104 protein-coding genes, 1 tRNA gene and 3 pseudogenes are annotated in these 115,343 nt (G+C 36.5%); 33 read left to right on the top strand and 75 right to left on the bottom strand.

Going from position 1 to position 115,343, the window contains the following annotated elements; genetic code table 11:
* Positions 1 to 168: 168 nt before the first annotated feature.
* The 3 genes from GCWU000282_RS11385 (at position 169) to GCWU000282_RS11375 (ending at position 3,177) form a co-directional block, all read left to right on the top strand.
* The gene (locus GCWU000282_RS11385; protein WP_023355286.1) at positions 169 to 1,518 is read left to right on the top strand and encodes an ISLre2 family transposase; all 1,350 of its coding nucleotides are present in this window, start codon (positions 169 to 171) and stop codon (positions 1,516 to 1,518) included.
* Positions 1,519 to 1,758: 240 nt separating this feature from the next.
* Positions 1,759 to 2,739 (top strand): radical SAM protein, encoded by a 981-nt coding sequence (locus GCWU000282_RS11380; protein ID WP_084295380.1) that lies wholly within the window; start codon positions 1,759 to 1,761, stop codon positions 2,737 to 2,739.
* Between the two features lie 36 nt (positions 2,740 to 2,775).
* Entirely contained in the window at positions 2,776 to 3,177 is a 402-nt protein-coding gene (locus tag GCWU000282_RS11375) for a hypothetical protein (protein WP_035040634.1), read from the top strand.
* Between the two features lie 206 nt (positions 3,178 to 3,383).
* On the opposite strand, the gene GCWU000282_RS11370 is transcribed toward GCWU000282_RS11375, so the two are convergent.
* The 13 genes from GCWU000282_RS11370 to infC form a co-directional block, all read right to left on the bottom strand.
* Positions 3,384 to 5,108, bottom strand: coding sequence for an ABC transporter ATP-binding protein (locus GCWU000282_RS11370; RefSeq protein ID WP_023355283.1), 1,725 nt, complete (start codon positions 5,106 to 5,108; stop codon positions 3,384 to 3,386).
* Positions 5,101 to 6,882 carry an ABC transporter ATP-binding protein gene (locus GCWU000282_RS11365; protein ID WP_023355282.1) on the bottom strand — a complete coding sequence of 594 codons (1,782 nt, stop codon included), beginning with the start codon at positions 6,880 to 6,882 and terminating at the stop codon, positions 5,101 to 5,103. The genes GCWU000282_RS11370 and GCWU000282_RS11365 overlap by 8 nt, the downstream gene beginning before the upstream one ends.
* Positions 6,883 to 7,071: 189 nt before the next feature.
* On the bottom strand, positions 7,072 to 7,803 hold the full coding sequence (locus tag GCWU000282_RS11360; protein ID WP_023355281.1) for a Fic family protein: 732 nt from the start codon (positions 7,801 to 7,803) through the stop codon (positions 7,072 to 7,074).
* Between the two features lie 87 nt (positions 7,804 to 7,890).
* The gene (locus GCWU000282_RS11355) at positions 7,891 to 8,943 is read right to left on the bottom strand and encodes a Gfo/Idh/MocA family protein (protein ID WP_023355280.1); all 1,053 of its coding nucleotides are present in this window, start codon (positions 8,941 to 8,943) and stop codon (positions 7,891 to 7,893) included.
* A 37-nt stretch (positions 8,944 to 8,980) separates the two neighbouring features.
* Positions 8,981 to 10,144 (bottom strand): ROK family protein, encoded by a 1,164-nt coding sequence (locus GCWU000282_RS11350; RefSeq protein WP_242828964.1) that lies wholly within the window; start codon positions 10,142 to 10,144, stop codon positions 8,981 to 8,983.
* 44 nt (positions 10,145 to 10,188) lie between these two features.
* Positions 10,189 to 11,007 (bottom strand): sugar phosphate isomerase/epimerase family protein, encoded by an 819-nt coding sequence (locus GCWU000282_RS11345; protein WP_023355278.1) that lies wholly within the window; start codon positions 11,005 to 11,007, stop codon positions 10,189 to 10,191.
* A 65-nt stretch (positions 11,008 to 11,072) separates the two neighbouring features.
* Complete coding sequence (locus tag GCWU000282_RS11340; RefSeq protein ID WP_023355277.1) at positions 11,073 to 11,897, bottom strand: carbohydrate ABC transporter permease; 825 nt, start codon at positions 11,895 to 11,897, stop codon at positions 11,073 to 11,075.
* A complete protein-coding gene (locus GCWU000282_RS11335) occupies positions 11,897 to 12,775 on the bottom strand; it encodes a carbohydrate ABC transporter permease (protein ID WP_023355276.1) in 879 nt (292 codons plus the stop codon). The genes GCWU000282_RS11340 and GCWU000282_RS11335 overlap by 1 nt, the downstream gene beginning before the upstream one ends.
* Before the next feature lie 53 nt (positions 12,776 to 12,828).
* A complete protein-coding gene (locus GCWU000282_RS11330; RefSeq protein WP_023355275.1) occupies positions 12,829 to 14,166 on the bottom strand; it encodes an ABC transporter substrate-binding protein in 1,338 nt (445 codons plus the stop codon).
* A 71-nt stretch (positions 14,167 to 14,237) separates the two neighbouring features.
* On the bottom strand, positions 14,238 to 15,251 hold the full coding sequence (locus GCWU000282_RS11325) for a Gfo/Idh/MocA family protein (RefSeq protein WP_023355274.1): 1,014 nt from the start codon (positions 15,249 to 15,251) through the stop codon (positions 14,238 to 14,240).
* 510 nt (positions 15,252 to 15,761) lie between these two features.
* A complete protein-coding gene (gene rplT, locus GCWU000282_RS11320) occupies positions 15,762 to 16,118 on the bottom strand; it encodes a 50S ribosomal protein L20 (RefSeq protein ID WP_023355273.1) in 357 nt (118 codons plus the stop codon).
* Between the two features lie 31 nt (positions 16,119 to 16,149).
* A complete protein-coding gene (gene rpmI / locus GCWU000282_RS11315; protein WP_023355272.1) occupies positions 16,150 to 16,347 on the bottom strand; it encodes a 50S ribosomal protein L35 in 198 nt (65 codons plus the stop codon).
* 58 nt (positions 16,348 to 16,405) lie between these two features.
* Positions 16,406 to 16,900: a translation initiation factor IF-3 gene (gene infC, locus GCWU000282_RS11310; RefSeq protein WP_023355271.1), complete on the bottom strand. Its 495-nt coding sequence runs from the start codon at positions 16,898 to 16,900 to the stop codon at positions 16,406 to 16,408.
* 294 nt (positions 16,901 to 17,194) lie between these two features.
* On the opposite strand from infC, the gene GCWU000282_RS11305 reads away from it, so the two are divergent.
* Together GCWU000282_RS11305 and GCWU000282_RS11300 are read left to right on the top strand one after the other, a co-directional pair.
* Positions 17,195 to 17,560 (top strand): BlaI/MecI/CopY family transcriptional regulator, encoded by a 366-nt coding sequence (locus tag GCWU000282_RS11305; protein ID WP_023355270.1) that lies wholly within the window; start codon positions 17,195 to 17,197, stop codon positions 17,558 to 17,560.
* 2 nt (positions 17,561 to 17,562) lie between these two features.
* Positions 17,563 to 19,086, top strand: a complete 1,524-nt coding sequence (locus GCWU000282_RS11300) for a M56 family metallopeptidase (RefSeq protein WP_023355269.1) — start codon at positions 17,563 to 17,565, stop codon at positions 19,084 to 19,086.
* A gap of 217 nt (positions 19,087 to 19,303) precedes the next feature.
* Here GCWU000282_RS11300 and GCWU000282_RS11295 read toward each other — a convergent pair whose 3' ends face one another.
* From GCWU000282_RS11295 to GCWU000282_RS11230, 14 genes are all read right to left on the bottom strand, one after another.
* Positions 19,304 to 19,720: a hypothetical protein gene (locus tag GCWU000282_RS11295; RefSeq protein ID WP_023355268.1), complete on the bottom strand. Its 417-nt coding sequence runs from the start codon at positions 19,718 to 19,720 to the stop codon at positions 19,304 to 19,306.
* Positions 19,721 to 19,807: 87 nt separating this feature from the next.
* Positions 19,808 to 20,203: a hypothetical protein gene (locus tag GCWU000282_RS11290; RefSeq protein ID WP_023355267.1), complete on the bottom strand. Its 396-nt coding sequence runs from the start codon at positions 20,201 to 20,203 to the stop codon at positions 19,808 to 19,810.
* A 115-nt stretch (positions 20,204 to 20,318) separates the two neighbouring features.
* Positions 20,319 to 20,714, bottom strand: a complete 396-nt coding sequence (locus GCWU000282_RS11285; RefSeq protein WP_023355266.1) for a hypothetical protein — start codon at positions 20,712 to 20,714, stop codon at positions 20,319 to 20,321.
* A gap of 193 nt (positions 20,715 to 20,907) precedes the next feature.
* Entirely contained in the window at positions 20,908 to 21,327 is a 420-nt protein-coding gene (locus GCWU000282_RS11280) for a hypothetical protein (RefSeq protein ID WP_023355265.1), read from the bottom strand.
* Positions 21,328 to 21,584: 257 nt separating this feature from the next.
* Complete coding sequence (locus GCWU000282_RS16000) at positions 21,585 to 23,573, bottom strand: ATP-binding cassette domain-containing protein (protein ID WP_023355263.1); 1,989 nt, start codon at positions 23,571 to 23,573, stop codon at positions 21,585 to 21,587.
* 8 nt (positions 23,574 to 23,581) lie between these two features.
* Positions 23,582 to 25,498 carry an ATP-binding cassette domain-containing protein gene (locus GCWU000282_RS11270; RefSeq protein ID WP_023355262.1) on the bottom strand — a complete coding sequence of 639 codons (1,917 nt, stop codon included), beginning with the start codon at positions 25,496 to 25,498 and terminating at the stop codon, positions 23,582 to 23,584.
* A gap of 327 nt (positions 25,499 to 25,825) precedes the next feature.
* Complete coding sequence (locus GCWU000282_RS11265) at positions 25,826 to 26,020, bottom strand: hypothetical protein (RefSeq protein WP_023355261.1); 195 nt, start codon at positions 26,018 to 26,020, stop codon at positions 25,826 to 25,828.
* 59 nt (positions 26,021 to 26,079) lie between these two features.
* The gene (locus GCWU000282_RS11260) at positions 26,080 to 26,634 is read right to left on the bottom strand and encodes a hypothetical protein (protein ID WP_023355260.1); all 555 of its coding nucleotides are present in this window, start codon (positions 26,632 to 26,634) and stop codon (positions 26,080 to 26,082) included.
* Positions 26,635 to 26,661: 27 nt separating this feature from the next.
* On the bottom strand, positions 26,662 to 27,093 hold the full coding sequence (locus tag GCWU000282_RS11255; protein WP_023355259.1) for a DUF3887 domain-containing protein: 432 nt from the start codon (positions 27,091 to 27,093) through the stop codon (positions 26,662 to 26,664).
* Positions 27,090 to 27,683, bottom strand: a complete 594-nt coding sequence (locus GCWU000282_RS11250) for a YhfC family glutamic-type intramembrane protease (RefSeq protein WP_035040626.1) — start codon at positions 27,681 to 27,683, stop codon at positions 27,090 to 27,092. Before GCWU000282_RS11250 ends, GCWU000282_RS11255 begins: the two co-directional genes overlap by 4 nt.
* 114 nt (positions 27,684 to 27,797) lie before the next feature.
* Complete coding sequence (locus GCWU000282_RS11245) at positions 27,798 to 28,769, bottom strand: SPFH domain-containing protein (RefSeq protein ID WP_035040623.1); 972 nt, start codon at positions 28,767 to 28,769, stop codon at positions 27,798 to 27,800.
* A gap of 163 nt (positions 28,770 to 28,932) precedes the next feature.
* Complete coding sequence (gene ttdB / locus GCWU000282_RS11240; RefSeq protein ID WP_023355256.1) at positions 28,933 to 29,562, bottom strand: L(+)-tartrate dehydratase subunit beta; 630 nt, start codon at positions 29,560 to 29,562, stop codon at positions 28,933 to 28,935.
* Between the two features lie 4 nt (positions 29,563 to 29,566).
* Positions 29,567 to 30,496 carry a L(+)-tartrate dehydratase subunit alpha gene (ttdA, locus tag GCWU000282_RS11235; protein ID WP_023355255.1) on the bottom strand — a complete coding sequence of 310 codons (930 nt, stop codon included), beginning with the start codon at positions 30,494 to 30,496 and terminating at the stop codon, positions 29,567 to 29,569.
* A 22-nt stretch (positions 30,497 to 30,518) separates the two neighbouring features.
* Complete coding sequence (locus GCWU000282_RS11230; RefSeq protein WP_023355254.1) at positions 30,519 to 31,787, bottom strand: SLC13 family permease; 1,269 nt, start codon at positions 31,785 to 31,787, stop codon at positions 30,519 to 30,521.
* Between the two features lie 179 nt (positions 31,788 to 31,966).
* Here GCWU000282_RS11230 and GCWU000282_RS11225 point away from each other — a divergent pair, with 179 nt between their 5' ends.
* The gene (locus GCWU000282_RS11225; protein WP_023355253.1) at positions 31,967 to 32,851 is read left to right on the top strand and encodes a LysR family transcriptional regulator; all 885 of its coding nucleotides are present in this window, start codon (positions 31,967 to 31,969) and stop codon (positions 32,849 to 32,851) included.
* Positions 32,852 to 32,974: 123 nt separating this feature from the next.
* Here the strand turns inward: GCWU000282_RS11225 and GCWU000282_RS11220 are convergent, their stop codons facing one another.
* On the bottom strand, positions 32,975 to 33,190 hold the full coding sequence (locus tag GCWU000282_RS11220) for a type II toxin-antitoxin system Phd/YefM family antitoxin (RefSeq protein ID WP_023355252.1): 216 nt from the start codon (positions 33,188 to 33,190) through the stop codon (positions 32,975 to 32,977).
* Positions 33,183 to 33,458 carry a DUF7724 family protein gene (locus GCWU000282_RS11215; protein WP_023355251.1) on the bottom strand — a complete coding sequence of 92 codons (276 nt, stop codon included), beginning with the start codon at positions 33,456 to 33,458 and terminating at the stop codon, positions 33,183 to 33,185. Before GCWU000282_RS11215 ends, GCWU000282_RS11220 begins: the two co-directional genes overlap by 8 nt.
* A 300-nt stretch (positions 33,459 to 33,758) precedes the next feature.
* Here GCWU000282_RS11215 and GCWU000282_RS11210 point away from each other — a divergent pair, with 300 nt between their 5' ends.
* Both GCWU000282_RS11210 and GCWU000282_RS11205 read left to right on the top strand, forming a co-directional pair.
* Positions 33,759 to 35,486, top strand: a complete 1,728-nt coding sequence (locus tag GCWU000282_RS11210; RefSeq protein WP_035040620.1) for an IS1634 family transposase — start codon at positions 33,759 to 33,761, stop codon at positions 35,484 to 35,486.
* A gap of 369 nt (positions 35,487 to 35,855) precedes the next feature.
* Complete coding sequence (locus GCWU000282_RS11205; RefSeq protein ID WP_023355249.1) at positions 35,856 to 36,842, top strand: SMP-30/gluconolactonase/LRE family protein; 987 nt, start codon at positions 35,856 to 35,858, stop codon at positions 36,840 to 36,842.
* Between the two features lie 159 nt (positions 36,843 to 37,001).
* Here the strand turns inward: GCWU000282_RS11205 and fucO are convergent, their stop codons facing one another.
* The 8 genes from fucO to GCWU000282_RS11165 all read right to left on the bottom strand — a co-directional run bounded on the left by fucO (position 37,002) and on the right by GCWU000282_RS11165 (position 46,919).
* Positions 37,002 to 38,150, bottom strand: coding sequence for a lactaldehyde reductase (fucO, locus tag GCWU000282_RS11200; protein WP_035040799.1), 1,149 nt, complete (start codon positions 38,148 to 38,150; stop codon positions 37,002 to 37,004).
* Positions 38,151 to 38,177: 27 nt separating this feature from the next.
* On the bottom strand, positions 38,178 to 38,618 hold the full coding sequence (locus GCWU000282_RS11195; protein ID WP_035040617.1) for an RbsD/FucU family protein: 441 nt from the start codon (positions 38,616 to 38,618) through the stop codon (positions 38,178 to 38,180).
* A 90-nt stretch (positions 38,619 to 38,708) separates the two neighbouring features.
* Positions 38,709 to 39,854, bottom strand: a complete 1,146-nt coding sequence (locus GCWU000282_RS11190) for an ABC transporter substrate-binding protein (RefSeq protein WP_035040615.1) — start codon at positions 39,852 to 39,854, stop codon at positions 38,709 to 38,711.
* Positions 39,855 to 39,949: 95 nt separating this feature from the next.
* On the bottom strand, positions 39,950 to 40,924 hold the full coding sequence (locus GCWU000282_RS11185; protein ID WP_035040612.1) for an ABC transporter permease: 975 nt from the start codon (positions 40,922 to 40,924) through the stop codon (positions 39,950 to 39,952).
* A 17-nt stretch (positions 40,925 to 40,941) separates the two neighbouring features.
* Positions 40,942 to 42,432: a sugar ABC transporter ATP-binding protein gene (locus GCWU000282_RS11180; protein ID WP_023355244.1), complete on the bottom strand. Its 1,491-nt coding sequence runs from the start codon at positions 42,430 to 42,432 to the stop codon at positions 40,942 to 40,944.
* 19 nt (positions 42,433 to 42,451) lie between these two features.
* Entirely contained in the window at positions 42,452 to 43,108 is a 657-nt protein-coding gene (locus GCWU000282_RS11175) for an L-fuculose-phosphate aldolase (protein WP_035040610.1), read from the bottom strand.
* A 583-nt stretch (positions 43,109 to 43,691) separates the two neighbouring features.
* The gene (locus tag GCWU000282_RS11170) at positions 43,692 to 45,473 is read right to left on the bottom strand and encodes an L-fucose isomerase (RefSeq protein WP_023355242.1); all 1,782 of its coding nucleotides are present in this window, start codon (positions 45,471 to 45,473) and stop codon (positions 43,692 to 43,694) included.
* Between the two features lie 27 nt (positions 45,474 to 45,500).
* Entirely contained in the window at positions 45,501 to 46,919 is a 1,419-nt protein-coding gene (locus GCWU000282_RS11165) for a rhamnulokinase (RefSeq protein WP_023355241.1), read from the bottom strand.
* A gap of 398 nt (positions 46,920 to 47,317) precedes the next feature.
* Between GCWU000282_RS11165 and GCWU000282_RS11160 the strand changes: the two genes are divergently transcribed.
* Complete coding sequence (locus tag GCWU000282_RS11160) at positions 47,318 to 48,076, top strand: DeoR/GlpR family DNA-binding transcription regulator (RefSeq protein ID WP_035040607.1); 759 nt, start codon at positions 47,318 to 47,320, stop codon at positions 48,074 to 48,076.
* Between the two features lie 62 nt (positions 48,077 to 48,138).
* Here GCWU000282_RS11160 and GCWU000282_RS11155 read toward each other — a convergent pair whose 3' ends face one another.
* From GCWU000282_RS11155 to GCWU000282_RS11145, 3 genes are read right to left on the bottom strand one after another with little or no spacing between them, the layout of a single operon-like run.
* Positions 48,139 to 49,350, bottom strand: a complete 1,212-nt coding sequence (locus GCWU000282_RS11155) for a 6-phosphofructokinase (protein ID WP_023355239.1) — start codon at positions 49,348 to 49,350, stop codon at positions 48,139 to 48,141.
* 3 nt (positions 49,351 to 49,353) lie between these two features.
* Positions 49,354 to 50,091 (bottom strand): response regulator transcription factor, encoded by a 738-nt coding sequence (locus GCWU000282_RS11150; protein ID WP_023355238.1) that lies wholly within the window; start codon positions 50,089 to 50,091, stop codon positions 49,354 to 49,356.
* Between the two features lie 18 nt (positions 50,092 to 50,109).
* A complete protein-coding gene (locus GCWU000282_RS11145) occupies positions 50,110 to 50,835 on the bottom strand; it encodes a M48 family metallopeptidase (RefSeq protein WP_023355237.1) in 726 nt (241 codons plus the stop codon).
* A gap of 402 nt (positions 50,836 to 51,237) precedes the next feature.
* Here GCWU000282_RS11145 and GCWU000282_RS11140 point away from each other — a divergent pair, with 402 nt between their 5' ends.
* On the top strand, positions 51,238 to 52,290 hold the full coding sequence (locus GCWU000282_RS11140) for a lysylphosphatidylglycerol synthase transmembrane domain-containing protein (RefSeq protein ID WP_023355236.1): 1,053 nt from the start codon (positions 51,238 to 51,240) through the stop codon (positions 52,288 to 52,290).
* A 2-nt stretch (positions 52,291 to 52,292) separates the two neighbouring features.
* Here GCWU000282_RS11140 and GCWU000282_RS11135 read toward each other — a convergent pair whose 3' ends face one another.
* The 5 genes from GCWU000282_RS11135 to GCWU000282_RS11115 form a co-directional block, all read right to left on the bottom strand.
* Positions 52,293 to 52,838: a PepSY domain-containing protein gene (locus tag GCWU000282_RS11135; RefSeq protein ID WP_023355235.1), complete on the bottom strand. Its 546-nt coding sequence runs from the start codon at positions 52,836 to 52,838 to the stop codon at positions 52,293 to 52,295.
* Between the two features lie 217 nt (positions 52,839 to 53,055).
* A complete protein-coding gene (locus tag GCWU000282_RS11130; protein WP_023355234.1) occupies positions 53,056 to 53,619 on the bottom strand; it encodes a PepSY domain-containing protein in 564 nt (187 codons plus the stop codon).
* A 135-nt stretch (positions 53,620 to 53,754) separates the two neighbouring features.
* Positions 53,755 to 54,831, bottom strand: coding sequence for a PepSY domain-containing protein (locus GCWU000282_RS15995; RefSeq protein WP_023355233.1), 1,077 nt, complete (start codon positions 54,829 to 54,831; stop codon positions 53,755 to 53,757).
* A gap of 138 nt (positions 54,832 to 54,969) precedes the next feature.
* The gene (locus tag GCWU000282_RS11120; protein ID WP_035040605.1) at positions 54,970 to 56,385 is read right to left on the bottom strand and encodes a sensor histidine kinase; all 1,416 of its coding nucleotides are present in this window, start codon (positions 56,383 to 56,385) and stop codon (positions 54,970 to 54,972) included.
* Complete coding sequence (locus tag GCWU000282_RS11115) at positions 56,382 to 57,059, bottom strand: response regulator (protein ID WP_023355231.1); 678 nt, start codon at positions 57,057 to 57,059, stop codon at positions 56,382 to 56,384. The genes GCWU000282_RS11120 and GCWU000282_RS11115 overlap by 4 nt, the downstream gene beginning before the upstream one ends.
* A gap of 382 nt (positions 57,060 to 57,441) precedes the next feature.
* On the opposite strand from GCWU000282_RS11115, the gene GCWU000282_RS11110 reads away from it, so the two are divergent.
* The 12 genes from GCWU000282_RS11110 to GCWU000282_RS11055 all read left to right on the top strand — a co-directional run bounded on the left by GCWU000282_RS11110 (position 57,442) and on the right by GCWU000282_RS11055 (position 68,696).
* Entirely contained in the window at positions 57,442 to 58,071 is a 630-nt protein-coding gene (locus tag GCWU000282_RS11110; RefSeq protein WP_023355230.1) for an NAD(P)-dependent oxidoreductase, read from the top strand.
* Positions 58,072 to 58,146: 75 nt separating this feature from the next.
* Positions 58,147 to 58,587, top strand: coding sequence for an Rrf2 family transcriptional regulator (locus GCWU000282_RS11105; protein ID WP_023355229.1), 441 nt, complete (start codon positions 58,147 to 58,149; stop codon positions 58,585 to 58,587).
* Between the two features lie 209 nt (positions 58,588 to 58,796).
* Positions 58,797 to 59,627: a protein-ADP-ribose hydrolase gene (locus GCWU000282_RS11100; RefSeq protein WP_207637292.1), complete on the top strand. Its 831-nt coding sequence runs from the start codon at positions 58,797 to 58,799 to the stop codon at positions 59,625 to 59,627.
* Positions 59,628 to 59,779: 152 nt separating this feature from the next.
* Positions 59,780 to 60,052: an AbrB/MazE/SpoVT family DNA-binding domain-containing protein gene (locus GCWU000282_RS11095; protein ID WP_035040602.1), complete on the top strand. Its 273-nt coding sequence runs from the start codon at positions 59,780 to 59,782 to the stop codon at positions 60,050 to 60,052.
* Complete coding sequence (locus GCWU000282_RS11090) at positions 60,052 to 60,456, top strand: putative toxin-antitoxin system toxin component, PIN family (protein ID WP_023355225.1); 405 nt, start codon at positions 60,052 to 60,054, stop codon at positions 60,454 to 60,456. Before GCWU000282_RS11095 ends, GCWU000282_RS11090 begins: the two co-directional genes overlap by 1 nt.
* Positions 60,457 to 60,472: 16 nt before the next feature.
* On the top strand, positions 60,473 to 60,940 hold the full coding sequence (locus tag GCWU000282_RS11085; protein WP_035040599.1) for a GNAT family N-acetyltransferase: 468 nt from the start codon (positions 60,473 to 60,475) through the stop codon (positions 60,938 to 60,940).
* 67 nt (positions 60,941 to 61,007) lie between these two features.
* Positions 61,008 to 61,958 (top strand): SIR2 family NAD-dependent protein deacylase, encoded by a 951-nt coding sequence (locus GCWU000282_RS11080; RefSeq protein WP_035040597.1) that lies wholly within the window; start codon positions 61,008 to 61,010, stop codon positions 61,956 to 61,958.
* A gap of 261 nt (positions 61,959 to 62,219) precedes the next feature.
* Positions 62,220 to 62,675 (top strand): RNA polymerase sigma factor, encoded by a 456-nt coding sequence (locus GCWU000282_RS11075; protein WP_035040596.1) that lies wholly within the window; start codon positions 62,220 to 62,222, stop codon positions 62,673 to 62,675.
* 15 nt (positions 62,676 to 62,690) lie between these two features.
* The gene (locus GCWU000282_RS11070) at positions 62,691 to 63,917 is read left to right on the top strand and encodes a hypothetical protein (RefSeq protein WP_023355221.1); all 1,227 of its coding nucleotides are present in this window, start codon (positions 62,691 to 62,693) and stop codon (positions 63,915 to 63,917) included.
* Between the two features lie 160 nt (positions 63,918 to 64,077).
* Positions 64,078 to 64,677, top strand: coding sequence for a TetR/AcrR family transcriptional regulator (locus GCWU000282_RS11065; RefSeq protein WP_023355220.1), 600 nt, complete (start codon positions 64,078 to 64,080; stop codon positions 64,675 to 64,677).
* A 57-nt stretch (positions 64,678 to 64,734) separates the two neighbouring features.
* Positions 64,735 to 67,194 (top strand): PEP/pyruvate-binding domain-containing protein, encoded by a 2,460-nt coding sequence (locus tag GCWU000282_RS11060; protein ID WP_023355219.1) that lies wholly within the window; start codon positions 64,735 to 64,737, stop codon positions 67,192 to 67,194.
* Between the two features lie 113 nt (positions 67,195 to 67,307).
* A complete protein-coding gene (locus tag GCWU000282_RS11055) occupies positions 67,308 to 68,696 on the top strand; it encodes an MATE family efflux transporter (RefSeq protein WP_023355218.1) in 1,389 nt (462 codons plus the stop codon).
* Here GCWU000282_RS11055 and GCWU000282_RS11050 read toward each other — a convergent pair.
* The 7 genes from GCWU000282_RS11050 to GCWU000282_RS11020 form a co-directional block, all read right to left on the bottom strand.
* The gene (locus GCWU000282_RS11050; protein ID WP_035040594.1) at positions 68,673 to 69,641 is read right to left on the bottom strand and encodes a hypothetical protein; all 969 of its coding nucleotides are present in this window, start codon (positions 69,639 to 69,641) and stop codon (positions 68,673 to 68,675) included. The genes GCWU000282_RS11055 and GCWU000282_RS11050 overlap by 24 nt on opposite strands.
* Before the next feature lie 62 nt (positions 69,642 to 69,703).
* The gene (locus GCWU000282_RS11045) at positions 69,704 to 70,813 is read right to left on the bottom strand and encodes a tetratricopeptide repeat protein (protein WP_023355216.1); all 1,110 of its coding nucleotides are present in this window, start codon (positions 70,811 to 70,813) and stop codon (positions 69,704 to 69,706) included.
* Positions 70,814 to 70,940: 127 nt separating this feature from the next.
* Positions 70,941 to 71,948, bottom strand: coding sequence for an NADP-dependent oxidoreductase (locus GCWU000282_RS11040; protein ID WP_023355215.1), 1,008 nt, complete (start codon positions 71,946 to 71,948; stop codon positions 70,941 to 70,943).
* A gap of 1 nt (position 71,949) precedes the next feature.
* The gene (locus GCWU000282_RS11035; protein ID WP_023355214.1) at positions 71,950 to 72,390 is read right to left on the bottom strand and encodes an Rrf2 family transcriptional regulator; all 441 of its coding nucleotides are present in this window, start codon (positions 72,388 to 72,390) and stop codon (positions 71,950 to 71,952) included.
* Positions 72,391 to 73,209 (bottom strand): nitroreductase family protein, encoded by an 819-nt coding sequence (locus GCWU000282_RS11030; RefSeq protein WP_023355213.1) that lies wholly within the window; start codon positions 73,207 to 73,209, stop codon positions 72,391 to 72,393.
* An 826-nt stretch (positions 73,210 to 74,035) separates the two neighbouring features.
* Entirely contained in the window at positions 74,036 to 75,268 is a 1,233-nt protein-coding gene (locus GCWU000282_RS11025) for an ATP-binding protein (RefSeq protein WP_023355212.1), read from the bottom strand.
* A 106-nt stretch (positions 75,269 to 75,374) separates the two neighbouring features.
* Positions 75,375 to 76,667 carry an ATP-binding protein gene (locus GCWU000282_RS11020; protein WP_023355211.1) on the bottom strand — a complete coding sequence of 431 codons (1,293 nt, stop codon included), beginning with the start codon at positions 76,665 to 76,667 and terminating at the stop codon, positions 75,375 to 75,377.
* Positions 76,668 to 76,949: 282 nt separating this feature from the next.
* On the opposite strand from GCWU000282_RS11020, the gene GCWU000282_RS11015 reads away from it, so the two are divergent.
* From GCWU000282_RS11015 to GCWU000282_RS11000, 4 genes are read left to right on the top strand one after another with little or no spacing between them, the layout of a single operon-like run.
* Entirely contained in the window at positions 76,950 to 78,827 is a 1,878-nt protein-coding gene (locus GCWU000282_RS11015) for a WG repeat-containing protein (RefSeq protein ID WP_023355210.1), read from the top strand.
* A gap of 21 nt (positions 78,828 to 78,848) precedes the next feature.
* The gene (locus GCWU000282_RS11010; RefSeq protein WP_023355209.1) at positions 78,849 to 80,627 is read left to right on the top strand and encodes an ABC transporter ATP-binding protein; all 1,779 of its coding nucleotides are present in this window, start codon (positions 78,849 to 78,851) and stop codon (positions 80,625 to 80,627) included.
* Positions 80,628 to 80,657: 30 nt separating this feature from the next.
* Positions 80,658 to 81,659, top strand: coding sequence for a DUF4300 family protein (locus GCWU000282_RS11005; RefSeq protein ID WP_023355208.1), 1,002 nt, complete (start codon positions 80,658 to 80,660; stop codon positions 81,657 to 81,659).
* Complete coding sequence (locus GCWU000282_RS11000) at positions 81,660 to 82,394, top strand: Fic family protein (protein WP_023355207.1); 735 nt, start codon at positions 81,660 to 81,662, stop codon at positions 82,392 to 82,394. It begins immediately after the preceding gene.
* A gap of 192 nt (positions 82,395 to 82,586) precedes the next feature.
* On the opposite strand, the gene GCWU000282_RS10995 is transcribed toward GCWU000282_RS11000, so the two are convergent.
* Positions 82,587 to 83,426: an EFR1 family ferrodoxin gene (locus tag GCWU000282_RS10995; protein ID WP_051384182.1), complete on the bottom strand. Its 840-nt coding sequence runs from the start codon at positions 83,424 to 83,426 to the stop codon at positions 82,587 to 82,589.
* Between the two features lie 388 nt (positions 83,427 to 83,814).
* Here GCWU000282_RS10995 and GCWU000282_RS10990 point away from each other — a divergent pair, with 388 nt between their 5' ends.
* Positions 83,815 to 84,657, top strand: a complete 843-nt coding sequence (locus GCWU000282_RS10990) for an AraC family transcriptional regulator (protein WP_023355204.1) — start codon at positions 83,815 to 83,817, stop codon at positions 84,655 to 84,657.
* A 50-nt stretch (positions 84,658 to 84,707) separates the two neighbouring features.
* Here GCWU000282_RS10990 and GCWU000282_RS10985 read toward each other — a convergent pair whose 3' ends face one another.
* From GCWU000282_RS10985 to GCWU000282_RS10960, 6 genes are all read right to left on the bottom strand, one after another.
* Positions 84,708 to 87,206 carry a glycoside hydrolase family 3 protein gene (locus tag GCWU000282_RS10985; RefSeq protein WP_023355203.1) on the bottom strand — a complete coding sequence of 833 codons (2,499 nt, stop codon included), beginning with the start codon at positions 87,204 to 87,206 and terminating at the stop codon, positions 84,708 to 84,710.
* Between the two features lie 94 nt (positions 87,207 to 87,300).
* Positions 87,301 to 87,696, bottom strand: a complete 396-nt coding sequence (locus GCWU000282_RS10980) for a (deoxy)nucleoside triphosphate pyrophosphohydrolase (protein ID WP_023355202.1) — start codon at positions 87,694 to 87,696, stop codon at positions 87,301 to 87,303.
* Positions 87,696 to 89,909 carry a DUF3427 domain-containing protein gene (locus tag GCWU000282_RS10975; RefSeq protein WP_051384181.1) on the bottom strand — a complete coding sequence of 738 codons (2,214 nt, stop codon included), beginning with the start codon at positions 89,907 to 89,909 and terminating at the stop codon, positions 87,696 to 87,698. Before GCWU000282_RS10975 ends, GCWU000282_RS10980 begins: the two co-directional genes overlap by 1 nt.
* 121 nt (positions 89,910 to 90,030) lie before the next feature.
* A tRNA-OTHER gene (locus GCWU000282_RS10970) sits at positions 90,031 to 90,103 on the bottom strand.
* A 31-nt stretch (positions 90,104 to 90,134) separates the two neighbouring features.
* Positions 90,135 to 91,628, bottom strand: a complete 1,494-nt coding sequence (locus GCWU000282_RS10965; protein WP_023355200.1) for a hypothetical protein — start codon at positions 91,626 to 91,628, stop codon at positions 90,135 to 90,137.
* Positions 91,629 to 91,658: 30 nt separating this feature from the next.
* Positions 91,659 to 92,714 (bottom strand): hypothetical protein, encoded by a 1,056-nt coding sequence (locus GCWU000282_RS10960; RefSeq protein WP_035040591.1) that lies wholly within the window; start codon positions 92,712 to 92,714, stop codon positions 91,659 to 91,661.
* 326 nt (positions 92,715 to 93,040) lie between these two features.
* Between GCWU000282_RS10960 and GCWU000282_RS17130 the strand changes: the two genes are divergently transcribed.
* The 3 genes from GCWU000282_RS17130 to GCWU000282_RS10950 are packed head-to-tail and all read left to right on the top strand — an operon-like array spanning position 93,041 to position 94,862.
* Positions 93,041 to 93,460, top strand: coding sequence for a phage integrase N-terminal SAM-like domain-containing protein (locus GCWU000282_RS17130; protein WP_023355198.1), 420 nt, complete (start codon positions 93,041 to 93,043; stop codon positions 93,458 to 93,460).
* 39 nt (positions 93,461 to 93,499) lie between these two features.
* Complete coding sequence (locus GCWU000282_RS17125; protein WP_023355197.1) at positions 93,500 to 93,712, top strand: tyrosine-type recombinase/integrase; 213 nt, start codon at positions 93,500 to 93,502, stop codon at positions 93,710 to 93,712.
* Positions 93,705 to 94,862, top strand: coding sequence for an IS91 family transposase (locus GCWU000282_RS10950; protein WP_023355196.1), 1,158 nt, complete (start codon positions 93,705 to 93,707; stop codon positions 94,860 to 94,862). The genes GCWU000282_RS17125 and GCWU000282_RS10950 overlap by 8 nt, the downstream gene beginning before the upstream one ends.
* A 415-nt stretch (positions 94,863 to 95,277) precedes the next feature.
* Here GCWU000282_RS10950 and tnpB read toward each other — a convergent pair whose 3' ends face one another.
* From tnpB to GCWU000282_RS10875, 14 genes are all read right to left on the bottom strand, one after another.
* Positions 95,278 to 95,622 carry an IS66 family insertion sequence element accessory protein TnpB gene (tnpB, locus tag GCWU000282_RS10940; RefSeq protein WP_023355194.1) on the bottom strand — a complete coding sequence of 115 codons (345 nt, stop codon included), beginning with the start codon at positions 95,620 to 95,622 and terminating at the stop codon, positions 95,278 to 95,280.
* 441 nt (positions 95,623 to 96,063) lie between these two features.
* Entirely contained in the window at positions 96,064 to 97,635 is a 1,572-nt protein-coding gene (locus GCWU000282_RS10935; RefSeq protein WP_023355192.1) for a carboxylesterase/lipase family protein, read from the bottom strand.
* A gap of 20 nt (positions 97,636 to 97,655) precedes the next feature.
* Entirely contained in the window at positions 97,656 to 98,510 is an 855-nt protein-coding gene (locus tag GCWU000282_RS10930; protein ID WP_023355191.1) for a class II fructose-bisphosphate aldolase, read from the bottom strand.
* 11 nt (positions 98,511 to 98,521) lie between these two features.
* Positions 98,522 to 99,469 carry an aldo/keto reductase gene (locus tag GCWU000282_RS10925; protein ID WP_023355190.1) on the bottom strand — a complete coding sequence of 316 codons (948 nt, stop codon included), beginning with the start codon at positions 99,467 to 99,469 and terminating at the stop codon, positions 98,522 to 98,524.
* Positions 99,466 to 99,975 carry an ureidoglycolate lyase gene (locus GCWU000282_RS10920; RefSeq protein ID WP_023355189.1) on the bottom strand — a complete coding sequence of 170 codons (510 nt, stop codon included), beginning with the start codon at positions 99,973 to 99,975 and terminating at the stop codon, positions 99,466 to 99,468. The genes GCWU000282_RS10925 and GCWU000282_RS10920 overlap by 4 nt, the downstream gene beginning before the upstream one ends.
* Positions 99,976 to 99,986: 11 nt before the next feature.
* On the bottom strand, positions 99,987 to 101,363 hold the full coding sequence (locus GCWU000282_RS10915) for an L-fucose/L-arabinose isomerase family protein (protein WP_023355188.1): 1,377 nt from the start codon (positions 101,361 to 101,363) through the stop codon (positions 99,987 to 99,989).
* Positions 101,356 to 102,324 (bottom strand): carbohydrate kinase family protein, encoded by a 969-nt coding sequence (locus GCWU000282_RS10910; RefSeq protein ID WP_242828963.1) that lies wholly within the window; start codon positions 102,322 to 102,324, stop codon positions 101,356 to 101,358. Before GCWU000282_RS10910 ends, GCWU000282_RS10915 begins: the two co-directional genes overlap by 8 nt.
* The gene (locus GCWU000282_RS10905; protein ID WP_023355186.1) at positions 102,308 to 103,492 is read right to left on the bottom strand and encodes an MFS transporter; all 1,185 of its coding nucleotides are present in this window, start codon (positions 103,490 to 103,492) and stop codon (positions 102,308 to 102,310) included. Before GCWU000282_RS10905 ends, GCWU000282_RS10910 begins: the two co-directional genes overlap by 17 nt.
* A 19-nt stretch (positions 103,493 to 103,511) precedes the next feature.
* Positions 103,512 to 105,860, bottom strand: coding sequence for a glycoside hydrolase family 31 protein (locus GCWU000282_RS10900; protein ID WP_023355185.1), 2,349 nt, complete (start codon positions 105,858 to 105,860; stop codon positions 103,512 to 103,514).
* A gap of 102 nt (positions 105,861 to 105,962) precedes the next feature.
* A complete protein-coding gene (locus GCWU000282_RS10895) occupies positions 105,963 to 107,519 on the bottom strand; it encodes a helix-turn-helix domain-containing protein (RefSeq protein WP_023355184.1) in 1,557 nt (518 codons plus the stop codon).
* Positions 107,516 to 109,303 (bottom strand): sensor histidine kinase, encoded by a 1,788-nt coding sequence (locus GCWU000282_RS10890; RefSeq protein ID WP_023355183.1) that lies wholly within the window; start codon positions 109,301 to 109,303, stop codon positions 107,516 to 107,518. Before GCWU000282_RS10890 ends, GCWU000282_RS10895 begins: the two co-directional genes overlap by 4 nt.
* A gap of 86 nt (positions 109,304 to 109,389) precedes the next feature.
* Positions 109,390 to 110,229, bottom strand: a complete 840-nt coding sequence (locus GCWU000282_RS10885) for a carbohydrate ABC transporter permease (RefSeq protein ID WP_035040585.1) — start codon at positions 110,227 to 110,229, stop codon at positions 109,390 to 109,392.
* A 1-nt stretch (position 110,230) separates the two neighbouring features.
* A complete protein-coding gene (locus GCWU000282_RS10880) occupies positions 110,231 to 111,139 on the bottom strand; it encodes a carbohydrate ABC transporter permease (RefSeq protein WP_023355181.1) in 909 nt (302 codons plus the stop codon).
* 20 nt (positions 111,140 to 111,159) lie between these two features.
* Positions 111,160 to 112,437 (bottom strand): ABC transporter substrate-binding protein, encoded by a 1,278-nt coding sequence (locus GCWU000282_RS10875; RefSeq protein WP_035040583.1) that lies wholly within the window; start codon positions 112,435 to 112,437, stop codon positions 111,160 to 111,162.
* Between the two features lie 312 nt (positions 112,438 to 112,749).
* On the opposite strand from GCWU000282_RS10875, the pseudogene GCWU000282_RS15990 reads away from it, so the two are divergent.
* Positions 112,750 to 113,631, top strand: a pseudogene (locus tag GCWU000282_RS15990) (IS110 family RNA-guided transposase); the annotation flags it as partial.
* Between the two features lie 30 nt (positions 113,632 to 113,661).
* On the opposite strand, the gene GCWU000282_RS10860 reads toward GCWU000282_RS15990, so the two are convergent.
* Together GCWU000282_RS10860 and GCWU000282_RS10855 are read right to left on the bottom strand one after the other, a co-directional pair.
* Entirely contained in the window at positions 113,662 to 114,318 is a 657-nt protein-coding gene (locus GCWU000282_RS10860) for an IS630 family transposase (RefSeq protein WP_156913137.1), read from the bottom strand.
* Positions 114,302 to 114,796, bottom strand: coding sequence for a helix-turn-helix domain-containing protein (locus GCWU000282_RS10855; RefSeq protein ID WP_023355177.1), 495 nt, complete (start codon positions 114,794 to 114,796; stop codon positions 114,302 to 114,304). Before GCWU000282_RS10855 ends, GCWU000282_RS10860 begins: the two co-directional genes overlap by 17 nt.
* Before the next feature lie 77 nt (positions 114,797 to 114,873).
* Here GCWU000282_RS10855 and GCWU000282_RS17655 point away from each other — a divergent pair.
* Positions 114,874 to 114,975: pseudogene (locus tag GCWU000282_RS17655) on the top strand (transposase); the annotation flags it as partial.
* Positions 114,971 to 115,239, top strand: a pseudogene (locus GCWU000282_RS17555) (transposase); the annotation flags it as partial. The pseudogenes GCWU000282_RS17655 and GCWU000282_RS17555, both read left to right, overlap by 5 nt.
* Between the last annotated feature and the right edge of the window lie 104 nt (positions 115,240 to 115,343).

The following is a 115,343-nucleotide window of genomic DNA, read 5'->3' as shown; positions in this document are numbered from 1 at the left end:
ATGGAAAACAGCAGAGTGGATAAGACTCTGCTGTTACTATGTTTTTTCTTAAAATTAATTAAGACAACTTCATTCTAAGTTACAAAGCTATTAATGTCAAGCATTTTTTTGTAAAATAGCTAGGATGTTATGTGAAAAAAATGAGTAACGAACAGATTGGAGAGAAATATGAGCAAATATAAAGGAAAATTTGAGGAGCTTGAATTGGCTATCTATCATATGATTATGGAGATTGCTTGTGATGTATTTAAAATACTTTTAGAAGAATATGATGAGGAGATAATGGAGAACAGGGATAAGCAGAGATACAGGAATATGGGGTTAAGAAACCAGAATCTTAAGACAATGTTTGGTGTGGTACAGTACAAAAGACATCTTTACCTTGATAATAAGAAAAAAACTTATATATTTCTGCTTGATGAAAATTTGAAGCTGGAGACTTTTGGCAATTATACGCTAAACCTTGCTGACAGGATAAAACAGCTTGTGACAGAAGTACCATACAGGGAGGTTGAAGAACAACTTGAAAATCTGACTAATATAAGGCTCAGCCACCAGTCAATATGGAATATTGTACAGAAGATAGGTGGGGAGATTTTTGAGGAATACAAAAATAAAAAAGAGGAGGAAAATCAGGGAATGTTAAAAACAGAATTTCTTTTTGAAGAACATGACGGAGTTTACCTGAGGTCTAGGGAAAAGTCAAATGAAAGGGGAATTGAGATTAAGGCAGGGACATTCTATACAGGTTGGGAAAAAAATGGGGAAAATAGCCATAAACTAGAAAATAAGGTGGTATTTGCGGCAGCAATACCAGCAGAAGAATTCATAGAAATAAAAGAAACTCTAGCAGACTATACTTACGATATGGACAAAGTGAAGTACAGAATAATGAACTGTGACGGAGCCGGCTGGACTTTCAACAATAGTGACCAGACAGCAGTAAGACAGCTTGACTTCTTTCATATAAAACAAGCAATATATATGGCAATAAGTAATAAAGAACAGATTAAAGCACTGTATGAAATGCTTATAAAGAAAGAGTATGACAAAATGCTGGAGCACATTAAAGTACTTGAAAGGGAATGCACAGTTGAAAATAAAAAGAAGATAATTGCAGACTTATATAGGTATCTTAGCAATTATCGTACTGAGCTGGAGAGATATAAAGGTAAAATAGCATATACAGGAGATAAATTGCTTAGAAACATGGGCATACAGGAGAATCAGAATTATATACTTATAACAAGGCGAATGAAACACAGGAGAATGGCTTGGACGAAAAAGGGAGCAACAAATCTTGCTCTTATTGTATGTGATGAGATAAATAACAAGACTTGGAATAAGATTGATAGAGAAAGCAGGAAAACCAAGCTTAATGAAGAAATACTTGTAAATGCTACACATAGGTCAGTAGAGAAAATAAGCCCATATTTTAATACTGATGGTAAGTATGGGATTAATGATAGAATATTGGGCAATATGCTTACAAGACTTAGAAATGTAAGTTTTGCTTAGTAAATAGAATAATATATATTTTATTTAAGGTTGCTATGCAGCCTTATTTGTAGTGTAAAAGAAACTTGAAAAAGAATGAAAAAGGATGTAACATAGACAAAGTAAGAAAAATGTAAGAATGTAAGAAAAAAGTAAGCAATAATATCTTGACAGATACTAAAATATTTTTTGCATTGCATATATTTCATATTTTACTTATACTTACTTTAAGGTATGTGTTATTCTCAGAAAGGAGTATCTATGGATTACGAAGGAAGAATATGTCGTGGCCCTATGGAAAGAAAAGCCTTTATGTTGCCTGTGACTGTCGGCTGTCCGTACAACAGGTGCAAATTCTGTGAGTTATTTACTGACCTTAAATATAGAAAAATCAGCATGGAAGATATAGAAAATGAACTTAAGAGGGTAAGGTCACATGGAGGCAGTCCTAAGCTTATATACCTCGGTGACGGAAGTGCATTTCAGTTAAAAGCCTCAGAACTTGCCGATATTATAAGGCTTGTAAGAAGATATTTCCCCGGAGCATCTGCTTTCAACTCTGATGCCACCATAACAAGCATCCTCCAAAAATCTGATGAAGAACTGGCTATGTTACATTCTTTAGGCTATAACAAGCTTTATATAGGAATTGAAAATGCCCTTCCGGATGTACTTGAATTTATGGACAAAGACCATAGCGTAGAAGAGGCTTATAGGGAAATAGAAAGGCTTACTCAGGCAGGCTTTACCTACGCCGCACACTTTATGACAGGTGTCGCAGGGGCAGGAAGATGGAAAGAATCTGCCAAAGCTATGGCTAAGTTTTTGACTGTGACAAAGCCCGAAAATATAGTTAACTTCTCCATGTTCCTTTCTGCGGATAAGCTAAGTAAAGAGATTGAAGCCGGAAACTTTAAGCCTGCAACCGAACTTGAAAACCTAAAAGAAGAAAGAAAACTGGTTGAACTTTTAGAAATAAATCCTGAACACCCTATTAAATGGGACAGCTTTCATGATTGGGTTCATGTCCGCACAAGCGGGACACTTCCAAAGGATAAGGATAAAATTCTTAAGATATTGGATGCTGCCATAGCCAAATTTGAAAATCTCCCTGATTTATATTCCAAGATTATGGGAAATCCCGAAAATGATGAGGGCTATGGCTTTGTGGGGCAGGAGAGCCTGTCGTTGAAGGATGTTTATATAGCACCGGAAGTAAATGATACATATGTAACAGTATAAAACTTTAACCGTATTCTGATTAAGGGGGAGATGTATATGCCTTATAAATTAATATTTACTTTTATTATCATCTTAGGCTCTGTAGTTTCTTCATATTTTTTGTACAAAAACGGATTATTCACAAGACATATGACGGTATCCTTTATGCAAAGAAGTTTCTTTTGGAAAAATAAAGGTTGGGCAAAATTCGGCTTTTGTCATGGCTATATTAAAAAGATTCTCTCTATAAAAGAAAGCCGGGATTATAAATTCACTTTTAACGCAGGCATTACAAAGGGCTATGTCTGTGCGGAAATACAGGATAAATACAAGAATGTACTGTTATGTTTAGATATATTAAATCCCGAAGATACGGTCTATTTAGACAGCGGCACAAAGTATTATCTTATATTAAAGTTTAATCGTGCAGCGGGCGAATTAGAAATTGAGTGGAATTAAATCACAGAAGACCTTTCATTACTATAAACTTCAATTATTCACCCCATAGGTCACAGACCTCTTATTCCGCATAATACATTTGGATAAGCTTTTTTCTGTCTGTGACTATGGGGTAATATTACCAAATATCTGTAAAATATCGTAACTTTAAGCCTGTGGCTTGATTACGATATTTCACGAGATGTTTCGGGAGTAATCCGGGATAATTAAGCCATCGCCTTATCTACCATATTTCTATACATTTCACTCTTCTCATACAGCTCCTTATCATTTCCTACCGCTTCAATCTTGCCTTCATTAAGAAGCACTATCTTGTCCACACTTCTTATGGTTCTCATTCTGTGGGCAATGATGATAACCGTCTTTTGCTTTATAAGCTCTGACAAGGCCTCCTGAATCAGACTTTCATTTTCCACATCAAGAGAAGCTGTAGCTTCATCCAGAAGTATAACAGGCGCATCCTTAAGTATGGCTCTGGCAATCGAAAGTCTCTGGCGTTCACCGCCTGAAAGCCTTTCTCCGTTTTCACCGATTACAGTATCTATGCCCTCAGGCATACGCTTGATAAATTCATCACATCTTGCAACCTTGGCAGCTCTTATGATTTCTTCATCTGTCGCATTCTTCTTACCTACTCTTATATTGTCCTTTATACTTGCATTAAAAAGTGTAACATCCTGAAAAACAATGGAAAAATTTTTAAGCAGAGTTTCAGGATCTACCTTACTTATATCCTCGCCACCAAGCAGTATCTGCCCGCTGTCTATATCCCAGAACCTTGCCGCAAGCTTTGTCAGTGTAGTCTTTCCGCTGCCTGAAGGTCCTATGAGAGCTGTAGTTTCACCCTGCTTAGCTGTAAAGCTTACTCCATTTATCACTGAATAATCATCATAGCCAAAATGCACATTCTTAAACTCCACATCAAAGCTCTTAATATCCATCTCGGTCTTGCCTTCCTGCACAGGCATTGTCTTTATCTCTTTAATCCTGCCTACCACACTGTCAAGAGTATTTATCATAGCCATAAAAGTAAGTATTCCCCCAATAGGCAGATATATACTCGTAGTCAGTATAAGAAATGCAATATAAACAAGAATATTTATTTCACCTGAAATAAGCATATTTGCTCCGACTACTGCCACGGTTACAATACCTAATTTCAATAAAATATTTGAGGCAGCAAGTGAAATTCCGCCTAAAAATTCAAGTTTGATTTTATTTTTCTTATTGATAGCCAGCTTCTCATCAAATTCTTTAAGAGATTTTTCTTCTAAATTATATGCCTTTATCTCCTGAATCTGATCTGCTTTTTCCTGAAAATCATCATACACAGCCCTATTAGTCTTAACCCATTCATCTCCTGTTTTTTTATTTCTCTTCTTTGAGAGAAAAAATAGCAGAATAGATACAGGTATTACCCAAAGTGTAGCGAGTCCAAGCTTAAAATTATAGCTAAGAATCATAACAGATATTATTGTTGTGGAAATTATGGTCGCATATAATTGTGGGACCGCATGTGAAAATATCTCTTCATAAAGAGTAATATCATTCATCATAGTTTCAGCCAAGTCTGATAAATCTCTCTTTCCAAAATAAGAAAGCGGAAGCTTCTTAAGTCTGTTGGCTATGTCTATTCTTGAATTCGCACTTTCACTGTATACATTGGTATAAAGTCTTGTATAATCCCAGCCTGCCACAAAAAATATAATTAATCCCATAACCAGGATAACAACTATATAATTTACTAAGCTAAGTTCATAATCAGCTTTCATTCCTTCTATGCTGCTTAAATACTGAAACAAAAATATAAAAGCAATTATAGGAGGAAACATCTTTACTAAGTTAAGTATTGTACGTGAAAATATTGCTTTTTTAAGGTTATTTGCGCCAAGTTCTGACATGGCATACCTGTCCATAAAAAATTTACTCATTTTTTCCTCCTAACTTCCAGTTCACCGATCTCTGATATTCCTCCCAAAGTTTCTTATACAGACCGTTTTTATCTAAAAGTTCGGTATGTTTGCCTGATTCTTTTATTTTGCCGTCTTCAATCACCAAAATCTTATCTGCATCTACAACCGTAGAAAGCCTGTGCGCTATCATAAGTGTTGTCTTATCTTTTGAAAGCTTCTTAAAGGATTCCTGAATTATATGCTCATTTTCAGGGTCTGCAAAGGCTGTGGCCTCATCCAGAATAATAAGCTTTGCATCCTTTAGAAATGCCCTTGCTATGGCAAGTCTCTGGGACTCTCCACCTGAGAAATAAGTTCCCTTTGTTCCATATATCGTATCCAATCCCTTCTCAAGATTGTCCACAATTTCCTTAGAACCGGAGTTTATAAGTGCAGCCTGCATTTCTTCCTCAGTCGCATTTTCATTGCCGAGTAAGAGATTTTCCCTCAGGCTCATTTTAAATAGCTTTGAGCTCTGGAACACAAAGGCTATTTTCTTCATCAGGGACTTCTTATCATAATTTCTGATATCTATACCGCCCACAAGGACTTCACCCTCGTCTGCATCGTAAAACCTGGCTGCAAGCCTTGCTATGGTTGTCTTTCCGCCACCTGAAGAGCCTACCAGCGCCACAGTTTCGCCCTTATTTACCTTAAACGAAATGTTATCAAGCACCTTCTCTTTATCATAAGAAAAAGATACATTCTTAAATTCAAGTTCTCCGCTTTCATTTTCATCCTGTCCGTAGGTAATATCTTTATAGTCAAGTATATTGTCTATTCTGTCAAGTGCGGTTTCTGCAAAATATTTGTACTGGCCCAGGGCTGCCGACCTGAATATATAAGTACCGAATGCAGGACCGATGAGAAGATAGATTACTGAATTGCCAAGTACCTCTCTTACATCTCCTCCATTATTGATAAGAAGGATGCCTACCGGCACAAGAAAGAAGGCTGTAGAAGTAGCTATAGCCTCAAATATAGACATTTTAGTCCTATAGCCCAGAGTCATTTTAATTACTATTTCCTTCATTTTTATAATCAGAGAATACAATTTGTCAAAGCTCTCTACGCTCTGTGCAAAGGTCTTAACTACAGGTATTCCTCTTACATACTCTACTGTCTCCGCTGACATATTGGCTAAGCTTTTATAATATTCATCCTTTGCCTTCTGTGCCTCTTTTGTCATCATGGTTGACATAAGTATAAGCCCCACTACCATAGGAAGAAGACTTGCTAACCCCAATCTCCAGTCAAATATGAAGAAAAATATTAAAAGTACCAACGGGGATATCATGGTCATGGCTACGTCAGGAAGCTGGTGTGCAAGGAAGGAATGTGTTTCTCCCGCTCCGCTTATGATTACATTTCTGAGTTTGCCGCTTTCCCTGTTTGCAAAGAAGCCGAGGGGCTTTCCCATCAGCCTTTTCATACTTACCTTTATAATGTTATCTTCAACTTCAAATGCAAAGATATGAGACACTATTATGGCAAGCAGATAAGCAAGCAGTCCTCCTATCGCAAATGCCACGGCCAACGCTGCATTTCCTCTTACCTGGCCTGCCTCTATCTGCCCTTTTAAGATAATATGGCTTACAATCTTATGAATATAAACCATAGGCATCAGCATCATTACCCCGGAAGCAGCCGACATAAACATCGCAAGATAAAGCAGACCTCCTTTGTTTCCTGCATAAGGCATCAGTCTCTTATATACTGAGTCTTTTTTCTTATTTTTCTCTTTCTCTTCCAACTTTTTTCACTCCTTTGCCTTATAATTTCGGTAAAATTCTCCGAATAACTCAAATTTGCACAGAGTTAGCCAAGACTACCCGCCCATTGTATATTTTAGCACAATAAATCAGAAGGCGCAATATATCTAAGCTATATTTTATGCATAAAAACTGTCGACAAAATCCATAATTCTGCCGACAGTCAAAAATTATTCAAGAAAAAATTTTACTGTTTTCATATATTTATTTTGTTCTTTCATAAGAAGCTCAAGTAACTTCTCCGATGAGTCTGTATCTGAATATTCTTTTATTCCCTCTATGTACTCCACCCTGTTCTCATCGTGGATAATAGGCGGTATTATGTCATTTTTAAGAGCTTCTCTAAACAAAATCACACGCCCCGTACGACCGTTTCCATCTTGAAACGGATGGATTTTTTCATATTTTAGATGGAATAATGCAATTGCCCTTAGATTTTTTTCAGAATTTTTATACCATATTAAAAGTTCCTTCATATCGTCTGAAACGTTGACAGGCAGTGAAGTCTGCATAGTCCCCGCTATATTGGGGCGTGCCTTGTACTCTCCGATATTATATCCGTTTGCCTTATCCTCAAAAACTCCACTTTTAAGCTCATAGTGAAATTTTTTGATAAGCTCTTCTGACAAATCCTCATCTAAGGTCTTTAACATATGGTTAAACATCAGAAAATGTCCGTTCATTTCTTCTATGTCTTTTGCCCTGTATACATTGTCGCTTACAGGGAGTAAACCTGTATCAAACAGGCTTGCAGTCTGGTTTTCAGTAAGTGTACTCCCCTCAATTTTATTGGAATTGTAGGCGAGTTTCCTTGAAGTTACAGCATATATGCCTGAACGGTCCCTCTTGTTAAATTCTATAAATAAGCGTTCTTTTAGTTTTTTTATTAAATCAGTTACCATTTTTTATCTCCGGTTTTTAATTATTGATGCGAAAAAGCGATAAAGTTTCGGTTCTTCTACAATAACCTATGGTTAAGCGATTCAGAATTAATAAGTATACTCCTTAATCCTGATATCCTCAAACGGAAGAGTAATACGTTCATTTCTGATAGAGGACAGATAAATGCCTTTAATTATTTCAAGTGTCTTTCTGCCTTCAAGTCCGTCTACCGTTATGCCTTTATCATTTAGAAGTGCATTGTAGAATTCCTCTATCTGCATAATGTGGGTTGAACCCCAATAATCTTTACCGACTGTACTTCCTTTGCTGATTTCCCTGTACTCGGTATATTGGGTGCCAAACCATGTATAGCCAACATCCTGTATCAGTCCAAATCTTCCTTTTTCTCCACAGAACTCGATATTGATAGGTGAGTCAAATCCATAGCAGTTACAAGCATATAGATTGTATATACAGTCATTTTCAAAGCCGATGACAGCCTCAGCGGTATCTTCTACATTAAGTTTAGGATGACAGTGGTTATGAATAGAGCCTTCAATCCATTTAACATTACTTCCAAGTATGTAGCGTACTCTGTCTATGCTGTGGATAGCCTGGTCGATAAGCGCACCTCCGCCTTCGTGTTCCCAGGTGCCTTTCCAGTCACATCCCTCATAATATTTATCCGGACGACTCCAAGACAGATATGATCTTACCGAGGTTACTTTGCCGAAATCACCGTTTTCGTACATCCGCTTTAAGGTCTGTACACTTTCGTTATATCTTGTCTGAAAGATGCAACCAAGCTTAACCTTATTTTTTTCAGCAGTTCTTATCATTTCATCCGCTTCCTGCAATGTAATTGCTATAGGCTTCTCCGTAAGCACATGTATACCTCTCTCCATTAAACTTATGGCAATAGGCGCATGTAAGTCGTGTGGCAGGCAAAGATGTGCTACATCTATGTCATTATCAAATAAGTCCTCAATATTATCGGAATACTTGCAGCCAAAGGGCTTGGCAAAAAGCTTTGCCTTCTCAAGATTAACATCTACAGCATAGCACAATTCAGCTTTATTTTTAAGCTTCATCAAGGCATCTGAATAGCAGACAGATATTCGTCCGCAGCCTACAATAGCTATTTTTAACTTTCTATCCATGGTTCTCCCCACTGTACTTCAATTATTAATGCCACCGTTACCCTAAATAAAAACCATTAATAATACTTCCGGAATAGTCAAAATATTCCTTCATAAAATATCTGGCTGCTCCTATAAAGCGATCCTCGTCAGTTGTTTCGGCAAAAGAAACCGAAGCCCTCATCATCATATAATGAAATCCCATATTGACAAGATTTGCCTTAAGACGCTCCATAAACTTTGTACCGAGGTTCTGTCCTCTGCCTCCTATCACAATCTTTTCGGGATATACAATAGAAACCAGATATACAATTACGGTAGAAAAATAATCAGCCAACTGCATCAAAATCTCATCAGCCTGCTTATTTCCCTTATCCGCCAGTTCTCTGAGAAGAGTATAATTCAATTCACGGTTTTTCTGATTACTTCGGTCTTTTCCGACATCTATACTATAATCTGTCAGTGCGCTTTCTCCGGCAACCACATCCAAACAACCACGTGAGCCGCAGCCACAGATAGGACCGTTTGGTTTCACACAGCAATGACCTATCTGCGTGGCAAGTCCGGTAGCATTCCCAAGGATTCTCTGATTATAATATATGGCTGCACCTATACCGTTTACAGCATTTATATAGGCAAAGTCGGTTTTTTCCAGTCTTGCGGCATCGATTTCAGCATAAGCCATACAAGCGGAATCATTAAGCAAGCAAGCACTGGTCTGATAAAAATAAGAACGAAGTTTTTTTATCAGATTTCTTCCTATTTCGCTGTCTATGCCAAGTTGTATAGAGATTATGGTTTCCTGTTTACTATCTATAAGCCCGGGAATAATTATACATACCGCCAACAATTTCTGTGTATCTCTCAGGTAATCTTTTGCAATTAAATAGCAGGCTTTTGTCGCATCTGCATAGTCACAATCATTCTTAACCGGCATATTCCTGCATAAAATACTTTCACCGCTGCTGATATCAACCAGCCGAAGTTCCGTCCGCTCTTTAGACCAGTCAATAACCGCAATGAAATTTGCGCCGGAGACAACGCCCAGGCCATTCGGATTGCGTCCTACGCCGTTTTCTTTCTTTGTTACACCGAGATCCTCTACAAGGCGAAGACCAATCAATTCTTCAGCCAGACAGGAAACTGTAGTTTTGCTTAAATTTAACCTTTTGGCTATTTCTATACGAGATACGGACTTTTCATGGAAAATAATCTCGTACATTTCTCTCAAATTATTACCTTTAATAATGCTTTGATTAATTATTTTCATATTAGTTGTTCAAGAATTCTTTTGGCTTCTAAAATGTCCCTCTTCTGCTCGTCGCCTGTTATTTCCCTTTCTATTGTTATATCACCATTGTAGCCAATTTCTTTAAGTCTTGCAATAAAAACAGGAAAGTTTACCCTGCCTTGTCCGAGCGGAACCTCTTTTCCCAGCTCGTGACCGTCGGTAGGGTACAGTCCGTCCTTGCCATGAATTCCCCTGACATACTTTCCAAATACTTCCAAAGCATCCACAGGATTAGCCTTGCCATATAGAATAAGATTAGCCGGATCTAAATTAATTCCTAAATTTGTACTACCGATATCCTGAATAATTCTCAGCAATGTAATAGGGGTTTCCTGACCTGTTTCAAACAGGAAAGTCTGATTATTTTCGGCGCAATAATCGGCAACCGATTTAACGGCATGGACAATGCCGGAATAATTTCCATCGTAAGGATTCTCAGGTATAAATCCAACATGGGTAACCAAATCAGAAACATTTAGCTTTGCCGCAAAATCAGAGCCCTCAAAAAGAGCCTGCATACGCTCAAAGCGATAGGCCACCGGTACAAGGCCGAGTGTCTCTTGTCCTCCATAGAAATTCCATATTTTAGGCCCCGGCCATCCACACCAAAATGCGGTTATATCTATTCCGTATTTTTCCTTTGCAGCCAGTATCTTATCGGCATTTTCATCTGTAAAAAGTGATCTGTCCCAGCAAACAAGCTGGCAGCTCTCCATGCCCATCTCTTTCACTTCGGCAAACTGTGTATCTATATCTTTTTCACGAGCCATCTGCACTAATACACCTACTCTCATTCTGTCCTCATTCCTTTCTGATTGTTCTTTCTTTCAAATTATTTACAAAAAATACTAAAGTAGTTTTATCCTTTCACTGCACCGGCGGTAACTCCTCCGACTATATTCTTCTGCATAAACAGGAAGAAGATAAGGCTTGGAATTATGGACATTACTATACCCGGAAGAGCATGCTCCCAATCCGAGCTTGTAGCAGAAAACCTCATATAAAGAGCATTCTGTATATTCATCGCACCCGTATTACTGCCGGCAATGAACAGATTGACAATAATATCATTCCAGGTTGCCAATGCATCAAGCACTATAACAGTTGCCAATATAGGCTTCAACAAAGGCAAGATAATTAAAAAATAGGTTCTTAATGAGCCTGCCCCGTCGATATGAGCGCTTTCTTCCAGATCCATCGGTACATTTTTAATAAAGCCGTGAATCATATAGACAGCCAGAGGCATACATAGACCCGTGCTTACCAAAACCTGTCCTGTACGTGTTCCTATAAGATTCACATTTGAAACAAGTCTTGTAAGAGTTATCATATAGGACTGAAAGGGAATCATTATAGGTAGGATAAGCAGGATGAAGCAAAATACGCTGAGTTTGCTTTTGACTCTGGCCAGTTTATATGCTGCCATAGGGGCAATAAGTACAATCAGCAAAACCGTACTTACTGTATAAATCACCGTATTTTTAATAAGTTTCGGAAAATCAAACTTGACCCAGGTTTCAATATACATGTCAAGCTTCCAGCTCTTAGGGAGCTCAAGGAAATGCTGCATCATATCGTTATACGGTTTGAATGAGTTTATAAAAATAAGTACCAAAGGCATAAGCCAGAACACCGAAAACAGCAGAACTACAATGGTAGACAGCCTAATCTTATGCGATTTCATTATACTTCCACCTCCCGTCTCTTTGTGATTATAAGCTGTATTGATGTAACAAGTAAAACAAAGACTACAAATACCAGCGATTTTGCGGTCGCAAATCCGTAATTATTATTTACAAAGGCTTCCTTATATATATCGTAGGCCACCGTAACGGTTGAGTTTGCGGGACCTCCCTTGGTAAAGACCATAACCACGTCAAACAGTTTAAAGGAGAAGGTAAGGGAAGTCAGCAGACATATGGATATGGAAGGCATAATCAGGGGGAGAGTTATTCTAAAGAAGCTTTGTACCCTGCCTGCACCGTCTATCCTTGCCGCTTCCGAAAGTTCCGTCGGTACGGATATTATACCCGCTATATAATTTGCCATATAGAAGCCTATGTTCTGCCATACTGTCATTATGACAACCACATAAAATGCAAGTTTTGGCGTTCCTACCCAGCTCCAGTTAAAAAATTCCCATCCTGTCATTGAGTACAATGCCTCAAAGCCGGGGCCGAAGATAAACTTCCAGATTAAACTGATAGCGGTAAGACTTATGATATAAGGAATATAGTAAAATGCACGTCCCGCACTTGAAATCTTGGATTTCTTTGACAGAAACAAAGCTACGGTAAGGGAGATTATATTTACTATAATTACATAGAACAAGGAAAATTTAAGCGTAAACATGGCGCCTTTCCAGAACAGACCGCCCTTGGTAAAGATACGAACAAAATTATCAAAGCCGACAAAAGTCATATTTTTGCCGATTCCGTTCCATTTAAAGAAAGAGTAGTACAAATTCATCAAAAAAGGAATATCCGTGGCAAATAATACAAATATAACTGCCGGAAATACAAATATTGCAAATACCGAAAATTCTTTAAGTCTTTTATTCATTCTCTCACCTCTTTGAAACGGTCTGTACTGTACAAGGCACTGCCGGAGTATTATCAGTTAGCTGTCCAGAATTCCTGGATGGTCTCGGTTGCCGCCTCGGCAGTGGTTTCACCAAGCATATACGACTGAAGAACCGGTCCTACGCTATCGCTGTAATTGGCAGGGGCTATTGTGTGAATCCAGCCGTTTGTCTTGCCGGCTGCTATGTACTTTGCCGCATCGTTTGCAAGTTCGCCCTTTATTTCTCGATCTGTTTTAACTCCCGGTACAGCCCCTATTCCGTCACACATCCAATACTGTCCTTTGTCGGATGTGAGAATGTACTCGAGATATTCTTTTGCAAGATCCAGATGCTTGGAATCTTTGTTTACAATATAAGTCCAGTTGCAGGCAGAAAGAAGGGTCGCATCCTTTTCTCCTGAGCCTACAGGAAATGGCAGAAATGCGATTCTGGCATCCTTGTTGAATGAGTCAAGTGTTGACTGGCACCAGTCACCCATATGGATTATACCTGCCTTACCATTGGCAAGAAGGTTCTCGGATGTTTCCCAATCCACCTCAAGAGGTTTTTCGGTTCCATACTTCTTCGCCAAATCAAGGAATCTGAACAGATTCTTCCAGTGAGGCATGTCCGCAAATTTCAGTTTTCCCGACTCTACTGCTTCCACTGTACCTGCAGCATCCAGAGATTTGTCCATCATAAAATGTGTTGCAGTCTGGCCGAGTACCCAAGTTTCTTTTGCAGCCAGAGCAATAGGAGTAACCCCTGCGGCCTTTAATTTTTCGCATACCGCTTCAAGCTCATCCATAGTGGTAGGCAGGGTTTTGATTCCGGCCTTTTCAAAAACGTCCACATTATAGAGCAGTCCCATATTTTCATAGGTCCAAGGTAAGGACATAACCTTACCGTCAACGGTTCCCAATGCAAGTGCTTCTTTCCTGAATTTAGATGTGACCTCTGTATCGTTTGTCCAGTCATATGCATAGTCGTAATAGCTTTTTGCATCAGTACCTGCCTGTGCATCAAATACATCAGGTGCATCTCCTGAGTTTATACGCGACTGTAATGTGGCCTTATAATCATTTGATGAGTGCTGAACGTCTATTTTGACTCCCGGATGAGACTCTTCAAATGCTTTTACCATCTCTGCATATTCATCCAGGCCATAAGCATGAGCATCAAAAACCTTTAATACCACTTGCTCTCCGTCAGTATTACCCGAAGATGCAGTGGTACTGCCGGAAGTCTTTGAGGCGCTGTTTGTTTTTGCGGCACTGCCTGCTGTTGAAGCTGATTTAGAACCGGTATTTGTATTAGTGCCGTTTCCGCATCCGCTAAGCGAAGTAGCTATTAAACCGAAGGTTAACAAAATAGCGAGTGATTTTTTCATATTTCCTCTCTTTCCGCCGATTTACGGCTGTTGTGTTATTGTTGCCTATATATTAACAGGAACTCCCTGTTTCAGCCTCGTGATACAGCTTTCTCCAGTTCTTCTATTGCTGCAAGTACTGATTTTATACCATCTTCAAGTGTAGCTCTTGTATTTTCTTCTCCGTTTAATATACAGTCAATGAAATATTCATCCTCCAGATAATATGCACCAAGGTCGGTTATATTGATACCGCTGTCAGAATTATCCATATATTTATTGTCAAGTAACGGAACTATCTTCTCCCCGTCTGACGTGTAAACTATGATTTTTTCGGGAGATGTACTGTTAAACCTTATGGTTGCTTTCTCAAAATCTGCCCTGTAGCTTGCTTCAAACGGCATCTTAGTCGCACTATGCCATACTCCCTCTGCCATGACGACTACATCTCCGAACAGATAATTTGTTATTACCTGATTAATCATACCTGAATCAAACTGTGTGGTATTGACATCTGCATAGCTCGGTTCGCCAAGCATATAACGCAGAAAGTCAATATCATGGATATGCAGATCCAGAATAACCGAGCCTGAGCGGTTCTCATCATGGAACCAATCTTCAAATCCCCACTTTACATCCCCGCTTATTCTTTGCAGGATAATGCTTTTAAGTTTTCCATAGGTTTTCTTCTCATATACATCTTTCAGAAACAAATATTCCGGCATTGAACGTACCACCTGCCCAACCATTGCTTTCACCGGTGTCAGCTTATGTTGATTTAGCAGCACCTCACATTCTTTACGTTTTAGGCAGGCCGGTTTTTCCAGGAATATATTAATATCCTTCTTCATTGCGGCCAGAGCCATGTCTGTATGAAGGTAGCTCGGCACACAAATGAATACAAGATCTGCATCTTCGTTTTTGATAAGATCCAGACCATCTGAATATTTTTTTGCATTTGGCCAGAACTTTGCCGCCTTATCAAGGTATTCCTCTCTGACATCGGCAAGTGCGGTCACTTCAATCGGGCGGGATTCTGACAGCAGCTTCAGACATTTGTTATGTGTGCTCCCCATACCGCCGCAACCGATAAATCCTATTTTCATACGATGCCTCCTATATTAATTTGTTCAGTAGACTTATTAAATATCTATATTATATATGCACACATTATTGATTGTCAATAGCAAAATTTTATTTATAATTGACAATATATATTTATAAAACCTATAAGTTGGTAATAAAAATAGATAATAGATAAAATTACTTAAGAGTCCTTTTCTTTACTGAGTTATAATAGGTTGTTTGCACAATATATTGATACAAGTGTCAAAAGTATAAAAATTCTGTGCAAGCTTGCTTGCAAAAGAATTTATTATCTTTTGACACGCAAAAAATATGAGTAAGTAGCCATTTTTTGTAAAAAAATGAGCGGATTACGAATATTTTTGCAAGGATTGCGAGAAGCGAAGCTGTAGCAATCCTGTATCAATGGGTGTCAAATACTTTTGACACCCCCATCATATATTGTAATATTTTTAAAACTAAAACTGCCACCAAATCAGAAATTTCCCAATCCGGTGGCAGTTTTAATTTTATAATAATCTAAATTCAAATTAAGCAATCTTAGCCTTAGCTGCATCTGCAAGAGCTGTGAAGCCTGCTGCATCATTTACAGCGAGCTCAGCGAGCATCTTACGGTTGATATCGATGTTAGCAAGCTTAAGACCGTGCATGAACTTGCTGTATGAAAGTCCGTTAAGTCTTGCTGCTGCATTAATTCTAACTATCCAGAGCTTTCTGAAATCGCCCTTTCTCTTTCTTCTGCCCGCATAAGCAGATGCAAGTGCACGCATAACTGACTGCTTAGCAATTCTATACTGTTTACTTCTTGCTCCTCTATAACCCTTAGCGAGCTTTAATACTCTATTATGTCTCTTCTTGGCACCTAAGCCACCTTTAATTCTTGCCATTTTATTTCCTCCTTAACAATTTAACTTTGATTTAGCTATATGGAAGTATTCTCTTCATTGGAGCTAAATTTGACTTATCAATTTCAGTTGCTTTGCGAAGATTTCTCTTTCTCTTTGTAGTCTTCTTGGTAAGGATATGGCTCTTATAAGCTTTCATTTTCATTAACTTACCTGTTCCTGTTACCTTAAAGCGCTTAGCAGCTGCGCTCTTTGTCTTCATCTTTGGCATAATTTTTTCCTCCTATTATCTTGTTAGCCATTTTCACAAAAGATGTGTAAAAATGTCTTTACTTCTTTCCTGTTACAACCATTGACATGCTTCTGCCCTCAAGCTTAGCCTGTTTTTCTACTGACGCTATATCGCCAAGCTTCTCTAGGAATACATCTAAAATCTGCTTGTTTGAAGAAATGTGAGCCATTTCTCTTCCTCTGAAACGAAGGGTTACTTTAACCTTATCGCCCTTATCAAGGAACTTCTTTGCCTGATTAGCCTTAGTATTAAGGTCATTGTCATCAATATTCGGTGAAAGGCGAATTTCCTTAACTTCCGTAACCTTCTGTTTCTTTTTCGCTTCTTTCTCTCTCTTTGCCTGCTCATAACGATACTTTCTGTAATCGATAATCTTGCAAACCGGCGGTTTTGCTGTAGGTGCAATTTTAACTAAATCAAGCTCTGCTTCAATAGCCATTTTCATTGCATCCTTTGATGACATGATTCCTAACTGTTCACCGTTTTCTCCAATCAGACGGATTTCTTTATCCCTAATCTGCTCATTGATCATTAATTCGCTAATAGAAAAACACCTCCAAACTTATAATAAAAAATAGAGTGAATACACATAAGTATCCACTCTAGACAGACAGCAACAGCTGTAATAATTCATTTCTAAAGACCACGGTGCCCATTTGCACTTAGGTGGAAGCGGATACTTCACTTGGTTGCTGTATGTACAGCTTTATCAGTTTAGCACCTTTAAAAGGAGATGTCAAGTAAAAATTTTATTGCTTGACATTTTTGGTTTATTGCAGTAAACTAAAACTAAGGTTTATTAGGATAAACCCGAAAGGAGTTTTATATGGCTGAGATAGAACTGGGTATTGTACAGGAGCGTTTTGCGGATATTGTATGGGAAAATGAACCGATAGGCTCAGGAGATTTAGTAAAAATATGTGAAGAAACCTTAAACTGGAAAAAGCCCACAACCTACACCGTGCTTCGTAAATTGTGTGAAAAAGGGCTTCTTAAAAATAATAACGGAATTGTAACTTCAATCATTTCGCGTAATGAATTTTACTCTGCAAGAAGCGAGCAGATTATTGATGAGTCTTTTAAGGGTTCTCTCCCGGCTTTCATTGCCTCATTTATATCAAAGAAAGCTCTTACAGCAGAAGAAGCAGAGGAAATCCAAAAAATGATTGATACCTTCAAAAAGGAGGGCTGAAAATGAGTGAAATTTTTTTGAAAATATTGAATATGAGCATAGCCGCAAGCTGGCTTATTTTAGCAATCATCATCATTCGTCCGTTTCTTAAAAAAGCTCCAAAAAGAATTTTGTGTTTACTTTGGGCAATAGTCGCGATAAGGCTTATCCTTCCTTTTTCTATAGAGAGCATTTTCAGCCTGATTCCAAGTAGTGAAACTATTCCGCCCGGTATTGAATTTAAGCAAAATCCTGCCATTAATTCAGGTGTAACAATTATTAACAATGCAGTTAATCCTGTCCTCTCTGAGAATTATGCTCCGGTTCCCTATGCAAGCACTAATCCTTTGCAAACTGCACTTTCTATCGGTACAGCCGTTTGGATTACAGGAGTTTTAATTATGCTCTCTTTTGCTCTGTTAAGCTATTTGCATCTTAAAAGAAAAATAGCTGCATCGGTACGGTTAAGAGATAATATAATGATATGTGATTTTATAGAATCACCTTTTGTATTTGGCATTTTTAAGCCAATGATTTATCTGCCTTCCACTCTTTCAGATTCAGCCGCAGACCATGTCATAAGCCACGAGAAGACACATATAAAGAGGCTCGACCATCTAAAAAAGCTTCTCGGATATCTGCTGCTGTCAGTATATTGGTTTAATCCTCTTTGTTTACTCTCTTATGTCCTCCTCTGCAGAGATATTGAAATGGCATGTGATGAAGAGGTTATAAAAAATACAGACAGAGATTATATTGCAGCATATTCACAGACACTTTTAGACTGTAGCACAAGAAAAAGGATAGTAACTATCTGTCCGCTATCATTTGGTGAAATCGGCGTCAAACAACGCGTTAAGGGAATTTTAACTTATAAAAAACCGACATTTTGGGTTATGTTTATAGCTGTCATCACCTGTGCCATCCTATCAGTTTGCTTTTTAACAAATCCCCAAAAACCTCCTATAAATTTCAGCCTGAGTAAAATCACTTGGGCAATAACCACAGATTACCGACCTGAAAAAGGCATTATTACGAAAGATTTGACTATAATAGAAATTCATGAGTTGCATTCCCGTTTAAAAAATCTCAAAATAAGTAAGAAAGATGATGATTTAGAAGGTTTTACTCCTTTATTTATGATAAAGGCAGGTTCAAGTGAAATAGGGGAATTTAGCCTTATCGGGTATGAAGATGAAGCAAAAATTGCAGGACTATTATACAATAATTCGTACTACCGTATAGATGACGAAGAATTTAAAGAATATTTAAGCAAAATTTGTGCAAAATCCTTTTTTGATACTGCACCCCGGGAAGAAACCTTTGTTATTACCAAAATAGACGGAGAATTTGTCTGGGCTGATGCTTATGGTAAAGAAAGCAATACTGATGCTTTACATAATTATAAAATTTTTATCAAAGATATTATCTCAGATTCAGAACCAAAGGTAGGTGATATTTTAGCGGTAAAATTTAGAACCGAAGCCCTTAATGCATATGCGCCATATACTTTGGTAACACGAATCGGAAATACAGAAGATAAATAAACTATGAACTCTCGGAATTATAAGCGGTTATAGGCTGAGATTCCGAGAGATTGTTTTGCTTAAAAAGGAACAGCAAATCTGCCATTCCCCAAGTGTCTTTTACAGATTAAGTTTTGTGATTTATTTTTTTAATACCTCTAAACTTCTGCTTTAAATCTTTTAAGGATAATGTTAAACATTTCATAGATAGTTTTTTGCTTCTAAACACTTCTTACTTTCAATATTGTAAAAATTTGACCTTATATTTTCTAAGTATAATGTTTAACGGTATACTTAATATAAACATTATTAAGCAGTCAATCGCCAAAAGATTATCAATATCCTTTTCAATAACACCGGCTACAATGCCATTATGATAAAAATAATCCGAAAATATTACCTTGCACCAAAAATATAAACCTAAAATTAAAACACCTAATGTAATGCTACATAAATTTTTATCAGTTGATAACTTCAAAAATGCTATTTTATTAAAAAACAAATTAACTATATATAGCAAAACAAAATTTAAAATAGCATATAAGAAAACACCAAGTATTCCACTAACTAAAAGTTCTCTTGTTATGCCTGCACACAATATCATCAAAAGGTAGCAAGCTCCAACATTCATACCTATCTTCAATATAAACTTCATACTTACCCCTCCAACTTACTCAAATCAACTGTATTTGTAATTTCAGTAATTCAATTTTGAAATTACATCTCTTACCTTTTAATTTTTCTAAAATTCTTCATTAGAACGTTCAAAAATCATATTTAATGGTATGCTCAGTATAAGCATTATTAAACAATTAATTGCAAAAGATAAACTAAATCCACCCAAAATACCATATTCACTAGCATGTTCAACCAATAATTCTCTGCCTAAAAGATATATACCCAAAATTAATATCCCTGATGTAATACTCCATAAACTTCTACCTACTGACAGATTTAAATTTTCTGCCTTATTTAATCCCTTATTAACAATATATAGCAAAATAAGAGTTATAACCGATTGCAGTAAATGACCAATTACATTGGACATCAGCATCTGTGCCATTACTATAAATAAACATATAAACAATATTAAATAACAAATTATTGCATTAATTATTGTCCTTGCTATAAATCTCATACTTATCTCTCCAGTTTACTTAAATCAAAAATAAACAAAGTTTTGTTTTCATCTCTTTCTTTACTTAAAGGGGAACAGCAGCTCTGCCATTCCCCACCCAATTAGATTTAATATATCAAAATTCCACTTTAAGTCTTTTAAGGATAATATCTAAAGTTATGCTCAGTACTAACATTATTAGACAGTCAATTGCAAAAAGTAAACTAAATCCACCAAGAACACCATATTCTATAGCATGTTCAACCAATAATTCTCTGCCTAAAAGATATAATCCTAAAATTAAGATGCCTAATTTAATACTCCATAAATTTTTTGCCATTGATAACCTTAAAAATTCAACTTTATTTAAAAGCAAATTAACAATATATAATAATATAAAGGTAATAAGAGATTGAAATAAAACACCTAGTGTTCCACCAATAAAAAGATCCGACATTATTGTCTTAGCACATAATATTATTAGTGGATAAAGAATTACAATATTAATTACTGTTCTCAATATAAATTTCATACTTACCCCTCCAACTTACTTAAATCAACTGTATTAGTAATTTCAGTATTAGTACCGCGATTATAAATATTTTATTGGCTATGATTATCCGCCAAATTTAACATCATAACCTGTTATGGTAACTATTACAGCCGATTGTACCATAAATCAAAAATTATCAAACAAAGTTTTGTGTTTTATTTCTTTAGTATTTTTAATGATCCTGTTTTATATCTTTCAAGGTAAGGTTTAATATTATGCTCAAAATAAACATTATCGAGCAGTTCATTACCAAAATACCATTAGCTCCATCTAGTGCAACTTTGGCAACAATACCAGTACATTCAGAGTAATCCGGAAATAATGCACCATATAAAAAGTATAAGCCAAGAATTAATATCCCCACTGTGACACTCCATAAGCTCTTATTCTTTGGTACTCGTAAAAACATTATTTTATTAAAAAGCAAGTTAACTGCATACAATAAAGCAGTATTCAAAATAGGATATAGCAGAAGGGAAAATATTGGATAATTACTCAGTTCATCTATCAATTCACCTATTAAGTAAGCACAGAATATCATTAAAAGATAGCAAGCCCCTATATTTATTCCTATTCTCAATATAAATTTCATACTTACCCCTCCAACTTACTTAAATCAACTGTATTAGTAATTTCAGTATTTGTACCGGTTATAAATATTTTATTAGCTATTATTATGCTATTGAATTTAACATCATAACCGGTTATTGTAACTGTGCCATTTGGAGCATATATTATACCGTTAAAGTCAAATTTTTTATTTGCTATTATGCTTATATCTCCTTTTTCTGAAGTCAGTACCGGTAACCTTTATAAAAGTATATCAGATAAATTGTTTATATGTACAGCTTAACATAAAATACTTTCAGCTTCCTTAGGCTGATTTTTATAATGCTTTGCCTGTGCGTTCCAAAGTGTGGAGTATACTCCTCCTGAATCTTCTAATAACTTCTCATGTGTACCGATTTGAACGATTTGACCGTTTTCCATAACCGCAACCACATCACAAAAAATACAGGATGAAAGCCGGTGTGAGATATAAATTGCCGGATTTTCCGATGTAATTTCTCCGAAATGAGTATAAATCTCGTATTCAGACAAGGGATCAAGTGCCGCTGTCGGCTCATCAAGGACGAAGAATTTTCCCTTATGATAAATTGCTCTCGACATGGCAATTTTTTGTGCTTCTCCACCTGAAATCTCAATTCCGCCTTCTTCAAAATCACGATATAAAAATCCACCCGTACCATATTTATTGTAAAATTCAGAAAGTCCTGTCTTTTCAAGAGATTCCCTTACTAAATTTTCATCAAATTCTTCAGAAACAGCAATATTTTCTCCGATTTTAAGAGAAAACAGTTTAAAATCCTGAAAGACAACAGAAAAATATGCTACAAATCTATCGGCAGTCCAATTAGCTGTATCTTCCCCATTAATAAAAATCTTCCCTGCACTCGGCTTATACAGTCCAAGCAAAAGTTTGATAAGTGTTGTCTTGCCGGAGCCGTTTAAACCCACAAGTGCCAGTTTTTGATTACCGTATAATTTTAAACTGACATTCTTTAGCACTAAGACATCAGAATTCGGGTATTTAAAACTGACATTCCTTAATTCCATTGTCGGCACTTCACCGGATCTTACAACATCACATTCTCCGTCTGCTTTCTCACTTGACTTCTGCTTAATACTTGAAGATTGTGCTGTGCTTTTGGAATCAATCCATACTTTTTTATCTCTAAACAGATGGATAAACTTTTTTCTTATGCTGTCAGAAGATAAAATCTTCCCGAATGAGTCCGTCATCTCTTCAATGCCTCTAAACAAAAATTCCAAAACACCAATGCAAAGAAAGATATCTGCAAACTCAATACAACCTAAAATACTTCTATAACCTACAAATAAAGCAGTGAGTAATGAAATCAGAGCACTAATCAAATTTCGCTTTGTACGGGCTACAGTAAACAAACGAAAATACATATTGTAAATCTCATCCTGACGCAAGCGATATACTTCATTGTAACGCTTTCCGAGTGCTTCACTATAAAATCTTATGTCTTTTCCAACCTTGTAGTCAAAAAGAAGTTCGGAATACTGCTGGAGATACCTGTGATTTTTTACATATATCTCTCTCGCTATTGTGGCATATTTATTCATAGTTTTCAAATCAATTTTAACCGCAAAGTAGTGAAGGAGAAATATCAGCCCGAGGTATCCGAGGTTCAGTCCCCAATTCATCAAGGGAGCTATTCTTGCTGTTAGAGTGAAAAACAGATTCCTTACCAGATAAATTCCTATTGCAATATAAATAAAATTTCCGACTAAAATGGAAAAACTTTCCTGAAATGTGCCTATTCCCATTGCAACAGTCTTTTCCATCCTCTTGAGTGCAATCAGTTCATTCTGAACATCATCACGCTCGGAATCGCCATAATCCATTTCCAAAACAGCCTGCGCCTTGTTAACCTGATGTTTTTTCAAAAATCTCCGATAATGATATTTCGCCTTTTTCTGAAAATAGCCTGAAAGTACAGTAAGCAGAAAGAAACTTACTGTCACAATAACAGTGTTTATGAAAACATCTTCCATTTTACGTCCATTATAAATAGAGCTCAAAACTACTTGGGAGATATAAAGAGGAAGCAGAACCCGAACGACATCCATAGTCTTACCTATGAGTGCAGTCCAAATAAATCCGCTTTCCTGTTCTTCTGCATATTTTACCATCCAAAAAAATCTGCCGATACCGGTTCCTAAATTTGCTCCGATACCCGCTTGTGCACTTGATCCTGACTGAATTTTATCATTATTTTGACTATTCTTTCGATTATTTTTTTCCATATTTATACTCACCCCCTGTTCTCATCTTTTTTGGAATTTTCTCCCAGAGTCTTTCTACTTGATTCTGCTTTGAGGACATCCCCACAGGATGCAGATTCCTCTGATAAATCCGAGTTTAAATCATCCTGATAATACTTACTCTGCACTTCGTACATTTCATGGTAGCAGCCACGCATATTCATAAGCTCTTCATGGCTTCCGTCCTCTATAATCTTTCCATATTCCAGCAGAATAATCCGGTCACAAAATCTGGTAGAAGCAAGACGGTGAGAGATAAAAATTGAAGTTTTGTCCTTTGTCATATTGCTGTATTCCTCATAAATACGGGATTCCGCCAAAGGATCAAGTGCCGCGGTAGGCTCATCAAGAATATTTATTTTGGCATTTTTGAGAAGAGCACGGGCTAAAAGCAAACGCTGATTCTGACCGCCTGATAAATCAACTGCCTTGTCCTGACTGTTTTTGACCAGGAAAGTATCCCCACCCTCTGGAAACTTCTCAATAATATTATCCATACCACTCTGCTTTAATATATGGTCAAGCTTTGCCTTATCAATATCTACACCACCTGTAATATTGTCGATAATGCTTTCGGGAAACAAAATAATATCCTGAAAAAGCGGAGAAAAAAGTTTATAGTATTCGCTAGGTTGAAACTCTCTATAGCTTTTTCCGTCAATTAAAATATCGCCCTCTGTTGGATGAAGGAGTCCCATTAACATCAACATCAAAGTAGTCTTGCCGGCTCCGTTGATACCCACAAGTGCCAGCCGTTCTCCACCCCTTATATTCAAATTGAAATTTCTGAAAATCCATTCAGAGCTTTCAGGATACCGAAAGCCTACATTATGAAATGTGATACTCGGACAAATCTGAACATCTCGTTCAAGACATTTGCCGTACTGCATTTCACCCACTTCATCTTCAACATCCAAAAATTCTCTAATCTGGTTCATCATCGTGCTGAATGTGATAAGTGAATTAATCTGTTCGACAATGAGATCCATCCAATTGGAAAACTGAAACACCACTCCCAGCAAAAATACAAATTCGGATACTCTGATATTTCCGTTAAACAGCATAAAAATCAGGTATCCGTAGGCAATCAAGTCGCGTACTAATACCAGTGCTGCATTCAAAAGAGTGGCACTAACTCTGATTCGTGTTTCTCCCAAAAGGAATTTGGAATATCTTTCGTGATAATATTTGAACTTACCATGAAGCCAGTCACTCATGTTATAAAGTCTGATGTCTTTTGCAAACAGGCGGTTTTCAAGGACTCTCATGATATAGCTCTCTTTCTTTTCATCATCGCTGCGTTCTTTCATGCTCCTGTCAACATATTTCCCGACATAAAAGCCGTAAAGCAGATTTACAAATCCCGATAATAAGATGACAACAAGCAGAATGAAATCCACATATACAATCGAAGAAGTAAATATAATCGCACCTATAGTCGCAATAAGCAAATTTGAAACTGTCAAACCGAAGAAATGAATACCCGGACCGTCCCCGCTGAATGCAATATTCTTCGCTTTGACCAATTTGGATTGTACCTTTGGAGAAGTGAGCATTTGATAGTGAATTCGGAATAATTTTTCGTTAATAGGAACAGAGTAAAGGTAAATCATAGGTCTGCTTCCCAGTGCCATAATGCCGGACTTCAGTACTCCGTTGGCGGTTTTGGACGCAATCAGCAGCAGTGCCGGAAGAGCAAGTGCATAAAACAAGTCTCTTACACCTCCCTGCCTTTCAATCACTTCAACCAAAACACGCGGAATATTAATCTGTTCATAAATACTCAAAATACTTAACGCAGCAAAAAGCGGAATAATTACAAGGCCTATCGGAAAAGTTTTTGCCCATATCTTGGTATAAAACCACATATTGTCAAAAATTCCATGAGCCTGTTTGGAAACTTTCATACCTTCCTCCTTAATCTATCTCTTAGAAATGTTTTCAATTAATCTTAAAAAAAAGCTTGTGCAGCCTACTTGTAAATCAATTCACAAATAAATAGCTTAAAATGCTGTTATACAAAATTATAGCACAATTGATAATGATTATCAATTATATCTTTTTTAGACGAAAACAATGGAGCTGTCGCATTAAAGAAAAATACTACAAGATATAGCTGATTTACATTTCAACAATCTCTATATTTGTATATATTATTCTTGGTGCGACAGCCCCATTTATATAATTTCATTATTCTGTCAGACAAAAGTGTTAAATTTAACTTAGAAATCCTACTAATCAATGTCCAACTCTATTGGCTCATCTATACTTTCACCTACATATTTTCCGTCTTTTTTTCTTTGCTTTACACATTCTGTGAGGAGATATTCTATCTGTCCGTTAAGTGAGCGAAAATCATCCTCTGCCCAAGAGGCCAGTGCATTGTAAAGCTTTTCACCTATTCTTAAAGGTATCTGTTTCTTTGCCATGGTCCTCCCTTCTTTCTAAGTATAATTAGTTGTTTTTACTTTTATAAATTCTAATTTATTTATCTTTTCTTGATGAGGATCAAAATTGCCGATGCGCATATAACCACTCCTAAAATTGCCGGTTTGACTATTGATAATCCACTATTCCCACTAAAAATAACACTATGAATAACTTTCAATAAAGCACTAATGACAATAACAAACAGAAGCCATTTCCATTTTCTGTTCCATGTAGTATAAATCAAAAATGTAAAGAAGAGTATAACAGCAACCACTACAAATGCTTTGTCTGCTGCCCAACCGGTGGTCAAATAATCCTTTTCAAATTCTAGAAATTCAACGACATTTTTATCTACTTTCGCCGGCTCTGGAAACCAGAACATACTTGTAAATAAGCAAAAAATTGAAGCAAAAATTATTGTATAGGATTTCTTAAATGCTCCTAATACAATCGGGATAATAAATAATGGTCGTATGTACCAGCTCAAGGTATTATGATGCCGTTCAAATGCCCATTCAAAAAAACTGTTACTTGAAAAAAAGAAGACAATAATTACTATGCTTGCAACAGCAAACAAAGTTCCAAAAATTTTATCGTATGTTTTCAACTTCATATTGCCTCTCCACAAATTCAAACTTCCCTACTTATAAAAAATCCCCGCCAGTTTATCTTCATTATCAAAGCTGATTGTGTAAGTAAGGGTATTCTTTGCATATTTTGCCTGCTGGACAACAACTGTAAAAGTCTTTCCGCCCTGCTCTACCTTTGTCATCTCGCCTTCAAGGAACTTTTCAAAGTCACCGTTTGATTTAATCTGAGTATAGATTTCAGAAAGTTTGTCCTTAGGTAAGGCATTCTTCATAGCTTCATCGCACAGCTCTACAATTTCATCAGACTTTTCTTCATTAAAAAGAGTAATTACATTCTGTGCTTTTTCTATATATTTTTCTTTTTGCCCACTTGATACAGAAGAGTTTTTACCTGCATCGGATGATTTATCCGAACAAGCTGTAAATAGTACACAAGATAAGCAAAACATTATAACTATGGCAGACAATCTAAATTTTTTCATAACTTCCACTCCATTCTGTTTATTCTTAAGGTTATTACACCTATAATTACAGTAACTGCAAAGAAAAGCATTTCCAATGCATACGAGCCTATACCAACACTCATTGCAACCGGTATAAGTATATCACAAATTGAGTGCAATAAAACAGCTAAAAGCAGATACAAATATTTTTTGTTTTCCAAAAATCCGTTCCAGATAATAATGGATAATTCTATGTGAATCAGGGTTGCGATTATTCTTTCAATTATCCCAAGCGAGCTTATTACCGACAAACCGGAAGATAATATTACAGGTATAAAAATATATATAATTTCCATAAGGGAATGTCCAAGTCCGAATATTATCGGCTCGGATATTTTCACACCTTCCCTTACAAGGAATCTCCTGAATAAGAACCTGAAAACCTCTTCAAATACACCCGCACTTACAGCAATAAGACAGCCAACAAGCAGGGCATTATTTATTTGAAATATTATAAACTTCGGATTCTTTGTTAAAATGCCAAGCAATGGAATTCTTGTAAGTATCTGCGAAACCAAAAATGATAGGAGGCCAAGCACAAACAGATACAAATATCTTAAAGTTTTCATAACCATTCTCCCTTTTTATGGTTAATATATAATTCATAAATCCCTATTTTTTACACCTATAAGACATAGGCTTATTTACCCGTATATCCTCTTTTCCTGTTTTGGTTAACCAAACTAATACAGGCTTCCTGAATTTACTACAGGCTGAGCTTCGTGATTGCCGCAAAGCACTACCAGGAGATTTGAAACCATAGCTGCCTTTCTTTCTTCATCAAGTTCTACAGTTCCTTTTTCCTCCAGCATTTCCAGTGCCATTTCCACCATACCTACAGCGCCTTCAACTATAACCTTCTTCGCATCAATTATAGCTGTTGCCTGCTGCCTCTGAAGCATAGCGGACGCTATTTCAGGTGCATAAGCAAGATAAGTAATCCTCGCCTCCACTATCTCAAGTCCTGCTATATTCACCTTTTCCTGAATGAGTTTCTTTATACGCTCTGCCACTACAGTTGTAGAGCCACGTAAACTTCCATCATCTGCAATTCCGTCACCTGTGGTATCTATATCAGGAGCCACGTCATAAGGATAAAGCTTTACTATATCTCTTACTGAGGTATCACACTGTAATGAAAGATATTCTTTGAAATTGTCTACATTAAATACAGCCGCCGCAGTATCCACAACCTTCCAGATAACTGCAACACCCACTTCTACAGGATTTCCAAGTGCATCATTTACCTTCTGTTTTGAGTTGCTAAGTGTCATTGCTTTAAGAGAAATCTTCTTTCCCATAGCAGCATCTACATTTATACTTGATTTCACATCCCCACTCTGCCCAAGCCTTGTATGTGCAGCCGGATTGAAGGAGGTTGCAAATGGATTGATAAAATGGAAGCCTTCTTCCTTAAGTGTGCCTATGTACTTACCAAAAAGTGTGTAAACTATAGCTTCCTGAGGTCTTACCACCTTGATTCCCATTATAAGTACGAAGCCAAGCAACATAAGTATCATTCCGCCTGCTATAAAGACAGGCAGTTCATTAACTCCTGCATAAACTATAAGTCCGCAGCCACCAAACATCATAATTAAACTGACAAACAGCATAAGCAAACCCTTACCTGTACTTTTAAGAATTTTCTCTTTCATAGCTATTCCTTTCCAGACATCTAGTCCAAAGAATTTATTTGATATCAAAATCATATCACTTTAATATTTGTTTGTCAATAGGGTGGTTAAAATAAAAATGCCTATACCAAAACCGACTTTTTTCTGTCATGATTTGATATAGGCAGCTTTCATTACTTATACATTACTTGATAAATCCAACCTGTTTGCTTATAATTTCTATCTGCTCATCCTTCTTCTTATTATACTCTATCTTTTTTTCTTCAAAATAATTTCTTCCATAAGCGTCTATTGATACAATGAGAGGTCCAAATTCTTTTACCTTACAATGCCACAACGTCTCAGGCATGCCAAGGTCTTTCCACTGAGCTTCCACAATTTCTTCAACCTCAACCGCTGCCACTACTGCATTCCCGGCAGGGAATACACAGTGGATTGCACCAAAATCCTTACAGGCTCTTTGGGTATTTTCCTTCATTCCGCCCTTACCAAGAATTACACGCACTCCCGTAGTCTGTACAAATTCATACTCAAATTTTTCCATACGCATTGATGTTGTAGGCCCTACTGAAACCATCTCATATTTATCATCTCCTAACGGACGAATAATAGGTCCGGCATGCAATATGGCTGCATCTCTTACATCTACAGGGATTTTCCGGCCTTCCTCAACAACCCTTCTGTGAGCCACATCACGGCAGGTTGTCATATCCCCGGTAAGATAAACAATATCACCTATATGTATATCTCTTAAATCTTCTCTTGAAACAGGAGTAACTAAAATTTTCTTTCCATCTTTTATTTCAACTGCCATCTCTCTACCTCCATGCCCCTTCTTTATACTCAAAACCTGTATGCGTATCTATTGTAAAATTCAAATCTTTATCAAATACAATATGACCTCTTCTATGACTCCAGCAACCTACATTTACTGCAACTCCGATTGCCGACGGATGTCTTGCGGTGTTTTCAATATTTACTCCCATCACAGAATAGTTTCCTCCCATACCCTGAGGTCCAAGGCCAATATTATTTATGCCTTCTTCCAACAGTCTTTCCATCTTAGCCGCATTTTCATTTGGATTGTGTGTACCTATATTTCTCATAAGAGCCTTTTTGGAATTAAGTGCCGCTGTTTCAACTGAAGTACCTACTCCCACACCTACCAAGAGCGGAGGACAGGCATTTAAGCCATAAGTTGTCATACGGTCAAGCACAAACTTGGTAACCCCTTCATAACCTTCCCCCGGCATAAGTACGGTTGCATTTCCCGGCAAAGTACATCCGCCACCTGCCATATAGGTGTAAATTTCACATTTATTTGAATGAGGTACTATATCCCACCATACTGTAGGTGTTCCTTTTCCTACATTTTTTCCTGTATTATATTCATCAAAAGTCTCTACAGAATTGTGTCTAAGTGGTGCATGTATGGTTGCCTGTATAACTGCATCCCGGAGCAGCTCCTCAAGGTCATCAATATACGGAAATCCGGTCCCACATTTTACCCAGAACTGCAACACTCCCGTATCCTGGCAGGAAGGACGATTAAGCTTTACTGCCAGTTCCTGGTTTTTAAACATTGTATCATAGATTACTTTAGTCATGGGACTGTTTTCTTTGTCTCTAAGCTCAGCAAGCTTATTTATTACATCATCGGGAAGCTTCTTAGCTGTAAAACCTACAAACTGTGCTATTATCTCAGTTAATTTCTGTACATTCTCTCTATTTTCTATTATATTCTCCATAATAATCTCCTTTTAGATTTATTTACGCAGGGAAAAACGGGAAGGCAATCGGTAAAATTATCATGCTTACTATAGTTGCGATAATTATAAGTGGTGTGCCTGCTTTTACATAATCCATAAACTTATAGTTGCCAGCACCCACCACCATAGTATTTGCCGGCATACCTATAGGTGTTGCATAGGCACAAGAACCGCCTATTACACAAGCCATAAGTACCGCTCTCGGATCTGCTCCCATTCCCTGGGCAATAGAAAGACAGATAGGTGCCATAAGTGCTGTAGTTGCTGTGTTTGACATAAAGTTTGTAAGTGCACAGCAGATGATAAATACTATGAATGTAAGTACATAAGGCGAAGGCTCTGCTCCAAGACCACCGATAACCTTATCTGCTATCATCTCACCTGCACCGGTCTCCTTAAGTGCAGTTGCAAGTGAAAGTGTACCACCAAACAGGAAGATTGTTTTAAGGTCAATTGATTTTAGTGCATCCTTCTCAGAAATTACCTTGGTTAATATAAGAAGAATTGCTCCAATACAGCCTGTTACACAAAGTTTAATACCTATTTCCTTTTCGAATATCATTCCAACCAAGGTGGCTACCAGTATTACTAAAGAAAGAATTTTTTTCCATTTAGGTACTGAACCAAAATCGTTTTTACCGTCAAATATGGAATCATCACCTGGCTCATTATCCGGCAATAGTTTATAACCAATCGTTGCATAGAATAATATACCTGCTGCAAGTATTGGCAAACCTACAATAGAGTACTCGAAAAATCCAAACTTAAGACCTATTGGTTCTAAAGTTGACTGGGCTATCAGATTGCCCGGTGCCCCTATTAGCGAAAGGTTCCCTCCCATAGCTGCTGCAAATACCAACGGCAAAAGCAGTTTTGACCTTTTAAATCCTGATTTTGCTGCTATACCGATAATTACAGGGATAAGGACTGCAGCAGTACCGGTATTTGAAAGTACACCACTCATAAATCCGACTATCACCATAATTGCAACTATAAGCCCTCGTTCTGTCTTTGCAAACCTGGTTACCCAACCACCAATTTCATTTGCCATACCAGTTTCAAATAAGGCACCACCTACTATGAACATAGCCACAAAAAGAATTACATTGGTATCAATAAATCCTCCAAAAGCCTGCTTTACATCTAAAACTCCCGTAACAACGAGACCCGAACAGACTATCATCGATGTAAGTGCCAAGGGAATTTTTTCTGACACGAACATCACAATAGCAAATGCTAGAAACAATAAGGTTATAATCGCTGGACTCATTTTTCCACTCCTATCTGTTATTTTTTCTTACAACCATATTATAATTTATTAATACTAAAAAGTATATTTACTTCTTACTTGGGTTAGTATAAAAAAAAACTATACTAAAATTAGATATGGTGATATAATGATACAATTGGTAAAAATTAAGAATTCAAATCTGTAACGAGGTAAATGCCATGACTTTAAATCATTTAGAATATTTTTGCGCAGTCTGCCGCTACCACAGCATAACCAGAGCTGCTGCCGAGCTTTTTGTTACCCAGCCTACTATATCTGTTGCTATCAGGGATTTGGAAAATGAATTTCAGATTAAACTTTTTAACCATGGAAAAAACAGAATTACTTTAACTTCAGAAGGTGAAGAATTTTATAAAAAAGCCAACAGCCTGCTTCAGCACAGTTACGAGCTTTACGATGAGTTTGGCTCTATTGGAAATAACAATCAGGCAATAAGGATAGGTATACCTCCGCTTATGAGTACAGTCTTTTTCCCAAGGCTCATCAACGCCTTTCAGGAGACCCATAACATTCCCGTGAAGCTTTATGAATACGGCTCTATACGTGCCTCAAACCTGATAAACGAGGATATGCTGGATGTTGCTCTTGTAAACATGGATTTTTATAATATTGCCAAATATGAATCACATTTTTTAATGACGGACTCCTATGTTTTCTGTGTAGCTAAAAGCCATCGTTTTGCCGGTGAAAAGTCCATTACCTTCGATATGCTTATTAATGAGCCTGTAATTCTCTTTAATACCGACTCTGTGCAAAATGCCACTATATTTGCAAGATACCATGCCTTAAATATTATGCCTGAAGTGCTTATGCACTCAAGTCAGCTTGGAACTATCTTAAACTTTGTACGGGGCGGAAATTGTGGAGCCTTCTTATATTCTTCCTTAGCTGTGAATCCGAGGGATTTTGTGGAAATACCTATAATGCCTGAGATTACCAATAACTTTGGTCTTGTCTGGAAGAAGGGGAATATTCCTACAAGTAAGGTGTCTAAGTTTATTGAGTATATAAAGGGGAGGGAATATAGGGATATATTTTCCTAAGCTCAAATTGGGCTAAATAAAATCCCCACCAAAAACGGATTCTATTATCCGGTTCCGGTGGGGATAAGATATTTTCTTCTTAAATCCCAATTATTTGCTCATAGGTCACAGACCGAAAATAGTTTATCCTACTGTAGTATGCAGAATATATCTAACATCACATTCATCCGCATATTTGTCTGCTTCATCAAGGCTTTTTTCAACTGAATCCGTAAGGGATGAATACTGTTCTATACTCATTACCACCATTGTTCCATATCCGTTTTTTGTTAAAAATATAGGCGAATTAGTGGTAACAATCATATCTGCCTCATCTGCTATTTTGATAATATCAAGCATTTTCTATTTTCACCCCCTTAATTGGTCTTAAAAATTCGTCCGGTGTAATATACAGATTCTCCAGTATGGGAATCAAGTCAATGTACTCTTCTTCACTTTCTTTATTATGTTTATACTTAGCCATAACAACCAGATATCCTTTGTCCCATTCTTTTATCTCTGTATATTTCTCTAGTGAATATGGTGCTTTAAATCTTATAACATAGTCTCCATAACGAAATATTGTAAATTCTCCCTCATTACTTAGAAGTGCATAATCGAATTGCATAGTCACCTCCCTAACAATCAATCTACTTATCGTAATTTTATCACTATATCGTAATAAAGTATATAACTAACGATAAATTAAAATAAAGCGCCTATACCAAAAGCGGAATATTTCTATCCTCATCGACTACAGATAAGAGTGTTGTATTTTACCCTAAAGCCTTAGCTCGGGACTTTGACAGTTACATAATAAAAAAATACCTCTCAGGCCTTATATAGCCTGAGTTTTTTATGTCAAAAAAATTATTTTTACCTATGGTATTTTATGTTATTGTGTGTTATAATAAGAGGAGGTATGCTTATGAATCTTCACATAACAAAATCTAAAAATGCTGAGTCATTTTATATTGCTAAATCCTTTGCCAAACCTAACGGAAGTACCTCGTCTAAGATTATCCGTAAACTCGGGACTCTTGAACAGCTTCTTGTTGAACATGGACCAACAAGAGACGATGTGATTGCCTGGGCGAAAAATGAGGTTAGGATAGAAACAGAACGTTATAAAAAAGAAAAAGAAGCCCAGACTGTCCTCATTCCTTTTCATGCAGACAGGCAATTAGACTATGGCGGACAGGTCTTTTACCGCGGCGGCTATCTTTTTATTCAGTCTTTATATTATAAACTCAGAATGAATAAAATCTGCCGTAAATTAAAACTTAAACATAAATTTAAATATGACATAAATAAGATTCTTGCAGACCTGATTTATGCCAGGGTTTTGGAACCTGCAAGTAAACGCTCATCTTTTAAGACTGCATCTGAATTTTTAGAAAAACCTTCTTATGAGCTTCATGATATTTACAGGGCACTTGATGTTTTAGGTTCTGAATGTGACCTGATTCAAGCTGAGGTTTATAAAAACAGCCATTTTTTAGGAAACAGAAATGATAAGGTTCTTTATTATGACTGTTCTAACTATTACTTTGAAATCGAACAGGAAGATGGAAACAAAAAGTATGGTAAAAGCAAAGAACACCGCCCCAATCCTATTATGCAGATGGGACTGTTTATGGATGGAGACGGTATTCCTCTTGCATTCTCTCTTTTCTCCGGTAACGCCAATGAGCAGACTTCCTTAAAACCTTTGGAGCAAAAAGTCCTTAGGGATTTTGGCTGCCATAAATTCATCTATTGCAGTGATGCAGGACTTGGCTCTGAAAGTATCAGGTTTTACAACCACACGGCTGAACGCTCCTTTATTGTTACACAGTCAATTAAAAAACTGAAAAAAGAGGAGAAAGAATGGGCTCTTAATCCACAAGGCTTTAAGCGTGTTTCAGACAATAAGCCTGTAGACATAACAAAACTTGATCCCGATGATAAGGGACTTTATTACAAAGATGAGCCATATATTACAAGGAGGATAGACCAGAGGCTTATTGTTACTTACTCACCTAAATATGCCGCTTATCAAAAAGCCATTCGTGAAAGACAGGTAGAGCGTGCACAAAAAATGCTTGATTCGGGAACTACAAAAAAGAACCGTAAAAATCCTAATGATCCGGCACGCTTTATAGGTGCAGAGGCTGTCACAAAGGAAGGTGAGGTTGCTGATATTCATCATTATCTTGATGAGAATAAGATTAACGAAGAAGCTATGTATGACGGACTTTATGCAGTGTGTACAGACCTGTTGGATGACGATGTGGAAGATATTTTAAAGGTCAGCGAGGGAAGGTGGCAGATTGAGGAATGTTTTCGCATTATGAAAACAGATTTTGCTGCAAGGCCTGTGTATCTGCAGGACGAGAACAGAATACGTGCCCACTTTTTAATCTGTTTCTTAGCATTAACGCTTTATAGGTATCTTGAGAAAAAACTGGATTATAAGTATACATGCGAAGAAATATTGAGCACACTAAAAGCAATGAATTTTGCTGATTTGCAGGAGCAGGGCTTTATGCCGTTATACAATAGAGAAAATATAACAGATGATTTGCACGAAGTAAGCGGTTTTCGTACAGACTTTCAATTTATAACAAAAAGTAAAATGAAGACAATTCAGAAGCTTAGTAAAGAACAGGAATAAAGTACTAAAGACCGCGACAAAGATAAAAATCGTTGTAACCCACTATACACAAAGGTTTACAACGATTTTTGATTATATAAGTGCCAAAGATGGGATTTTATCACTATATCGTAATAAAGTATATAACTAACGATAAATTAAAATAAAGCGCCTATACCAAAAGCGGAATATTTCTATCCTCATCGACTACAGATAAGAGTGTTGTATTTTACCCTAAAGCCTTAGCTTTGTACATTGACTTTGATTAGTAATAATAATATCATCGAAAAAGAATAATACAAACTTTGGAATATTACAAAAGCATTTACTAAGGTTTGATGCAAAAAGTTTGAGCAAAAAATTTTAATCAAGTTTTTAGAAGGAGGCAATATGAGAGAATCAAAACTTTTCAGTATTTTACCTGAATATATATGTACACCTGATGGGATGGCTATAGACAGACATGGTAATCTTGTACTTTCCTGTCCGAATTATGCCGAAGATAACATGTCGGGAATAGTAGTGCGCCTTGATAAAGAAGGAAATGTAACAAAATGGTTTGATGTTCCGGTTCATCCTGAAACAGGCATAGCCCGCAATATGGGTATAGCCTTTGATGACGATTGGAATGTATATTTATGTGATAATCAAGGTTGGAGTGAACACCCTGATCTTATATTTAAAGGACGTGTACTCAAACTAAAGGTTACGGATGATGGAGACATCTTGGAAACCACTGTGGTGGCATATGGGATGGAACATCCAAACGGTATCCGCATAAAAGATGGATATATGTATGTTACACAAAGTTATCTCCATCCTGTGAAACGTGAGGACGGCAAGCTGGTAAGCTGTGTTTATAGATTTAGAACAGATGAACATGATATACATATAAGCAATACTCTGAAGGATGAAAATATCTTTGCCACCTTTGTAACTGAAAATCCTGATTGTCAGTATGGAGCAGACGGTATTGTATTCGGACCTGACGGAGCTCTATATGTTGGTAATTTTGGTGATGGGGCGGTATACCGTCTAACTTTCAAAGAAGATGGAAGCCTTGCTGAAAATAAGATATTTGCACAGGATGCCAAAAATTTACAGAGCACGGATGGTATGATTTTTGACGATAACGGAAACCTTTATATTGCCGACTTCTCTGCAAATGCTATTGCAAAGGTAACTCCTGACGGCAAGGTGGAGCGTATTGCCGAAAGCCCTGACTGTAGCGGAGTGGATGGAGGACTTGATCAGCCGGGAGAACCTATAGTATGGGATGGTAGAATTATAGTTTCATGCTTTGACCTTGTTACCGGTCCGGATAAGGTAAATACTAAGCATGAAATGCCTGCTACACTTGTACAACTGGAACTATAAAAAAAGTAATACACTAAAAACAAAAGTCCATTCCACTATCCGATAAAATACTTCAGACTATGATACGTACAAAATTAATTCCCTATCAAAAACTGATTTTTCTTTCAGTCTTGATAGGGAACAGTTATTATTTCTTGTTATACTTAAATATATTCTCAATTACATAAGCTTCAAATAAAGCCCCTTAATATCCTCAAATGTAGGCTCCTTTGGATTACCAGGTCTGCAGGCATCATCCATAGCAGACTGTGTAAGGAAGTCAAGATCCTCAGGCTTAACTATAGCCTTAAGGTCGGCAGGAATACCTACATCCTGTGAAAGCTTCTTTACAGCATCAACTGCTGCCTTTCTGTACTCTTCCTGACTCATCTTCTCTACACCTTCAACACCCATAGCTATAGCAACGTCTCTTAACTTCTCACCTGTTGCTTCTGCGTTGTACTCCATTACTGTTGGAAGGAGGATAGCGTTAGCCACACCATGAGGTGTATCATAGACAGCACCCAAAGAATGTGCCATAGAATGAACTATCCCAAGACCGCAGTTAGAGAAGCCCATACCTGTAAGGTACTGTCCGAGAGCCATACCCTCTCTGCCTTCTTTTGTATTCTCAACAGCTCCTCTAAGGCTCTTTGCAATAAGCTCTATAGCCTTTAAGTTGAACATATCTGTAATTGTATTTGCACCGAGAGTTGTATAACCTTCGATAGCGTGTGTAAGTGCATCCATACCTGTTGAAGCTGTAAGTCCCTTAGGCATTGAGCTCATCATCTCAGGATCTACAAATGCTACTACAGGGATATCGTGTGGATCTACACATACGAATTTGCGCTTCTTCTCTACATCGGTAATAACATAGTTGATAGTTACCTCTGCCGCTGTACCTGCTGTTGTAGGAACTGCAAAAATAGGTATACAAGGCTTCTTTGTAGCCGAAAGTCCCTCAAGACTTCTTACATCTTCAAACTCAGGGTTTGTAATGATGATACCGATAGCCTTAGCTGTATCCATAGAAGAACCGCCACCGATAGCTATAATATAGTCTGCTGCCGCCTTTTTAAATGCAGCTACACCACTCTGTACATTTTCAATTGTTGGGTTTGGCTGAATTTCAGAATAGATTTCAAAGTCCATACTTTCAGCCTTAAGTAAATCTGTTACCTTGCTTGTAACATTAAACTTAATAAGGTCAGGATCTGAACATACAAAAGCCTTCTTAAAACCTCTGTTCTTAGCCTCTACAGTAATTTCCTTAATTGCTCCTGCTCCATGATAAGAAGTCTCGTTTAATACAATTTTGTTTGCCATCTTTTTTTCCTCCATTTTCCCAGACTCTTAGTCTGTAACTACACCCTTCTGCAACATAATATTTGCATACAGAGCCTTTTCAGAAGTTGCTATTATGAGATAAGAGGTCTTAGCCTCCTCATAAAACTTAAATCTTTCGATGAAGCCAATGGTACTCGCACCACGCTCATCATATTTTGCTACTATGTCCTCGAACTCTTTCCATATAGGAGTTTCTACAGTATCTCCCGGAACCTTTTCCATAAGAGAAACTGATTTTTCAGTATAAGTATCAAGCGGAAATACTTTTAATATAGCCTCCAGTACCTCAGGAACTCCATGCCCATCAAGCCTTATTACCTTAGCATTTTTTCCCATAGTATGAGCCGGAAAATTTCCATCAGAAATTACAAGTCTGTCTGAATGTCCCATCTCACAAAGGGCTGCTAAAAGCTCCGGTGATAATATCTTAGGAATATTCTTTAACATAAGTTTCCTCTTTCTTATTTGTGAATGTTTTAACACATTAATTCTACATAATGGGGTGCCGTTATTTTAGGCACCCCTATAACCTACAGATTATTCATATAAGCAAGGCTTAATGTCGTCTGCATCCATATTGTCAGCATTGTACCATTTAGCACCTGTATCAACGTCAGCTACGCTCTTTCCATCTGCTGCTTCTACAGCAAGCTTAACTGCCTGATAACCAATCTGTACAGGATCCTGTGTTACAGCACCTGCAAAAAGTTTGCTTCTAACTGCATCAAGAAGCTTCTTACCGGCATCAAAACCAACTGCAACTACTTTACCTTCACCAATCTTATCAAGGCCTTCGTTAGCTGTAATTATAGCGTTAGCTGCAAACTCATTAGAACCATAGATAGCTATAAGATCATTCTTCTCAAGTATAGCGGAAGCAACTGCTGCTGCATCTACGTCCTTAACTTCAGCAGGGATACCTACATCAAGCACAACCTTAGCACCTGATTTCTCGTTTTTTAAGCTGTCATGTCCTTCTACAGATACATTGTCTGCTCCGCAAAGCTCTGTCATCTTGTCTACAAATCCCTTTGTTCTGTCAACGATAGACTGTGAGTTTGACTCCTGAGCTACAACACCGATTCTTACAGTATCTTTTGCATCTTTAACCTTTGACTCAATCAACTTATAAAGCTCTTCTGCTGCTAAAGCACCTGCTACTGCATTGTTTGTAGAAGCATTAGCCTTAATTGCGCCTTCCGGAGCATTTGGAACACCTGAGTCAAATCCTATAATAGGAATATTTGCTTCCATAGCCTGCTGTATTGAAGGGATACTAGCCTGAGTATCAAGAGCTGCAAGGCAGATGGCTGTAGGCTGTTTAGCTATAGCTGTATTTAAATACTCAACCTGCTGTGCAATAGCTGACTCATTGTCAGGTCCCTGGAAAGTAACTTCAACTCCAAACTCTTCAGCAGCCTTCTTTGTACCAAGTTCTACTGCTTTCCAGAACTGATGCTGGAAGCCCTTAGCTATAACATCGATATGCTTTGTGCCACCATCTGTTGTTGCAGGTGTGCTGGTAGCTGCACTTGACTTTGCTGTGCTTGTTGCACTTGACTTTGTGCTTGCAGCAGACTTTGTTGAGCTTGTCTTTGCTCCGCCACCGCCACAGGCTGTAAGAGCGGATACTACCATTACTGTACTGAGAAGTGCTGCCATAAGTTTCTTAGATTTTTTCATCTGTTTTTCCTCCTTAAATATATTAATCCAATTTTCTATCACCCTTGATATTTGAGTGTAGTTGGAATTAATGAGTTTCTAAATTAAAGTATCTGTTATTTTCCTCTCTTCCTGTTAAGTACGTCCATATATACTGCGAAGATAAGAATGATACCTGTAATGAAGAGCTGATAATGTGACTGTACCCCGATATAAGGGAAACCAATCTTTAATACTGTCATAATAAATACACCGACTATGGTTCCAAGTATAGTACCTACACCACCTGCAAGTGAAGTTCCTCCGATAACTACACCTGCAATGGCATCAAGTTCGAAACCATTACCTGTGTTTGGCTGTGCTGTTGTAAATACCGCTACATAAGCAATACCTGCAAGTGCTGCAAAGAAACCTGAAAATACATATGCAAGTGTTTCATATTTAACTACATTTATACCGGAAAGCCTTGTAGCTTCCTTGTTAGAACCTATTGAAAGAATATAACGTCCTGTTTTTGTCTTATTTAATATAAGAGCCATAATTACTGCGATTACTGCAAGAAGCACAAAGCCTGTTGGGAAATTTTTAGGTAAAATTCCACCATCCTTAGTAATCATAAAGAACTCTCTAAACCAGGCTCCGGCTGAGTCACCCTGTGGGAAAGAAATTGTCTTTGTACCTGACACGATGGAGCCAAGACCTCTGGACATCATCATCGTTCCGAGGGTAGCAATGAAGGCAGGCAATCCCATTTTAGCAACCATAAGTCCGTTTATAAGACCAAATACAGCACCACTTAAAAGTATTACAAGAAGTACGAGTCCCATAGGAAGTCCCTTTTCCATGAGGGTTCCACCTATAAGGGCTGCACAGATAGCTATAGTACCTATAGAAAGGTCGATACCTCCTGTACCGATAACAAAGGTAACACCTATTGCCATAAATGCTACATAGTAAGCAGACTTGGCAATATTGGTAAATGTAGTTATCTGAAGAAATTTATCAGGTGTAATAACTGAAAAAGCAACACAAATCAATATTAATGCAGCGATTACTATTGTACGCTGATTAGAAAATATTTTTTTTAATATCCATTGTTAATCTCCCCTTAACGTTTTGTAGCAGATTCCATAATAACTTCCTGGTTAGCCTCTGCGATATCTAAGGTTCCTGTTATTCTTCCTTCGCACATGACTATTACTCTGTCACTCATACGAAGTACCTCAGGCAACTCTGATGATATCATTATTATGGATTTTCCTTCTTTTGCAAGACTTTCCATAAGTGCATAAATCTCGCTCTTAGCGCCTACATCTATACCTCTTGTAGGTTCATCAAAGATAAGGATATCCGAGTTTCTCACCAACCATTTGGCTATAACTACCTTCTGCTGATTTCCGCCGGAAAGCTTCTTAACAAGCTGTGATACGCCAGGAGTCTTTGTTTTAAGGCTCTCTACATATTTCTTCGAAATTTCCTTGCTCTTTGCCTTATCTATAAACATCCCTTTTACAAAGTCATTCAATGAGGCAATAACTGTATTTTCCTCTATTGACTTCTCAACTATAAGACCATAACGCTTTCTATCCTCAGAAAGATAGCCTATTCCATGTGCTACTGCATCTTCAGGAGTATTTATAGTAACTTCTTTGCCATTTATAAATATTTTTCCTGAATCTTTCTTATCTGCACCGAAGATAAGTCTGGCTACCTCTGTACGCCCTGCTCCCATAAGTCCGGAGAAACCAAGAATCTCTCCCTTTTTCAGTTCAAAGCTTACATTTTTAACAGCCTTACCTCTGTTAAGGTTTTCACATTTAAGCACTACAGGAGCATCCTTAGCTACTGTCGAAGCTGTCTTAGGCTCACCAAGAATGGTTCTTCCAACCATCAACTTGATAATGTCATCTTTGCTGCATTCTTTAGTAATAAGAGTTCCCACATATTCTCCGTCTCTCATTACTATAACTCTGTCCGAAATAACATTAATTTCATCCATTCTATGAGATATATATACCATTCCGGTTCCTTTTTTCTTAAGATCTCTTATTACCTTAAAAAGCTCCTCTATTTCAGAGTCGGTAAGTGCTGCTGTAGGCTCATCAAAAATGATAACTTTGGCATTTGAAGAAATCGCTTTTGCAATCTCCACCATCTGCTGCTTTCCTACTGTAAGATTTCCAATTTTTTCAGCCGGATTTATATCTATTTTCAAAACCTTGAATAACTCGCGAGCCTTCTCATTCATCTTCTTATCATCAATGAAAAGTCCTTTAATTTCTTCACGTCCGATAAAAAGATTCTGGGCTACGGTTAAATCATTCATCATGTTCAGCTCCTGATGAACAATGGAGATTCCTGCCTCCTCAGATTCAGCAGGCCCTTTATAACAGACCTCCTGTCCCATATATTTGATTTCGCCGGAATCTTTTGAATATATACCGGTCAAAATCTTCATAAGAGTAGATTTGCCGGCTCCATTTTCTCCCATCAGAGCTACTACTTCACCTGCTTTCAGGTCAAGTGCTGCATTTTTAAGTGCAGCAACACCTGAAAAGGATTTGGTAATTCCCTTCATTGAAAGTATTAAATCACCCATATTTACTCCTTAGCAAAAACTATTCTCTTATACTCTTTTTCTGTCCGTAAGTCTTAAATTTTTCAGCCATAAGCGTCATTTCCTCTGCAGGAAGAACAACCGGTTCACCAATGCTTCTGGCCTTTACATACACCTCAGAGCAATATTCTATTTCTTCAACTATATTAAATGCATTAAGAAGGTCATTTGCTCCGGCAAGTACACCGTGGTTTGCTAAGATAACAGCCTTTCTATCCTCCATTGCCTTAGCTGCATTTACCGCAAGTTCGTGTGAACCATAAGTTGCATACTCAGCACATCTTACTGTAGGCCCTGCCACTGCTATCATATAGTGGGTTGCAGGAAGGTCTTCACGCAGGCACGCCAGAACAGTTGTATACATTACATGTGCATGGATAACTGCATCTATATCATCCCTTGTCCTATAAGGCATAAGGTGCATTTCCCATTCTGATGAAGGAGTACGGGTTCCCTCTATAGTTTTTCCGTCAAGGTCGATTATTACGATATCCTCAGGCTGAATTTCAAAGAAATCAATTCCCGAAGGTGTAATAGCAACCATCTTATTTTCTCTGTCGAATACACTTAAGTTTCCGCCTGTTCCCTTGGTAAGTCCTGCTGTTACAAGCTTCTTACCATATTTAACAAGCTCCTCTCTTGCTTTTTCCATTAACATAACATCATCCTCCGCTGGTCATAAGACCGCTTCTATTTTCTTTTTCTATCCTTTAAGATTTTGCTATCAAAATCTTTGACAGCAAATGCCCTTCACCTCTTATATCAATTTCAGACTTGTGCTGCCATTCTTATCCTACAACCACCAACCATATAAATTTATATTTTCAATTCATTAACTAAGTTGACGCTCCGAATGATAACATTTCAGACTCGCTCCGGCATCCGCTTCGCTACGCCTAATGCGCTCGCTTAGAATTTATCATTCGTAGCTGGCACCTTAGATTTATGCAAATAATAATTTGAATACCAAATTAAAGATAGTCTTATCGCTCACCTATTGTGGCTGATGTGTTTATAATCAATCATAAATTAAACAGCCGGAGCTGATAATGCCTAAGCGAGCGCATTAGGTTTTTCGTGAACATCCTAATGCTTACAATAGTATCTTTCAGAAAAACCGGAGCGAGTCTGGACATTTATCAGCGAAGGCGTCACTTAGTATGACAAACAAGCACATTAGCCACATAACTTTTAATTTACACTTCTAACGTGTAATCAGTTTGTAATCAAATTTCTACACTTTATCTATAGAGTGGTCCGTAGTAAGCACAAGCTCTGAAATCCTGGCTCTCTAAATCTGTAGTTCCAAATCCGTTAAATGAATGTGGTCTGAAGATTCTGTCCTCTGTTACATTGTGGAAAGCAACAGGGATTCTGAGCATGGAAGCAAGAGTTAAAAGTCTGTCACCAACATGTCCATGAACAGTTGCTCCGTGGTTAGCGCCCCACTTAGCCATTACATTGTAAACGCTGTCTGCTGACTTTGTAGTAAGGTTTGGAGCAAACCAGGTTGTTGGCCAACTTCTGTCTGTTCTTTCATCAAGAATCTTATGTACATCATCATCAAGTACACAGGTATAACCCTCAATTACCTGCAAGGTAGGACCTACGCCCTCAATAATGTTTGTTCTAATCATAGTTACAGGCATTTCTGCTGCTGTCTTAAAGTGTGATGAGAAACCGCCTCCTCTGAAGTACTCATAGTTCGCTCTGCACCAGTCAGTAGCCTCTGTAAGAGCCTTGATATCCTCATCTGTAAGGTTCCACCATTCTTTCATGCAACCTTCGCCCTTTTCATTCTTAGCTGCTGCAGAACCATCCAAGCAGCTTGCACCGGAGTTAATAAGATGCATAATACCGTTTGCCGCCTTACCTGTAAGCTTCTTACCTGTTACTCTCTCAACTGAATCAGGTGACCAGTATGTTCTTACATCACTGAAGATTGCAGCCTTATTTGTTACAAGCCATCCAAGCATCATAGATACACCGTTAAGTGTGTCATTTTCTGTTGCAAATGGAATAGGCTCTCTCTTTCCATTCCAGTCAAAGCCTGAAGCTGTAATAGCCTCTGTAAAGTCTGCGTTTGGAAGCCAGTCTGTCCACATTCTCTGTCCCTGGAAACCGCCTGCTATAGCATTTCTTCCAAGTGACTCTTCGTGCCAACCGATTTCTGCAAGCTTTGGATTGCCCTTAAGTATGTCTCTTACAACAAGTGCATGTTTAACGCAGAATTCCCACTGCTTATCATCAGGTATCCATCTTGACTTTGTGATAACCTCAGGGAAGTCTTTACCTGCATTTGTATCATATCCCTCTTTGCAGTTCTCACGAACCCATTTAAGAGCCTTCTCATATTCTTCATGATCATAGATTTCAAGCTCAATTCTTCTTAAAATCTCAGTCATATCTACCCATTCAGTTCTCATTCCAAGGTATTTCTGGAAGAAATCTACATTTACTACAGAACCTGCAATACCCATAGATACTGAACCAAGGTTTACATAAGACTTATTTTTCATAAGACCTACGGCAACTGCTCCTCTTGCAAAATCAAGGATTTTCTTCTTAACATCTTCTGTAATTGTTGTATCATCTTTATCCTGAACTTCGTGTCCATAAATTGAGAATGCAGGAAGTCCTCTCTGTGCATAAGCTGCCATAACTGCTGCAAGGTAAACAGCACCCGGTCTTTCAGTTCCGTTAAAGCCCCATACAGCCTTGATTGTGTTAGGGTTTAAGTCCATAGTTTCTGTACCGTAGCACCAGCAAGGTGTTACTGTAAGAGTACCGACTACATTCTGAGTGGAGAAGAATTCTTCACATTTAGCAGCCTCGCCGCCACCGCCTATTGTACATGGTGAAATTACACACTGTACAGGTGTTCCGTCAGGATATCTAAGTTCACTCTCGATAAGGTCTTTAGCCCTCTTAGCCATTCCCATTGTCTGATCTTCAAGCGACTCTCTAACACCGCCCCAGCGGCCATCAATTGTTGGTCTAATACCAATCTTTGGATAACTCATATTATTTTCCTCCTTAAAATATGTATGTTAATATGTTTTTATTTCCTGTGATTTATAAGCGGCTTCAAGCCCTTCTTCGATAGTTTTTATTTCTCCGAGTGCCTTTAGTTGTACTAAGATATTACCAAGTGCGGAAGCCTCATAAGGTCCTGCGGTTATACTTACTTCAAGCCTTTTAGCTATCAGCTTGCAAAGCAGTGATGATTTTGCTCCTCCGCCTATCATATGAACTTTTCCATATTTCTTACCCGATATTTCTTCTAGTGCAGATTTTACTTCCGAATACTTCTTTACCATACTTTCATAGATAACTCTGAAATAATCCATTTCATTTTCAGGAAGTTTCAGCCCATTTTCTTTAAGATATTCATCTATAACTTCTTTGGCATCAGCCTCTTCACTTCCAAACCTAGGATCTTCCATATCTATCAGATTATTTATAGTTTCTTCCTTCTTAAGTGATTCTTCCACATAAGCAGTAATCTCATCAAAACCAAGCTTTCTTCCAAGTTTTTTCTCAAGTCCTGTCTTATATTTTTCAAGGAGATAAAGTCCTGTAAGATTCTTAAATAAAAGCGGTGTAGAATCATATCCCAGTTCATTGGTAAGCCCTTTATCATAAGCCTTTTCAGATAAATCAGGGCTTTCTGCCCTTATCCCAAAAAGCGACCAAGTCCCACAGCTTAAGAACATCGTATCACTATCAGTCATTACCTTTGTAAGTAAAACCGCGCTTGCTGTATCATGTCCACATACAGAAACCACATCCACATCCAGGTCTTTAAGTTCTTCTATAAGGCCTGTTTTTACATTTCCTGTAATACTACCCGCCTTTGCTATTTGGGGAAGTTTATTTTTGTCTAAATTCAGCTCCTTTAATAACTTTTCACTATAATCACCTGTCTTGAGGTTGAGTATCTGAGTAGTGGAAAGAATTGTTTCCTCACCTACAGTATTGCCTGTCAGAAGATACTGTATTAAATCAGGCATCATAAGTAATTTTTCAGTTTTCTCATAGGTATCAGGACTAAGCTTTCTTAAAGCCAGAAGCTGAAATAAAGTATTTATACTCATAATCTGAGTTCCCGTCTCAGCAAAAATTTCCTTTTCACTAAGAGTCTTTAAGGCTTCATCATAACCTTCCTGATGTTTTGGATCCCTATAACAGACAGGATGCTCGATAAGTTTACCTTCTTTATCTATAATACCGAAATCAACACCCCAGGTGTCTATACCTACTGATGAAATTTCCTTTGCATTTTCCTTTATAGTGCCGGCAATCTTCTTCAAAAGTTCATCGAAGTCCCACCGTAATCGTCCATTTGAACTTTTTATTTCATGTGAAAATCGCATTACTTCTTCAAGCTTTACTTTACCATCTTCAATATAGCCGATTATTCCGCGTATTGAGGTAGCTCCCATATCTATTGCGAGTGCTTTCTTCATATATACTCCTTCAATAAATATAAATTCGATTTCAATTTCATTAATATTTTTATTAAATATGCTATATAATATCAGATTATTTTGTAATTTTTTACCAATGATGTTCCGTAATAGATAATATCACATTATAAATATTTTAGCTACACTTGAAAAAACTATTGAATTAGTTTTTTAAAATATCCTTTTTTTGTTCACTTTAGTTCTTAATTATTCACTTTTATTTATTTTTTACTTTGCTTTATGATTAAAAGATGATATACTACTAACAATCACTTTATATCTATTACCAAGCATCTGCAAAATATCGTAAAGGAGTCTGTGGCTCGATTACGATATTTCGCAAGATGTTTCGTGAACAATTTGGGATAAAATATCAAATTACTATACGGAGATATATTATGAAATATATTGAACGAAAAAAACAGATTTTAGCTTATCTTACAAACGGAAACGGTGTCGGAGACATCACCAATATGTGTAAGAGGCTTTATGTATCCAGGTCAACTCTGCGCAGAGACCTTATCACTCTTGAGGAAGAAGGCATTATTAAAAGGCATCATGGAAGTATAAGCCTTGTTTCTCCAAGCTCTTCAGAGAATTCCATCAACATAAGAAAACTGGAGAATACAGATAAGAAGATGGCTTTGGCTAAGCGGGCACGTACTCTTTTACAGGATAATATGGTGATTTTCCTCGATTCATCATCTACAGTTAGCCTGTTTATCCCTTATTTAAAACCATACAGCAATCTCACTGTCATTACCAACGGAATCAATATAGCGAGCCTGTTAAACAATTATCCGAATATAAAATGCTATATTTGTCCGGGAGTTCTCAAGAATAAAAGCCTCTCCATAATAGGAGAATATGCTTCCGCTTTTATAAGTAATTTTAGAGCCGATATTGCTTTTATTTCCAGTAAAGCTATAACTAATCAGGGAATATTTGAGGGAGATGATTCACAAGCCCTCTGCAAAAAGGAAATGATAAAAAACGCCTACAAGTCTGTGCTTTTGCTTGATAACAGCAAAGAATTTAAAGAAGGCTATTTTAAGCTCGCGGATTTTGCGGATTTTGATGTTATCGTATCAAACGGAGAGTTTGGCGAGGGAATAATGAAGGAAATTGACAGGTCGGATTGTAAATTATTATTTTAAACCTATAAAAGTGCCACAAGCCCTTAAATTATGGTTTGTGGCATTTTTATATATTTTTTAAACTAAATTACAAAAAACTCCGGCACTCCATCCTTATGTCTGCAGCTCATTTCACCCTTAACAAGCGGTTTTAAATATCTGAGCATTTCCTCAGTAACTCCGTTCTTAGCCTCATTTATCCATGTTGACGGAACCTTCTTTTCAAGGTTTGCCACCTCTTTAATATCCACTGAAGAATACTCTACCCGGTAAGGTTCATCAGAAACTCTTGTAAGCCTTGCCATCCTGCCTGACTCTCCTTCAAGTCCAAGCCTTACAGCCAGCCTTCCAAGTTCCACCGCCTCGATTATGTCCGTCTCACTAAGACAATGGGAAGCACATCTTTGAAGAAGACTTAACTCTATGTACCTAGCCTTATACTTAAGTTCATCTTTAAGTATCTTTTCAAGAATTCTGCCATTTCCGGCCATTTGCTTATGTCCAAAGGCATCCACTTCATCTTCAGAGCCATGATGTATTCCGCTTTCAGTCTCAATCATAACTCCTTCACTGAGAGCAACTATTACATTTTTTGAATTCTTCATAGCTTCTTTTAAATCGGCTACAAATTTATTCACCGAAAGTTTAACCTCACTCAAATAAATAAGGTAAGGTACTTCTTTGTTATTCTCAGCCGCAAGTGCAGCAGCAGCCGTAAGCCAGCCTGCATGCCTGCCCATAATCTCAACAATAAGGATATTTTCCTTATCATATACCTTAACTTCTCTTGCAAGCTCGCTACATACTGTAGCGATATACTTAGCAGCCGAACCAAAGCCCGGACAATGATCTATACCGCAAAGGTCATTATCTATGGTTTTAGGCGCACCGTTTACTACAATATCGGTTATTCCGTTTTCAGAAAAATACTCCGAAAGCCTGTGAACGGTGTCCATAGAATCATTTCCGCCAATGTATACAAAATGACCTATATCATATTTTCTAAATACTTCCACAACTCTCTTAAAGTCAGTCTCATCCTCTTTCGGATCGGAAAGTTTATAACGGCAGGAACCAAGGGCTGAAGCCGGAGTACGCATAAGTTTATCCAAATCATCTTCGGAAAGCCCGGTTAAATCTACTATGTTTTCATTAAGTATGCCTTCTACTCCAAATCTGGAGCCATATACCTTAGCCCCGTCATTTTTCCCCAACCATTCTTTAATAACCCCGGCAAGAGTTGCATTTATTGCTGCTGTTGGTCCCCCCGACTGTGCTACAATTAAATTTTTCATAGGCTAACTCCTTGTCAATGTTTCAAATTTATACCCTACCCCCCAAACAGTAGAAAGTCTCCACTCAGCATGATCATTTATCTTCTGTCTGAGTCTTTTTACATGGACATCAACCGTCCTTGTATCTCCAATGTATTCATAGCCCCAGATACGGTCTAAGAGCTGCTCCCTTGTAAATACCTGATTAGGATGTGAGGCTAAGAAATAAAAGAGTTCCAGTTCTTTAGGCGGCATATCCACCCTCTTATTATTGTAAGTAACAGAGTAGTTTGTAAGATTTATTTCCAAGTCCGCATAAATAACTCTGTTTATATTAGAAGTTCCTTCTACAATTGTAGTATTTTCTGCACTTTTATCAACTCCTTCGTCTGACGAAAATCTTCTAAGCACTGCTTTAACTCTGGCTACCAGTTCTTTTGAATCAAAGGGCTTAATCATATAATCATCTGCGCCAAGCTCCAAGCCCAATACCTTGTCAAAAATCTCTCCCTTGGCAGAAAGCATAATTATAGGCACTTTCGATGTCTTTCTTATCTCCCTGCATACATCATAACCGTCTTTCCCCGGAAGCATGATATCAAGCAGGATTAAATCCGGCTGATATTCCTGAAACAGCCTGATTGCCACATCTCCGTCTTCCGCCCTCTTTGTATCAAAACACTCTTTAACGAGATACAAAGATATAAGTTCGGATATATCCTCATCATCATCTACTATAAGTATCTTTTTTTTCTCAGACATTACTTTTTTCTCTCCTCACTAGATTTCCCTGCCGTTTAATACATCTTTTCTCTTTTTGTAATCAGGCATTATATTTTCCACAAAACTCCAAAATTCCTTAGAATGATTCGGATGTATGAAATGTGCCAATTCATGCAAAACCACATACTCCAGACATTCTTTTGGCTTGTGAAGCAGCTCAAGGTTTAGAGTTATCTTACCTCCGTTAGGCTTACAGGAACCCCATCTTGAAGTCATAGTTCTTATGCTTAATTTGGGATAAGCCACTCCCAAAGCCTTAAAATCGGGATAGTAACAGTCAATCATCTTAGTAAATACCTCTTTAGCTAAAGTTAACTCCCATTTCTTTAGCAAATTTTCCTTTTTTGCCCTGTCATCCACATCCTTTACAAAAATATAGATGCTCTCTCCACTTGCTTTTACGCATTCTTTAGCTGATTTTGCTATCTTTAATCTAAGTTTTTTACCGAAATATATTATTTCATCCCCTGTATTATAAGCTGTTTCAGTGTTTTCTTCCGTATTTTTACTCATTTTTTCAAATCTTTTAAAGGCTTCTAATATAAAAGCTTCCTTACTTTTTATAAATGATTCAATTACCTTTACGGAAACCCTTTTATTCGCTGAAACATATATAATTTCGCAAGGCTTTATTCTTAGATTAATATTTTTGACAGCTTTTCTTTCAAGCGTATAGTTATAATCTTTTCCACCAAGTCCGACTTTCCTTACTTCAATACTCATTTTTCAAATCTTTCCTAAGAAACTTATCCCAATTATTCACACCATAGGTCACAGACATCTTATTCCGCATATTACAGTAGGATAACCCGTTTTGGGTCTGTGACTATGAGGTGATATTACCAAATATCTTCTAAAACACATAATTTCAAACCTTCGGCTTGATTATGTGTTTCCGAAGATGTTTCGTGAATAATTTGAGCTTATATTATCTTTATTCTACCATAGAAAACTGATAATTGCACCCGTCTTTCCCATAATTTTCCATTCAACCTAATTAAAAATTAAGATATTTGTAAAGTTTATTAATAAATTTTGTGATATACTATATAAATTAGCCCATAGCTTATCATTACGATATTTCGCAGATAATCAGAGATTAGACTCCTAAGGAGAATTTTACAGATGGATGCAAAAGCCAAAAAAGATATACTTAAGAATATATTGTGGACAATAATAACCATTATAATAGCAGTCCTTACAATTACAGCCATTACAAGCCAAGCTAAAGGTTTTTCGGTAAATGATGCCTGGAAACTTATTGAGCATGGTAAAAAGAGTTTTATGATACTGGCAATGATTTCCGTAATTCTTTATATTTATCTTGAAGGAGCAGCTATTAAGCATATATTAAAACATGCTTCATTTAATATAGGACACAGGCAGGCATTTTTATACTCAGCAGCAGATATTTACTTCTCTGCCATCACGCCTTCCGCTTCAGGAGGGCAGCCGGCCAGCTTTTATTTCATGAGAAAAGACGGAATATCATTTTCAAAGGCCACCATGTGCCTTGTGCTAAATCTGCTTATGTACAGCTTTGCAATAGATTTTGTGGCTGTTATAAGTTTTATAATAAGACCCGATATTTTTATGAGCTTCAATCATTTCGGTAAAGTGCTTATAGTGCTGGGATTTATAATAATGAGCGCACTTACCCTCTTCTTTTTCATGCTGTTAAAAGAACCGAAGTGGATGGAAAAACTTGGATATTGGGGAATCAGTCTTTTAGGAAAGCTCCATATTATAAGAAAACCTGAGAAGAAAAAAGTTAAATGGGAAGAAACAATAAAAAAATACAGTGCTATTTCAGACATAGCCTTAGGTAAAGGAAAAATGCTCATTGATGCTTTTTTAATAAATCTCGCACAGCGTGTAACTCAAATATCAATAACTTTATTTGTCTACCTCGGACTTGGCGGAAAATTTGAACACGCCGGAGACATCTGGTTTTCACAGGCTTTTGCCGTAATAGGATCAAACTGCGCTCCCATTCCGGGAGCGCAGGGAGTTGTTGATTACCTTATGATACAAGGCTTCTCTCAGTTTATGCCTGAGAATGTAGCCGTACACACCGAGCTTTTAAGCAGGGGCATGAGCTTCTACATCTGTATTGTTATAAGCCTTGTAACTATAGCAATCGGTTATATAAAGAGAAGAAAGAAAGTGACAGTTTAATCTTAGTCATTAATAGGCTCTGATGAAAACTCAATTATCCTACCTGTTTTAGCATTTATTTCATAGTCATACTCAGTACCTCCAACATAGAATTCTACATCATAAACCTTGATACCGTCATCGGTTGTAAGTTTAGCTTTGGTAAAAATAACCTTGGAAGATTTTAATTTTGCGTGTCTAAGTGCAATTGACTTGGCAGAAGCTACACCTATATAACCGGAGGTTTTTGTAACCTTAGTCGTGGTTTTAAGCTTTTTCTTTTTGATTTCAAGAACCCTTCCGTCATTGGCATCTATCTCATAAGAATACTTGTAACCGTTTGCCTTGAATTCTATGTCATATACCTGACCATGTTCATCATCATATGCATCATATTCAACTTCCAGTGCAGTAACCTGGCTGCTTTTTACGCCTGCTTGTTTGAACGCCGCATTCTTGGCAGCTTCTTTTGATATTATCTTTGCAGCAAATACGGAAGTTGTAGCGCTGCTTGTAAATATGAGACCGAAAAGTGCGAGTACCATAAATAATTTCTTTGTTTTGTTCATAATATTTTTCTCCTTTGTGTTTTACTTGTTTTAACTGAATACAATTATATAGTATAAAGATTAAAATCAGATTAGAACAGGGATAAATTTTTTTCTTCGTAAATAATCGGGGATTAAACAAATTCCAACCGCACTCCAAATTTAAGAGAAGCGCGGTCGGAACTGTCAACTAATATATTATATCGGATTTATCACATTTTATTTCTGAAGGCAAGATTTAATCATCATCATCTTCATCATCAATAGGCTCCACTGAAAACTCATGAATCTTACCGGTAGTTGCATTTATTTCATATTCATACTCAGTATCTGCTGTACGGAATTCTACATCATAAACCCTTATGCCGTCCTCAGTAGTAAGTTTAGCCTTGGTAAAAGTAACATTGTAGCTGCTTAATCCCGCGTGATTAAGCGCGATTGACTTAGCGGAAGCTACACCGATATACTGTGAAGAATTTGTGATTTTGGTCTTAATTTTAAGTTTCTTTTTCTCAACCTTCAAAACAGTTCCGTCATTAGCGTCAATATCATAAGAGTATTTATATCCGTTTGCCTTGAACTCTACCTCATAAACCTGACCGTAATCATCGTCATTGGCATCGTACTCAATTTCAATTGATGTTGCCTGATTCCTTGGAACTCCGGCCTTAGTAAAGGCTACGTTAGCAGCTGCTTCTCTTGATATAATGTTGCCTGCCGCAAATACAGAAGCTGTAGTACCGCTTGTAAGCACCAGTCCGAAAAGTGCAAGTGTTGCTAATAATTTTTTTGATTTGTTCATAATATTCCTCCTTTGTGTTTGGTTTGTTTTTGATTTGTTTTTGTTTTATCTCTGTTTCTAATTAGGATTATATAGGAGGAACATTAAAATAAGATTAGAAAAATTAATAATTTTAAATTTTATTTTTTTATTTTTTTAATCATCATCATCTTTACCGTCATCATCTTTATCATCATCCTTATTATCGTCTTTGTCATCATCATCGTCATCAAATTTCTCTAAATCTTCATTTTTAGGAGTATTAGAGCTCTGTTCTATAGATTTGCCCGTCTGCTCGGAAGGCGAAAGTGCATCCACGTCCTGTGAAAGTATGGCTCCGCTGTAGGCATCTATTTCATACTCATATTCGTGTGATGAGGTAAAAAACTCTATTTCATATATAATTTTCCCATCATCTTTTTTAAGAACCGCTTTCCCGAATGTCACCATAGCGGGTGTAAGTCCGACCTGCTTAAGGGCAATAGTCTTTGCCTTATCTACACTTATATAGCGCTTGGTATCGGGCGAGGTATTGGTATTGGGCTCTGTTTTGTCACCGGTTGAAGTTTTATTTTTGTTCTTATTTTTGTCTTTGTTATTTTTAGGCTTGTCGGGAGAAGTCTCTGATTTTTCTTCTCCGCCGGCTGTTTTATCAGGCTTTTTTGAAGGCGTGTTTTTTGTGGTATCATCTGTCTTTGTCGCTGAGGATTTATCTGCGGCATCACCACCGGTATTACCTGTAGCACCTGATTTATCATCGGTTTTTGGCTTATCATCAGTCTTGTCTTTATTCACATCCTTTTGACTGTTTTCGCCCGGTTTTTTCTCCGTATTTTCAGGATTTTCTTCGTGAATACTTAAAGACGGATTATTGTTGTTATCTGAATTATTATTTTGGGCTATATTCCTATTACCTGTATTTTCCTTAATACCGCTTATGATGTCTCCATGGTTTGCATCCACAACATAAGAGTAAGTTGCATCCTCAGATGAAAAATTTATCCTGTATACATATTCGCCTAAGGCTTTATCACGCTCTGCAGTATAAGAAATCACATCGTCAGAGGAAACTCCCGCATCCAGATAAGCAAAATTAACAGCTTCTTCTTCATTTAATATATCATTTAAGGCAACCCTGTCCTTTGCATACAGAATTCCAAGGGCAATAGTCAGTCCAAAAACAATCACCGCTCCGGCTGTAAGTAAATATTTATTTTTTAGAAATTTAAGCATGTAAACCTCCGTTTCTCTGCGTTGTACACAGTATTTTTTATACAAGTGTCAAAAGTATAAAATTTTGTTGCAAACTTGCTTGTAAAAGAATTTATTATCTCTTGATACACAAAAAATATGAGTAAGCAGTCACATCATCTAACGTATAATAGAAGAAAAAGTTATGGTAAAAGTTGTACCAAGACCTTCTCTGCTGCTAACATCTATATTTCCACCATGCATATCTACTATCTTCTTAACTATCGAAAGTCCAAGCCCTGAACCGGTTATGCTGCTTTTATTGCTTACTCTGAAAAATCTGTCAAAGATTTGTTCAAGCTGTTCTTCGGCTATTCCTATGCCATCATCCTCAACCAGAAGTTTTACGTTATTCCCCTGTAAGGAAAGTATAACCTTTGTGTTACCGCCTTGTCTGCCGTATTTATAAGCATTTTCAAGAAGATTCTGTAGCATACGTGCCAGAAGCTCTGCATTTCCGTTAATCATAATACCCGATTCCACATTGTACTCAAGACTAATATCATTTATCCTGAGCGGTGTCATATCGCTGCAAAGGTCACTTACAAGCACCGAAAAGTCCAGCTTTTCAAAAGGGTAATTATCTATCCTCTGTTCAAGTCTGGTATAAGAGAGCATATTTCCAATCAGTTGGTTCATCCTCTTTCCCTGTCTTTTTATTACCTCAAGGGAGTCAACGTATTCTTCCGGCTGCCTCTCTTTCTCCAGAGAAAATTCAGCCTGTGCAAGAATTACCGAGACAGGGGTACGAAGCTCGTGAGATGCATCTGAGGCAAAGCGCTTTTCCATTTCAAATGAAGTCTCAAGTCTGTCTAACATCTTATTAAAGTTACCTGAAAGGGCGGCAAGTTCATCTCGCCCTCCGGTATCGGATATTCTTAATGAAAGGTTATTGCCATCGGTTATTGAAGTGGTTGTCTCCTCAATTTTCTTTATCGGACGTATTATACCCTTTGCCGCAAAATAACCGCAAAGCAGAATGATAATAATAAGAAACGGCAGGAAGGCTGCAAGGTAAACTGCAATATCTATGAGCTGCGATGTAGTCTCCTTAAGAGGGGCTATTCCCCGTATCCAAAGTTCAGAAAAGTTTTTGCCGGAAAGCCTCCTGTCATATATCAGATATCTTCCGCTGACGATATCAAGCGAAAATACATGAGAGCCGGAAAGTTTCACCTGATAAGTCTCCCTTATTATGGAATTTTTACCGTATAACAGACTTCCGTCAGCAGCATACAGACCAAACTCCATATCATTAAGGCTCATAAGGAAGTCATCATCTATCTGAAGATAACCGTCTTTATAGTGGATGAAAATATCATCGGTATCCATCAGTTTTGCCATATCTGCCTCAGTCGGACTGAGAAATTTCAGTTTGTCGGTATTTTCTTCCACCGCACTTATGAAATAATTTCTTGTAGTCCTCCTCATTACGCTGTCGCTTATAAAGAATACAAGGGTGGCAGTAAGAGAAAGCACCAAAAAGACAGATAACAGAAACCAGAGTATGATTCTAAGTCTTATTGAAAGTTTCAATCCTTGTCCTCCCTGATGACATAGCCCGCACCACGCACTGTATGTATGAGCTTTGTATCAAAACCGTCATCTATCTTCTTTCTCAGGTATCTGATATACACGTCTATGACATTGGTTCCTCCCTCATAATCATAATTCCATATATGATTTTCTATCTTTTCGCGGCTTAATACCTTTTCCTTGTTGTACATAAGATATTCAAGAAGCTGATATTCTTTGCTTGTAAGGGATATCTCCTTTCCGTCTCTTGTAACCGTGTGAGATGACAGGTTAAGGCAGAGATCTGCAATAGTCAGTATATTTTCAGATAGATTATGCTTTTCTCTTGTCATAACCCTTATCCTTGCAAGCAGTTCCTCAAAAGAAAACGGCTTAACCAGATAATCATTTGCACCGCTGTCAAGACCTTTCACCCTGTCCTCTATGGAGTCCCTTGCTGTAAGAAAAAGCACAGGGGTATTCTTCTTAAGCTTCCTAAGTTCTTTTAAAATGGCAAAGCCGTCTGCGTGTGGCAGCATTATGTCAAGGATGGCTACATCATAGTCTGTAAACTGTATATTATCAATGGCTTCTCTGCCGTCAAAGCAGCTGTCTACGCTGAATCCTTCCTCGGCAAGCTTCTTTGTAACTATTCTGTTAAGATCGGGCTCATCTTCTGCATAAAGTAAGCGCATACAACCTCCTCGTAAATAAATTAATTTTCTCCCTTCTATGATTATAATATATAAAGATTAAAATTACATTAGTTAAAAATTGTCATATATATAATGCTATAAATAACAATATGAAATATAGTTTTACTATGATTGTAACTGTCACTCTTCTGTTTTGCCATAATCAAGTGCTTAGTCAATGTTGAATAAGTACTTTTTTGTATTAGTTTAAGCCAAATTTGGATTTAATATTGCCCTTAAAATTATATAATTCAATTCATCAAAAAATAATTAAATAAACTTGTAATAAAACTATTGACAAGTTAAAAGTCATCTGTTATACTCTGGTTGTAACAATAAACATTACAAGCTTAGAAACAAAGTTTACAAGGAGGATTAGATTATGAAAGTAGCAGTAATTGCAGCAAATGGCAAAGCAGCAGGAAAGATTATCACCGAGGCTATGAACAGAGGTTTTGAGGTTACAGCTTTTGGTCGCAAGGAAAATAATACCGATGCCAAGAATTATGTTAAGAAGGACTTATTCGATATTACCACAGAGGATTTGAAGGGATTTGACGCTGTAGTTGATGCATTCGGAGCATGGACAGAGGATACCCTTTCTCAGCATAGCACATCTCTGAAGCACCTTTGCGATATCCTATCCGGTACAGATATCCGCCTTCTTGTTGTAGGCGGTGCAGGCAGTCTCTATGTGAATCCTGAACATAGCGCACAGGTTGCTGACAGTCCGGATTTTCCGGATGCCTTCAAGCCTTTAGCAACAGCTATGGCAAAGGCTCTCACCGAGCTTCGTGAACGTAATGATGTAAAGTGGACATATATCAGCCCTGCGGGAGATTTTCAGGCTGATGGTGAACGTAGCGGTAAGTATATTCTCGGTGGCGAAGAACTGGTGCTTAACAGCAAAGGTGAAAGTATAATCAGCTATGCAGATTATGCCATTGCAATGGTTGACGAAATTGAAAAAGGCAATCATATCAGACAGAGAATCAGTGTTGTAAGAGAATAATATCGGAATAACTTGTAATGTCCACATTGACATCTTTCCTGTAAGGATGTATATTACAGGTGGGAGGAATAAACAATGCATATTACAAGTAAATTTACGATAGCAGCTCATATCATAGCTGCGATAGATTATTTTAAGGACAGCGAAAAGGTCACCAGTAACTTTCTGGCGGGAAGCGTAGGGGCTAATCCCGTCATTGTAAGAAATGTGATGGGTAATCTGAAAGAAGCAGGTATAATTGCAATCAGCCAGGGTAAAAGCGGTATCAGCCTTGCCAAAGAGCTTGATGAGATTACATTTTATGATGTGTATAAGGCTGTAGACTGTGTGGATGACGAGGGACTGTTCCACTTCCATGAAAACCCTAATATCAACTGTCCTGTAGGCAGAAATATTCACTCTGCCATGGATGAGAAACTGCAGAGGGTACAGAGTATTATGGAAAATGAGCTGAGCTGCATCACTATGGCAGATGTTGTGGCAGATGTGAGAAAAGCGGCCGGTTCAGTCGGCTGATATTAAAACATTAAAACAAAGTGTGGAATGTTGCCTGAACGAGGATAGTCCGATTGTATTGAAATGGCAGCCGTTAATAGATGGATACGGAATATATTGCAATATTTTCCGTACTGATATTGCTGTTGTAGAGGATAATAAAGGCTGCCTGTGTTGCAGTATCAGACCGTCATCCAAATCAGTTGAAGCTGTGGAAAGAAGGTAATCTTATGAATGAGAAAATAACTCAGGAACAGATGCTTGACTATCTGGTAGAACAGTTTAAAGCAGATTCTGATAAATATAAAGATCTGCAGATACCGATAGATACAAGCGGGAAACAGCGCATCCTGCGTTCACTGATGAATATACGTATGCCGCATCTGATGGACGAAGCAGTGCTACGTGTTCAGGATGAATATTTGAGGGAACGTATCAGAGAAAATGGCGTAGTAGAGCTTTCGGAAATACCTGCAATAAAAGATAATGTGTCCATCTGGCAGGGCGATATCACAAGACTTGCGGTGGATGCCATCGTAAATGCCGCCAATTCGCAGATGCTTGGTTGTTTTATCCCGATGCATACCTGTATTGATAATTGCATCCACACGTTTGCAGGTGTTCAGCTGCGAAATGAATGTGACAGGCAGATGAAAATTCTCAGAAATAAGTATGGAAGCAATTATGAGCAGCCCACAGCAATCCCTCTGCTTACAGACGCTTACAATCTACCCGCCAAAAAAATTATCCATATAGTCGGTCCGATTGTGAACGGAATACTTACAGCCAAGCATGAAAAGCTGCTTGCAGACTGTTATAAGAATACTTTAGACCTGTGCAGAGAAAACGGGCTTAAAACAGTGGCGTTTTGCTGCATTTCAACAGGAGTGTTCAGTTTTCCGAATAAAAGAGCGGCAGAGATGGCCGTAGAAACCGTAAAACAATGGCTCACAGAGAATCCGGGTAAGATAGACAGAGTAATTTTCAATGTGTTTAAGGATGAGGACAAGGATATTTACAGTAGAATTTTATCGGAATACGAAAAATTAACAAAGATATAATTGTAGAGCTTTAGAATGTATTATTAGTTAGTATTGAGATATGAATAAGCATTATAGTTTTTATAAAAATAATTGCATTATTAAGTAGAATCTAATATAATAAAAGTAGGGAAATTCCTACTTTTATTATATTAAAAATGGAGGTAACACAAATGGTTAATAATACATTTATTGATAATGCAAAGGTTATGTCTAAGGGACAGGTCACAATTCCAAAGGATATCCGAGAGATTCTTGGAGTTTCCTGTGGTGACAGGATAACTTTTATTGTTGAGAACGGGAACGTGCGCCTTATTAATTCTGCTGTATACGCTATGCAGATATTACAGACACAAATGACCGGCGAAGCAGAAAAAACAGGACTTGACTCTGACGAAGCGGTTATGGATATGGTTAAGGAAATCCGTACAGAAAGTGTGGACTAATGAAAGTTCTTATTGATACTAACATATTGATTTCTGCAGCTCTTAGCAATAACGGAATTCCTTATCAGGCTTTTGTAAAAGCGGTAAGCTACCCCAATCATGGAATGATTTGTGAGCAAAATATTGATGAAATGCGTCGCATATTTAATCGAAAATTCCCGACTAAAATACAGGCATTAGAGAGCTTTTTATCTTTGGCATTGCTAACACTTAAAATTGTTCCTACACCTATTGAAGAACAGGAACTTGAATCAAAAATACGAGATATAAATGACAGACCGATTCTTAGGGCGGCAATTAGTGCCGGTGTAGATATATTGCTTACAGGAGATAAAGATTTTATTGAGTCGGGAATATTTAATCCTAAGATTATGGCTGCAACAGAGTTTGTGAATGAAATTTAAGCATTGGAGATACCCTATGAATATAGAATTAGTGAGAATAGATACCCATGAAACGGAAAAATTATGGAAAATGCAAATCAATGCTTTCAAAAGTTTATTAGAAAAATATCGAGATTTTGAAACAAGCCCGGGAGCTGAAACAAAAGAGAAGATTGAAGATAAACTGCTTCAAGATTATACTTTTTTCTATTATATTTATGTGGATGAAAGTATTACCGGTGCTGTTAGAGTAGTTGATAAGAAAGATGGAAGCAGAAAGAGAGTTGCACCTATTTTTATAATGGAACAATATCGTAATAAAGGTATAGCACAAAAAGCCTTTTCTGAAATAGAAAGTATTCATGGGGAAAATAACTGGAAGCTTGATACCATCTTTCAGGAAAAGGGTAATTGCTATCTGTATGAAAAGTTAGGATATAAAAGAGTAGGAGATCTTGAAAAAATAAATGATAAAATGGATATAGTTTATTATATAAAGGATTAATTTTGATTAGGGTGATTTTCAATGTGTTTAAGGACGAAGACAAGGGATATTATAAGGAGTTGATATAATGAGCTATTTCACAGAGCGTATGTCGCAGGGAAGAGGAACAAGTGAAGAACAGATTTCAAGATTAAAGTCCGAGCTGGAATCTGCCGATGCTGTAGTGATCGGAGCAGGAGCAGGACTTTCTACATCAGCGGGGTTTACTTACAGCGGTGAAAGATTTGAAAAGTATTTCTTTGATTTTGCAAGAAAATATGGAATCAGCGATATGTACTCAGGCGGATTTTATCCATTTCCGGATGCAGAAACAAAATGGGGCTGGTGGGCAAGACATATTTATTTTAACCGCTATGTGGAATCGCCGGTGCCTGTGTATAAGAACTTGCTTTCTCTTGTAAAAGATAAAGATTACTTTGTGCTTACTACAAATGTAGACCACCAATTTCAGAAAGCAGGCTTTGACAAGAAAAGGTTGTTTTATACTCAGGGAGATTACGGATTGTTTCAAAGTGTAAATCCTGCGATACAAAAGACTTATGACAATGAGGAATGGGTTATAAAAGCAATGGAAGCACAGGGCTTTGTTAAAAATGAAGCCGGAGTTTTTTCGGTGCCTGAAAATAAAAATATCTCTATGCGTATTCCTACAGAACTTATTCCAAAATGTCCTGATGATGGTTCTGATATGACCACAAATCTTCGCGCGGATTCTTCCTTTGTTGAAGATGACGGGTGGCATAGAGCTTGCAAGTCTTATAATGATTTTTTGAATAGTCACAAAGGAAGGCATATATTATACCTGGAACTTGGAGTTGGCGCAAACACTCCGGTTATAATTAAATATCCTTTTTGGCAGCTGGTTAAGAATAATAATAAGGCTGTGTATGCCTGTATAAATTACGGAGAAGCATTCTGCCCAAAAGAGATTGAAGACAGAAGCATATGTATATATGGAGATATTGGGGCAATATTTAAAAAGTGTGTGCAAGCACACACTTCGCGAGCGGTGCCGTAAGGCAAACTTCCCTGCCGCTAGCTGTGTATCCCTCGGAGAGATTTTTTATGTAATAGGAATTTCAGAGAAATTTCCTATTACATAAAATAGTTTAACTTTACTAAAAAACCGTAATTACCTAAGATAAGAATCCAACTGCCTGACAGCATTTGGGTTTTTATTTGTCTGAGCATGCACTTTTTTAATATTTTTCAAAATGCTAAAAACACTTTACTGTTCTCAAACGTTATAAAAGTGAAAGCTAAAGGAAAGGAGGGTGCTATGATTGCAAAACTATATACTGTATATAGAACAGAACTTTTGAAATACTGCTGTATGATATGCGGAAATATAAGCGATGCCGAAAATCTGCTGCAGGAGACATTTATCAAGGCACTTTCCAATCTGAATCTTCTGGAGGAACTTGGCGAGAAAGAACGAAGAGCCTGGTTATATAAGGTGGCAAGAAATCTGTTCTATGATGCCTGTCGCAGACGGACAATAGAAAAGAAATACCTTATATGGGGTGAGGAAGAAACAGACGGTGGATTTTCAGAAGTTGAAACTGCCATTATCCTTTCCTCTCTGCCACCGGATCTGTCCGGGCTATTTATCAGGCGATACTTTGAGGGTTACACATCAAAAGAACTCGCAGAAGAATATGGGCTTTCACCATCAGGAGTACGGGCGGCATTGAGCCGTGCAAGAAAACTTCTAAGTAAAAAAATGAGCGAATAACGGAGGACAAATATTATGAAAAAAAACAAAGTAATCAATGTAGCAACCTGTGATGCAAGAGGCGTAACAGAAGATAGTCTTGCAGGATATGAAAATATTACCATCAATGCGGCAACTCTGATTATAGGTGAACGTTCAAAAGAATTGCTTAACAGATATCCGGTGACTATGAATGTATCAAATGTCCTGGAAATTCCGGACAATCAGGATGTTACAGTGAAAAGTATCAACGGTAAGGGTGAGATTGGTGCGGACGCTGATGGAACCGGCATCTTCCTGATGGTTAACGGAAAGTTAGTCATTACCGATGGCAGTAAAGAGGCGGTAAAAAGCTATTATCGTATCATGGTAAACGGAAAAGCTCTGGTACCTAAGAGCTATGAAGGCTGCTTCTCAAATATTCAGGTAAATGGCAAGATCGAGTGCTATCCGGATGGTGCAACCATCATAAAAGCTAATACAGAAATAGATAATCTCTTTCTTTCAAGGGCATCAAATCCCCTCTACTACTGCTCGGGAAACCTTTTCTTTCTCGATTCCGGAATAGATACGGAAAAGATGATTGAGAAGAAACTAAAGTTTGCTGCAAAGAAAATCGTTATCGTAGAAAGTCTGCTAACTAAACTGATACCAATATTTGATGAAGAATCTGATATTGTACAGGTTCCTGACGGTACGAGGCTAATTAATGATGATGTGGAACTCAAAACCAAAACTATCAGGAAATACGGAACAAAGCTCTGTGTTTGTGGTAATGTTTCTATTCAGGAATCGGAAGCACTTGCCTCTTTGGAATATCTGTTTGCAGATGGTACAGTCAGTGTTGATAAAGAGTTAGAAGATGTTTTTGACGAAATTGACAGTGTATATACCAGGTTGAAAGTGATTGATCCGGAGCTGGGTTATATTACAGATCGTCCTATGGTCAAGATTGATACCGCAGTCTTAAAAAAGTATCCGAAAGGTATACAGGTTGAAGATTGTGCCACTGTAAGACTCTCAAAAGAACTAAGTGCTGAAGATATCATAGAGAAGCTGCATATTTCAGATTGCGCTGTGGTTGTCTGCACGAAGGAGCAGGAAGAAGCTGTGGGTGTTATTGCAGAGGATGTTGCTATGATAGGTGCACCAAGGCAGGAACAGGAAGGTGGCGAGGATGAAAAAGATGGGGGTATATTTGGCTCTTTTCTAAATGAGTTAAAAGATACTCAGGTAATCAATGCTGCCGAGTATAAGATGTAAGAGAGACTGTTTTAAAGGTGAGATTGCATTTAATGCTATAGTATTATGAAAAAAGTTATTATATTTCAAGTCAATGAATAATACTCAAAATATTCATTGACTTTTTCATTTTAAAGAGTTATTCTATGAATAAATATAAATATATTCATAGAGGTAGATTATGGCAAAGGCATTCAGTAGTGATGAAAAGCTTGAAATCAGGCAGAAAATGATGGATACAGCCCTTGAGATTTTCCATGAAAGCGGAACTAAGGGGCTTAACATAAAGGAACTTACAACCAGAGTCGGCATAGCACAGGGAAGTTTTTATAACTTCTGGAGGGACAAAGATACCCTTCTGTTGGATGTAATGCAGTACAGGTCTGCTCAGAAATTAGCCGCCATAGAGAAGCATTTTAGTAAATCCCTTGATAATCCTATTAAGTTTCTCTCGGACATTATCTACGAGTATTCGATTGACCTTAAGGAAAAATGTGACACCAAGCCCATTTACAAAGAGGCTTTAAGTATGCTGGCAAAAAAAAGTGAAGGTAAGTCTTATGAAATAGGTGATCTTTATATTGGGTTTATTAAAAAGTTAGCTAATTACTGGAAGGAAAAAGGTGCGGTAAAAGAAGTTGATGAAAAAGGACTGATAAATACCTTTACAGGAAGCTTTGTACTATTTTCAAATTATTATAAGTTTGAAAAGGAGTATTTTAACGATATATTAAAAGCTTTTATTGTCAGTGCAGTGGAGAAATATATAGATTACCGTTAGAAACTGACAGAAGATCTTATTAAGCAGGAAAACTTTTTATCAGAAAGAAGGCAGATTATGGTAATTGATTTTAGCAAAATAAGTAAAAATGATGTTATGACAGCAGGCGGAAAGGGTGCAAATCTCGGAGAAATGGTTTCTGCGGGGATAAATGTGCCAAGGGGCTTTGTGGTAACTGCCGATGAATACAAAGAGTTTCTTCGGATAAACGGTTTGGAAGAAATATTTGAAAAAGAGCTTACGGAAGCAGGTAAAGATGAAGTAAAGCTCTTAAAGGCAGCGGAAAAATTCAGGACTCTTATAAAGAAAGGAAAACTGTCTGAAAATCTAATAAATGAAGTTAAGACCGCTTATAAAAATCTCGGAGAAAATATAAGAGTGGCTGTCCGCTCTTCTGCTACTGCTGAGGACTTGCCGGATGCAAGCTTTGCAGGACAGCAGGAAACCTATCTTAATGTAAGAGGAACAGATGAGACAGTAAACAGAATTATAGACTGTTATGCTTCTCTTTGGGGAAACAGGGCGGTAAGCTATAGGGCTAATCAGGGTTATAATCAGCTTTCGGTGGCAATAGCCGTAGTTGTCCAGACTATGGTTGAAAGTGAAAAGGCGGGAGTATTATTTACATTAAATCCGATTAATAACAATGTTTGTGAAATGCAGATAAATGCAAGCTACGGTCTGGGAGAAAGCGTTGTAAGCGGCAGGGTTACTGCGGATAGCTATATAGCGGATACGTCCGGAAAGATTAAGCATTTAACCATAGGCTCTAAGAAAACTCAGATTATTTATGGAGAAAAAGATACTACTGAAGTGGATGTAAGCAGGGAAATGAGGGAAAAACCTTCTCTTAATGAAAGAGAAGTGAAAGAACTTGTAAATGTCGGAAAGGCTATAGAAAAGCATTATGGATATCCTTGTGATATCGAATGGGCTATAAGAGGCGGGGAAGTCTATATTTTACAGGCAAGAGCAATTACCACCATTAAGGATAACTATGATGATGAGTTAGTTAAATCTTACATTAAAAACAGTAAAATTTCAAAAATGGTAAAAAAACAGATGGCATTTATGCTTGAAAAAATGCCGTTTGCTTACAGAGCGCTTGACTATGACTATATGACAGCCATAAACAACCAGAAAGCCAATATCTTTGATGAAGCCGGCATAAAGATAAATCCCAATCCGCAGATAGATGATGACGGTATCCAGACTCTGCCAAAGGATGTAAAGGGCATCAACAGGCGGATATTTAAACTGTTTAAGATGATTAAAATGCTTAAGGATTATGAATACTGTGCAAGAAAATGCGAAAGCTTTATGATGCAGTATGAAAAAGAAATCAGTGAGTTAAGACGGCTTGATTTTGAAAAAATGGACACCGATGAATGCAGGGAGTTTTTAGTTTACAGTCTTGATTTATTACAAAGAATCAGTTACGACAGGTTCAAATATGCACTCTTCCCTTCTGCCCTGAATAAGGATTTGGAAAAGGTATTAAAAAATGCAGATGCAGAACATACAGTGTTTGACCTTTACCGGAATTTAGACAACAAGACCGCTGTAGTGTCTAGAGATGTGGAAAATCTGGCAAAGGAAGTTAAAAAATCCGGTCTGTTAAAGAAAGCAATAATTTCAGGAGAAAGCTTTGAAACTATTTGTAAAGTTTTTCCTGATTTCAAAAAACTTGCAGATGAATTTTTAAATAAAAATGGTTTTAAATCGGACTATAACTGCTATTGTATTGAGGGTAAGACCTTCCTGGAAGATACGGACAGACTTATAAATATAATGAAACCGCTTATTTTACAGGAAGATAATAAAAAAGAAGACGCCGGTGACTTTAGCGGACTATTAGCTGAGATAGAGAAAGTTTCCGGTCGGAAATATGTTGAAATTAAAAAGAGAATCGAATATTTCAGGTATTTTCATATAGTGCGTGAGGAGAGCCAGTATCTTTGGGAAACCCTGTTCTATTATGTAAGAAAATGCCTCAAAAGGGCTAATTTCCTATTAGTTGGCGATGAAGATTATAGTGTGGGAATAGCCAATCTTTTTCATAAAGAACTGACAGAAGCCTTGAAAAGAGGGTATTTAAGTGAAAGTGACAAAGAAAAAATAAATAGAAGAAATCAAAAATATCCACTTGCTGTTAAGGTGTGGGAAGCTTCTAAAGCTCTTGCATTTGATGTTTCCGGAGAGGTACTTAAAGGAGTCAGCGGTAGTAAAGGCATAGCAATAGGAACAGCCAGACTGATTAAAGAACCGAAAGAATTTTATAAAATGAACAAGGGGGATATCCTTGTCTGCCATCTCACGGATCCTGAGTGGACTCCTCTTTTCGGACTTGCAGGTGCTGTGGTTGCCGATACCGGTTCAGCCTTAAGCCATGCTGCCATAGTTGCAAGAGAATATGGAATACCTGCGGTTTTGGGTGTTGGCTTTGCAACCGCAAAATTTAAGGATGGAGACAGAATAAGGGTAGATGGTGACAAGGGAGAGGTCAGTAAGGCATAAGAAATAATTAAGACGGATGAGATAAGAGGTAAGTAAGACAAGCAGATTAAGATATGCACAAGAGACAAGCAAGACATAAGTGATAATTAAGGTGAGATAAAAGGAGCATTATCATGGATAACGGAACAAGAGATGATAAAGATAAAAAAGAAAGCCGTAGGCAATACATACTTACAGCCCCTCTGCTTCCTCTTCTTGTGAAAATGGCGATACCAACCATAATCGGTATGCTGGTAACTCTTATTTACAATCTTACAGACACATTTTTCATAGGAATGCTTGGCAATAAATCAATGACTGCAGCCATAGGTATAGCTTTCAGCTTTATAAGTGTAATTCAGGCTATAGGCTTCTGGTTTGGTTATGGCAGCGGTAATGCTATGTCAAGAAGTTTGGGAGAAGGTAAGGATGAGGATGCTGAAGCTTTTTCTTCTACAGCAGTAGTAATAGCTGTGATAAGCGGATTGATTTTATCCGTATTTTCAATTGTATTTTTAAATCCGCTATCTTCATTTATAGGCGGTTCTGCATCAGAAAAATTACATATATTTACAAAAGAATACTTAAAAGTTATAGCTATAAGCATACCCTTTATGCTGTTTTCCCTTGTCACCTATAACCAGTTCAGACTTTGCGGTAATGTAAAAGATGGTATGAAGGGACTGCTTTCGGGTATGCTCACCAATATAATTTTAGATCCGGTGCTGATGTTTGGATTTAAGCTTGGCTTTATAGGGGCTGCTTATGCGACTTTGATTGGACAGATAATCGGAGCGACAGTATTATTTGCACTTACCGGAAAGAATGGAAATATAGCCCTAAATTTGAAACAGGTGAGATTTACGAGGGAAAATATTTATCATATCCTGGTAGGTGGGCTTCCCAATTTCGCAAGGCAGGGAATTACAAGTCTTGCTTTGGTTTTATTAAATATGGCGGCAGCAAGCTTCAGTGAGGAAGTCATAGCGGCATTTGCTGTAAGCAGTAGGATTGCAGCATTTTCATACAGGCTGGTAATAGGCTGGGGACAGGGCTTCCAGCCTATATGTGCCATGAATTACGGTGCAAAACAGTATGAGAGGGTGAGAAAAGCATTTAAATATACAGTGAGCATAGGTACGGTGTTTATGAGTGTATCAGCACTGATTTTATATGTATTTGCAAGTCCTCTTACAATGGTTTTATCAAGGAATGTTGAGGTAATAAGTATAGGTGCAGAGATAATTAGGTTTCAATGTTTTAGCCTTCCGTTTCTGGCTTATTTTGCCACAAGCAGCATGCTTATGCAGAATATCGGGAAATATTATTCTTCGCTTGTCATTTCCGTATCAAGACAGGGGATATTTTATATTCCTCTGTTGTTTGCACTTCCGTTTGTTTTTGGGCAGAGAGGACTGTATATGGCACAGCCTGCAGCAGATGTACTGGCATTTTTACTGGCAGTATGGGTAGTCAGGAATACCTTTAAATCACATTCGTTATTTTACCACCGAAGCACTTAGCTCTTCAGCAAACTTTTCCACATCCATCATCAGAGTTCCGTCAACCTTACATAAATGAATTACCGGAATAGGGCTTTGCAAAATCAAATTTGCATTATCCAGTGTTTCCTGATATCTGTAAAATTGTCTGCCCTTTGGGAAATCATTTTCCTTTTGCCATTCTTCAAATTCTTTTATAAAGCATTTATGTTCAGGCATTTTTACCTCTTCAAAAAGACTCTCATCAAAAAATCTTATCAGATGATAAAAACCATGTACTTCCGGAGCGAAGCATTTATCAATTTTTTCAATCGGATATCCCTGTTTTTGATATGCTTCACAAATTTTTTGCAGACATTCACCTAAACTCTCAGCATCCTTTTTTGCAAGGAAAATAAAAAAGCGGACATAGTTTTCTGCTATTCCTGAAAGTTTTTTCTTTGATAAGAATTTTTCCGCTATTGTAATTGCCTCTTGAAGTTTTTTATCATTTTTATAGTATAATGAACTTAGCAGATTAATTACATTATTCGTATAAAAAGTTCCTTTGAGTAGTGGCAATTCCTCCGGAACAAATGATTTGACCACATCATTATCATTGCAGGCAAAGCAGTTAATAAGTCCGTTTACTATATTAGCTGTATAGAGCGTTCCGCTGTGATTGATTCCTCCGCAAAGCAAAGCAGTTCTTCCATTTTGCCAAAGAGCATCGTTTAGCTTACTAAAATCATCTTCACTAAAGGCAATGTAGTAAGCAAAATATTTAATCTTTTCAAGAATAAGATTGATGTACAACTTAGTTGCTAATATCCGATTAGAGGTGTTCTCTTTTTCCTCCAAATGCTCCTTAAAAATATTTTGGTTCAGCTTTACAAATTCTGCAAGACTCAGCGGATGAGAGTAAGCACCCCATTTTTTATAATAATCCTCTCTCATTTTTTGATATAGTTTTATATACTCTTTCATGTCCTCTCCTTCACACTCCAATCATTATCTATGTTAAAAAGTTTTATACATCCTGCCTTAACCTAAAATTTATGTCTAAGGCAGTCTATCAGAAAACATTTATACTCAGGATATAGGCTAAGTTTTATCTCTGGCTTTTTACAGCCATCTTCTATCCTCTTAATCATAGCCTTATATTTTGCTAAATCTTCTTTGTAACTTGCAATATATTCCTCTTTTTCTTCCTGACTATTATAATCATCATCAATCTTAGCTTCTTCTATGTTCTCTTCCAACTTCGGAATAGTAGATTGAACTAAGTCATAAAATTTATCCTTCTGGTTTTTTATCCATAGAGTATAATAATAATGCTCCCAATCATCGGTATAATACTTACATATTACATCATTAAGCCCGTTAAGGAACTTATTATATTCATCCAAAACATAATAGGCATCATACACCTGATAATCAGATATATCATCTGTACTTAATGAATAGTTTTCATCCTGACCGTCTTTCACCTGTGCAAGATAAAAAAGAGCTTTCTCCTTATTTCCCATAAATAGCTCACAATATCCTACTGACAATAGCAGCCTCATTCTATTAGGATATTCTAAGAGTAAATTTTCAAAAAGTATTTTTGCCTCTTTGTACTCTTTATTTTCGTAAAGTGCTGCCCCATAATTAAAAAGGCTCGCATAATCATTAGACATCTTACTTGTTTTTTCAAAATATTTTAAAGCTTTTTTGAGATTTTTTTCATCATTATCACTTTCATATTCGCTAAAATAGTATAATCCCAAACCCTCGTATGTCTCCGGATATGGAGAGTTTAATTCTTCCGCTTTTAGCAAATACTTAGGTGTCAAGGTTTCAAAATCTGAATAATATCCGATATTTGTATATAGTCTTGCCTTGTCGTTATCAGATAAGTCTTCCTCATTTTTACCTAGAAAATCCAGTAGCAACCCGGCACAATCCTCATAACTGTCTCTAAGCTCCATACGAACAGAAGCAAGCAAACAAGCAATTTCTACATTTTTTCCCTCTTCTTTTTGCATATCAAGCAGCAGTTCTTCCATTTTCTCAAAGTACGGGACAGACTTATCATAATCTGTTAAAAACGGAATTTCATACTTGTTTTCATAATCTGCTTTCAGTTCTGTCCAAAATTCTTTTAATTTGTCCATATTAGGCTCCTAAAAAGTCTGTATCCTTAAAATTCGCATTTCCAATATATTTTTGAATCATTACACTTACTCTTTAGACAGTATATATCTTAATCTCCAATTATTCTAGTCGTAAATCACAGCCCTCTTATTCCGCAATCTTGATGACAGTCTTTCCTTTTGACCTGCCCTGTTTAACTTTTTCTAAAGCTTCATTCACCTGCGCTAATGTAAATACAGTATCTATAGATGTTTCCAACGGATTTTCTGCATTAAATAGTTTACCAATCTGCTCAAGTTGTCTTCCATCTTCATGAACAAATATAAAATCATAAGTCTGATTTTTCAAGCCTGCCATCTTATCATATTTACTTCCGGCAATTTTAAATAAAAACTGTTTGAAAGGTGATAACCCCACTCTTTTTGCAAATCTTCCGTTTGGCATACCTCTTAAAGACACCAATTTACCGCCTTCTTTAAGTACCTTAAATTCATTAGGAATCTCTTTATCTCCCAATGTATCCAAAACATAATCCACATTACTTAAAACATCTGCATAGTTTTCTTTTTTATAATCAATAAATCTATCTGCACCGAGTGCTTTTACACGCTCCTCATTATCAGCACTTCCGTTTGTATAAACTCTAAGTCCGAGACTCTTTGCAACCGGAATTGCCATTGCTCCGAGACTACCTGTTCCTCCGGAAATAAATACAGATTCATCTGCTTTGACATTCATAATCTCAAATGCCTGCATTGCAGTAAGTGCCGTAAGAGGAACTGTCGCAGCTTCATCATGGGTAAGATAGTCAGGTACGATTGCCAATGCATTTTCATCTATGGCTGCATATTCAGCAAAGGTACCTATCTTGGAAAGTGGCATTCTTCCATAAACTCTGTCTCCGATATTAAACCTTGTTACGGAAGTACCTGTTTTCTCAACAACACCGGAAAATTCATTTCCCAGTATTAATGGCATTTTATATGGCACGATTAATTTAACTTCTCCGCGGACAATCATATTATCAAGTGGATTGACGGCTGCTGAATATATTTTTACCAGCACCTCATTTTCATTTGGAATTGGGACAGATATATCTCTAATCTCAAGATTTGTATTTTCTTTATTATAATGTGTTAATACTGCTGCCTTCATTTTATTTTCTCCTGTTTTTACCGGGTTTTATATTATTTTTCATAATATCCATGCAATTCTCAAGCGTCATAGCTTTTAATTGCATTTCAACTTGTTCTTCCATTTCCTTGAACATACCTGATAGCACAGGTTTAATGTTCTGCCCCACAACACACATATCATTTGAGTTCTGATGAATATCAAAAATATGAATCTCGTTAACTTCCATAACTGCTTTATATATATCAAGCAGGGTAATCTCACTTGGCTTCTTTTTCAAAGTAAACCCGCTAACACCTCTACGGCCTTCTATGATTTCCGCCTTGCTAAGTCTCGTAGTAAGCTTTCGGATATAACTGGCATTGGTACCTACACTGCCGGCAATTTGTTCAGAACTCATCGGTACTTCTGCTTCTGATATTAAGATTAGGGTATGAATCGCTGATGAAAATTTAGTATCCATTTATTCCTCCAATTCATAAGTTGCTATGTATTCTGTATTATCGGGAACTGCAATTCCCGGATCCTTTTGAATTATACTTCCTTTTAAACTCTGCTCATTAGCTGCTATTTCAAAATGACAGATTGCTATTCCAAGATCTACCTTCTGTATATCTCCTGTATCTTCTTTTGCATACCTCTTTGTTTTCTCTTCGTAAAAATGAACCCTGTTTCCATCTATAACAACTCTCCATGGCTGTTTATTCGTCGCAGACGGTGACAGGCGAAGCATTTGCAACGATAACAATAATTTGCCGGCTTCTGATTCCTTTAGAGGATGCTGAAAATCTACCTTAAAAAACAGTCTTTCAAATGATAATCTATCGTCAGACTTCATACCTTTTCTCATAAGATTTTCTCTTATAGAGCGTTTTTTTGCCGCATACCCTATAGGAGATACTGCCGGCATAACTTCGCCTTCTTTTAATTCTATTGCTTTTTCAAATGCCTTTCTGTCAATAGTAGCAGCAAGCCAAACCGTTCCTAAGCCTAGCGAGGTTGCAAACAGAATAAACTTTTCAAAAGCATATCCAAAAGCAATTTCTGCCTTTGGTACTTTTTTGTACTTTGCTGCCACATAGGTGTCTGCTCCGATAATTACCGGACTGCTGAGACCATGTTCTTTGGCATCTAAAATTTGAAATTCAATCGGTATCCGGAACGGATTGTCAACTTTATTGATATAGTCCCTGACTTCTTTAATAACTGACTCCGATATAGCACTCTTATTAAATGTACGCACACTTACTCTGTTTTTTATTGTTTCTATTGATAATGACATTTTTCTACCGCCTTTCGATTTTGTGCTTCAGTTGTATTTGTATCTGATACAGGTATAATACATCACAAATCTTAATCTGTCAAGCCTTTTTTATAGGAGTTAAAATAAATATAGCCCATCACTAATTGGTTTTCTAACAGTGACAGGCTATTTGGGGCTTAACTATACATTAATTTAAAGTTTTTAATCCATATAATTATAAAATTTGAAGTTGTAGGGCTAATGTATTTGTTTATCTTACTAAGTCACGCCTTCGCTGATAAATGTCTAGACTCGCTCCGGTTTTTCTGAAAGAAGCTGTTTTAGGATTATTCTGTTGACGAAAAAACTAATGCGCTCGCTTTTTGGCAGAGACTCACGCTTAGCAAATTGCGAAGTAATGAAGCTAAGTGTGTTAGTCCTGCCTATATAATAGCCGTCCACGATTGACGAGTGCTTGCACGAAGTCAGAGTGGAAACGGCGAACTATGCGGCATTATCAGCTCCGGCTGTTTAATTGATAAGTAGTTAGAAACAAACACATTAGCCACATTGGACAGGGTGGGTACGGCTACAAAGGTATTATTCTTATAAGTATTTAATAGAATAACCTTCCTTTAGCCTTTACATGACAGCTAACTATAAAACTAAGAACAAATAGTATATAAGTCTTTTAGATTACAGCGGTGAATGAGAAATTTCTAAGCGAGCACATCAGGTTTTTCGTTAGCTTTTTGTTATTATAATCAGCAACTTACAGAAAAACCGTAGCGAGTCTGAAATATTCTCATTCACAGCGTCAATTTACTTAGTTTCATATTAGCCCTACAACTTCAAATTTACTGTATTAAACATACTCAATAGGGAGTGCAATAAGATTTTCTCTTAGATATGTTTTTTTGTCAATGAGGCAGAGGATAATTCCGTTTCCTCTTTTCTTGTCAGGAATTTTATCAAGTATAGGATTGGCAGCACCCATATTGGCTTTTGGATTGCCGGACATTTTTATCTCTATTGGATATAGGGTGCCGTTTTCTTCAATTATCAAATCAATTTCATTCTCTACAGCGGCACTTTTATCTTTTCCTCTGTAATAGAAAATATTAAATCGATAATCCTTTCCTTCATTGGAATATGATTTTAGAATCTCGGAAACCACAAAGGTTTCAAACATATTTCCTGCAACAGCCGAGTTCTTTAAAGCATCGGCAGTTAACCATCTTGTCAAATAACAGGCTAACCCTGTGTCCCTAAAATAAATCTTAGGCGTTTTAATCGCACGACTTAATGCACTTGCACTATATGGTTGCAATACATAGACGATCCCTGTCCTTTCCAAAATTGAAATCCAATTCTTTACGATAGGCTCACTTACACCAATTTCACCGGCGATATTGGAGTAATTAAGCATCTCCCCGGTTCTTGCCGCAACAGCTGTTAAAAATTTAGTAAATGTCAGACTATCCGCAGAAATAAGTTCGTTTATATCTCTTTCCAGATAAGTAGATACATAGGAAGAGTAGAATTCCTGCCAATCACGCTCTATGTCGTATAGTTCAGGGTATGAACCTGTATGGATAATACTCCAGATATTATCATATTTTTTAAGTTTACTTTCACGTTCTTTTATATATTCATCGGTCGGAATAAAGTGTCTGTTAAAGTTAACTTTGTAAATCTCGCGCAGAGACAGACCTGATAATTCGCACAGGGAAACCCTGCCGGCCAAGGATTCACTAACACCTTTCATCAACTCTAATTTTTGAGAACCTGATAAAATAAACTGCCCTCTTGCATCGGACTCATCAACAATTTGTTTAATTTCCTCCAATACAGTACCTTCTTTTTGCACTTCATCAATAAACAGAGGACAAGGATTATTCAAGAAAAACAGCTTGGGTTCTTCTTTTGCCTGAAGCCTTGTTAGCCTATCATCAAAGTTTGCACGATTATACTTTGGGAATTCTTTCTTTATAAGTGTAGATTTTCCAACTTGTCTTGCTCCTAATATCAATGTACACTTACTGGTTTTTACCCTGCTTTTAAGCATAGCTGAAATAGCCCTTTTAATATAAGCCATACCACACCTCCGACTAATCTAAAGTATAACTTTATTATAGTCGTTAATCTGGGAAAGTCAATTATTTCACAAATATTGTTACCTTGAACATTGATGAGTTATTCAATTACGCTTCAAGAAAATCATCCATTAGCAAAAAGTTTCTGATTCCAATGTAATAAATTCCATACTCATCATATCTTGGCACTATATTATCTCTAACAATAATGATTTTCTTGAAGGAATCGTCAATTCGTTTTAGAGAATTTCTTTCCTGTTCTTTCTTCTCCTCACTGTTTATAGCAAAAGCTGATTGAATATAATATCTGAGATTTCCCCTGTTAATAACAAAATCAACCTCTAACTGTACTCTTGTTGTTTTTCCCTCTATACTAGGAAAGTATTCCACAACGCCTACATCTACATTAAATCCTCTTCTTAATAAGTCATTATAAATGATATTTTCCATAATATGTGTTTCTTCCACTTGTCTAAAATTTAATCTTGCATTTCTAAGCCCAATGTCAGCAAAATAATATTTAAGTGGTGTAGAAAAGTATTTTGAACCTTTAATATCATATCTTTTAGCAGTATACAAAATATAGGCCTCTTCAAAATATGCTAAATACTTTGAAATAGTATTATTTGATATATTTATCTTTTTTTCTGAAGTATATCTATTAGATAGCTTAAGAGGATTTGTAAGCGAGCCTACTGATGATGATACAAAGTCTAGTAAAACTTCTAATACTTCCTCACTGTTTTTTATCTGATTTCGATCTATGATATCTTTAATGTATGTTTCTTCAAATAGTCCTTTCAAATATCTGCTCTTTTCTTCAAAGGTCTCAAGTTCAAGTACCAATGGCATTCCACCGCAAAGAATATAGTCTTCCCAAGCTTTATCTTTATCCTTATAACAGCTACTCATCTCAGCAAACGATAAAGGATAAACATGGATTTCATCTCCCCTATCTCTAAATTGTGTCAAAATATCTTTAGAAAGCATTTTTGAATTACTTCCGGTAACATAAATATCAAGATTTTTCCGTTTCATAAGTGAAAGTAATGTATCAACAAAAGTAATCTTTTCGTCATCATCATTAATATATGGATTTTTCACCGACTTTGAAAATTGTATCTCATCAATAAAAATATAGTATCTTTTATCATCAGTTATTTTGCTTTTTATATATTCATTGAGTTTAAACGGATCTCTATACCTACTATTTTCGATGTCATCGAGAGCCATTTCAATAATTTGGTTTTCAGCTATATTATTTTTTAATAAATAATTCTTGTATAGTTCAAACAACAAATATGACTTACCACATCTTCTGATACCTGTAATGATTTTAATTCTTCCATTATCCTTTTTCTTGATTAATTCATTTAAATATTGTTTTCTTTCTATAAGCATTTCATCGCCCCCCCCTTTGTGAATAATTTATATAGATTGCCACATTTTTTATTCGCTAATATTTTATCATATCCAAAGGGGAAACGCAATTACAAGGAATAATTTTCGTGGCACAATATGTTTTTTATTCCATCTTCTGATTATCATCTTTGGTATCTCTTTTTTCGCCATCAAATTTTATTTCCATAACTCCTATATAAAACTATACCATTTTAATATTAAAGGTGGTAAAATATAGGTGTCAGATGAAAAATGTAAGTACCCATTTCAAAGGAGGAGAGTATGAAAATATTTAAAAAACTTATAACAATGTCCTGTATGTTTTCTGTGGCTTTAGGTATGACAGTTCCTGCAAAGGCGGCTGTAAGAGAAAAGGATATAGTGTGGATAGGAAGTCGCGTGTATCATTCGGGAAAAAGCTTTAAAGCATCCGAAATAGATATGGAAGGTATTTATTGGGAAACTGTGATTTATAGCTCACGAGATAATTCAAGGATGCAGCTATATTTCTGTAAGAACGGTAAAAGAACAGGTTTTGTATTTGAAGAGGTAGTGCCTCTTGCAGAAGGGAAGTTCTTTTTTGTGAGTGAAAATATGAATACATATGAGGGATACATTTTAGATGATGAGGGTAATAAAGTTTGCACAAACTTAAAGGATATTGCAGACCATATAGGTGTTGAATCCAAAGGATACCATATCAGTAATAGTGGGGTAGAGGTAGACCGTTTTATTTGTGGAGAAACAAAGGATGGTCTTGTTATCCTTGACACTAAAAATAACTGTAAAGTATTAAAAACTCATAAAGGCTATGTTTTAGGTACTGGCGATGAGATTTATAAAAAGAAAGTTAATAATAAAAGATATATTCTTATCACAAATAAGAAGAAAACTAAGAGAGCTTTTATGTCACTTTCACAGAAATCAGGTGTTTCTGAAATAATAGCAAACAATTTGAAGCTGAAAGCGGACCTTCTTATAAATAATGAGGGAGAATATAGGATAGCAGTTCCTCAAAGATATGATTCTGAATTGAATTTATATAATACAAAAGGCAGGCTGATTTGGAGTGGTAAAAATAAAACTGTAAAAGGAGTGGGTGGAAATATCCTGGATACTCCGGGCGATCCATTTGAAGGGTTACTTGACCCACCTAAAGGAGTTAACAAGAAGTATAAAGAGAATAAGATAATTTTCCTTGTACAAAGCAGGAACGGCAAGTATGGTCTTGTGAGAGATGATGGTAAGCAGCTACTTAGCTATAAATATAATGAAATTAGAGAGGCTTACAAGGATAAGGCTATAGTTTTAGACAAAAATTATGCATTTTATATTGTGAATTACAAAGGGGAAAAGCTTGCTTCTAAGAAATATAATAAAATATACGGATTTTATGGTGGAAAGTCTAAAGTGGATAATGGTGATGAATATGGAGTTATTTCGGAGACCGGAAAGGAGCTTATAAAGCCTGAATACGATGAAATACTCAGAATTAAATCTGATGAAATGATATTAAAGAAAGGGCTTGACTATATTTATATATATAAAAACGGAAAAGAAAAAGTTTTTGCTAAACAATATGAAAATATTGAGAAACTTCCAAATACTCAATATCAAGAAAGACCGCTGTTTTTGGTGACCAATAATGGTAAATTCGGCATCATGGCAGCAGATGGTAAGGTGAAACATAAGACTAAGTATGATTATTTCAGAGTCTTGGATAAGCAAAATGGAGTATTTTCTTTAATATGTAGAAAGAATGGTAAAACAGGAAGCTATTTATCCGAAACAATTATAGATAAAGAAGGTAAGAAAATTTTTGAGATAAACAACACCAAGTCTATAGAGAGGCTTGCTTCAGGGGAGTATATGGTAATGAAGGGTAAGTCAGATTATAAAGACAGTAGTATAGCGGAGGTGATTATTTATAGTGCTGACTGGAAGAAAAAGTTAAGTATAAAGAATAAATGGGACAGTATATTAGATTATGAGGATGGACTCTTCATAGTAAGAAGTAAGGACGATCACTATGGAGTTGTAGATAGCACAGGTAAAATGGTGTTGCCAAACAAATATTCTTGGGTTGAATTTAATTTGAATTTAATAATGGTTAAACAAGATTATGATGGTATTGAGGAAAGTGGATTTTTAGTAAGATAAATATAGCCAAAGGATGGACTTATGAAAGCAGCCTACAAAGAGCCGGATTATGAAAGCATATTTAGACGGAATGCAGGCAGTCCGTTAAAAACACTGATAGCCATTTATCAGGGGAAGTATGTCAAGCTTTTTTGGTCAGTAGTCTTTTTCCTTATCAAAGACTCGCCGTCTTGGATATCTCCCCTTGTAATGGCTGCAATGATAGACATAATAACAAAGCCAGATGCAGATGCGGTTAAAAAGATTATAATAAACTCAGTATTTATAATCCTTTTAACCGTACAAAATGTGCCTACAAGTTATATTCATGTATATTTTTATGCCAAAACGATTAGACAGGTGGAAAAAGAGTTAAGATGTGCTCTTGTAAGAAAGCTTCAACAGCTGTCCATTTCTTACCATACACAGATGGAATCGGGCAGGCTTCAGTCTAAGGTAATGAGGGATGTGGAGCAGATAGAAAATCTAAGCTCACAGATATTTATAACGGTACTCTATATAATTGTAAATATTGTGGCTGCCCTTGTAATAGTTATAACCAAGAGTAAAATCGTCTTTGGATTTTTCCTTGCAGCAGTACCGGTGGCAGTTCTGCTCATGCTTTATTTCAGAGAAAAAGTAAAGAACTACAATACAGCCTTTCGTAAAGAAATGGAAGAAACTACAGTTTCCGTAGTAGAAATGATGGAAATGATACCTGTAGCAAAAGCTCATGCCCTAGAGCGCAGAGAGCTTAACAAGATGGAGAAAAGGCTTGTAAAGGTGGCGGACAAGGGATTCAGGCTGGATATGATACAGACTTACTTCGGTGCATGGAGTTGGGTAGTATTTCAGGTGTTTAGAGTGTTCTGCCTTATATTTACGGCATTTATGGCTCTTAATAAGAAGATAAGCATAGGCGATGTGGCTATGTACCAGTCTTACTTTGGTACTGTAGTCGGCTGTATAGCAGGTATAGTAGGTCTTGTGCCTGTTGTGACCAAGGGACTTGAGTCGGTGAGTTCGATTTCTGATATTATGCTAAGTAATGACATAGAAGGCATTGATAAAAATAAGCTAAAGCCTGAGATAAAGGGTTTTGTGGAATTTGATAATGTAGGCTTTAAATATGACGACAGTGATGAGCCGCTCTTTAGCGGACTCAGTTTTAAGGCAAGTCCGGGTGAAACCATAGCTATAGTAGGTGCTTCGGGAGCAGGTAAGACTACTATTTTAAACCTTGTAATCGGCTTTGTAAGGGCTACCGAAGGAAGAGTCCTAATAGACGGCTGTGATATTAAGGAGATGAATCTTCATCATTACCGTAAAAAACTTGCTGTAGTGCCACAAAACTCCATACTTTTCAGCGGTACTTTAAGAGAAAATATTACTTACGGACTTGATAATGTATCGGAAGATGAACTTCAAAGGGTAATAGATGCCGCAAACCTACGAGAACTTGTGGATAGTTTGCCTGACGGACTTGAAACCGTCTTAAAAGAGCATGGCGGCAACTTTTCAGGAGGGCAGAAACAGCGTATTTCCATAGCAAGAGCATTTATAAGAAATCCACGAGTGCTTATCTTAGACGAAGCAACTTCTGCACTTGATACGGTTTCCGAAAGACAGATACAGGAAGCTGTGGGCAAGCTGGCCAAAGACAGGACTACATTTGTAGTAGCCCACAGACTTTCAACCATAAGAAATGCCGATAAAATAGCCGTAATGGAAAAGGGCGGTATGAAGGAATTTGGCAACTACAAGGAGCTTATGGAGTTGAAAGGAAGCTTTTATAATCTGATGGAGATGCAGCAGGGGTAGGTAAGTTAAAATCGGAGGATATAAAAAATAATGTATAAGAAAAAAACATTACATATTTTGTTCTCTATGGTATTGTTAGCCGGCATTGTTTGTGCCTGCCCTAACAAGCATGACGTAGGCAGTACCGGTACTACTGAAAAAATAGAAAAGACTGACTCTAAGAAAAATTCTGAAAGTATTTCTGAAGTAATATCAACCGGACTTACTTATACAAACTTAAACAGTAAGTCTGCTATAAATGAAGTGAAATCCATTTTATTAAAATCGGGAATAAAAGATGAATATGTTCGTGATGTCTTAGAATGGGTGGCTGATTATAATAATTGCATGAAAGACTGTAAGGAATTTACCTTAATCGGTGATTTTACTACTGTCAGCACAAAAGCAATAGACTATGGTGACTATGCCAATATGTCAAGAGAATGGTTCAGGAAAAATCATAGAAATTACCATGATGTATTATGCAGAATAGTAGCATTTGAGTTAAATCAGGATAATATTACGACCAAGAAAATAGTTAAAAAAGATGATTTTGACTGTTGGGATGAGAATAAATCATGGCTTTATACCGATGGAGATATTCTGTTTGGAAGAGAAGCTACAGAAGAAGATAACGGCTGTGTGCCATTTCCGCTAATTAACCTGAAAGATGAAGTAATTGCAAAGTACTTCACTGTTTTTAATCCTATTTTTGCAGATAAAAAATGTAATGAAGATGAAATGCTACAGGCGATTAATAAGAAATGGACTGAATATGGAATTGAATTTAAGGAAAATCCGTATTCACTTATTACATTTTGGACACAGGCAGATAATGAAATATCCGTTTCGCATGCCGGAACTTTGATAGAAACTGAACCTGGCTATCTTTTCTTTGAAAAGACAAATCCTGAAGAACCTTACGCAGCTACAAAATTTACAACTATAGATGACTTGAAAAGTTATTTATTTGAAAAGCTAAATTTAGAATATTCAAAAGATGGCTCAGAAGTTGGTAAATATATAATTTTGAAGAATGATAAGAGGATATAAATGCAATATAATAACCCAAAAACATTATTAGAAATTTTACAGGAAGAAAAATCTTCAGGATATTCAGGCGGAATATATCACAAAACCCAGATTGAACTGACTTATAATTCTAACCATATTGAAGGAAGCAGCCTGACTCATGAGCAGACCAGGTATATTTTTGAAACAAATACCCTAGGCACAGAAACCGGAAGTATTAATGTAGATGATGTGATTGAAACAGCAAATCATTTCCGTTTGGTCAGCCTGATTATTGAGAATGCAAAGTCTGTGCTTACCGAAGAATTCATCAAACAACTTCATTTAATTCTTAAAAATGGAACAAATGCTTCAAGAAAAGAGTGGTTTGCAGTCGGCGACTATAAAAAACTGCCTAATGAAGTAGGTGGAAGGAATACTGTTATTCCTGAAGAAGTTTCCGACAAGATGAAAGAACTTCTAAATAAGTACAATGCTAAAGAAAAAATTAACTTTGAGGATATTTTAGATTTTCATGTAAAATTTGAAAAAATTCATCCTTTTCAGGACGGCAATGGTCGTGTCGGAAGGCTGATTATGTTTAAGGAATGTCTGAAACACAACATTGTACCGTTTATTATAGAAGATGATTTGAAAATGTTTTATTATCGTGGCCTTACAGAATGGAAAACAGAAAAAGGATACTTGAGAGATACCTGTTTAACTGCACAGGACAGGTATAAAGCTTATTTGGATTATTTTAGGATTGGGTATTAATACTTGTAAATCTAACAAAAAGCAAAGCTATTAAAGAAAGCCAATCGTCTCCCCGGTTAGTAAACATGGCTTAATCATTACTCTTGTACCAAGCCTAATGGCTCGGTGACTTGTCCGGACACAATAAATTCCCCGCTTTTTTCATATATATGTCGTCTGTAGGTTCTGTGGTCGGATTAACTGTGTGAGCCATTATGGTTTTGGTAATACAAACATTGATTTATGCTTTCTTTTATTTATAAGTTTCAATCCCGCTTTAATTATTATGTTTTTCGGATAGGCTGTTCTGGCTCCTGTCGGGCATATTTTAACGCAGGCCATACATACTATGCATTCATCCTTGACAGTTGACATATCCGGATTTATGCAGCTCTTAGGACAGATTTTTACGCATTTAGAGCAATTAATACATTTTTCTTTATCTGTCTGCGGAATAGTGAATATTCTTTTGCCGGTATGCACAGGTTTAATTTCTGCGATAAAGCTTATAATTTTATCAAATACACTTAATCTGTTATCGGAATATGAAGTCTCAGTATTCAACAATCTGTTTCTTACAGCCTTTCCGAATTTTACTGCTGTCTGTAAATCATCAGCGTTCGGTCTGCCCTCCGCAACCGGAATTTCTTTATGGGAGTATGAATGCTCGCCGACAAATTCACCGTATCCGAGCAGGTTTCCGTTCCTTTTTTTTATTACTGATATCATTTCCCCGGTAGCAAAGATTGTTGATGCATTGCCGTACAAGGTAACCGCAATTACACATTTTCCCTTAAAGTCCAAACATTTAATACAGTTTCTGAATTCCTTATATAAAAACCCACCGTATGTCGGAGCTCCTACGATTATCAGATCCACAGCCTCAAAATCTAAATCCGGTTGTTTTTCTCTGTTATCCTGTTTGGTTAAATCTGCGGAGCATACTATTTCTCCGCCAATTCCCTCAGCAATATAATCAATGACTTTTTTTGTTGTTCCCGTAGGTGAGAAGAAAACAGTAGCAAGTTTAATTTCATTTGAAGACATATTCATCTGTTCCTCCTTCAGCACCATTACAAATTTTGTCCTATCCGATTCAGCTATAATTATATCACATAAATTAAATTTTTAATCGGAAACTTTGAATAATAAATTCCGGATATATTTCTGAGCATCATCCTGTTATCTTAATCCCTGAGGATATAAAATACCGCTTTAATCAACGAATAAATCTCTTTCCCGACACAGATTGACATCGCCGGGATAAGAGTATATGATTCAGATATTAAAATAAATAATGGTAAAAACATATCTGTTTTATAACACAGCTAATATAGAACATCTTGAAAGATTAGTTGAATACCGTTTATTCCTGTACCCAATTTCTAGGGTAAACTATCTTCCAAAACGCTAAAATGATAATCGGAAGGAGGGAGCTAAAGTGAATATCATAAAATTATTTAATAATACTGTGAATTATATAGAAACAGTACTTGACGGCGAAATTGATGAGAAGAAGATTTCAAGCTTATCTGGTTATTCTTATCCGATGTTTAGCAGACTTTTCTCTATGCTTACAGAAACCACACTTTCTGAATACATAAGAAGCAGAAGGCTGACTGAGGCAGCAGTAGACTTACGGGACACAGACGAAAAAATAATTGATATAGCAATGAAATACGGATACGAATCACCTGACGCTTTTGGTGCTGCTTTCAAAAAATTCCATGGCTTTACTCCCTCAGAAGTAAAAGAAGGGAAGCCGTTTAAGCTGGTTTCCAGAATTTGGCTTGCGCTTAGCGTAAAAGGAGGAAGAAGCATGGATATTAGAATTGAAAAGAAGCAGGCATTTAAGGTAGCAGGGTATAATGAACAGGATATCAATTCATCACTCTGCCCGAATGTATGGAATAAGCTGTATGAAAAATATAGCCCTGAAGAACTGGCCAGACTTGGCACAGGTGAAAGTGTAGGAATTTGTCATGATGTAAAAATCCCTGACAGGATAAACTATATGGCAGGATATATTACTACAGATGTAGAAAAGGCTAAGGCTATGGGACTAGAAGTTTTAGAAGTTGACGAGGCCGAGTATGCAGTGGTTAAATTAACCGGAAAGGTGCCGGAGTGCATACATGCCGGCTGGAAATACGTTATGGAAGTTTTCTTCCCGGAACATGGCTATATCCACTCAGGAAAACCTGATTTTGAGTATTATTTCGAAGGTGATATGTACAGCCCTGATTACAAGATGGAACTTTGGGTACCTGTGGTGAAGGCATAGAATAAAATGAAGGGGTTTACTAATGCAAAACCCCTTCTTAAATTTTCTCTTTATGCTTCTTCATATTCATTTGACTGCAGTACACATCTTACCAGCCTTGATACGCAGGCTTCAAGAGCAGTTTTCTGAAGTTTACCCGAGGCAAGTTCTTCTGTCAGATTTATCTGATCATCCTCGCAACCCGGCATAACAGCATCGTTTCCTGCACGTATACAGCCTGCCGCAGTACAATCAGTCCCATTATGGGTGGTAGTCCAGTCTGTCATTATCATTCCTTTAAATCCAAACTCATTTCTGGCTACATTTGTGCAGAGATCATAGTTATTGGCAGCATGAATTCCATTAATCTTGTTGTAAGAGGTCATAATGGACATTGGCTGCGCTTCTTTTATGGCAATCCCAAAACCTTTCAGGTAAATTTCACGAAGTGCTCTTTCTGATAGAATGCTGTCACATCCCATACGGTTATCTTCATTATTGTTGCAGGCAAAATGCTTAACAGTAGTGCCACAACCCTTTACAGACTGTACTCCACCTGTCATGGCAGCGGCAATCTTTCCGGTTATAAAAGGATCCTCTGAATAATACTCAAAATTTCTGCCACATAATGGATTTCTCTGAATATTCATTCCCGGTGCAAGCCAGAGCGTAACACCGAACTCAACCATTTCCTTTGCTACATGCTGTCCTACTTTTCTTACCACTTCTTCATCCCAGGTCTGGGCTAAAACCGTACCAACCGGAAAAGCTGTACAGTACTGGTAGAAGCGTTCTCCTTCCGTTTTATCGGCATCCGGTACAAGGAGACCTCCCTCAAGACTGAACATAAACGACATTGGCACCATCTTTCCATCACGCACAAAGTAATATCTGTTAAGTCTGAGCCCGGCAGGACCGTCTGCAAGTACAATTCCGGCTATGCCCTTATTCTCAGCACAATGTGAAGTTTCCGACGCTGAGCCCGGTACACTGATTCCCGCCGAACCAAGGGCTGATTCTTCCTGTGCTCTGCCCGGATCACCTGTCGCCAGCTTTTTAATCTGTTCTTCAGAAAGAGATTTGACAAGTTCAATCTCCTCTGCTGCCGCAAGTTCTTCATTACTTAGGTATTTTGTCTCTTTTACTGCTATGCTTTCTGCCTTTATCCTAACTACAGGCAGAGTTTCGGCTAATTTTTTAATTTCTGTCTTTCTCTCCTCTACAAGTTTAGAATTAACCTTATACTCTTCTACAGGCTTCTCAGGCTTACAAATGTGCATTGTCTTCTCAGTAATTACGTCTGCGTCAAGTTCCATAATGGCTTTAAGAACAGAGCTTCCCAGAGAATTTCCTACATAGAACCCATAAAGTCCCTTCTCTAACATCCATCCCGGCTCATCCTCATTATAAGAAGTAAGCACATCAAACGGAATAGCCAGCGAGTAATCTTTTTCTTCTCCTGCCGCAAGTAATTCCGTCTTTTTAAATGCTGCAAGCCTTCTTCTTTCTTTTTCTAATTTACCTTCAGGGCAGGATACATAGACCTGAATTACCTCACGTCCTGCTACTTTACCGGTATTTTTCACTCTTACATCAAGTATAACACCCTTACCTTTTTCTTCCTTTATCCCCTCAAATTCTACAGAAAAATCAGTATAGGAAAGTCCGAAGCCAAATCCGTAGCGGACAGGAATATTAAAACTATCAAAATATCTGTAACCCACATAAATTCCTTCATTATAGTATTCCTGATTCACATTGCCGTTATTATGTGAGAATTCGGAAGCATTTGGATAGTCTTCGTACTTAAATGCCCAGCTTGCCGCAAGCTTACCTGACGGATTAACCTCTCCCGAAACTATGTCTGAAAGGGCATTTCCTCCCTCCATACCTGCCTGTCCGAGATTGATAATGCCGTAAATATTAGGATATTTATCAAGAGGAGACAAATCCATAACTCCTCCTGTATTTAGCACAACCACAACCTTTTCATACAGACTGCAAATTGAATCAAGCTCCTTTTCCTCCGCTTCAGTAAGCAGGAAGTCACCTTTTTTATTGTGGCGGTCAGCTCCTTCTCCGGCCACACGGCTGACAACATAAATAGCTGTATCCGTATCAGTCTTTGTAATGGACTGCTTGTTTTCAGGCACTGAGAATGGATTTGTCGAGTAAATGATAAAAAATTCTGCCCCGTCTTTACCCTCGCATTTCTTCAGTATGTCATCCCTCCAAGCCTCTCTTGCCTTTTTATAAAACTCCACGCTCTCTTTAGCCTGAGCTTCATTTGTGATGATATATCCTGCATTTTTCAGCCCTTCAAATATGCTCACACTCTGTCTTTCATTGACATCACCGGAGCCTGTGCCTCCCTTAAAGGTATTGGCCGCACCTATTCCATAAAGTGCAATTTTACTTCCTTTTGCAATCGGCAAAATATTATTCTCATTTTTTAACAGAACAATACCTGCTGCCGCAGCCTCCCTTGCAATATCCATTCCAAGCTTCTCACGCTCAGAAAGGGCTGCATTTGTGGTTCCCGAAAAAGTTCTTGTTTTGAGTTTTTTCATAGCTGCCTCCTATAACTTATGTTATTAGTTAAATGATTATTATTTTATGTGCGTTTTCCAATATTTTTTAGGGTATAAAATGACACTTTTCTGATTACCTCTGTAAAATCTGTACAATCTCAATATCTGCAGGCAGCCATTCTACTGATGTTAACGAGGATTTGTCAAGCCATCTTGCCGCCTCGTGTTCCTTCAAGATGGGAGTTCCTTCCTCAATTTCACATATAAAGCAATCCATTGATAGATGAAATGTAGGATAGTCATACTCCACAGTTTTAATCCTATCTCCTACCGAAATTTTCATATCAAGTTCTTCAAGTATTTCTCTTTTTAATGCTTCTTCAGCTGTCTCACCATCTTCAATTTTTCCACCCGGAAATTCCCATTTATCCTTAAATTCACCATATCCTCTTTGGGTTACAAAAAATTGTATATTTCCTTTTTCATCTATTGTTTTTATTACAGCTGCGACTACCCGGATTGTTTTCATTACTGTACCTCACTAACTATATATTCATATATATCATCTCTAACCGGAACATCCAACTTGTAATTTATTTCAAACGCATTATCACCCGTTTTATCCATAATGATTGGTTTTGGATTTCCTTCGGCATATATCTCACCAAGGAAATAAAACTCTTTAGACTCTTTATCATCTTTATTTTTTCTTACAAAAAGATAGATTCTGTTTTCTTTGTCAGCTTCAGTCCTCTTATAAAAATGATCTGCATCTTTGGAATTTACAGTTCTTGGATGTTTTGACAAAGCAATCATACTGTCTCTTGTGACAAATCTATCCTCATAAGCTATAGCATCTTCTGCTTTATCATAATTTATAAATACCGGCAAGGTTTTTGTATCAGAGTCATAGAAGTATCCTCCTATATTCTGAGCATTCAAATTTTTCTGCCAGTTTAACAAACGGCATACATCCTCATAAGTATACTTTTTATATAGATTAAAATCTGTATCCTTATATGAGTCCGAGTAATTTTCAACATAGTTTTCAATTCCGTATTCAATTATTTCTTTCACCATATCAGAAAAATCTGAATTAGAATTTAACAATTTTCTAAAGCTTTCACTTAGTTCGAAACCTTCCAAACTTTTCTGTATTAAAATGCAACTCTTGTACTTTTTACGTTCTTCTTCTTTAGGGAATTTATTCGTCAGGTTTCTAACCATTGATTCCTCTACTGCTGCAGGTAGTTCTTTATTATAGTCTATTTTTAAAGTCTTTTTAAATGCATTATAATAGGCGATAATTCTTTCATTTCTTGCTATTAGCTGTTTTAGTAAAGCTAACTCGTGTATCCTCTTCATCCCTGTTACTTTTTTTGAAAGAAATTCAACTATAGTCTCCTCCTCCAAATTCAGTTTTACCTGATACTCATCAGAATAATATTTCACTAAAAATGCATAGTAAGAGCCAAATTTATCAAAAAATTTACTTACACTAACAGATCCATTTCTCTTAAAGTCCAAAAGTGATGGTATACGTCCAAGTCTAAATTTTAATTGTTCAAATGAGTCTCTTAATAATTTTGCATCATTTGTCCTTGCACTATCAATAGACTTTAGGATTCTCTTTAGGGAAATCTCATCAAAATTGATTGTTGAAGCCCCCGGTATAGTCTTTGTGCCTTCTAGGAGATATCTTCTTATAAAATCCTTATTGTAACTTTTGTCCCCTGACAAAGCAATTGGTATCATATAGTTATTTTGATAATTACCAATAAAGTCAATTACCACTACATACTCCTTATAATTAGCTTTTCTAAGCCCTCTGCCTAATTGTTGAACAAAGACTATAGGCGATTCGGTCGGTCTTAACATCAACACCTGATTTATCTCCGGAATATCCACACCTTCATTAAATATATCAATTGTAAAGATATAATCTAAGTAAGGCATCTGAGTACATTCCACCGGTATATTATTTTTTATATTAGTATTATGTTCCTCAATCTCATCATCACTTATATCTTTTACCAGCAATTCAATACAGCTTTCTCTCTGTTTTTCAGTATTTTCACCTGTCAATACCGCTGTATAATATCCCCTTTGATTGAATTTTTTAGAGAGTTCTTTTGCTTCTTCTTTATTACTGCAAAAAACAAGCCCTTTAACCCTATCTCCACTATAACCATAGTATTCTGACTGCTTGAGTATGTGATCAACCCTAATATCCGAAACCAGACGCGAAAATGCTCTCACATCACTATTATCATTAATTGGCTCACCATCTATTTCAATATCTGTTATACCGAAATAGTGGAATGGACAAAGCAAGTCTTCTTTTAGTGCATGTTGTAAACGTATTTCGTAGGCAATATTATGATCAAATAATTTGAAAATATCAAATCCGTCCGTTCTTTCCGGGCTAGCTGTCATTCCAAACCAAAACTTAGGATTGAAATAATCCATTATTTTTCTATAACTCTCAGCACCCGCTCTATGTACTTCATCAATACAAATCCATTCAAACTCATCAGGACGGTACTTATCCATTATGTCTGCCTTTGCCATAGTTGACATTGTTGCAAATAAAATATCAGCATCATATTCTTTTGAGCTTCCTGACAGAAGACCAAGCTTTTTTGAATTTCCAAACACTCTTAAATAACTGCTTTTAGCCTGTTTCGCTATAAGTTCACGGTGTACAATAAATAAGGCTTTTCCGGGTTGTTCATTTTTCATTGCAAATGCAGACGCATAAGTTTTTCCTGTACCCCCTCGTGTCAAGGGTGTGATGGGAAAATTTTGAGAAATTTCGTTTTCTCAAATGGCATCTTTACCAATAGCAATATTTAATTGTAAAGGCGAGGTGCAGGAGTCGAACCTGCGTCCTTTACCAAAAATGGTACTGCGCCTCTCCGCTGCGCTATCCTCGCTTAAAGCGGGGGGAAGGTTATGATTCCCACTTTATAAATCACCTATGTTACACCGCGACCAATCAGTAATTATCCTTTTGATTACCCAATCTATTGTAGGAGAACTGCTAATCATTTCAACTACTACAAATAAAACTATTAACAGCACTACCCAGACAACAATTGACCAATTACGTTGTCTTTTTACTTTTCTTATCACATCCTTTTTAAAGCTATCCTCTTCCAAGAGATCTCTCAATTCTTCTTCATCAAACACATCAGCATAATTCTTTTTCAACTTTTCAAACCCTAACTGCATTTGTTCTATTTTATAATTTGTTTCATACACGCTGAAAAATAAAAATAATACTGAAAAAAATATAATAACTTCAAATATAACCGTTATATCTCTAGTAAATATATTGTCTAATGGAGCATCCGACACAATATTCGCAAGAATAACTGTAAATAAAAAACTAAATACTGCCAAAATATTATTTTTCATTCCATTTGGAATATCAAATGTCAACTCGCTTGTCTTTTCTATTATCTCTGTCACACTTTTCCCCACTTCATTTTTCAAACTCAAGTATCTATCAACATTATCCTTTTGATACAAATTAAAGTTCGACTGAATTGATGAAAAAGTTTTTCCATCCAAATTCAATATACTTGAATATTTACAATGAAGACTAATAATATTTCTTGCAATTATTGCTTTGTCTATAGTATTCCCTCCTTCATATATCCAATTATAAATTTTTACAATTTCTCTATTATACTTAATATCTTGAATTTTTATTTCCATTCCAATATTACGTTGCCCAGATATTTTTATTTCGATTTTTTCTTGATTTAAAATTTCTGAATCATTCGCAATATAACAAATGGATAAAAGTGTTTCGATTTTAGAAAAACACTCTTCCAATCTATTCTTGGCACCACTAATTTGAAAAGAAAAATCATTTGGTATCAAAGAATACATTAAACCATTTCTAAAATTCGAATTATCTCTTGTCAAGGTTATTAGTTCTTTTCTATCTACACTATCTATTATGGTGTCATGGTCATCGCTACCCATGAAAGAAATAGATTTTGTTATAAAATGAATATTTTGGTCTAAAACTTCAAAATGCACGCTTTTTCTGTCCATTAATAAATGTGAAAAAATCAACATTATATCGAGCAAATTCTTTGATGCAATCGCATCGCAAAACTTTTCATAACAATAAACAGAAATTACATTATGCTCAGAAATATTTTTATTGATATGCCACGTCATAGTTACTGCATCACCATTAAAAATATCCCAATCCAACGCATCGAGATCTGTATTCTTAGAAATCTGAATACCATCATCTGCTTCATTTGTAATTGTTATTTCAACATCATCACGCGTAGGAAAACTTAATAAACATTCTCGAAGCACTTTCTTACTTACAGAAGTAGAATCAGCTATTTCTATAACAAAATCTACTATTCTTACCTCTTCAGAATATTTTACAAATGATGAAGCATTCAATTTTTCTTTTATTGTTTCAATCACACTTCTCACCAAAACATTCCACCTTTTCTCTTATCTAAATTGCTGATAAACATCCTCATTATTAGTCATTATTCGAATGTATTTTGTTCCAGTTACCACATCTTCCTCTGCTGATATTTTTTGTTTGATATCCTGCACGAAATCGTTTACTTTAATCTCTATACCATCATTAACTTTATATAATTGTCTTACTTTCGCCCTTATCTCCTTTGGTACAACTGTAAACGATCTGTCAAATTTTCTTTTATCTGGCAATTCCATTAATTTATTCTTTAATTCATCTAAACTATCCTGTGACAAACTATCAGCTTGATAGTCATCCAAAATTGTCGAAATCATTTCATTATAGTCTAATTGTTGTTCTCTCTTCATATATCCCACAAAGGTATTTCTTATCACAGTATAATCCCCAGGAGCACTTTTCTTAACTTCCCTTGAAAGAAGAGAATCAATTGCACTAAATGCTCTCTTTGTATTTTGGGCATCGGTAGATAATTCTTTTAATTCCAAAAAATCATCAGCCCAGTATTTCCCACTATTACTAACATATACTTTTGCTTCATCGATTGATATATCTTCATCCTCTATCCTGCAATTAAAAATACATGTTTTCCATATTTTCTTCTGTTCACTAGAAAACCCCGATTTAAATGAAAAATCAGAATCATCAACAAATGCAGAATGTTCAACCTTTGCCAACAAATACTCGTAGTTATCTCCATTCTTGATAGCTGCTTGTATTAAGCTTCCTTTTTTTACATTTTGACCCATCCGATATATTTGTTCTTGTTTAAGTTTTTCTTTATCGAAAAGTCTTTGAGCTATATCATCTGCATATTCCTTGACTCTATCCATCATTTCCTCCGGCTCAATGTCTTCTATCTCAATAAAAGAAAATATATTTCTAATATCAGTTACAACCTGCGTTGATTGAGATGATGGTTCATAGGCTCTATTTACTACATTCTCATTTATATTCGTTAATAGTTCTGTTACAAAGTGATCAAAATTAGGTTGCATCTCAACCTCTACAAAGCTTTCAGCATCATAATCAATCTTATGCACCGACTTGAATAAATAGTCCATATGTCCATCCTCCTTGAGATACTCTATCACCAACTGCTGCAAATCTAAAAATGTTTATATTTTATTGTACCAAGTCGCTTATGCGACAGCTAGCCTTATTATAATTAATTTTCTACTTTCCCACAATAAAAGTGGCAGTTTTTGAAATTATATTGTATTATTGAGATATACCACTATCACATAAACAAACACAATCCCTCAACCGCCATGTTTATTTTAACATTTTTTTATCATCTCAACAACTATTTATTTTGTTTTTTCAGCCGTCCACCACCTCTTTTGAAATGTAACCGTTACTTTTATTTCATTTCAAAGGAGATTTTATCATGGATAAATATTTAGATTACTTCAGGGAAATGATTTCCCTCAGAGGTCTTACCGACCATACTCTTTCAAACTTCTGTACATATATCAAAGCTTATCTGCACTATCTTATGGACATACTTCATAAGTCACCGGAAGATGTTTCATGGAGTGAACTCCGTGATTATATACGCTGGTTACAAAAATCCAGGACTCTTTCTGACCGCACCATTAACTGTGCCATTTCACAGCTGCATTTCTTTACGCTGTACGTACTTCACAAAAGCTGGGATGATACTCAGCTGCCGATGCGCAGGTTTAATGAGTATCTTCCTTTTGTTCCCTCAAAAGAAGAAACCTGGCAGTTCATTTCAACCATCCCTGATTTAAAACAGAGAACTATGGCCACGCTTATGTATTCCTCCGGTCTCCGTATTGGTTAAGTATGCCGTCTCCGTTACGAAGATGTTGAACGTAAAAATATGAGACTGCATATTGCCCATTCAAAAAGCAGAAATGACCGTCATGCCTTTGGCACACATTTGTATGAAAACGGAACAGACCTGCTTACCATAAAAGCTCTTATGGGACATAAATCCCTGAATTCCACCACAATCTATGTCCACCTGTCCGCCGGTGCCCTCCGCAAAGCCATAAGCCCTTTTGACTCTCTTGCAGGTGAGTACCATGAGTGATTACGGAATCCGGGAAATATTTGAACTCGCCTATGAGGGCTACTGTGAAAGAAAGTATTTCCAGTCTGATACACAGATAAAAGCTGCTAATGCCATTCTGAAATGTAAGTCAGGAAAACGCGGTTTTAACTTAAGCCGTTGCTCGGACTGCGGACACACTGAGGTTCATAATAATTCCTGCCGTAACCGTAACTGCCCAAACTGCCAGGCTGTTTTAAAGGAAATATGGGTGGATAAACGCAGGGCTGAAGTAATTGAAGCACCTTATTTCCATGTGGTATTTACCCTTCCTCATGAACTGAATCCGCTCATTTACTGTAACCAGAAACTTTTATATGGGCTTTTTCACAGATGCTGCGCTGAGACACTTCTGGAATTGTCTGCTGATAAGAAGCAGCTCGGGGCAACACCCGGAATTATCCAGATTCTCCACACCTGGAATCAGGAAATGAACTACCATGTACACATGCACTGCATCATATCCGGTGGAGGGCTTACAAAAGATGGTAAAATCCGCAAGTCCTCCGGAAGCTTCTTCATACCTGTAAGGGTTCTCAGGGACAAGTTCAGAGGAAAGTATATGGCAAACCTTTCCTCCCTTTATGAGAGCGGCTCCCTTGTGTTTTCACATTCCTGTGAAAAGCTTCGCAATTCTTATAACTGGAAAGAATGGAAAAACAATCTCTACGAAAAGGAATGGTGTCCCTACATAAAGAAAACCTTTAACGGTTTTGGTAATGCAATTGAGTACCTCGGCCGCTATACCCACAAGATTGCCATATCAAACAGCAGGATTCCTGGTATTACGGAAAACGGGGTGGCTTTCTCCGCCAGAGGGAGAAAACCGGGAGACCCCAAACGCCGTATTACCCTTACACATATGGAGTTTATCAGGCGTTACCTGATGCATGTGCTGCCTTCCGGATTTCAAAAAATACGGTACTATGGTTTTCTTAACAACCGTATGAAGCAAAAGAATCTGAAGGTTATATTTAAGCTTCAGAATGGCCGCCGCTTTAAGCAGCGCTACTCGGGGCTAACAATGGCAGAACTCTTAAAGGCCATTTGGAATTTTGATATATGTATGTGCCCGGAATGTGGGCATCCTGCCATGAAACAGCTTGGAAGGTGTTATGCACCGCCTTCCTGATTTGCAGTTTCACTATATATTTTTTTAGGCCTGCTTCCTGGAGGTCTGTTAAGTGTACCTAAAAATCCAAAAGATTAGCAGAAAATGCCACGTTTGGTATTACAGACCGCCATGATTTCAGCTTTTGAGCTTTGTAAAAAGAAAGCAATCCCCATACAGTTTGCAGCTAAAGTCCCGCGACTTGGTACAATTGGAAAGAATCACATTCAGAGCAGATTTAACCTTTCAGAAGAATCTGTTCTGTTTTTTTGCTCTGAATCTGATACTTTCCTTAGGAATTACTTTCCTTAGGAATTATACCATAAAAAGCAATGAAAAAGAAGCGGAACACCCAGTATTTACAAGGGATTGCAGACATGATACAGGGTGTGGAAAGCTCCCCGTTTTTGTTGGCTGGCATAGAGGTTTTACACGATCATTGCGTAGGTTTGAATGCTTTTGGTTGTTCGATTTCAAGACCGGACATGAGCCAGTCGAATTGCTGCCAGGTCAGTTGCTTTACTTCCAACTGATTTCTGGACAAGCGGAATCTGCCCTGGACTTCCATACGTTTATACAACAGCACAAATCCGTCAGATTCCCAGAGCAAAGCTTTGATCCTGTCACAACGTTTTCCACAGAAAAGATACAGGGTGCTTCGCCTTGGATCCATATGGAGTTGATCCTCTACAATAGCACACAGCCCGTCAATGGATTTCCGCATATCCGTTCTGCCTGTTACGATATAGATTTCATCGGCGGCTGTGATATCCCCTAACATTCCAACTCCTTCACAATGCGAAGCGTTTGAGCCAGAAGCTGAGGATCTGTTCCATTTGGTATTGTTAGATGAAAACTTCCTACAGACAGCTTCATTGGCCCTGCTACGGAAAGGTTATTTCTTTCCGTAGCTACCGGAATCACTGTGAATTGTCAAAGTACTCCGGTTACTGAAAAGTAGCCGGATATTTTTCTACCAACGCCTAAAATTTAAGCGCTTACGAAATTTGAAGGAAAAACCGAAGAAAAGACTGCTTAGAAAAAGGTTGCTTTCAAAAATTAAGCCAAGGGGTTTTTGCGTCCTAAAATACATACAGAAAAGAAAAAATACGAATCTCCTAAAGAAGTTCAAGTATTAAAAATACTGATTTCTATGGGAGATTCGTATTTTAAGATTTAGAGCCTAAAAATCGGTATTGACCGATAGCCCCTTTTAATTACATCAATGCTGTATTTGATTATCTTCTTGAGTTATATTCGCCAGTGTTAAATTTGGAAGAGCTTTCTTATATAATTCTAGTAAATAATCATCAAAATTAAAACGCACTGTACAAACTCTATCAAAAATCATTGTTGCCTCTCTATCTTCTGTAGAAACGGGCCATTGCGGAATTCCTAGATGATTAGGATCTCCTGTCTCTACAAAATGAATAACCGCATCAAACATCTGCTTTTCCAGTTTGTCTGAAATCTCTGGTATATTCGTTACAGGAACTAGCTCTGTATTATGAAATATAAATGGTATATCCGAACAATGCCATGCTGTCTTTCCATGCTGATAAGGAAATTCCAACGTAAAAAGATACGAATAGATTTTACCTCCTGATTTTGCAAACTCTTTTATAAACTTTTTAGTAGGACAACGAAATACTGTATCCAATGTAAGTAAATCAGCTAAATTTTTCTCTGGATAAACCTCCTGAAAAACATCGGATAATTCTTCTCCCCAATCTCCAAATCTATCACCAATTCTTTTCATTAGTTCTTCTTTTGATATCTCATCTTTAAAAAAAGTCTGTGGTTTCATATAAAACTCTCCAAAGACGCTTCCTATCATAAGTGGTATCTTTGTAGCCTCTTTACGAAACCCTACATCTGGTCCTTCTCCTTTATAAAAATCATTAGGCTTCGGTGTACATCCAACATATTCACCTTCTGCTTCTAATTTAGGACTCACTTTATTATAAGCTTGAGCCAACTGAGCATAAGGAATGTCTTCTAGTTTATCCACCTCATCTTCTGTAAAATTTAATTCTTCCAGTAATGCTGTAATCAAAGGTGTAGAATCTTTATCACTATATTTATATGATTTATCTGGAACACCACTCATAATAATTCCTTTTTGAAACAGTCCATCTGCTTCTTTCATCTGCATTAGACCGCTCACTTTCATACCTCCACCAGATTGTCCAAAAATTGTTACATTCTGAGGATTTCCACCAAATTCCTTTATATTTTCTTTTATCCACTTTAAAGCAGCAATTAGATCTTTCTGCCCTGCATTTGCAGAATCTGCGTATTTTTCACCATATTGAGACAAATCTAAATACCCAAGAATATTAAGCCTATGATTCACCGTAACGACAACTACATCTCCATACTTACTCATATTCTCTCCATTGTATGCTTTTTGCTCAATAGAACTTCCCATAGAAAATCCACCTCCATGGAACCATACAAGCACTGGCCTCATTGCCATTTTATCAAGGGATTGCGTCCATATATTTAAATTCTGACAATTTTCATTTTGAATCCAATATCTGTGTGGAACCATCAACTCACCATTTGGAACATCTTCTTGCAACATAGGACTTACATAACCATAAGAAGTGGCTTCCTTAATACCATCCCAACATTCAGGTTCTTCCGCTTTTTGAAATCTCTTAGCTCGAGCATATACAATCCCTTTAAAAATATAGGTTCCCCCACTCTGATATCCTCGAATCTTGCCTTGTCTGGTTTGAATAACTGGCAAATCATCATAATTAAATTGTTTTGTCATCTCTATTTCCATCCCTTTTCCTAATACTAAGTTTACATAGAATACTTATTTGGATTTAATAACCTTATTTTCTGAATCACAAAATCAATCATCTCTTCTTTAATGTCATACATTAATTTGACTCCATTCCCCTCAAATTCATGGTTATTAATCCGCTTTTCTATACTTTGATACATGGTACGAAAATACTCTGTAGCAATATTAAATTTGCTCATTCCTAAATTTACAGCTTCTTTTATCTGTTCTTCTGGAATATCAGAACATCCATGTAGTACCAAAGGAATATTTACCTTTTTTCGTATAGCATAAATTCTTTCTAAATCTAAATTCGGTGTTTTCACATACGGACCATGAGCATTTCCAACAGCAATAGCAAGTGAATCACAACCCGCCTGTTCCACAAATCTTACTGCATCTTCTACTTTAGTATAATAGTTCATATTATCAATTGCGTCAATGTTATCTCCATTTCCAACATGCCCTAGCTCTGCTTCAACGTCAATTCCAAACACCTTAGCCACACGCACCACATTTTTAGTTAGTTCTACATTTTCTTGGAAAGGTTTCGTTGAACCATCTATCATAACTGAAGGAAATCCATCCCGAATCCCTCCTACTGCAATTTCATATGTTACAGAATGATCCAGATGTACTCCAACAGGAATAGATGCTTTTTCTGCCATATTGCAGGCTGCAAAAGCCAAATGCTTTAAATCTGTGTAGTCTGAAAATCCGGGATAAAACTGAACAATTATGGGAACTCTTTCTCTTTCTGCTGCTTCTATAACATATTTAACAGTTTCAATATTTAAAGTATTAATTGCAGCAACACCAAACCTATTTTCTGTTGCATATGTTAAAATATCTTTTACTTTTGCTTTAGGCATATTCTTCCCTCCTACAATGCACACTCTTCAATTTTACTATCTAAAATTTTCATTTCCTCTTCTGTTAATTTCCAGTCGAATGTCTTACAGTTTTCATCAGCATGCTCAATACTTCTAACGCCTACTAAAGCTGTACCTACATATTCTTTCTGGGTACTCCAATTTAATGCAACCTGTCCCACTGGTACATTATGACCATCTGCAATACTATCCATTACTTTTAGCAATTCCATAATTTTTGAAAATTTGGGTTCTTTATAAATATCATAAAAGTTTAAACGTAAATCATTTTTTTCAAAAGAAGGCATACTTCTTATTTTTCCAGAAAGAATGCCCGCTCCCATAGAACCATATGTCATAGAATCAATTCCTCTATCATATCCCCAAGACATCAAATCTTCAAACCCTCTATCGACCATAGAATATAATGGCTGCTGTACATCAATCTGAATATATTGTTCTGCTTCTTTTATCTGTTCTGCCGTAAAATTAGATACACCAACATAACGTATATAGCCTTTACGCTTCATTTCCTCCAACGCAGCCATAGTTTCATCTATAGGCGTATTTACATCTGGCCAATGAACAAAATAAAAATCTATATAGTCTGTTTCCAAATTCATCAAAGAACTTTGAATTTCTCTCATAGCATTTTTATAACTCGTATCTTTTTTATATCCATGTGTATAGATATCCGGAATCAAGCCAAACTTTGTGGAAATTAACGCCTGTTCCCTTGGAATTTCTTTCAAAACTTCTCCTACAATTTTTTCTGAAGTTCCATTTCCGTAGCAGGGAGCTGTATCAATAAGATTTACTCCCTTTTCTATCATTTTTCGAATTGCATAAATAGCTTCGTTTTTATCCACTTTTCCATAGTTTTGACCTCCGATTGCCCAAGTCCCTACCGCTAGCTGTGATACTTCGATCTCTGCATTTTTAAATTTTTTATATCTCATTTTTTACACCCCCTTGTAATCCTTATCTGCTCTCCTGTTTCCAACCTTCTACTCAACATATCATTCTTAAAAGTTCTTCCAGGTAGTATACAAACAATATGAACATCTTCTTTATCCACTGGATACTGTGTTCCATGAACAATCAGCGGATTCAATTTTACGAATGTTCCCTTTGGAACATAAAAAGCTTCTATACTTTCGGTTCTAAAATCTCTATCCATAATTCCTACAAAAATAATCACATCTCCATCTAGTGGAAGAAGTCCTTCACATGCATATTGATGTGCTTCGAGAAAAGAAATGATATTGTCGCTTTGTTTTTTAACATGGCACACAGAAATTGTAGGTTGATTACCCTGGTTAAATTCTAACGCTACCACATCTGCAAAAAAACCCTCCTGAAAAATAGACTTCTTTTTCAGTTCACTCTCATCTAGTAAATCTAAAAATTCCCCATATTTTCCAAAATTATCTTTTGTTAATTTTTGTACCTGAATCTCTCTCATAATACCTACTCCTATAAACTATAAATTCCTTGCTCATGAGCATTATCAAAATGAATTCCCAAATATCTAGATACCTCTCTCAAAACAGGTAAGTAGTGACCATAAACACAGCCTAAATGATGTATGTATGGGCCAAACATTAACTTTTCTTCCCAACGTTTCCAGTTATCAGTTTCCATCCATACATAAGTACCATTCGTCTTCGGTCCTGTTGTAGTTTTGGCTTCCCCCGCAAATAAATAATATTCTCCATCTATATCATCGAACCTACAAACTGTTAAATCACCTTGTTTTAATTCAAAGCGTTCTTGTCCATCTACTAATTTTGCCTCTACCCCATCTTTTTTCAAAGAATAAGGAAATGGACCGCAATGCCATAAAAGTTCTGCATTATCATTTTGAGGATGACGAATAGTCAAATCTGCTAAAAATTCTGATTCTTCAAATAAATTGCAAGCTCTTAAGATTGCTAGAGTAATGGCTCCATTTATATCTGTTTCACAGGAAAGAGGCATTCCATTATCTGCCATTTCTCCCAAAACAACGCAAGGGCACAACCCCATTAAAGTTGGAAAAGCAGACCAGCACTCAAATGCTGCCACAGAACAATTGTTTTCTTCCATTAATTCCTGAATTGCTAATTTTGTCGCACATATTTGTTGGAAATTTTCTCCATCAGGGAATTTTCTCACAAATTCCTCCTCATACTTTATATATTCTTTTCCTTTCTCCTCTAGAATTTTCCTAGCTCTGTTACAAATTTTTACTGGTGAAATAGGGACAGTTGTAATGCCGAACCTCTTAATCAAATTTGCTTCGTTAGTCATAACACTCATAAAAGGCACTGGACGTTCTCCTATTTTAGCAATTCGCAAAGTACGAAGAGATTTTAAAACTGCTGCTGTTCTAATAAATGTTTCATACCCTTTTAAAAATTCTTCACTTTTCGTAGTACAATTATAAATGTAACTATATTTCAAACCATAGCGCTGTAAAACCTTTGTAGCTGCAAACATACCGCACTGTGTATCTCTTCCCCTAGCCTCATCAGTATTCGGCCTTTCATCTCTTGGTCCCCATATCAAAATAGGTACTGTAAATTTAGAAGCAATCGTTGCCACTACTTGTTCTTCTCCAAAATCACAGAAAGGGAAAAATAATGCATCAATTTTTCTATTTTTCATTTTATCCACAATTGCGTTTACTTTGTCCATTTCGCAAACAATTCCATTCTCGCATATATCATCTATATCCACGATTTCTACTAAAGAAGCTTTAATCTTCCGAATTTCTTCCATAAAACAATCCTTCTGAAGTTTTGCTTCCACCATACTCAAAAAGCTTCTTTTATTTGGTACTACACCCAAAGTTAAAGTTTCCCTATACATACTCTAGCCCCCTACCATACTTTTTTACTCTTTCATCAATTTCTCTGTAATCAATCTCGCCTGTTTCTAAAAAGTTATCTGTTACTTCCCAATTAGGAATTCCTGCTCTTCCCCCAATTCTGGTACATTTGATTGCAGCTACTCCACTTGCGAATCTTGCAGCATCTTTAGGAGACAGGCCTTTAACTATTGCTGCTAAAAAAGCACCATGAAAAACATCCCCTGCTCCCACCGTATCCTTTACATCTACATCAAAAGCAGGAATTTCAAAAAATCCTTCTTTGCTGATCCCCGCACAGCCCTTTTCTCCGAATGTAAAAATCACAATTTCTGATCCCTTATTATATAAATATTCGCAATTTTCTTTTACACTTTTTCCAGCTTCTAACATCTTTTCGTAAACAAATTCTGAGCCAATAAATATATCTATCCAAGAAATAGCATCCAACAATTCATCTGTATAATAGTCAGCATCCATAAAAATTTTGCTTCCTTTTTGTTTTGCCATTTGAGCTGCTTTTTTCGTCACCGAATCTAAGTTGGCCATATAAAAATAACTAGAATTTGAAATATATTCTATATTCAATTCTTCCTCTGTCATACATTCTGCGTTTCCTGGATAAAAAACAAAACTTCGTCCCATAGAACCTTCGTCACTAATTACAATATCAAAATTAGTTGTTCTATTTTTTCTCACACACATTTGTTCTGTATCAATTCCATGGTCTTGAAAATCTCTAAGACAAAAAGTTCCATATTTATCATCTCCAACATTTCCCATTATTCCACAGCAAAGCCCCAATCTTGCCGCTGCTACCATACCGGAAGCTACTTTTCCTCCTCCTTGCCAACTCAAATTCTGTATCCTCTCTGCTCCATTAGGTTTTGGAAAGCACCTAACATTTACTGCAAGATCTACGCAAGGGCTATCCAATCCGATCACATCAAATTTCACACACATCCCCTCCATTTCTTTGCTCTCGATTTTTCCAGAAATATACAATCAAAGCACATATCGTCATTAAAGTAATAATTCCTGCCATAAGTAAATACCCTTTTTCATATCCTAGAAGGTGAATTAACTTTCCTCCTACTAAATTTCCAACAATGGCTCCTAATCCAAACTGTACAACATTTAGTATACTTTGTCCTTTTGTTTGATATTTTTCACACACACAAGTACTAATATATACCGCACAACTATAATACATAGTCATATATGTAACTCCTTGTAACAGTTGAGCCAAAACTATTCCAATAATTCCACTTCTTATTGGAAGAAGAATTCTAATTCCCATAAGAAAACAAGATAAAAATAAAATCTTTATTGTTCCATACTTTCTAAGCATTCTGTTTATATAAAATAACACTGGAACTTCGCTTAATGCTGAAATGCTATTTATAACCCCAATGGTTGACTGTGTGTAACCTTTTTCAAGAATATACGGCCCAATAAAACCCGTATAAAAACTCAAGCCCATCTGACTTATAAACGCTAACCCCAAAACTATATACACATCTCGATTTTTAAATATCCTGTTTTGCTTATTTTCTTGAACAACTTCATTTATTACTATCTGCCCATTTCTTTCCTCTTTTAATCCTATACAAAAACAAAACAAAATCATATAGGCGAAAAATGCAAATACAAATTGCATCTGTGGTCTTGTCTTTAAGTACATTCCTGCACAAATTGTCATAACAGCATATCCTAGAGTTCCTCCAAGACGAATAATTGAATAGGAATATCCTTCTTTTAAAGAGCGAGCAATCAAAATTGCGTCACTTAAGGGAATTACGGCTGTGGTAAAGGAAGTTACCACAACCGTTGCAAAAAACATACAAAGAAAACTATTTCCCAGATAGTATAAAAGCATGCTAAATCCACTTCCCACTATTGTAACCAGAAGAACCTCTTTTCTTTTACCCGTCCTATCACTAATTTTTGCCCAAAACCTCTGTATTAACAAAACAACACACGGACCAATCATCAAAAGAATCCCTATCTTCTCAGCATCAATTCCTTTCTGTGCATAATAAGCAGATAAAAAAGGTGTATAAAAACCGCTGGCAATATAAATAATTGCATTTATGCTGAACAGATATAAAATGGTTCTTTCTTTATTCAAATTTTGTCTTAACTCCTTTTTATTTTTCTAAAGCAATCTTATAGTATCCTTCTTTTTCCTTTTTGATTTCCCAGTTCTGTCCATTTACCACAGCGTTGTCCAAACATTTTTCTGCGTATACAGTAAAATAGCTGGCATTCATATCCGTGTTTATAAACAAGGTTCCCTCTTCTATCTTTGCTTTCAAATTCTGTACGTTACCATCATCAATATACGTGTCTCTAATTTCATCTTCACAAAATAATATGACATCTAAATTTTCGTACTTTTCTTCAATATTCTCTGGAATCTTGGTTAACATTGGAATCATTTTATTTTGACGAATAAACACTGGAATCTTATCTACTTCGATTTTTCTCTTAACCCATCTACTGCCTTTTATTCTTTCATGTGTAAACAAATCAATCCATTGTCCATTTGGCAAATATACATCTATTTCATCCTCATTCTGATCAAATACTGGTACAACCAAAAGAGAATCTCCTAGAAAATATTCCAACTCTACATTACGGGCACTTCTATCCTCTGGATATTCCATTACTACTGGCCTAATTACAGGTATATCTGAGAGGTGTGTTTTATAAGTTGTACTGTACAGATACGGTAATAATAAATGTCTTATATCATTAAATTCCTTAAAAATCTTTTCTGCTTTTTCTCCAAAATTCCAGGGTTCTCTTGGTGTTTTCCCATGACATCGGCTAAGTGAATTAAAAAATCCAAACTGACAACTTCTAATATACTCCTCATCTGTAGGAACACATTCATACCCTTCATGATCTGTATTATAGAATCCCCCCATATCAAATCCCCAAAAAGGAATTCCACTCATAGAAGCACTTAAGCCTCCTCTAAGAATACATGCATGATTATTTAAATGGGTAGATGAATCTCCTGCCCACGCTGCTGGAATAGTATGAGAGCCTGCATATCCACTTCTTCCCCAAAGCATTGGAAGTTCTCCTAAAGGGATTTTCACTTCTGCCATAACATCATAAATTGTTTTGGCATATAAAAATGTTAGTTTATTATGTCCCTGAATTCCTGTAGAACCATCGAAATAAACCGCATCTTCTGGAACAGCTTCTGAAAAATCAGTTTTTACTGCTCCAATGCCCATACTAACAACTGACCTTACTTTAGGCTTGTACCACTCTAAAAAATGTGGGTTTGTAAAGTCAAAGCATCCTACCTTTGAGGTACTTGTTGCCGTAGAATAAAATCTGCTTGTAACACCTTTTGTATTTTTTACTAAAAATCCCTTTTCTTCTGCTTCTTTAAAATATTTTGAATTCTCATCAATATAGGGGAAAATCCAAAGACAAAGGTGGATTCCCTCCTTTTTTAACTTGTAAATCATTTCTTCTGGATTAGGAAATCTTTCATAGTCCCAGACCCAAGCGCCTGCATCACCTTGTTTCTGCCATCCATCGATATGTATTACATCAATCTTAATATCCCTTTCTTTAGAAATCTTTACTACTTCATAAATTTCATCTTGAGTTTGATAAGAACATTTTGACATCCAAAGTCCCAGAGCCCACTTGGGAATCATAGGAATTTTTCCAGTTTGATTTATATAAGACTTTAAAAGTGCCTTATAATCATTTCCCATCCAAATGACGTAGTCTAAGACTTTATCTTCTACGCTCATGTTATATGCCACATTTGAAAAACTACCCATCTCAAATTTCGACCTTGTATAAGTATTTAACAGAATAGCATATCCCCTACTACTCATGAAGAAAGGATGATTTTTATAAGATTTTTCCGTATTCGTGCTTAGAGCATCTGTTTGCCAACAATTAATAGTCTGTCCTCTCTTACCAAAATTCGTAAATTTTTCTCCGAAACCGTAGAATTCTTCATCTGCATATAAATACATTGTTTCATTAACGCCAATAATCTCTTTATTTTCATCATAAGTGAATCCTACGGGCAAATTTTTACACATATTATCCACATTGGAATCTTTAATCTGCTCTTTTGTTTTTAACTTTCCATCAAGATAATAGCTAACTTCCCACGGATATTTCCTAACCCTAGCTTCTATCTTCCCTTTAGATATAGAAATAAATTCTTCGTTTTCCGTTATATTTACACCATTCTGTCCTTCTAACTGATATATACTATTATCAAAAGGCTGCTCATTTCCAGGCGTATACATACGAAAACGAAATGCGGTTTCCCCAACACATTGAATGAACACTTTTACTGTGTTCTCTTTGTAAGTATCTACTACAAATTCTACTCCATCTGTTCTCTCTGTATAACTTTTTATACCTGTTAAAAAATCAAAATTGTGATGGAATATTGTTTGTAAATACCCCAACTGTGGATTATAGCTTACTTCTACTTTTCTACCCATATGTTACCTCCTAATTACCTTTCTTGAATTTGATTTTAGCATAATAAAGGACGCAACTTTATGAATATTTTTACTTGCAGGATATAACTTTTTTCCTTATTTTCACTCAATTTTTTTCCTCGCTCGATACTCTTCTGGCGTTAATCCATAACTTTTTTTGAATGATTGAATGAAATGAGAAACGTCATTATATCCCACTTCAAATGCTATAAAACTAATCTTCATATCTTTATTTTCTAACAATGTTTTTGCCTTTTTTAAACGATATTGAATTAAATATTTCGAAAAAGTCATTCCTGTTTCTTGGCTAAATAATCTACTACAATAAGAATAATTCATAAAATATTTATTTTCAGCTAACTCTCTTAAAGAAATATTTTTATAATAATTATCTTCTACATAATGAACAATTTCTTCAACAATTTTACTTTTTTTCTTTGTATTTTCTTTTCCGCTACATATCACTATTACCATTTCTTTCAGATAGTTTTCCAGCTCCTCAATATGTTTAAATTTGTACAAATCATAACGTCTGGAAAACATAACTTTTATATCTTTTAATTCTTCAATATCCTCATTTTGATATAATTCTGCATAATAATTCCCTAGAATTTTCAATATTTCTACAACTGCCATGTACAGTTTCTGTGCACTTTCTTCTTTAATGATTATATCCTCTAAAATACTGTGAATTACTTGATTAATTTCTTTTTCTTTTCTAGTTCTTACTATAGATTCTAGCTTAATTTCTTCTTCTTTTCCAATTCTTGCTTCATATCCGTCCATATTTTTATAAAAATATGCTCTATTCCATCCTTGTATCAATCTCTGATTTAAAGCATATAACGCCTCATTGTAAGACTGATGTACCTTCTCTTTAGATGAATATACTAGTCCTACACCCATAGTGATATTCATATGTTTACATGTACAAAAATACGATAACATACTTTTTACTTTCTCCTGAACAATCAGTTCATTATCCATACATTCTATTCCACTCAAAAGCATTACATATTCCTCATTAATTTTAGAAAAAAAGAAATCCTTTATGAACCCTCTATATTTTTCCTGAATGATTCTATTCACTAATTCTACATCTGTCACCAGTTCTTCTTCTTGCATAACAACTATACAGAATTTTTCTTCTTGATGTATTGCATTATAACTAAAAAATTCTTTATACAATTCTTCGTGAGCCACGATTGTCTTCACAGGGAAATAATTTTTGGCTGCCTCCCATTGATAATAATTCTTAATTTTTTCTTGATTTCGACTCTTCTCTTCCTGTTTCTCTAAAACCTTTTTTACTGGTGGCAAAAGATTTTCTTTATAAATGGGTTTTACGATATAATCTTTTACATTATAGCGAAATGCCTCTCTTGCATAATCAAAATTTTCAAAGGCAGTCAGAATAAGAATATCTATTTCAGGTCTATGTTTATGTAAATATGATGCCAGTTCCAATCCTCCCATTTTTTTCATTTGTATATCTGTTATAACCAATGCAATATCTTTATATTCTTCTAGTAATTCTATGGCCTTCATTCCATTTACTGCTTCTCCACAAACCTGAATGTCCAAATCGCTTTCTTGTAAGATTTTGACAATACTTTTTCTTGCATAATACTCATCTTCTACTACTAATATTTTTTTCATTTATCTTTATTCTCCTCTTCCAGATTTTCAATTCCAAGTAATAGTTGTATCTCCGTTCCTTTATCTGCCTTATTAACTTTCACTCCATATTTTTCTCCATAGTAATTTTTAATTCTAGTATTTACATTATTTATTCCAATACTTTTTTCTTCCTCATCAATATAAGAAATTCTTCTTGTTCTCTCGCAAAGAATTCTATTTAATTCTTCTCTTTTTTCACTATCAATCCCACAGCCATTATCTTTTACGAGTATTACAATATCATTTTCACATTTGAACGCCTTAATCCAAATTTTATTGTCATTTTCATCCATCGTAAATCCATGTTCAAAAATATTCTCAACAATAGGCTGTAAAATAAATTTCACAATTCTTACTTGCTCAATCTGTCTTTCTATCTCATATTCTACGCTAAAACAATCATGAAAACGTATTCTCTGAATTTCTAGATATGCCTTTACCATTTCCACTTCCGTCTTTAAGGAAACAAAACGACTACCTTTTACATTGTATTGCATAATACAAGAAAGATTTTTTGTAATTTCCACAATCTCTGGAAAATCGCTAAGTTCCCCCATAGAAGCAATTAAATTTAGTGTATTATATAAAAAGTGCGGATTAATTTGATATCGCAGCATTTTAGACTGAATTTTTCTTTGATTTTTTTCATAAATAATTTCTCTTACCAGATATTCATTCATTTTATTTTCCATTTCATTGTAGTTTTCTATCACATTGGCAATTTCTCTTGTTAATTTCATATGTTCTAAATTTATAATTTGAAGTTGATCTCCTTTAGTATGGCTTATTTTTTTACAAAATTCTTCTAATGGTTCAATAATTTTTTTTGTATAATAAATAGAAAAAGAAACCACTAATATCAATGCTCCTAAGAGAAATATACTATTCCACTTTATCTTTTGATTAACCTCTTCAAACATCCTTTCTTCTGGTATTACTTGAATAATTTTCCATCCGGAAAGCATGTTCTGTCTGGAACTTATATAAAAAATTTTTCCTTTACTCTGAAATGTATCTACTATTAGATTTTCTTTCATCATTTTTTGACTTTTATCAAAAATATATCCTTTTTCTTCTTTCTGATATAAATCTTCTCCGATATGAAACAGTTCCTGTTCCCCCGTCAAAATAAAACACTCACCGCTATTTTCATAAAAACCATTTTCTAAAATACTTTGAAATGTTTTATAGTTAATATCAACTGCTAAAAGAGCAATAGGCGTATTTCCATACGTGTATAAAGGATATAAAAAAGTTAAAATATTCGTGTTATCCCCCTGTAAGCCCCCATAATAATATTCATTCTCTTTTCCTTCAAACAGCATCCACTCTTTTGTCATGTTTCTAATAGTTTTGACATATTCTTCTGGTATAGATGTATCCGTACAATAAATGTTTCCATATTCATTTACTATGGTAGCTCTCAAAATAAGTGTGTCCATAGAAGCAATATGTTTTAATGCATTGTCCATGTAATTCTGATTTTCGAATTTTATACCGATATCATTTTTTTCATTATTTTCCAGCAAAATATTTCTAGCATAGTTATCCGTATAACAAATTTGTTTTAGTCCTTTTATATTATTTAAAGATATAGTAATCATATCGTCTATCCGCTCCCCAGCGGTCTTCATTTTCAAAACTTCAGCCTGTCTAATTTCTTTTATATTAATTCCATACACAACAAGATTTACTATAAAAATTGCAACGGTTATCACCAAAATCACACTTACAAAAGTGCTCCTAAAAGAACGCTTTTTCATTTGTTACTACCTTTCTATCACTTTTTTATCTTTGTAAAGCAAAAACAGGAAGGGTGTCAGTAATTTCTGACATCCCTCCCTAAATATTAAGACTTTACAGCTCCTTGTGTCAAACCTGAAACAATATGCTTCTGTGCACAAGCATATGCTATCAACACTGGAATCATAGCAATAAGGTAAGAAGCAAATGCTAAGTTATAATCAAACGAATATTGTGATTTAAAATTATATTGAAATAATGGCAATGTCCACATATCCTGTGACTGATTTAATATTAATAAAGGCATTTGAAAATCATTCCATACCCATAGTGCATTTAACACAAAAATAGTTGCTAGAATGGGTCTAATCATAGGAAGCACTATTTTCACATAAGCCTTTACCGTACCACATCCATCAATATAAGCAGCTTCTTCCAAATCTCTAGGTACAGACCTGATATAATTCACAAGTAAAAATACCCCTTGAGAAGATGCCAATGTAACACACATAATGATTAAGCCAGGTATATTACATAAATTTAATTTTGAAAGATATTTTACTAATGGCACCATAATAACTTGAAATGGTACAAAAATACCAGCCAGAAGATAAAAATACATAGTCTTATAATACCTTTTTTCCATATTTCGTGCTATTGCATAAGAACACATTGGAATCAAAACCATAATAAAAAATACAGATACCAAGGTCACCACTGCTGAATTCCTAAAAAACACAAAATAATTTGCTTTTTGAAGAACATTTACAAAATTTCCTAAATAAAAACTCTGCGGAAAGGAAAAAAAGCTTTGAGAAGATTCCTGTGGTGTCTTTAAAGCGGTAATGATAGTAAGATAAAAAGGATAGAGAATAACTATCATTCCTGTAATCAATAATACATAGGACAATATCTTTAATATTCTGCTACTTTTACTTCTTTTCATCTTACTCACCTACCTGTTTATTACTTGTCAATCTCAGTGAAAATGCAGCTACAACCCCCACGATTACAAATAAAATCACAGATTCCGCCACTGAAATGCTAAATTTTCCTTCATTGATCGCATGGCGATATATCAATAACCCTACTGCCTCTGTTGACTGTGCAGGCCCTCCATTAGTCATAACTTTAATATAGTCAAATACTGTCAAGCCGGCTTTTGCTTGTGTGATAATTACCATATTTAATACTGGAATTAAGTACGGTATAATAACATTCCAAAATCTTGCCCAATTTCCAGCTCCATCAATCGTTGCTGCTTCCAAAAGTTCCTTCGGTACACTCTGCAATCCTGCTATAAAAAGCACTGTAGGAATCGCACAGCCCTGCCAAATATTTATCATCAAAATAGCAATAGCCGCCAGTTTAGGATTTCCAAGAGGGCTTGTAGACAACGCCTCTATATTCAACATTTCGCCCATAACTGGAACTGCTCTATAAAATAACTCATTCCAAATCAATCCAACAGTGACCATGCTTATGACTGCTGGAATAAAATAAATAGAGCGAAAAAGAGTAGATAATCTCTTAATTCTGTTTAACGCCAATGCTATCATAAGAGGAATAACTATAAGAAGTACCACTAATGCTATCGTATACCCAATATTAAACCATAGGGCTTCCCTAAATCTTTCGTCAGTCAATACTTTTACATAATTCTCCAGGCCAACAAACGTATAATCTTTAGAAATACCATTCCAATCTGTAAAGCTATAATACACTCCAATTAACATTGTTACTAAAAAGAATATTGTATATAAAATTACAGTTGGCAATGTAAAAGCAAACATAATACGATTCTTCTTTGATTGTGAGCGCATTTCTTTTATTTCAGTTTTACTTATCCTCTTCATTCACAACACCTTCTTAACAATCACTTAGAATCTTTTACCGCTTGTTTCCAGTCATTTGTCATTTCTGTTAAGAATGCATCTACATCCTTATCCAATAATACATTCTGGATTTTTCCTCTTTTTGTATCTTCAAATCCTGTTGGAGGATATGCTCCATCTGCTTCAAATCCATTTGCTTTTACATAGTCAAAAAATGGCTGGAACTGAGGAACTTCCGCTTTTACTCCTGTTACACAAGATGGGCTCTTGTCATTATCTGTATAAATCTGAGCCCCTTCTACAGAAAGTGCAAAAGATAAAAATTTATCAATGGCTTCCATTTTTTCCGGTTCATCTGCTATCTTTGCATTTACACAAAAACCTGTATCTACAGCCTGTGTTGCAATCGGTTTTCCATTATCATTCGGAAGAACAGCAAATTCTACATTAAAGTCTGGATTTGCACTCAAAAATGATGGTAATGTCCAACTTCCTTGAATAAACATCCAGCCTTCTCCGTTTGCAAAGTCATTAATCGCCTGGTCATAACCAAGCGCAAGTGAATCTTCATTAGCATAATCCAACAATTGAATCATTTTTTCTACACTGCTTTTAAATTCTGGAATTGTCTCAAAAGACTCTTCTCCTGCTTTCATCTTTTCATATTCGTCTTCATGGCTTCCTAAATCTCTTGCTTCAATATTAGACCACAAAGCAGAAACCACCCAAGAGTCCTTATTTGGTAAAACAAATGGTGTTTCTCCTTTCGCCTTAATTTCTTTAGCAAGAGCAATTAATTCATCCCATTTGGTAGGCATAGTATAGCCAGCCTTTTCAAACTTATCTTTATTGTAATAAACTCCCATAAAATTGACATTGTATGGAGCCATGTAATTTTTCCCGTCTTTTGCTTTTACAGCATCCAGATACTTGCTATCTATATTTTTCATATAATCCTTTTCTGATAAATCCAACAGCAATCCTTCATCCTCAAACTGCACAAATTGTGCATCTGTTGGCCAATGATTCATCATATCTGGAAGATTATCACTGCTAGCTCTTGTCATCAAAACTTCCTGAGCATCTGGAACCACATTCTGTTTAATGACAATATCTGGGTTTTTTTTCTGAAATGCTTCAATTACTTTGGTATAGCTTTCTGCTGCTTCACGTTTTACTTGCACAAATTCAATTTCTACCTTACCTGAAGATTTTTCTGCACTCTTTCCTAAATCTGTCTCTTTTTTCTGTCCGCATCCAACTACAAACGTTGAAGCCATTGCCAAACACAATATCACTGCCATAATTTTTTTCTTCATACTTATAATCCGCCTTTCTGCGAAAGGCACCAATGCGTCATGAAACGTTCGATTGCCTTTCACTATCTATTATAGTTTCCTTCTGATATTATTTTCTAATAAGACTGACACACTACAGAGCACGTGGAGGTGAGTGGCGGGGCTGTATAGCGGCGACCTCGTATATTTATATGTTGTCGGTCATCCGTTAAGGCATCAATGAGTGGCGTATAACAGTAGCCCGTAAACTTATCTCTTCCGGAGTCGACTCGATCTCGCCAGATGACCAGTCACTGTCAGTTTTATAACTATAAATTTCAGGAGGTTATTTTATTGTCTTTTAAAATCTTAAAATTTAACTGCTGTGGACTTGACGTCCACAAAACATGGATCTATGCCTGCATCGGTATCACAGATTCCAATAATCGTACTGAATATAAGCAAGCTCGCTTTTCTTCCTTTACTAAAGGATTGAATGAGCTGTGTGATTGGCTTGCCAAATATAACTGTACAGATGTTTGTATGGAATCTACCGGTAAGTATTAGATCCCTGTTTTTAACATTTTAGAGCAACACAATCTATGGGTTACTCTTTCTCATCCCAAATACACAAAACCAATGAAAGGGAACAAGACTGACCGCAAGGATGCGAAATGGATTTGTGACCTTTATATGTGTGGAATGGTTAAACCTTCCTTTATTCCACCTACTGACATCCGGGAGCTTCGCAATCTTGTAAGATACCGTTTTAAACTCACTTGTATGATTACCGGTGAAAAGAATCGTGCCCAAAATTGTCTTACAGTATCTAATTTAAAACTTGACGATGTCTTTTCCGATGTATTTGGTAAATCTTCTCGTTCCATTACAGAACAGATTTTGCAACACCCTGGGGAAACATTTGATGTAGCACCTTTTGTTCACGGGCGCTGTAAGACTCCTATTGAAGAAATACAAGCCGCTGTTGATGGTGCCATTTCAAAAGAACAAGCTGTTAAACTTAGACAGTGCCTTGATCACATCGAAGAACTGAACAAGCACATTTCAGAAGTAGAACGGGAAATCCTTTGTCTCAGTGATAAATACGAGGCTGCTTTAAATCTAATAAGGACTGTTCCCGGATTCAATAAGAATCCTATGACTGCTATTCAAGTGCTTTCAGAGATTGGCTGTGATATGTCTGTCTTCCCCACAGATAAACACCTAGTGTGCTGGCACATTGATATTTAGCATTACAACAACTTCCTATTCGGAAGCTGTTGTAAACGTAGGATACAATGAACTCAACTTCACTCTTGCATCAGCAGTTCGGAACTGCCAATTAACTTTTGCTGCGACTTCCCACGCAGCTAACTCTTCACGAAGACTTGCAATATTTTCAATCCTTCGTGACAAACACTGTCTGGTCATTTCATTCAGTTCTATTTCTGCAATGTCAAGCCAGCTTCCATGTTTGGGTGTATAGTGAATTTCCAAACGCTTGATAATCCGTCTTGCCTCATCTGCTGGATACCTTTTATACAAGGACGCCGGTTTATGGGTGTTAAGGTTATCCATAACAAGAATTATTTTTTCTGCATCAGGATACATGACATCAACGAGATATTTTATCTCTTCTGCCCAGTCAAAGGCAGTACGATGTTCTCGCACGCTGACATGATGAGTGCCTCCAAGCGGTTCGATAAAAGCAAATATGCTGCAGGTACCATTCCTGACATATTCCGAATCTGTTTTCTGATTGTCACCCGGACGCATGGGCAGTGGTTTCCTTGCATCGCCCAGTAACTGGTAAGGCTTTTCGTCCATGCATACAACTGGTCTTTCAGGATTGTATGGGAGTTCATATACATTAAGGACATCTTCCATACATGCTATAAATTCGGCATCATCTTTTTGGGGGATGCACCAGTAGTCGTTTTTGTGAGGTCGAAGTTTGTTTTTTTAAGGCTCTTCGGATTGCCTCACGGCTGACCGGAGTATCAAGAACAATTTTTGCTTTCTCTTCCAGAAGCCGGATGGTCCACCTTGAATGTCCTTCCGGCACCGGACCACAGGCAAGTTCAATGATACGGGCTTCAGCACGTCCATCGAGCACACGCCTTGCATTATCAGAATTAACATTACGCTTAAACTCAGTTACTGCATCAATACCACCCTCAAAATATTTTTTCACAGTATTGGTTACTGTTGCCAGACATACACCATTTGATTTTGCAGACTGCTCATGAGTCAATACTTTTCCGTGGGACTCATCCAGGTCAATAATAATCTGGCATCTGCATCGGATTGTTTTGGATGTTTTATTTTTTCGGATGACAGATTTTAATTCTTTTAATTCATCATCCGTAAGTTTGATTTTGTACTTTTTTGGTCTTGCCATAGGATATCACCGCCGTTTCTTTTATTGTACCATAAAACGGCAATAACAGCTAGAAATATTTGGCTAAGTATCAATATGCCAGCACACTAGTCTCCTGGGCAGGATGCTGTCCTAGAAATGATAAAAGCGACCGCAAAATCAAATCCACTCGGATTTCCCGTGCTGGTTCTTATTTCCAAAGAGACACAGCGATTTCTGAATACAATGCCCAAAAGCAGATTTAAGTTTGTATTCACGCCAAAACACGGTTCCTGGCTAAACATGATGAAAGCTTCTTTAGCAAGATGACCAAACAAATGCTGCGCGGAATTCGTGTCAATACTAAACAGGAATTGAAAGAACGAATTTACCAGTATTTTGAGGAGGTCAACCGAGAGCCGGTTGTTTATCATTGGAAATATAAAATGGATGAAATCAGCGAAGTTGAAGCATCATCAATTTAATATAACAGTTATTTAATATTCGCTGTACTAGTTAGGTGGTTTGTTTGCTATGCTCTTCTTTTTTGGGGTGCCCTCTACTTTTTTGTTTCAAACTTTAGTCCTCC

This window comes from Catonella morbi ATCC 51271 (assembly GCF_000160035.2).
In the GTDB taxonomy this organism is placed as follows: Bacteria; Bacillota; Clostridia; order Lachnospirales; family Lachnospiraceae; genus Catonella; species Catonella morbi.
Note: the sequence above shows the minus strand (reverse complement) of the source record. Positions and strands in the feature narration are given on the sequence as shown.

Excerpts from the sequence above, each read along its gene's own strand:
- GCWU000282_RS11385 (WP_023355286.1), top strand. The coding sequence starts at position 169 with ATGAGCAAATATAAAGGAAAATTTGAGGAGCTTGAATTGGCTATCTAT.
- GCWU000282_RS11380 (WP_084295380.1), top strand. The coding sequence starts at position 1,759 with ATGGATTACGAAGGAAGAATATGTCGTGGCCCTATGGAAAGAAAAGCC.
- GCWU000282_RS11375 (WP_035040634.1), top strand. The coding sequence starts at position 2,776 with ATGCCTTATAAATTAATATTTACTTTTATTATCATCTTAGGCTCTGTA.
- GCWU000282_RS11370 (WP_023355283.1), bottom strand. The coding sequence starts at position 5,108 with ATGAGTAAATTTTTTATGGACAGGTATGCCATGTCAGAACTTGGCGCA.
- GCWU000282_RS11360 (WP_023355281.1), bottom strand. The coding sequence starts at position 7,803 with ATGGTAACTGATTTAATAAAAAAACTAAAAGAACGCTTATTTATAGAA.
- GCWU000282_RS11355 (WP_023355280.1), bottom strand. The coding sequence starts at position 8,943 with ATGGATAGAAAGTTAAAAATAGCTATTGTAGGCTGCGGACGAATATCT.
- GCWU000282_RS11350 (WP_242828964.1), bottom strand. The coding sequence starts at position 10,144 with ATGTACGAGATTATTTTCCATGAAAAGTCCGTATCTCGTATAGAAATA.
- GCWU000282_RS11345 (WP_023355278.1), bottom strand. The coding sequence starts at position 11,007 with ATGAGAGTAGGTGTATTAGTGCAGATGGCTCGTGAAAAAGATATAGAT.
- GCWU000282_RS11340 (WP_023355277.1), bottom strand. The coding sequence starts at position 11,897 with ATGAAATCGCATAAGATTAGGCTGTCTACCATTGTAGTTCTGCTGTTT.
- GCWU000282_RS11335 (WP_023355276.1), bottom strand. The coding sequence starts at position 12,775 with ATGAATAAAAGACTTAAAGAATTTTCGGTATTTGCAATATTTGTATTT.
- GCWU000282_RS11330 (WP_023355275.1), bottom strand. The coding sequence starts at position 14,166 with ATGAAAAAATCACTCGCTATTTTGTTAACCTTCGGTTTAATAGCTACT.
- GCWU000282_RS11325 (WP_023355274.1), bottom strand. The coding sequence starts at position 15,251 with ATGAAAATAGGATTTATCGGTTGCGGCGGTATGGGGAGCACACATAAC.
- rplT (WP_023355273.1), bottom strand. The coding sequence starts at position 16,118 with ATGGCAAGAATTAAAGGTGGCTTAGGTGCCAAGAAGAGACATAATAGA.
- rpmI (WP_023355272.1), bottom strand. The coding sequence starts at position 16,347 with ATGCCAAAGATGAAGACAAAGAGCGCAGCTGCTAAGCGCTTTAAGGTA.
- infC (WP_023355271.1), bottom strand. The coding sequence starts at position 16,900 with ATGATCAATGAGCAGATTAGGGATAAAGAAATCCGTCTGATTGGAGAA.
- GCWU000282_RS11305 (WP_023355270.1), top strand. The coding sequence starts at position 17,195 with ATGGCTGAGATAGAACTGGGTATTGTACAGGAGCGTTTTGCGGATATT.
- GCWU000282_RS11300 (WP_023355269.1), top strand. The coding sequence starts at position 17,563 with ATGAGTGAAATTTTTTTGAAAATATTGAATATGAGCATAGCCGCAAGC.
- GCWU000282_RS11295 (WP_023355268.1), bottom strand. The coding sequence starts at position 19,720 with ATGAAGTTTATATTGAAGATAGGTATGAATGTTGGAGCTTGCTACCTT.
- GCWU000282_RS11290 (WP_023355267.1), bottom strand. The coding sequence starts at position 20,203 with ATGAGATTTATAGCAAGGACAATAATTAATGCAATAATTTGTTATTTA.
- GCWU000282_RS11285 (WP_023355266.1), bottom strand. The coding sequence starts at position 20,714 with ATGAAATTTATATTGAGAACAGTAATTAATATTGTAATTCTTTATCCA.
- GCWU000282_RS11280 (WP_023355265.1), bottom strand. The coding sequence starts at position 21,327 with ATGAAATTTATATTGAGAATAGGAATAAATATAGGGGCTTGCTATCTT.
- GCWU000282_RS16000 (WP_023355263.1), bottom strand. The coding sequence starts at position 23,573 with ATGGAAAAAAATAATCGAAAGAATAGTCAAAATAATGATAAAATTCAG.
- GCWU000282_RS11270 (WP_023355262.1), bottom strand. The coding sequence starts at position 25,498 with ATGAAAGTTTCCAAACAGGCTCATGGAATTTTTGACAATATGTGGTTT.
- GCWU000282_RS11265 (WP_023355261.1), bottom strand. The coding sequence starts at position 26,020 with ATGGCAAAGAAACAGATACCTTTAAGAATAGGTGAAAAGCTTTACAAT.
- GCWU000282_RS11260 (WP_023355260.1), bottom strand. The coding sequence starts at position 26,634 with ATGAAGTTGAAAACATACGATAAAATTTTTGGAACTTTGTTTGCTGTT.
- GCWU000282_RS11255 (WP_023355259.1), bottom strand. The coding sequence starts at position 27,093 with ATGAAAAAATTTAGATTGTCTGCCATAGTTATAATGTTTTGCTTATCT.
- GCWU000282_RS11250 (WP_035040626.1), bottom strand. The coding sequence starts at position 27,683 with ATGAAAACTTTAAGATATTTGTATCTGTTTGTGCTTGGCCTCCTATCA.
- GCWU000282_RS11245 (WP_035040623.1), bottom strand. The coding sequence starts at position 28,769 with ATGAAAGAGAAAATTCTTAAAAGTACAGGTAAGGGTTTGCTTATGCTG.
- ttdB (WP_023355256.1), bottom strand. The coding sequence starts at position 29,562 with ATGGCAGTTGAAATAAAAGATGGAAAGAAAATTTTAGTTACTCCTGTT.
- ttdA (WP_023355255.1), bottom strand. The coding sequence starts at position 30,496 with ATGGAGAATATAATAGAAAATAGAGAGAATGTACAGAAATTAACTGAG.
- GCWU000282_RS11230 (WP_023355254.1), bottom strand. The coding sequence starts at position 31,787 with ATGAGTCCAGCGATTATAACCTTATTGTTTCTAGCATTTGCTATTGTG.
- GCWU000282_RS11225 (WP_023355253.1), top strand. The coding sequence starts at position 31,967 with ATGACTTTAAATCATTTAGAATATTTTTGCGCAGTCTGCCGCTACCAC.
- GCWU000282_RS11220 (WP_023355252.1), bottom strand. The coding sequence starts at position 33,190 with ATGCTTGATATTATCAAAATAGCAGATGAGGCAGATATGATTGTTACC.
- GCWU000282_RS11215 (WP_023355251.1), bottom strand. The coding sequence starts at position 33,458 with ATGCAATTCGATTATGCACTTCTAAGTAATGAGGGAGAATTTACAATA.
- GCWU000282_RS11210 (WP_035040620.1), top strand. The coding sequence starts at position 33,759 with ATGAATCTTCACATAACAAAATCTAAAAATGCTGAGTCATTTTATATT.
- GCWU000282_RS11205 (WP_023355249.1), top strand. The coding sequence starts at position 35,856 with ATGAGAGAATCAAAACTTTTCAGTATTTTACCTGAATATATATGTACA.
- fucO (WP_035040799.1), bottom strand. The coding sequence starts at position 38,150 with ATGGCAAACAAAATTGTATTAAACGAGACTTCTTATCATGGAGCAGGA.
- GCWU000282_RS11195 (WP_035040617.1), bottom strand. The coding sequence starts at position 38,618 with ATGTTAAAGAATATTCCTAAGATATTATCACCGGAGCTTTTAGCAGCC.
- GCWU000282_RS11190 (WP_035040615.1), bottom strand. The coding sequence starts at position 39,854 with ATGAAAAAATCTAAGAAACTTATGGCAGCACTTCTCAGTACAGTAATG.
- GCWU000282_RS11180 (WP_023355244.1), bottom strand. The coding sequence starts at position 42,432 with ATGGGTGATTTAATACTTTCAATGAAGGGAATTACCAAATCCTTTTCA.
- GCWU000282_RS11175 (WP_035040610.1), bottom strand. The coding sequence starts at position 43,108 with ATGTTAATGGAAAAAGCAAGAGAGGAGCTTGTTAAATATGGTAAGAAG.
- GCWU000282_RS11170 (WP_023355242.1), bottom strand. The coding sequence starts at position 45,473 with ATGAGTTATCCAAAGATTGGTATTAGACCAACAATTGATGGCCGCTGG.
- GCWU000282_RS11165 (WP_023355241.1), bottom strand. The coding sequence starts at position 46,919 with ATGAAGAAAGCACTCGCAATAGATATGGGAGCTACCTCAATACGCGGA.
- GCWU000282_RS11160 (WP_035040607.1), top strand. The coding sequence starts at position 47,318 with ATGAAATATATTGAACGAAAAAAACAGATTTTAGCTTATCTTACAAAC.
- GCWU000282_RS11155 (WP_023355239.1), bottom strand. The coding sequence starts at position 49,350 with ATGAAAAATTTAATTGTAGCACAGTCGGGGGGACCAACAGCAGCAATA.
- GCWU000282_RS11150 (WP_023355238.1), bottom strand. The coding sequence starts at position 50,091 with ATGTCTGAGAAAAAAAAGATACTTATAGTAGATGATGATGAGGATATA.
- GCWU000282_RS11145 (WP_023355237.1), bottom strand. The coding sequence starts at position 50,835 with ATGAGTATTGAAGTAAGGAAAGTCGGACTTGGTGGAAAAGATTATAAC.
- GCWU000282_RS11140 (WP_023355236.1), top strand. The coding sequence starts at position 51,238 with ATGGATGCAAAAGCCAAAAAAGATATACTTAAGAATATATTGTGGACA.
- GCWU000282_RS11135 (WP_023355235.1), bottom strand. The coding sequence starts at position 52,838 with ATGAACAAAACAAAGAAATTATTTATGGTACTCGCACTTTTCGGTCTC.
- GCWU000282_RS11130 (WP_023355234.1), bottom strand. The coding sequence starts at position 53,619 with ATGAACAAATCAAAAAAATTATTAGCAACACTTGCACTTTTCGGACTG.
- GCWU000282_RS15995 (WP_023355233.1), bottom strand. The coding sequence starts at position 54,831 with ATGCTTAAATTTCTAAAAAATAAATATTTACTTACAGCCGGAGCGGTG.
- GCWU000282_RS11115 (WP_023355231.1), bottom strand. The coding sequence starts at position 57,059 with ATGCGCTTACTTTATGCAGAAGATGAGCCCGATCTTAACAGAATAGTT.
- GCWU000282_RS11110 (WP_023355230.1), top strand. The coding sequence starts at position 57,442 with ATGAAAGTAGCAGTAATTGCAGCAAATGGCAAAGCAGCAGGAAAGATT.
- GCWU000282_RS11105 (WP_023355229.1), top strand. The coding sequence starts at position 58,147 with ATGCATATTACAAGTAAATTTACGATAGCAGCTCATATCATAGCTGCG.
- GCWU000282_RS11100 (WP_207637292.1), top strand. The coding sequence starts at position 58,797 with ATGAATGAGAAAATAACTCAGGAACAGATGCTTGACTATCTGGTAGAA.
- GCWU000282_RS11095 (WP_035040602.1), top strand. The coding sequence starts at position 59,780 with ATGGTTAATAATACATTTATTGATAATGCAAAGGTTATGTCTAAGGGA.
- GCWU000282_RS11090 (WP_023355225.1), top strand. The coding sequence starts at position 60,052 with ATGAAAGTTCTTATTGATACTAACATATTGATTTCTGCAGCTCTTAGC.
- GCWU000282_RS11085 (WP_035040599.1), top strand. The coding sequence starts at position 60,473 with ATGAATATAGAATTAGTGAGAATAGATACCCATGAAACGGAAAAATTA.
- GCWU000282_RS11080 (WP_035040597.1), top strand. The coding sequence starts at position 61,008 with ATGAGCTATTTCACAGAGCGTATGTCGCAGGGAAGAGGAACAAGTGAA.
- GCWU000282_RS11075 (WP_035040596.1), top strand. The coding sequence starts at position 62,220 with ATGATTGCAAAACTATATACTGTATATAGAACAGAACTTTTGAAATAC.
- GCWU000282_RS11070 (WP_023355221.1), top strand. The coding sequence starts at position 62,691 with ATGAAAAAAAACAAAGTAATCAATGTAGCAACCTGTGATGCAAGAGGC.
- GCWU000282_RS11065 (WP_023355220.1), top strand. The coding sequence starts at position 64,078 with ATGGCAAAGGCATTCAGTAGTGATGAAAAGCTTGAAATCAGGCAGAAA.
- GCWU000282_RS11060 (WP_023355219.1), top strand. The coding sequence starts at position 64,735 with ATGGTAATTGATTTTAGCAAAATAAGTAAAAATGATGTTATGACAGCA.
- GCWU000282_RS11055 (WP_023355218.1), top strand. The coding sequence starts at position 67,308 with ATGGATAACGGAACAAGAGATGATAAAGATAAAAAAGAAAGCCGTAGG.
- GCWU000282_RS11050 (WP_035040594.1), bottom strand. The coding sequence starts at position 69,641 with ATGAAAGAGTATATAAAACTATATCAAAAAATGAGAGAGGATTATTAT.
- GCWU000282_RS11045 (WP_023355216.1), bottom strand. The coding sequence starts at position 70,813 with ATGGACAAATTAAAAGAATTTTGGACAGAACTGAAAGCAGATTATGAA.
- GCWU000282_RS11040 (WP_023355215.1), bottom strand. The coding sequence starts at position 71,948 with ATGAAGGCAGCAGTATTAACACATTATAATAAAGAAAATACAAATCTT.
- GCWU000282_RS11035 (WP_023355214.1), bottom strand. The coding sequence starts at position 72,390 with ATGGATACTAAATTTTCATCAGCGATTCATACCCTAATCTTAATATCA.
- GCWU000282_RS11030 (WP_023355213.1), bottom strand. The coding sequence starts at position 73,209 with ATGTCATTATCAATAGAAACAATAAAAAACAGAGTAAGTGTGCGTACA.
- GCWU000282_RS11025 (WP_023355212.1), bottom strand. The coding sequence starts at position 75,268 with ATGGCTTATATTAAAAGGGCTATTTCAGCTATGCTTAAAAGCAGGGTA.
- GCWU000282_RS11020 (WP_023355211.1), bottom strand. The coding sequence starts at position 76,667 with ATGCTTATAGAAAGAAAACAATATTTAAATGAATTAATCAAGAAAAAG.
- GCWU000282_RS11015 (WP_023355210.1), top strand. The coding sequence starts at position 76,950 with ATGAAAATATTTAAAAAACTTATAACAATGTCCTGTATGTTTTCTGTG.
- GCWU000282_RS11010 (WP_023355209.1), top strand. The coding sequence starts at position 78,849 with ATGAAAGCAGCCTACAAAGAGCCGGATTATGAAAGCATATTTAGACGG.
- GCWU000282_RS11005 (WP_023355208.1), top strand. The coding sequence starts at position 80,658 with ATGTATAAGAAAAAAACATTACATATTTTGTTCTCTATGGTATTGTTA.
- GCWU000282_RS11000 (WP_023355207.1), top strand. The coding sequence starts at position 81,660 with ATGCAATATAATAACCCAAAAACATTATTAGAAATTTTACAGGAAGAA.
- GCWU000282_RS10995 (WP_051384182.1), bottom strand. The coding sequence starts at position 83,426 with ATGAATATGTCTTCAAATGAAATTAAACTTGCTACTGTTTTCTTCTCA.
- GCWU000282_RS10985 (WP_023355203.1), bottom strand. The coding sequence starts at position 87,206 with ATGAAAAAACTCAAAACAAGAACTTTTTCGGGAACCACAAATGCAGCC.
- GCWU000282_RS10980 (WP_023355202.1), bottom strand. The coding sequence starts at position 87,696 with ATGAAAACAATCCGGGTAGTCGCAGCTGTAATAAAAACAATAGATGAA.
- GCWU000282_RS10975 (WP_051384181.1), bottom strand. The coding sequence starts at position 89,909 with ATGAAAAATGAACAACCCGGAAAAGCCTTATTTATTGTACACCGTGAA.
- GCWU000282_RS10960 (WP_035040591.1), bottom strand. The coding sequence starts at position 92,714 with ATGGACTATTTATTCAAGTCGGTGCATAAGATTGATTATGATGCTGAA.
- GCWU000282_RS17130 (WP_023355198.1), top strand. The coding sequence starts at position 93,041 with ATGGATAAATATTTAGATTACTTCAGGGAAATGATTTCCCTCAGAGGT.
- GCWU000282_RS17125 (WP_023355197.1), top strand. The coding sequence starts at position 93,500 with ATGAGACTGCATATTGCCCATTCAAAAAGCAGAAATGACCGTCATGCC.
- GCWU000282_RS10950 (WP_023355196.1), top strand. The coding sequence starts at position 93,705 with ATGAGTGATTACGGAATCCGGGAAATATTTGAACTCGCCTATGAGGGC.
- tnpB (WP_023355194.1), bottom strand. The coding sequence starts at position 95,622 with ATGTTAGGGGATATCACAGCCGCCGATGAAATCTATATCGTAACAGGC.
- GCWU000282_RS10935 (WP_023355192.1), bottom strand. The coding sequence starts at position 97,635 with ATGGAAATAGAGATGACAAAACAATTTAATTATGATGATTTGCCAGTT.
- GCWU000282_RS10930 (WP_023355191.1), bottom strand. The coding sequence starts at position 98,510 with ATGCCTAAAGCAAAAGTAAAAGATATTTTAACATATGCAACAGAAAAT.
- GCWU000282_RS10925 (WP_023355190.1), bottom strand. The coding sequence starts at position 99,469 with ATGAGATATAAAAAATTTAAAAATGCAGAGATCGAAGTATCACAGCTA.
- GCWU000282_RS10920 (WP_023355189.1), bottom strand. The coding sequence starts at position 99,975 with ATGAGAGAGATTCAGGTACAAAAATTAACAAAAGATAATTTTGGAAAA.
- GCWU000282_RS10915 (WP_023355188.1), bottom strand. The coding sequence starts at position 101,363 with ATGTATAGGGAAACTTTAACTTTGGGTGTAGTACCAAATAAAAGAAGC.
- GCWU000282_RS10910 (WP_242828963.1), bottom strand. The coding sequence starts at position 102,324 with ATGTGTGTGAAATTTGATGTGATCGGATTGGATAGCCCTTGCGTAGAT.
- GCWU000282_RS10900 (WP_023355185.1), bottom strand. The coding sequence starts at position 105,860 with ATGGGTAGAAAAGTAGAAGTAAGCTATAATCCACAGTTGGGGTATTTA.
- GCWU000282_RS10895 (WP_023355184.1), bottom strand. The coding sequence starts at position 107,519 with ATGAAAAAAATATTAGTAGTAGAAGATGAGTATTATGCAAGAAAAAGT.
- GCWU000282_RS10890 (WP_023355183.1), bottom strand. The coding sequence starts at position 109,303 with ATGAAAAAGCGTTCTTTTAGGAGCACTTTTGTAAGTGTGATTTTGGTG.
- GCWU000282_RS10885 (WP_035040585.1), bottom strand. The coding sequence starts at position 110,229 with ATGAAAAGAAGTAAAAGTAGCAGAATATTAAAGATATTGTCCTATGTA.
- GCWU000282_RS10880 (WP_023355181.1), bottom strand. The coding sequence starts at position 111,139 with ATGAAGAGGATAAGTAAAACTGAAATAAAAGAAATGCGCTCACAATCA.
- GCWU000282_RS10875 (WP_035040583.1), bottom strand. The coding sequence starts at position 112,437 with ATGAAGAAAAAAATTATGGCAGTGATATTGTGTTTGGCAATGGCTTCA.
- GCWU000282_RS10855 (WP_023355177.1), bottom strand. The coding sequence starts at position 114,796 with ATGGCAAGACCAAAAAAGTACAAAATCAAACTTACGGATGATGAATTA.